The sequence below is a fragment of the uncultured Roseibium sp. genome (assembly GCF_947494555.1).
Taxonomy (GTDB): Bacteria; Pseudomonadota; Alphaproteobacteria; order Rhizobiales; family Stappiaceae; genus Roseibium.
Genome location: NZ_CANLVF010000003.1, coordinates 114,314 through 229,656 on the forward strand (window position 1 = coordinate 114,314; position 115,343 = coordinate 229,656).

Sequence of the window (115,343 nt, forward strand, 5' to 3'; positions counted from 1 at the left end):
TACGCCGTGGTGGTCGGCAATCCGGGGCGCGTTGTGCGGCTCCGCTTCGAAGAGGCGACAATCGAACGCCTGCTGCAAGTTGCCTGGTGGGACTGGCCGATCGAAAAGATCTCCCGGCACCTCAAGGCGATCTGGGGGGGCGATATCGATGCATTGGAGCAGGCCGCCGCTGAAAACGACGTCCCCCTCGACGCACCCGCCAAGGCAAGCTAAAAGCGCCTCATGAGCGAAGATCTGAACCACACTCAAGAAGACCTGGAAGCGGGCAGGCTGATGTTTGCCCGCTCCTGGGACTTTCTGACCAGCGTCACCGACATGTCCAATCTGCCGGAGGCCGCCGGCACGGAGATTGCGTTTGCCGGGCGTTCCAATGTCGGCAAATCGAGCCTGATAAATGCACTGACGGGGCGAAAGGGACTTGCGCGTACCTCGTCTACGCCGGGACGAACGCAAATGCTGAATTTTTTCATCGCGCCGGAGACGCCGCTGACAATCGTCGACATGCCCGGTTACGGCTACGCGCAGGCGCCAAAGGAACTGGTCGAAGCGTGGACGAAGCTGGTGTTCTCATATTTGCGCGGGCGTCCGAACCTGCGCCGCGTCATCCTTCTCATCGACAGCCGTCACGGGATCAAGAAGAACGATCTGGAGACAATGGACCTGCTCGACAAGGCCGCCGTGGTGTATCAGGTCGTTTTGACAAAATCCGACAAGATCAAGCCGACCCAGCTTACGCGTCTCGTCAACGACACACAGGCGATGCTGGCCAAGCGTGTTGCCGCGCATCCGCTGATCATCGCAACTTCGTCGGAAAAAAATATCGGCATCGACACACTGAGGGCCGAACTCTGTCTTCTCGCCAATCAGTAACCTTTGATCTGATGCAATGAGCCGGGCAATTGTGAAGCTGACCCAAAACGGCTATAGCAGGAACCCCTTAGAGAAACAGTCCGAATTGCAGTTGAAGTCCGATCCCAATGACCAGTCCTGACATGTCCACCCGCGCACATATCATCGCGCATGCCCTGCCTTACATGCAGCGCTACGACGACAAGACCGTCGTGGTGAAATACGGCGGCAATGCCATGGGCGATCCTGAACTCGGCCAGGCATTTGCGCGTGACATCACCTTGCTTCGCCAATCGGGTGTCAATCCTGTTGTCGTTCATGGCGGCGGGCCGCAGATCGGCAAGATGCTGCAGCGGCTCAACATCGTCAGTGAATTCAAGGGCGGATTGCGCGTCACAGACAAGGCGACCGTTGAAGTCGTGGAAATGGTTCTTGCCGGGGCGATCAACAAGGAAATCGTCCAGATGATCAATGCAGAGGGCGGCCGGGCGGTCGGCCTTTGCGGGAAGGACGGCAACCTTGTCACCGCCCGGAAACTCAAGCGGACCGTCGTCGATCCGGACAGCAATATCGAAAGCGTCGTGGACCTGGGCTTTGTGGGCGAACCGGCAAGTGTCGACCCAACCGTGCTCAAGCTGGTCCTGAAGGAGGCGATCATCCCGGTTGTTGCGCCGGTTGCCCATGGCGAGGACGGGGAAACCTACAACATCAACGCTGATACGGCCGCCGGCGCAATTGCCGGGTCGCTCAGCGCAAAACGACTTTTGTTCCTGACGGATGTGCCCGGTGTTCTCGACAAGGAAGGCAATCTGATCAAGCAGCTGACCGTCGCAAAGGCACGTGAGCTGATGGCGGACGGAACAATTTCCGGAGGCATGATCCCAAAAGTCGAAACCTGCATCGAAGCCCTGGATCGGGGTGTGGAAGGTGTTGTTATCTTGAACGGAAAAGTCGCACACGCCGTGCTGCTTGAGCTTTTCACCGACGGCGGCGCCGGGACGTTGATCCGGCCGTGACAGGTAAGCGCCAATTGCCCATCGAGGGTCAGCATGCACATCGCCAGGACCTGAGAACCTTCATGGGAGTGGAAGCCTGGGTCTTTGACCTGGACAATACGCTCTATCCGCACGAAGCCGACCTTTTTTCCCAGATCGATGAACAGATTGCGCTTTATGTGCAAAAGGTACTGGACCTGAACCGCTCCGACGCGATGGCACATCAAAAAGCGCTCTATCACGAATTCGGCACGACGTTACGCGGCTTGATGACCACGCAGAAAATCGATCCGGATGACTATCTCGCCTTCGTGCACGACATCGATTACTCGGGGCTCGAGCCCAACCCGGACCTGGGAACGGCGATAGAAGCGCTGCCGGGAAAAAAATTCATCTTTACCAATGGCGACCGTCCGCATGCGGAACGGACCGCGACGGCGCTTGGCATCTCAGATCACTTTGAGGATATTTTCGACATCGTTTCTGCCGATCTGATACCCAAGCCGAACCGGGAAACCTACGACAAGTTCATCGACGTCACAGGTATTTCGCCAGTACGCGCGGCCATGTTCGAAGATCTGCCCAAAAACCTCAAGGTGCCGCACCAACTGGGCATGCGCTCGACGCTGATCATACCCAAGGGTTCGCGGGATGTTTTTCAGGAAAGCTGGGATCTGGAAGGTGATCCCTACCCCCATGTCGACTTCGTCACCGAGGAACTCACGGGATTTTTGAAGTCGGTTCTGGGGGCGTTGCGTTAGTCAACCCGCGGGTGTCCTCTTTGCCTGCTGAACGTCGCGACCATCCTTCGAGACAGGCCTGCGGCCTTCCTCAGGATGAGGTGTTTTCATTCTGTACCTTCGAAGCGTTTCTGCGAAACGGTTCCTCATCCTGAGGTGTAGAGCGTAGCGAAACCTCGAAGAATGGGCCACACACTCCGGGTTTGCCGCCATCCTTCGAGACGGACCTTACGGTCCTCCTAAGGATGAGGGAGTGGAATTTTCGAAGGTGTGCAAAGCTTCCCTCTTGCGCCGGGTCAACAAAGTGGGATCCGTGCCCGGAGAGCCGCGCAAAGCGGACAGACATCGCACAAAGCGTTTCACCTCTGCCCACCCGGTCCAGCGCTGCACGCCTGCGGAGCTATCAAGTCCGGAGAATCTGCTCTAGATTGAGCAAAACTCAACAAGCGGAATCCAATTTGAATGGCGTCCCTTCGTGCGCTCCACGCCTTCTCGCTTCTTGCCCGGCACGGCCGGGCATCACTCGCTGCTGAAAAACTCGGGGTCTCGCCGTCAGCGCTTTCCCATCTCATGCGTAAGTTGGAAAGCGAACTCGGCGCAACCCTGGTCAATCGCGACGGACGCGGACTGACACTCACGGAAGAAGGCCAGCGCCTGGCGCTAAGCCTCGGAGATGCGTTCGACAGGATTGAGGAAGCTGTCGACAGTTTCAAACGGCGCGGCCGCACCGAGCTCAGGATCAGCACCGTTTCGACCTTTGCGACACGCTGGCTCATTCCCAGGTTACCCGCTTTTCAGGCCGAGCAGCCTGATGTGGAGCTGCTCTTGTCAACGTCTACCCGGATGGTCGATCTCGACCGGGAGAACTATGACTGCGCCATCAGGCTCGGCACCGGAAACTGGACGGGCGTTGAATGCCATCTCCTGTGGCAGGAACATCTTGCCGTTGCCATGGCACCGTCGCTATTGAATGGCAAGGAGCCGGCAGAGGCATCGCTCCTCTCCAACTTGCCCCTGCTGCACAGTTCGTCGCGCCGCGGCGACTGGACAGCGTGGCTCGAAGAGGCTCACCTCACTCATCCCGACATTGCCTCAGGAACGGTGCTCCAAAGCCGGGATCTTGCCATCCAGGCTGCAATTGCCGGGATGGGTGCCATCGTGATCGATCGGCGTTTCATCTCCCAGGAACTGGAGGCCGGGCATCTCATTTCTCCGGACTGGACGGTCCTTGAACTGGAAACCGGCTACTGGTTCGTCAGATCTCCAACACGCACACTGACCCGCCCCGTCGGTGCATTCCGGACCTGGTTGCAGGCGACCGCGGAAGGTGACGTCTCGCGCCTGTGAGCAGACTTTCAAAACTGCGTTAAAATTAACTAGAATTTAAAATTAATTTGATTCTTGTAAATTTTTACATTAGGGCTGCCTTATTGAGACAGGGACTTATGCAATTTAAGCGTATTGCATTGGAGGAGTAGCCATGCGTGCTGCAATAATCGGCTTTTTGTTTTGCGTTTCGGCGGCCGTTTTGCCAACGACCAGCCAGGCCATGGTTTATACATTCGACTTTGAAGAATTCAGCAGCGGCGATGTCATCACCTCGATGACCCGCGGCAATCTGAGTGCGACGGTTTCCGCGACCGGCGGGATCGGCCAGGCTGTTGCTTTCGATACAAACAACTTCACTGGAGGTGACCGTGACCTCGGCGCGCCGATTTCGGATCTTTCCGGATCGCCCAAGGCGTTTGGGATCATTCCGGTCATCCAGGAAAACAACGACATTAACGATCCCGACGATAATGCGCGCGGCGGCACGATCACATTCGTTTTCGACCGGATGATCCGGTTCCTGGGCACCGACTTTATCGATATCGAAGAACCCGGCGTACGCGTTCTTCTGGACGGTATCGACCTCTTCGGTCCTGTGGGTGTCAGCGCTGACAACAAGTTCGCGTCCGTCGGCGGCGATCCGCTGCAACGGTATGGCAACACGCTCTCCATCGTGCTGGCCGGATCCGGTTCGTTCGACAATCTGACCGTCGCCGCAGTTCCGCTGCCCGCTGCTGCCTGGCTGCTGCTTGGCGGTGTCGGTGGACTGATGCTGACAAGCCGCCGCAAAAGGGCCGCCTAAGCGCCCTGCACTTGTTGGCCATTTGCATTGAATGAACCCGCAGTCTTTCAAAGCCTGCGGGTTTTCGTTTGCGTATCTTCAAGATGGGCGGCGAAAATCCTTGCTGAACGAGCCGCGCTTAAGATCGTTGTCACGTGACCGGATCTCCGCTGGCGGGCCCAAATCCGATGTTTTGCGCCCCTACGCGGGAGCGTCATTCACAAGCGTATCACACAGTTTTTTTGCGCTTCTCGTCGCCGCTTCCCCGTATAGTGGCCAGGCCTGCATCAATCCTTCGACAATCAGAGCGATCTCGCCCTGGCGATTCTGCAGTCCCGAGATTTCCGACGCTTTTTCGGCGACTTCGGACTTGTGTTTGGCCAGAAGAGCCCGCAACCGCTCGTCCCGCGGGGCGCTCGCAACCGCTGCATGAAAGAGGCAGCCGTGCGATGCTTCCTTTGACATCCAGTGAGCAACACAATCCAGGACCGCGTGCAGAACGGGCGTACCGTCGGACGGTAGATCGTCGAACACCAGTTGCATGTATCGCCTGTGCCGGTGTTCCAGAGCGCTCAGCACCATTTCCTCACGCGACGGCATGTACTTGTAGAGCGTCCTCAGACTGACGCCCGCCGCCTCGCGCAAACTGTCGATGTTGGGCTCGGAAAACCCGTTTTCCGCAAATGCCCGCTCAAGTCCCGCGGCAATTCTGGCTTTCGTATCCTTCATCCTTGACGGGGTAGAATAAATCCTCTACTCGAGCAAGTAGAACAATCATTCTACCGGAGACAGCGCGTGAACCTTCCGCAAAAAATGAACGGTATCGTTCTGACCGGACATGGCGGTCCGGAGAGGCTCGAATGGCGGGAGGATCTGGATGTTCCCTCGCTTGAGAGAGGTGAAGTCCTCATTCTCGTGGGGGCCGCCGGTGTTAACAATACCGACGTCAACACCCGCATCGGCTGGTACTCAAAGGGCGACAATGACGCAGAAGATGCCGCCTGGAATGGGCAAGCCCTGAAGTTTCCCCTGATTCAGGGCGCCGATGTCTGCGGATCCATTGTTGCCGTTGGCTCCGGTGTCGATCCATCCCGGATCGGGCAACGGGTTCTCATCGAGCCCTGCCTCGTCGAGGCAGAGGGCGGGATGCTTCAAAAGCCCTGGTACTTCGGGTCCGAATGCAATGGCGGCTTCGCGCAATACACCCGGGTTGCCTCGCGGCACGCCCATGCTGTCGATTGCGATCTGACGGACGTGGAATTGGCCTCCTTTCCCTGTTCCTATTCGACGGCGGAAAACATGCTCGAGCGCACACGGGTTAAAAGAGGTGACACGGTGCTGGTCACCGGCGCGTCGGGCGGCGTCGGTTCTGCCGCGATCCAGCTTGCGCGAGCGCGCGGTGCCGATGTCATTGCCGTGACGAGCCCTTCCAAAGCCACGTCGCTGAAGGAGATCGGTGCCATTGAAACGCTCGACCGCGATGCGAATTATGTGGAAGCTCTCGGAGCCAATTCGGTCGACGTGGTCATCGATCTGGTCGCAGGGGCCAAATGGCCAACCTTGCTGGACGTCCTTAGACCCGGCGGGCGGTATGCCGTCTCCGGCGCCATTGGAGGCCCCATGGTGGAACTCGATGTGCGAACGCTGTATCTCAAAGACCTCAGCTTCTTTGGCTGCACAGTGCTGGAAAGTCAGGTTTTCGGCAATCTTGTAAGGCGCATCGAAGCCAAGGAGATCAGACCGCTTGTCGCCGAAACGTTCCCGTTGCGCGATATTACTACCGCACAGGAGGCCTTTGGGAAGAAGGGCCATATCGGCAAGATCGTCCTGGAAGTATCCTAGGGACGAGCAGTGATCAGCCGATCAGGATTATACCGACGACAGCACACACAATCAGCAGGCAGCCGGCGATTTCGGAGCGCGTGATCACCTCCTTGAAGACCAGCCATGACGCCATGAACGTGAATACCAGTTCGATCTGGGCAAGCGCCCGGACATAGGCCACGTTTTGCAGCGTCATTGCGGTGAACCAGCCAATCGACCCGGCAACGCCCGATGCACCTACCCAGATCGCCGCGCGCCAGGCGCGGATGCTGGCATGCAGTTCCTCCGGTTCCCTCAGAGCCATCCAGATCGTCATGACAAGCGTCTGAAACATCGTGGCGAAGACCAGAGCAGTGGCCGCCTGCATGGCCACGGTCGTTCCCTCCAGCGACAGGGAGGCGGTTCGGTAGGCAACCGCCGAGGCTCCGAAAAACGCAGCCGATGCCAGGCCGATCAGGGCCGGGCGCCCAAGGAGGGACGAACGGATCGCTTGTCGCGTCAGCGGAACGCGCGCCAGTGAGATAATGATCACGCCTGCAATCCCGATCACGATGCAAAGAAACGCTGTCCAGGTAACGCTCTCCCCAAGGACCACGAGACCGAAGAGTGCCGCCTGAATCGGTTCGGTTTTGGAATAGGCCGTTCCAACCGCGAAGTTGCGGAAGGAGAAGAGATAGATCAGCAAGAAAGTTGCAATAATCTGGGCTAATCCGCCAAGGGCACCTGCCACGAGCAGTGTCACGGTCGGCTCCGGAATGGGGTTCTTGAAGACTAAATGCAAAACCGCGGCATAGATGAGCGCAAAGGGCATGCCGTAGCCGAAGCGGACAAAGGTCGCGCCGGTGTTTCCCAGCCTGCCCTTCAGATGCTTTTGCATTGCCGTACGCAAATTCTGGCAGAACGCGGCAAATATCGTGATCGGGATCCAGAGTTCCACGAAGACCGCCTTTCCTTGAGTTGATTTCAAATCACCTTAGTTGATCAGTTTTCCATAGAAACTAGCGAATAGTGGAAGAGACAAATTACTTTTACTCAACAATCCTCTTTTCCCGGCGCGCGCAATGGCTGTCCACTGGGTTTCCGCCTTTGATCGTCCCTCAGGTTATGAGTGGTCCAGCTGTGCGTGTCACCGGGAGTTATGCAGATTTTGCTCTGCCGGGTAACTTGTATGCCAATCGGCTGCGCCGGTCCTTCAGGCGATGTCGTTCAAAGAACACTTGCTATCCTTGCGGCGCTTGACAGGTCTTGGTTCGGCGGCTTAGGTCCGCGCACAAATTGTTAACGCCCGGAGTCCTTGTCAGATGACACACGACCTTGCCGCCCTTTCCCAGACAATCGACGCGGCATTTGAAGACCGCGCCTCCATTGAAACATCGACGACCGGCGACATCCGGGATGCGGTGGAGACAACTTTGAACCTGCTCGACCGGGGCGAACTGCGCGTTGCCGAGAAGAAGGATGGTGACTGGGTTGTCAATCAGTGGGCGAAGAAAGCGGTTCTGCTGTCTTTCCGGCTCAATCCCATGGAAGTGATCAAGGGTGGGCCTGGCGAAGCCGTCTGGTGGGACAAGGTGCCCTCAAAATTCAACAGCTGGAGCGGCCTTGAGTTCGAACAGGCCGGTTTCCGTGCGGTTCCGAACTGCACCGTCCGGCGCTCAGCGTTCATCGGCAAGGGTGTTGTCCTTATGCCGTCTTTCGTCAATCTCGGGGCCTATGTCGATGAAGGCACCATGGTCGACACCTGGGCAACTGTCGGGTCTTGCGCCCAGATCGGCAAGAATGTGCATCTTTCCGGCGGCGTCGGCATCGGCGGCGTGCTGGAGCCGTTGCAGGCCGGTCCCGTCATCATCGAGGACAACTGTTTTATTGGCGCCCGCTCGGAAGTGGTCGAGGGCTGCATCGTGCGCGAAGGAGCGGTTCTCGGCATGGGCGTCTTCATCGGCAAGTCGACGCGCATCGTGAACCGGATGACAGGCGAAATCTCCTACGGCGAGGTACCGCCATATTCAGTCGTCGTCGCCGGATCAATGCCGACCTCCAGCCTTATGGGCAACGGCGAAGCGGCACCGAACCTTTACTGCGCGGTGATTGTCAAAACGGTTGACGAAAAGACCCGCTCGAAAACCGCGATCAACGAATTGCTTCGCGACTGACCGGCGGTTCAGAATGAGTTTCCCCGTCTCCCTGGAGGCGGGGGTACTGCTATGCTCTCCAGAGAATGCCGACAATTTCGGCAATGACCAGCGACAGCAAAATGTCGAGCACGACGATGCCGATTGCCAGGCTTATGCTTGCATGCAGCGCAATCCGCGCCACCAGGTAGCGATACCAAAGTACAACCAGAACGCAGGTCAACGAGAGAAGCACCGCGATCCCGGACGATACGACGCCGAGCAGGAACAGCATGTAGGTGATCATGAAGGGGATCGACGCCAGCAAGCTCGTCCAGTTCCGAACGACGACAAAGGGTACATAGCGCTGAGAAATGCCGATCGGTGCAGCCAGCGCCGCCAAAATGAGCGGCAGTGCGATCCAGTCAATGCCCAGACCCAACGCCTGCGCTGTCCAGAACGCCTGGTTCGGAAACCCCTCCGGGTGAAACATGTTCTCAGCGAAATAAAGCTGCTTTTCCGACAGACCGCTGAGAAGAAACGCTGGAATAAGCAGGAAGACGACCTGAAATGACCGCCAGAAACCGTGAATGGACTGGTCGAAGAATGCCATGCCTTCCGGCCGGTTGCGCAACAGCAACCATGAGCCATCCAAGGCTGCCCGGATTTCGCTCATGCTGATCAAGTTCAAGCCGCTCCCGAATCCTTCGTAAGATATTTGCGGAGAAATCGTTTATAGATTGCCGTCAACCGGTCAAGGTCCTCAACACTTACACATTCGTCGACCTTGTGCATGGTCTGTCCGACCAGGCCGAACTCCACCACCGGGCAAAAATTCTTGATGAAGCGTGCATCGGACGTCCCGCCACCGGTCGAGAGCTCCGGGCGCCGTCCTGTCTCGCTCTCCACGGCCTGGGTCAGGACATCGATCAGTCTTTCGTCCCTGGTCAGAAAGGATTCACTGGCATCACGTTTTAAGGCAACGCTTAGCTTCAGCTCGCCCAAATCCACGCCTTCAAGGGTCGCCAGGATCTTCGCCTCGAGCCTTTGCAGTGACCATTCGTCATTGAAGCGAATATTGAACCGGGCTTCCGCCCGCGCCGGGATGACGTTGAATGCCGGATTGCCGACATCCATGCTCACGATTTCGAGGTTGGAAGGTTGAAAACGGTCATTGCCCTGGTCGAGTACCAAGGCATCGAGCGCCGACAGCAAACGAAGCAGACCTGGAATCGGATTGGCGGCAAGATGGGGATAGGCGGCATGCCCCTGAACACCCGCAACCGTAATGGTGCCGGACAGCGAACCTCTCCGCCCGACCTTGATCGCGTCGCCGAGCCGTTCAGGATTGGTGGGTTCACCAACGATACAGCCATCAAACCTGTGACCCTGCGCTTCGGCCCATTCCAGCAGTTTCACCGTTCCGTTTACCGCCGGTCCTTCTTCGTCGCCCGTAATCAGGAAAGAGATGGTGCCACCGAAATCCGCTCCGAACTCTTCAACGAATTCCAATGCAGCGGCTGCAAAGGCCGCAACGCCGCCTTTCATGTCGACCGCGCCGCGCCCAAAGAGTACGCCATTTGAAATATCGCCATCAAAGGGACCGTGGCTCCAGTCGTCTTCGGCGCCGGCCGGAACCACATCGGTATGTCCGGCAAAAACGAAGTGCGGCGCACCGGATCCGACCGACGCAAAGAGATTTTCGACATCCGGAGTATTTTCGTCCCGAAAGGTAATCCGGGATACCGAAAATCCCGCTGACGAAAGCAGCGTCTCGAGCGTTGCCAGAGCTCCACCCTCCGCTGGTGTTACCGACGGGCACCGAATGAGGTCCTGTGCGATGGAGACGGCTTTGGTAGGCATTACAGGTTGGTTCTCACGACAATTGATGACCGGATCGGAGGAGAGTTCAGGATTTACGCCAATAGCTGTTGGGAAGCGGACCGTTTCGGTTCGATTGTGGCTGGCTGGGCATGAAACCCAGAACGAGGACCATCAGGATATTGATCCCTGGAAGAAAGATAAGCAATGCCCAGAACCCGTTCTGGCCTATGTCCTGCAGACGTTTGATCACAATCGCCAGTTCAAACCACTGCAGCACAAAAAAGAGAAGCGGAAACAGAGGATTTGAACCTGCAAATGCACTCGGCGTAACTTCTTCGGGGTTCGGGATACCGGGAATCGAAAGCCACCAAATTCTGATCGCCATCCCGATGACCACCCAAACGAGTGCAAAACAAAGCCAGTAGGGTTCCCTTCCGATTCGGCCGATCGGACTCATCAAAGCCCATACCGGACCGGGTGAGATGTTTGCGCTAGGTGGTGAGGTGTTCATTCAATGCCGCTCACGTAATTTCATCTTCGACACGGAGGTAGACGTATAAGCTGCGCGGATCAAGCACCGTTGTCCCTTCAAGCCCGTACAATCTGCACCAGGCAACCGCATCAGCAGGCGAAAAGTCCACACCTCGGTAATAACGTCGGGGAATATCGTTGGATTTTGTACTCCAAGCATGTCTAATTTGAGATGATGCGAACCAACGCTGTCGGGGGCCCGAATTATGACCGGTGCTTGTCAAAAAATCCTACTCACTTGTGCAATCAGCCTTTTTTTAGTCGCTACAGTCATCCTGCCGGCCCCGGGGGCGGCACAGGATACGGGATCCGAACTTCCACCACCGCTTCAGCCGGATGCAATGGAAAAGCTCGTGTCCGATCTGGATCCGGAGCAGGTTGAAGCCCTCACCGACCTCATGGAACTGCTGCAGCAAAGCGCCGCAGCAGGCGAACAGGCAGCAACTGCCGCAGCCGACGGACCAGGGTTTGTCGAACAGCTGCAAATGGCCCTGGGCAATTTCACCGGCATGGTTGCCGGTCACTTCCAGGCATTGCCGGATCTCTTTTCAAGTATCATTTCCAGCATCGGCGCTCTGTTTGCAGGCGCGATTGCCGGACCAGTTCACATATTGATCGGAGCCATCGCCATCATTCTGGCGGCGGGCTTTGCCGCCGAGTTCCTGATCAACCGTTTCACCGCAGCAAGACGCGACACCATTCAGAATAAAACGCCTGAAAACCTCTTCGAGACAGTCAAGCTGGTCTCCACACGTGCAGGCCTCGACCTCGGCGGATTGGTCGTTTTTGCCGTGATCGCGCTCATAGTCGCCCGTATCGCGGTTTTCGATCCGGGGACGCGCTCCTACGCGCTTCAAGCCGTGTTCTGGATCGTGTTTCTACCCCGGTTGATCGCGGCTCTTCTGCGCTTCGCGCTGGCGCCTAACCGGCGTGAACTGCGCCTTGTGACCGCAGATGACGCGACTGCAAAGTCGCTCTACCACAACTTTACAATCCTTTTCGCTATCGTTGGCATAGCCTTCTTCATCCGCAATGTCATGGAGGGCGCAGGTACGGACGCGGGCGGAACGTTCCGGTTTTTTGTCGGCTTCGGTGTCAATGCCTGGATCATCGCCGTGATCTGGAAGGCACGGCACGGCCTGACAAGCATTATTCTGGGCGATGAGGAAGACCCGACCTCCGGCCTGGAGCGCATGGCGCGGTTCTGGCCGTATTTCTCCATGGTATTCATCGCGTTCAACTGGCTGCTCGTACAGTTCACCGCCAGCATGGGTGTCGAAGCGCTTACCGCAGGACGTTCGCTCGCGGTGATCGTGCTCGTTGTCTTTGCGCCTTTCCTCGACACCATGGTGCGCGGGATCGTCTCGCATATCGTACCGCCCATGCAGGGTGAAGGTCCGGTTGCCGAGGCTGCCCATCTTCAGACCCGGCACAGCTATGTGCGCATTGCCCGTGTTGCGCTGCTCGCCTTCCTGGTCCTGGTGGTCGGCCGCATCTACGGGCTGAATCTGCTCGCTCTCGGCGGCGATGACGGATCGGCTGTCGCCCGCAACAGCGTCATTTTTCTCCTGATCCTTGCGGCCGGCTATCTCGCCTGGGAAATCACCAATCTCTGGGTCGCGCATCAGCTCGCGAAGGATTCGCCACCTGCCGAGACACAGGATGACGATGCCGAAATGGGGGGCGCGGGCAAATCGCGTATCGCAACGATCCTGCCGTTGATGCGGATTGTCCTGCAGGTCACGATCATCACGTTGACCGGCCTTCTTGCACTCAGCCAGCTCGGGATCAACATCACACCACTGCTGGCTGGCGCCGGCGTCATCGGCCTTGCCGTCGGGTTTGGAGCACAGACCCTCGTTCAGGACGTCGTCTCCGGTGTGTTCTTCCTGATGGACGATGCGTTCCGACTGGGCGAATTCATCGATACGGGTGGCGCGCAGGGTACGATCGAAAAAATCTCGCTCCGGTCGCTGCAGCTGCGCGGTACGAAGGGCGCGGTGCACATCGTGCCCTATGGCCAGATTCCGAAGCTGACAAATCTCTCCCGCGACTGGGTGATCATGAAGCTGAAATTCACCGTTCCATTCGACACGGATGTCGAAAAGGTCCGCAAGCTTTTCAAGAAGATCGGCCAGGAAATCATGGAGATGGAGGAGTTCAAGGACGACCTTCTGGCACCGTTCAAGGGTCAAGGCGTTGCGGATGTCGACGATGTCGGCATCGTTGTTCGCGGCAAGTTCACCACGAAACCCGGCAAACAGTTCGGGGTTCGCAAGGAAATCTACAAACGCGTTCAAAAAACATTTGAAGAAAACGGCATTCAGTTTGCCCGCAAGGAAGTTCGCGTTCAGCTTCCCGAAGGAACCAATCTCGACGACAAACAGAAAGAAACGCTTGCTTCAGCTGCCGCCGCTGCTTCAGCCGCAGAGGAGAAGAAGCCCGCAGCGGAATAAAGCCGATCTGCAGCTGCGCGCCTGACAATGTATGACGCCGCCCCGGCCTTGAGCCGGGGCCAATGGAAGAGTGATCCCGGCCCAAGGCCGGGAACAGCAAGAAGTGTTTGTCGATTTCAATACCGCCGGCAGCGTAAGCCTTTCTCCCGATTGAGCGAAAACCACATCCGCGGGTAAGATCACCTGTCTGTAGGAGGGCGGACAGGTTCAACCGGCTTTTGGGAGGAAGCTTCCATATGAGTGAAAAAACAACGGACCCGAACGATACCGGGGTTCCGGACCAGGCTTTGACCGCCTCGACAAAAGATACCTTGAGGCCAATACCACTGGTCAACAAGATTACCGCCAACGATGTCATCGATGCCCTTGCCGCCGGGCTGGCCGATTTTCGGAAAGCGCCAGTCTACGGACTGGCAATCGGCGCCCTTTTCGCCATCGGCGGCCTGTTCGTCATCCTAAGCGCCGCCGCGCTCAACATGAGCTACCTCTCCTATCCGGCCGCCGCCGGTTTCGTTCTCATCGGTCCTTTCGCCGCCGTCGGCCTTTATGAGGTCAGCCGGCGGCTTGGAAGCGGCGAGGAACTCTCCTGGCCGGCCATCCTTGGAACCATGTGGGCGCAAAAGGGCCGGGAACTTTCCTGGATGGCTTTCGTGGTGCTCTTCATCCAGATCATGTGGATGTATCAGGTGCGTCTGCTACTGGCCCTGTTTCTCGGTTTCAAGTCCTTTGCATCATTCGACGAATTCCTAACGGAGGTCATCACCACGCCGGAAGGCCTCATGTTCCTGGCTGTCGGTCACGTGGTCGGCGCGATCCTGTCGCTGGTCCTGTTTTCCCTGACCGTCGTTTCCTTCCCACTGCTTCTGGAAGAAGACAGGGATTTCATCACCGCCATGATCACGAGCGTGCGCGCGGTCGTCGTTTCGCCGATTCCGATGATCGGCTGGGCCCTCGTCGTCACCGCTCTCCTGATCGTGTCGATGGTGCCGGCCTTCCTGGGCCTGATCGTCGTTCTGCCGGTACTCGGGCACACAACCTGGCACCTTTACAAGAAATGCGTCACCATTCCCAAGGAATGATGTGAACCCTAAAGGTATTGGAACAGGTAACGGGGCCGACGGGGCCGCGTTACCTGTTCCAAGTGTCCAGACTTGATAGACGACATCAAACGCACCACCTGTGAGGAGGAATGTGTGGGCATGGACAGTCAGGTCTTACACCAGCGAAAGGAAGAGTTGAGCCTTTCAGCTTTGGTCTTTGCACCGAGACACTCTTGCGTTTTTGCAGGCCCAAAAAACCTTTTTGCGTGTTGTATTTTCTGTTTGCCCGCGCACAATGTAATTTTATTTCAATGATACATCACGATGACCGCGAAGCTTTGGATACTGTGAGTTATACCAAGCTCAAGAAAAAATTAGCTTCAAGGTGACACCATCGTGTTTTCGCGCAACTTCACATAAAGGAAGAGGCGGCACATGAGCGAAACCGCAGCAGTCAAAACACCCTGGTCTGGATTTGCCGGAATGGCATTTGGCGCAGTCGCGCTGGTACTGGTGCTTTTTCTTCACAGCGCGGGGCCACTCGACCCGCAGCCAACCATCGGGCAATCAATCGGCGAAATCGCGGCGGACATTCGCACCTCCGCCTTGAAGGGTCTGAAAGGCGAAGCACTGCCGGATCCCCAGACACAGCCGTGGAGCCTCGATCGCATTCTTCAAACATCTGCCTATGTGCTCGCCGGCCTTGCGGTCATTTTCGGTGTCGTCGGTTTCGTTCTGAAGGAAAACAGACGCCTTGCGGGCGCCGCCGTTTGTTTTGGCGGTCTGGCAATCGGATTTCAGATGTTTGTCTGGACAGCGATGCTCATCGCCGGTGTCATCATCATCGGATACATAATAGCCAATGTCGGCGACATCTTTGGCGGGTTCCTTGGTGGATAGCCGGGCGAAACCCTATTTGTGACCATTTAGACCTGTTTCGCGATACTAGCGACCCCGGTTCAGGACCGGGGCGGCAATCCTCAACGTCGATTTGGAAGTTTTTGCCACATCTGTGCCTGCAAACGAGGCCAGACCGGCCCCTTTGCGAAAGCTTAAGTTTCAACGTCGTCTTCGGTGTCCATCGCCGCCTTGCGGGCCTGCCAGTCTCGCAACAGCTCGATATCCGTTTCCACAGGGCGGTAATCGACACGGGTAAGATAGAGGCCGTCCGCTGGTGCGACAGGGCCGCAGGCCTTGCGGTCATGCGCCTTGAGCGCCTTTGTCACATCGCCCGGACCCCATTTGCCCTCCCCGACCAGCCTGAGCGTGCCCACCATGGAGCGCACCTGATTGTGCAGGAACGAGCGGGACGAACATTCCGCGATCACAAATTCGCCGTCGCGAAACACCCGGAATTCTTCCAGCGTCTTTTCCGGACTTTTCGCCTGGCAGCGTGAGTGGCGGAATGTCGTGAAGTCGTGATGGCCGACAAATTCCTGGGCAGCGGAGTGCATTGCCTTCGCGTCAAGATCGGTCTTCACATGCCAGGCAAGACCCAGCTGGTGGGTCAGCGGCGGAAGGCGGTTGTGAATGCGATAGCGATACGACCGGCGGATGGCAGAAAAACGGGCATCGAAGCCTTCATGCATTTCAGCGCAGTCGAGGACCACGACCGGGTCGGGCTGGCAGTGAAAATTCAGCGCGCCCATAATCGTTCTGGCGGGCCAGGGTTTCGAAAGATCGGCATGACAGACCTGACCCGTCGCATGGACGCCCGTGTCCGTGCGTCCCGCCCCACCAATGGTTACGTCTTCACCGGAAAAGGCCTTTAGGGCCCGTTCGATCACGGCTTGCACGGACGGTCCGTTCGCTTGCCGCTGCCAACCGCAGAACGGGCGGCCGTCATATTCCACCGTCAATTTGTAGCGCGGCATTCAGATGGACTCTGGTTACTCGAATTCTTGAAAAGGCGTTGCAAATGCCACCTCGATCGGCAGATCGCGGGAACCGGCCTCGGTCAGGGCAAGTGCCATGAAAGCATCGCCCGCGTATGGCGCCTGAACTTTTCTGGCAAGTACCGGATCAAATCCGAAGCGCGGATAATAGGCTGGCGGCCCCAGTACGAGGACAAGGTCTTCGCCCAGATCAGTCAGCTTCTCAAGAGAAGCTCTTATCAGCGCAGACCCGATGCCTTTACGCTGGCGCTCGGGCCAGACCGAGACAGGCGCCAGGCAGGCAACCTGAAGAGCCTGTCCCGCGCCGATTGCGGCCGGTGTCACCCGGCTGTAGGCGACGTGGCCGATGATGGCTCCAGCATCATCGACTGCGACCTGTTCCAGTACCAGCGCACCGCAATGGCGCAGTCTTTCGACGAGGCGCGCTTCCATATCAGAAGGAAAGGCGGCTCGCAGAAGATCGCGAACAGGCGCTTCGTCCTGTGTATCTACGTTGCGAACAGTCAGACCGGTGCTTGTGATGGTATCACTCATGATTGTCTCCTGCAGAGTGTACCCTAATCCAGAAGCGTGCCGTCAGAAAGAGACGCGCCGCGCAGGAAATCCTGGCCGCTCATCGGCTTCTTGCCCGCCCTTTGCAACTGATCGAGACGGACCGCGCCTGTTTCGCAGGCAACCACCGGAGCCGTTTCGCTTGCAACAAGAGTTCCCGGAACGCCGCTGCCGTCAACGCGAGAACTGCGCAGGATCTTCACGCGCTCCGGTTTGCTGCCAAGTGGCATTTCGCACCAGGCCCCTGGAAAAGGCGACAGTCCGCGGATGTGGTTGTGCACCTCTTCCGCCGGCTTTGCCCAGTCGATCCGCGTTTCCTGCTTGGAGAGTTTGGCCGCATAGGTGACGCCCTCATCGGTCTGAGGCTGTTCGCCGAGCGCGCCGCGAGACAAGGCGGCAAGTGCGCGGACCATAAGATCGCCGCCGAGTCCGGACAATCGATCATGCAATTCACCGGCGGTCATATTCGGTTCGATTGCAACAGTTTCGGACATGCAGACCGGACCGGTATCGAGCCCCTCCTCCATCCGCATCACCTGAATTGCCGTTTGCGTGTCGCCCGCCATGATCGCCCTGTTGATCGGAGCGGCCCCACGCCACCTGGGGAGCATGGACGCGTGCAGGTTCAAACACCCATGTTCCGGTGCCTCGAGAATGGGCCCGGGCAGCAGCAATCCATAAGCGACGACAACGGCAACATCCGCGTTCAACGCGGCAAATTCGGCCTGCGCGTCCGCGTCTTTGAGGCTCTTGGGCGTGTGAACCAGAATGCCGAAAGATTCGGCCGCTTCGTGCACCGGAGACTTCTTCAGATCCATGCCCCGACCGGCCGGCCGCGGCGGCTGTGAATAGCAGGCGACAACATCGTGTCCCTGACCGACGATTTCCATGAGGGTCGGCACCGAAAATTCCGGGGTTCCCATAAAGACGACGCGAAGAGACATGAGGCTCCTTCTGAGCTTCGGAGTTTTTCCAGACGATTTGGCCCCTTATTGCGCCATACGCCGTGTCGAGCAAGGGCACAATGACCATAGGAACAAACGAGAACCAGATCCGGGCCTTGCCAATGCACCTGATGATCTCGAACAAACGCGTTTGCTGCACGCTGTTCAGCAATGGTGCACTTCCGAGATCACCGCCCGTTCTTCGAAACAGCGCGCAGCGCATCCTCAGGATGAAGCTTCGTTTTCAGACAACGGGCATAGCGGCCAAGCGCAGTGCAAGCCCGGATCGGGGAGCCAACGAACTCATGGTTGATCCGCGTCCGTCATGACCTAACCGGGCCCACCGGCCCCGGGTCTCACGTTGTTCGCCCGGGGCGACGAGAGGGGATTTTGAAGCACACCGACTCTCGTCATCCGGGACGACGAAGCAGCGGAAAATCTGAGGACGAAGTTTCGTCTTGTCCCCTTGTCATCCCTGCGCAGGCAGGGATCCGGTAATCGCTTGTCTGACCGTCTTTGTCTTTCGCCACCGGCGTGGAATACTGGATCCCGGTCTTGCCGCTTTGCGCGGCAAACCGGGACGACAAGCGGGTTGAGATTTGCCATTTCGCACCAGCCACGAAGACCCGGCCTTCAGTAAGGCACGCCTATCCAGAACAGGACTTGAAGGCCCGTCTCGAAGGGCGGGCAGTGCTGTGCGAATGTGCGCTCATTCTTGGAGTCTGTGCGAAGAACTTCCTCGGGTTGAGGGTTCAGACCAAGGGCCCGTCCAACCCGACCTAAGCCAGTCCGGGCCAAAGCACCTTGAGGCTGTCCGTCATCATTTCCATGGCAATGGCGGCGAGGATCATGCCCATTAACCGGCTCATGACGCTGTTCGCAGTCTCGCCAAGGAACCGCTGCAGAAAGGGAGCTGCAAAGAAAGTCGCGATCAAGACGGCGATGGAGGCAGCAACAGCGGCGACATAGGCTATCTCCTGACTGAAGTCAGTCACCTGACCGCGAAAAATGATCATGGTGGAAATGGATCCCGGACCAAGGAGGATCGGCACCGTCAACGGGTAAATCGCGGGATTGTCCTGCGACTTCATGTTTTCCTTTTCCTTGTCTGTGCCGTGATGAACCGGCGTGCTTTGGCCTCGTATCAGGTCAAGTGCGATCAGGAGGATCAGGAACCCGCCTGCGAGGCGGAATGCGTCCAGCGAGATGCCGAATATCTTCAGGATGATATCGCCGGTCAGTCCGATGAACACGGCCCCAGCGGTCAGGCTGATCAGCAACGTGAAGGCGACTTTCCGTTCAAACGCGGGACCGCGATCCGAAGTCAGCGCCAGAAAGACAGGAAGGTTTGCGATCGGGCTCATGATCGCGAACAGCGCGGCGAATGTTTTCAGGAACAGTTCCTGATCCATAAGTGCCCTTCCCCTACCCCTTTAGGCCTTGACTGCGAGCTTCGCCTGCTTGGCAAATTTCTTCATGACCCGGTCGCGCTTCAGCTTCGACAGGTAGTCAATGAACAATTTCCCGTTGAGGTGGTCAAGCTCGTGTTGAATGCAGGTCGCCAGCAAGCCGTCGGCCTTGATTTCCTGTTCGCCGCCCTCGCGGTCAAGGAACTGGACGGTCACTTCTGCCGGCCGCTCGACATCCTCGAAATATTCCGGGATCGACAGGCACCCTTCCTGATAGACGGACATGTCTTCGCTCGACCAGACGATTTTCGGGTTGATGAACACCATCGGCTCCTTGGGCGCATCTTCCTTGGCAACGTCAAGCACGAACATGCGTTTCAGAATACCGATCTGGCTGGCGGCAAGCCCGATGCCGGGCGCGTCGTACATTGTCTCCAGCATATCGTCGGACAGGGCGCGGATCTCATCGTCAACGGTTTCGATCGGTGCACAGACTTCGCGGAGAACCGGGTCGGGAATCGTAATAATCGAGCGTTTTGTCATGCGCCTGACATAGGCAATCGTATCGCGGCGGTCAACGCGGAAATCAACCGGTTCGCCTGCGTTTTCAACGTCTGCGGCAAGCGTTCTGCATGGGCGTTGCAGCCGAATCGTTCTATGTTTGTTTCATGAATGAGATTCTGTTTGAAATTAGCGGGCGTCCGGTGACGGTTCTGGAGACTGCGCTTGGGAGCGGGCTGTTCCTTCTGGCAATGATTGTCTGGCTTGTCCTGAAGACGCTGCGCCAGATTCGAGCGCGCGCGGACGCCGACAGTGCCGCAACCGAGCGCATCCACGAACTTGAAAGCCATCTTTCGCAGCTCCTGAAATCGCAGGGCGAGATGACGGGGCGCATGCAGACGATGGCGGAGGTGTTCGGATCGCGCCAGTCGGACATGATGCGGGCCGTCAACGAACGGCTCGATGGGATGGGACACAAGCTGGGTCTGTCGATGTCCGACACGACCAAGAAAACACAGGACGGCCTCAGGCATTTGCATGAACGTCTCGCCGTCATCGACCGGGCGCAGCGCACCATCACCGACCTGTCGGGACAGGTCGGCCAGCTTCAGGCGATCCTGTCCAACAAGCAGACCCGCGGTGCGTTCGGTCAGGGACGGATGGAAGCCATCATCCAGGATCAGATGGCGCCGAGCACATATTCGTTCCAGGCAACGCTTTCCAACAACAGCCGACCGGATTGTCTCATCCACATGCCGAACGGTGCGCCATCGCTGGCCATTGATGCGAAGTTTCCGCTGGAAGGCTTCAACCTGCTGCGCGACGCGGAAACCGAGGAGCAGCTGAAATACGCGCAGGCACAGTTTCGCCGCGACTTTTCCAAGCACATTCAGGACATCAGCGAGAAATATCTGCTGCCGGGCGAGACCCAGGACACCGCCTTCCTTTTCGTGCCCTCCGAGAGCATCTTTGCGGAACTCAACGAGGGCTTTGAAGATCTGATCCAGAAAGCCCACAGGGCACGGGTGGTAATCGTGTCCCCGTCGCTTCTCATGCTGTCCATACAGGTTATCCAGTCCGTGCTGCGCGATGCGAAAATGCGCGAACAGGCGCACCTCATACAGGCGGAGGTCGGTCACCTGATCACAGACGTAGGCCGCCTCAATGACCGCGTCGGCAAACTTCAGTCGCACTTCGCGCAGGCCAACAAGGATATCGACCAGATCCTGATCTCCACAGACAAGATCACCAAACGCAGCCGCAAGATCGAGGATCTCGAACTCGGCGAATTGGAAGCTGCCCGCGAAGAGGCTTTGCCCGAAGAACCCCGTCTCGCACTCACACCAAAATCATAAGAACTCACATCAAGTTCGCAGGTTTCCCTTTGGCGCTGGCATCCTGCAAGGCTACACTCCGCACGCTCTTCCCAAGGCAAGCATCAGGTACCGTTCATGTCCTCTTCATCCCGTTTCGATGTTTCAACGGCCGAACCGCCCAACGACTTTTCCGAACCATTGAAGGCCCTATGGTGGCTCAAGAAAGGCGGGCTTACTCTTGGCCCGGAATGGGAGAAGGCACACGAGATCTGTCAGGGTGCCGAAGGCGAGCCCGCCCATGACTGGGTGCATGCGCTCTGCCATCTGATCGAAGGCGATCATGGCAATGCGGGTTACTGGTTCCGCATGGCCGGCAAACCTGTCCAGCGTGACACCGAGGCGCTCTGGCAGGATATGGCGCAGTCCCTTTAGCGGGCGGCTAGGACAGACGGCGGGCCCGGGTGACGTTGCCCCACTCGGTCGAGGCAATGCGCTCGATCGCGCGGTCAAGCGGTTCATAGGCGACCGTCATCGTGAAGCCATTGGCATGCAGCAACGTGTTCGGCCCGGTCACGATGGCAACGTGACCCTTCCAGAAAATCAGGTCACCGCGCAGATATTTGGATAAATCGTTATGCGGGATCTCATGTCCTGCGTCCGTTTCCTGCATGTCGCTGTCGCGCGGTATGTCCAATCCGCCGGCCTGCGCCGCAAGCTGGACCAGCGCCGAGCAATCAAGACCGACACTGGTTCGTCCGCCCCAAAGATACGGCGCACCGAGCATTTCCTCGGCGACCGAAACCCAATCGTCGTCGAAAACGGTCAGCGGAACCAGATGTTTGGCGACAACAGCCGAACCGTCGCTCAGGATGGCATAAGTCAGTCCCCGCGTTTCCGTTTCGCCGACCACAGTCACGTTGCTTCCGATCGACAACATGCCGCGCGGCGGAAATTTCAGGTCCGGTGCAGGGTAGCGGTAGGTGCGCATGGCGCGCACGCGATGCGTTGCCGCCGTGACCTGGCCGAGGCCGTCTGAAGAAAACCAGCCGACATAGCCGTCCGTGTCGAGCTGCCCCCAGGCCCACCCCTCAGCGGTTTGCTCATAAACGGTGATCCATTCGCCGTGGAGCGCTTCGGTATCAATCGGACAGTCCGGCCTTGCGTGTGGCCGGATGGCGAGACTGTCGGCCGAGACCTGAAAGACCTCGCCATCAACGAAGCGCTCCGCATCGGCTTGCCCTTCATAGTCGCGGGCCGCCAGGTCAGGTCTCACGGGGTGCAGGCGGCGGTCGAAAGCGTGGGTCATGTTCGAACTTCATTTCCTGCAAAGAGATGGCAGTCAGCGCGGCAATTCCTTGGCCTTGTCTACCACAAGATCGCCAAGTTGCTCCAGATAGAGCGCGCCGGAAACGGTACGCGTGATAATGACATTGCGCTTGTCGGCCTCGTCGCGCTTGCGGGACAGAAGCCTCATACCGCCGAGCGTGTCGAGCGCCCTGGTAATAGCTGGCTTCGTGACATTCAACTTGGCAGCAAGGCCACGCACCGTATGGGGCGGCGGTTCCAGGTAGACGGTCAGCAGGATTGTCAGCTGGCGCGCGGACAGATCCTGTTCACTGTCACGGACCAGCGACAGATTGACTTCATGCAACAATTTCAGGGCCTGAGAGGCGCGTATGTCGACAGCCATATCCGAGCCGGTGTTTCCTTCCTGGCTGCTATCGAACCATAAAAACGTTTCGGAGCCGTTATTTTTTGACCGTGTATCGCTCCGCGATCAGATCGAACAGGCAGCGGATCCCTTGGGCTTCTCCGCCGACCGGCTTGCCGGGACGGTCTGCTGGCGTCCAGCCGTAAATGTCGAAATGAACCCAGCTATCGGTGTTTTCGACAAATCGCGAGAGAAACAATGCCGCCGTGATCGAGCCGGCGAAGCCTGCGCCCGAGGTGTTGATGTGATTGATGTCCGCCACCTTGCTGTCGAGATACTTCATGTAGGGTTCCCACAAAGGAAGGCGCCAAAGGGGGTCGGTGGACGCTTCGGCCATTACGGCAATCTCTTCCGCAAGGTCGTCGTCATGGGTGTAGAACGGCGGCAGATCCGGCCCGAGCGCGACCCTGGCCGCACCGGTCAGCGTTGCCATGTCAACCAGAAGATCCGGGCTCTCTTCATCGGCCAGCGCAAGTGCATCGCCGAGGATCAGACGGCCCTCGGCATCCGTGTTGCCGATCTCGACACTCAACCCCTTGCGGCTGGACAGGATGTCGCCCGGCCTGAACGCGTTCGCGGAAACAGCGTTTTCAACGCATGGCACGATGACACGAAGACGCACAGGAAGCGCGGACGCCATGATCATCGCGGCAAGGCCCAGAACGTTGGCGGCTCCGCCCATATCCTTTTTCATCAGGGACATGGAGTTTCCAGGCTTCAGATTGAGCCCGCCGGTGTCGAAGATCACGCCCTTGCCGACAAGGGTCACTTTCGGGTCGTCCGCGTTGCCCCAGGCAAAATCGGCGAGGCGAGGCGCCCGTGAACTTGCGCGTCCGACGGCGTGCACCATCGGGAAATTTTCACTGAGGAGATCATCGCCGACAATGATGCGCCCTGCCCCACCGTGGCTCTTGAAGAGCGCCTCGACTGCAGCTGCCAACTCTGCCGGCCCGAGGTCATTGGCCGGCGTGTTGATGAGGTCCCGGGCGGTCTTCACGCCCTCAAGAATGATATGGATCCGGTCGAGGTCAACATCATCGGCCAGCCCAAGCCGGTGATTTTTTTTCGACGGGGTCACATAGCGCTCAAACCGGTATGCCGACAGCGCAAACCCGAGCGCGGCCTGTTCGGGGTCGGGAAATCCATCGCTGAGAAAATAATCGCCGCCGGGGAGGCTTTTAACGAGACTGCCCAGGAGAAACGGGTGCGGCAGGCCGGTGTCGTCGACACCGAGCAGCACCACTGCACCTGTTCCATCGCTGTCCGGCACCAGGAGATGCGAAGACGGTTTGCCCTTGAAGTCGTTGAGCGATGACCATTGCCCGGCGCGCGCACCCAATCCGGCAAGTTCACCCTCCAGGGATGACTCGGTGACCGCGATGATCGGAGTCGGGTCAGACATTTCAGATTTGCGGACCAGGGATTCACGCACGTTTTGCACTCCGTTGAGCTGATTGGATTGGACCAACAGGTAAGCCGCCTTGCCGGAAGACGCAACAACCGCTGCAAACCGTCATGCAAACTTGCATTTCGCAACGCTGCTTAACCATCCATTAGGGTTAATTATCTATTTCTCTAGGGGAACGACACAGCTGCGGACAACAAGGATGTTGAAAATGCACGCGCCCAGAACCGGATCCGTAATTCGCCGCTCCAAACTGGTACCGGCGCTCGTGGCCCTAACCGCGCTTGCCTTCGTGACCGGCTGTGCCTCGAACAAGTCCAATACCGGCACCTATTCTCCAGCCTCCGGCAAGCACTCGGTTTCCCCGGGTTCGAACCTGGCACGCGCCGAGGTTTCGAAATGGGCGAAGTCCTATGAGCGGGACCGCAGCAATCGGAACGCGATCCTCGGATATTCCAATGCCTTGAGCCAGAACGGACAGATCGAGCAGTCGATGGCCGTGCTTCGGGCAGGCGTGATCAGCCATCAGAAGGATCGTGAAATAGCATCCGCCTACGGCAAGATCCTGGCGATGAACGGACGTTTCGACGAAGCGCTCAACGTTCTCAAGCGCGCGCAGCGGCCCGATATGCCGGACTGGAAGATCATGTCGGCTGAGGCCGCGATCTACGATCAGACGGGCAATCACGAAAAGGCGCGCAGGCTTTACAAACAGGCGCTGAAAATTGCGCCGGACGATCCGAGCCTTTTGAACAATCTCGGACTGTCCTATTTGCTCTCCAACAAACTGCCCGACGCCGAATACACCTTGCGCCGCGCGACTAGCCTGCCGGGCGCAGACAGCCGCGTTCGCCAGAACCTGGCATTGGTCCTCGGCATCCAGGGCAAATTCGACGAAGCGGTCGAGGTCGCCACATCCGAGCTGGATCCGCGCCAGGCGCAAGCCAACATCGCCTACCTGCGCACGATGATGCAGAACCGTCAGCGCGGCTGACGTCGTCCCGGCAACTCCAAGGCAGACTTTAAGACTCTGTGCGATTTGTCCCGTTTGTGCGGGATAGGACGCGCACACGCCGGATGGCTCTACGTTAGCAAGCACATGACGTTTTGGTCTTGCGAAACCGGATGCGGGTGGAGGCAATGCTACCTGTTCGCCCGGAATGGGTTAGGCACTTATTCCAAGCGACAGTCTGTGTTCCTTGCCGATCCGACCTGAATAGAGCGGACCGCTGTCAGTCATTCCGAAACTGAGGTAGACGGCCAATGCTGCGGTATTGCCCGCGTCTACCGCAAGGACAAGACTTTTGGCGTCTGGCCAGCGGGTCGCCGCCGCATGGACTGTTTGCTCGAATGCTTCCTTGCCGAGCCCCTGTCCCTGCCAGCGTCGATCGATTTTGAGTGCGTGCAGCGACACGGCGCCGGGCTCTACCCAGTCGGGTGACGAAGGCGGCCGTTTCAAAACCACAAGGCCCACCACTTCTTCGTCTTTAAGAAAACAATACCCTCTCAGGGTTTCGCTTTGCTCAGACGCGATCAAATCGAGTGAACTCTCGAATGTGCCCCCAAAATCAACTTGCGCCGGAGATACCTCCAAACTTCGCGCAAAGCTTACTTGAGCCGGATTGAGTTCGGCGAAATCCAGTATCCTGAGGCGTCTGCTCATCTTATACCAAGCTCAAGAAATAAGAACCGATCTGACCGCGTTTGATGGCTTTTCTAAGGGATGAGGATTTAAAGGGCATTTGTCATTGCCGGAGTGTTCAAATCAGCCGGTCGGAAGGAGAACAAGACCGGTCTTTGCGAATGCCCCTTTGTTTCCGAACACGCGAACGGCAACACCGTCGAACTGCCTTTCAGCCTTTGCGGCCCAGATAAACGGACTGGGTGACTTCGCGTCCGGGCTGCAACGGGTTTTCAAAAACCACAGGCTCGACCCAGGCCGCATCGAATGGATCGGCCAGCAAGGCCACGATGGCATCGTCCGGTGCTTCATCCGACCAGAGCCCAACGATCCCTCCGGGTTTCAAAAAACGCTGTACAGCGCGCAGTCCCTCGGCGGTGTAGAAACCTTTTGACCCGCTATGGAGGAGCCGCTCCGGCGTGTGATCGATATCGATCAGGATTGCATCATACTGGCGTCCGGGCTTCTGTGCATCGAAGCCGGCCTGCGAGGCCGCCAGCGCAAAGAAGTCTCCTTCAATCAGCCGGCAGCGCGGATCATCGGCAAGCTCGGTCCCCATCGGCACCAATCCTTCCCGGTGCCAGCGGATAACAGGTTCCAGCAGATCCACCACATCGAGTCCGGAAACGCTGTCATGTGCCAGAACGGCTTTCGCGGTGTAGCCAAGTCCGAGGCCACCGACAAGGACGTCCAGCTTTTCGCCCGTCAGCGCGGTCACTCCCTTGTCGGCCAGCGCGACTTCTGACGCGGTGAACAGGCTCGACATCAGATGCTCTTCACCGAGCAGTATTTCAAAGACATCAGTCTGGAGAGACAAAATGTGCCTCCGCCGCAACGAAATCGCACCAATCGGCGTTGGGGCGTAATCCAATTCTTCAAACAGTGAGCTCATCGCTGCAGCGTGGCAGTTTAAAAGAGCCATTGGAAGCGGAGAGTTACGGCAATCCGGAACAATATTCCGACACGGAGCGGAGCGTCGACACATCCATCATCGACTCCGCGAGCAGCTTCTCCAGTTTTGCGCTATCTTCTTCAAGCGCCTTCAGCCGTTTGGCATCAGCCACCTCCATCCCGCCGTACTTTGAGCGCCGCTTGTAAAACGTCGCATCGCTGATGCCATATTTGCGGCATAGCTCGGCGACCGAAACACCCGCCTGATGTTCTTTCAAAATGCCAATGACCTGTTCTTCGGAGAACCTGGACTGTTTCATCGTCCGTATCCTTCAATTGGGAACAGACTAACCTCAAAACGAGGAGTTTTCAGGGGAGCATGTCAGTTTCGCTTGCTCGCCTCTTTGATCCCCAAATGGAACGGATCAAGACCTGAGAACGCCATCTGTCAGCCGACGATCGCGCGCAGACACTCTTCCAGATCGGGTCGGGAAGTTTTCCGATCGACAGGCGGTTTTGCCTCACTCGCAGAGACCAAAGACCGGTCACCGACAGCACGAACCAGACTGCGCGCACCCTTTTTGTAATTCGAACCAGTCCCGCCCAAGTGGCGGAACGCGTTACAGGAAGTCTCCTGTGACTAGCAAATGCGAGAATGCGATAAGTTCGTTCGCGCCTTTTCCAAAGGCTTCAAAAGTTGTCAATTTCCGACCTTTGGAATGCAGCACAATGTCTCCTTTGGGAGAGACTTCGGCCCACGGTGTGGTGAAGCCCGACATGTCTCCGAACTGCATCCCAAATCCGGCGCGCACCGGTCGGTTCAGGTGCCGGGCTATGTTGACCATTTGCTGTGTGCCTTTGCCGCGGGCAATTTCACTGGGTTCAACGATCCAGGCATCGGAGTCGCTTTTCGGTTTTACCGGCGTGGCAAACGCGCAGGCGAAGATCCAGACGATCCCACTCCCGGCCAGTCTTGGTTTGATGTCCCGAAAAAAGGAAAGATTGTCACCAAGGCGGAACTTCAGATCGCCAAATGAAACGATACCTATGCCGCTTCCATGAGAATTTAGAACCAGATCCTCAATAAGGAGATTTTCTTCCTCCAGCTCCGCACGCACTAGGGAGGCCGTCTCCCTGCCCCTGCCTTTAGGCACTTCGACATGGTGGCACTGACTGGCGGCATGCTGGCTGCCGTTCATGTTCTTGGACGGCGCATCATAACTGTGAATGTAAAGATGTCCCCGCTGCCTCGGTGCTGCGGACTTGGACGCTTCCGCCTGAGACGCCTGGCTTTCGATTGCGGCCGGCATCGGTTTTCCAAACAACGCCGACCAGGTTTGAGGGCCAACGATCCCATCTACCGTCAATCCGTTGTTTTTTTGAAACTCCATCACTCGTGCGCGCGTGTTCTTCCCGAATTTTCCGTCGACAACCAGCGTGGCCTGAAGCGTAAAACCAAGGACTGTGGCTACGCCCTCGTAATGCGCTGCGGTGATTGCGTTCAGGCGTTCCTGAAGTTCCACAACATGTTGTCCGGAATGACCTCGTTTTATGTATGTTGGCATCGAAAGCTCACTGAAAATTATTGACTTTTTAATGTTGAAAAGCCGTTCGACAACGCGACGGCAGAGAGCTGGAATTCGCATTCGCTCGCTGTATCGGCTGACATTAGAACCAAGGAAAAGCTTACAACAGCTATGAAATTCCATAGCGTCGGCGGCATGTGCGCACCAAAAGCTTGACTGTATAGGTCTTCAGCAAGATTTCCTGCCGCGCAAAAAGTAGGAATGTGTGCAGCAGAATGATAATGGCCTTGCACACATGTCTACAAGTTCGGCTGATCCTTGAGGTCTAGGGTACGGATCTGTAATTGGAGAGCTAGGCGGTGCAGATCTCTTGAGGGTTTTACTTCCGCAACATCTGATACTGATCGGCAGCGAAAAAGGTCGCATACCCTGCGCGAGCCAACGATTGCGTAACTTAAAGAGGGTAGACGCAGGGTTCCTGCTTTAAAATAAAACACCCCGCCGAGACAACATCTCGCGGCGGGGCGTTCTTTTTCCAGATTGTGCGAAGCGATCTAGAAGCTGTCGAGCTCCATGACCTGCATAACCGCCGGGCTCATGATGATGAAGAACAGCACCGGCAGGAAGAATATGATCATCGGAACCGTCAGTTTCGGCGGGAGCGATGCTGCCTTTTGCTCTGCGAACAGCATGCGCTGCTCACGGGTATCGTCGGCCATCGTGCGGATCGCGGTGCCGACAGGCGTACCGTAACGCTCGGCCTGAACAAGGGCCATCATGACGTTCTTGACACCGTCCACACCCGTGCGTTTGGCCAGGTTCTCGTAGGCGGACCGCCGCTCGCTGAGATAGGAGAGCTCGGCGGTCGTCAACGAAAGTTCTTCCGCCAGGTCGACGGACTGCACACCGACTTCCTCGGCAACCTTCTGAAACGCACCCTCAATGGACATCCCGGATTCGACACAGATCAGCATCAGATCGAGCGCATCCGGCCAGGCACGCTGAATGTTGAGCTTGCGCTTGTCGATCTTGTTCTTGAGGAACAGGTTGGGAATGAAAGCGCCAATACCGGCAACGACAAGGCAGATACAGACCTTGGTGAGCGTTGGCAGCAGATCCGGGATCACAACGAAGGAATAGAACAGCGATAGGACCAGCAGGACCAGCGGCAAGGCGATGCGCGCGGTAAGATAGTAGTAAAGGGGCGCGCTGCCGCGATAACCGGCCATGCGCAACTTTTCGGTCGTGCTCTCGTCAGACAGCATCTCTTTCAGATTGAGCCGGTCGACAAGGCTCTTCATCTGCGCCTTGGGCTGGTTGCGCAGCGATGCGCGCGCATCCTGTTGCTGGTTCGCCTGCATCCGCGCGCGCTCTTTCGCACGCAATTTGTCGCGTTCAAGCGCAACCGACTTCATGCGGGTCTTCAGCGTGTCGCGCGACAGGATCGGTGCGACGAGCGAAAAAATCGTGCCGGTTACCGCGACCATGGCAAGCAGCCCGGCAAGAAACTGGCTCGATGCAATCGTTTCGAGATCCATGCTGCCCCCTTAGAAGTCGAAGTTGATCATGTGGCGCATGACCATGATGCCGAGAAACATCCAGAACAGGCAGCCGCCAATGATGATATTGCCACCTGTCGTGGTGAATAGCAGGCTGATGTAGTCAGGCGCGATGAGATAGATGATGCCGCCGACGCCAAAGGGCATCGCACCGATGATCATCGCGGAAGACTTGGCTTCCGAGCTCAGCGCCTTGATCTTGCCTTTCAGCGACTTGCGCCCGCGAAGAACCTTGGAGAGGTTCCCGAGTGCTTCGGCGAGACCTCCACCGGCCTTTTGCTGGATGGCAACCACGATCGCAAAGAAGTTCGCTTCTGCGACTGGCACCCGGTCCGGCAACTTTGCGACGGCTTCTGACAGCGAAACACCCATTACCTGAGTTTCGGTAATCTTCCGGAACTCTGTCGCAACCGGTTCGCGCGATTCGCGGGCAACGACCTTGATACAATCTGCAAGCGGGAGACCGGCCTTCACGCCGCGAACGATGATATCGACACCGTTGGGCAACTCGTCGAGGAATTTATTGAACCGGCGGTTGCGCTTGTTGCCGACATACCAGCGCGGAAATCCGAGCGCACCGGCAAACCCGGCAGCCAGCGTAATCCATATGTTGCCGCTCGCGAAAAATCCGACGATCAGAAAAATCAGGCAGGAAACAATGCTGAAAATGACGAAATGCTTCATTTCCCAGCCAAGTCCCGCCTGCTCCATTTTGACTTTCAGCGAGACTTTTTGCTGCCGATGGTGCTTGGCTTTCTGTCTGTCTTCGAAATCCTTAAGCTGGTCCTGGATCGACTTCTTGCGCCGGTCATTGTCGCGGATCTGCTTACGCTGTTTTTCGTTCTGTGGACGGGCGGCGACCGCCATCATCCTCTGATCACGCCGCTTGGTTCCCGACAGCGTCGGCTGAAACAGGCTGAAAATAATGCCACCGACAGCGAACATGACCAGGACTGCAACAGCAATCCCAGTCACTTGTGGCGTTAGAAAGTCTTCAAATCCGGCCATCGACTTCTCATTCCCCTACATAATCGGGCAATTCGGCTGCATCGAGCGCCTGGGCCAGGCGCGATTCTTCACCGAAGTAGCGTGCACGCTCCCAGAATCTCGGCCGGCCGATCCCCGTTGACCTGTGCCGGCCGATGATCCGGCCATTCGGATCTTCACCAACGATGTCGTAGAGGAAAACATCCTGGGTCGTGATGATGTCACCTTCCATGCCCATCACCTCGGTCACGTGCGTGATGCGGCGTGAACCGTCACGAAGACGGGCGGCCTGAACGACGACGTCAATGGACGACACGATCATTTCGCGCAGCGTTCTGGAGGGCAGCGAGAAGCCGCCCATGGTGATCATGGATTCAAGCCTGGAAAGAGCCTCGCGCGGCGAGTTGGCGTGAAGCGTTCCCATGGAACCGTCGTGGCCGGTGTTCATTGCCTGAAGCAAGTCGAATGCTTCGGGGCCACGCACCTCGCCCACGATAATGCGTTCAGGACGCATACGCAGACAGTTCTTGACGAGGTCGCGCATCGTGATCTCACCCTCACCTTCCAGGTTGGGAGGGCGGGTTTCGAGCCGTACGACGTGCGGCTGCTGCAGCTGCAGTTCCGCAGAATCTTCGCAGGTGATGATGCGCTCGGTACTTTCGATGTAAGCCGTCAGACAGTTGAGGAGCGTTGTCTTACCAGAACCCGTACCGCCGGAGATCAGCACGTTACAGCGTGAGCGGCCGATAATCTGCAGGATCGTTGCACCTTCCGGTGTGATCGAGCCGAATTTGGTCAGCTGGTCGAGCGTTAGCTTGTCTTTCTTAAACTTACGAATTGTGAGCGCGGGTCCATCGATCGAAAGCGGCGGCGCAATCACGTTCACACGAGAACCATCGGGCAAACGGGCGTCACATATCGGGCTCGCATCATCGACACGACGGCCGACCTGGCTCACGATACGCTGACAGATGTTCATCAACTGGGCATTGTCCCGGAAATTCACGCCCGTTTGTTCGACCTTGCCCGACGTCTCAATGTAAACCGTGTGAGCACCGTTGACCATGATGTCGGCGATGTCGTCGCGTGCCAGGAGCGGTTCCAGCGGTCCATATCCCAGAACGTCGTTACAGATGTCCTCAAGCAGGTCCTCCTGCTCGGCGATGGACATGATGACATTTTTCAGCGCAATGATGTCATTGACGACGTCGCGGATTTCGTCGCGCGCATCCTCGGCATCAAGACGGGCGAGCTGAGACAGGTCAATCGCTTCAACAAGCGCGTTGAAGATTTGAGCCTTTGTCTCGTAGTACTCGTTGTTCTTTTTGCGAGGTGCGGGCGCCTTGGCCTTCGGTTCCGGTGCAGGCTCGGGAGCCGGCGCAGGCGCCGCAGCCTTTTCGCTTTCCGCAGGAGCTGGAGGCGCTTCCTTTTCCACGGTCGGTGCCGGAGCCTCGGCCGGTGCCGTCGATTCCGGCGCTCCTCCGGGAACACCTCCCGGTTGGATGTTCTGGGCTCCAGACGATGAGTTGCCGCGTCTTCCAAACATAGCGATCTTTCAGCTCCGCTTACGAACCAGTCAGCCGGACTTGCGTTTCAGTTTTGAAAACAAGCCGCCAAGGGGAGAGCGCGTTACCTTGGCCGGCTGCACTTTGCCCGAGATTGCATTCGCGAGATCGTCAAACACGCGCGCTACCGCATGTTTTCCGTCCATCTCACTGATCATTTGTCCATTATTTGCCGCGGTGCCGAAGAGCTGCGGCTCGAAGGGGATCGATGCTTGCACCGTCAGACCAAGAGCGCCTGCAAACTCCTCCGGTTTGATTTCCGGACGCTTGGGCACATTGACCTTGTTCATGACCAGGTGCGGCGGCCGGTCGTTCGGACGCAGCTGTTTCAACATATCGACCGCGTTTTTCGCGTTGCGCAGGTTCGCCAGATCAGGTTCGGCGACAAGCACGATCTCGTCCACGTTCAATAGCGTGTTCTTCACCCAGGCGTTCCAGGTGTGCGGCACGTCCAGCACCACATTCGGAACAGTTGCCCTCATGGTTTCAAACAGCAGCTCGAACGATTTCTCGCTGTGATCGTATGTCCGCTCCAGCGTTGCCGGTGCTGCCAGGAGGCTCAAATGCTCGTTACACTTGGACAGGATCCTGTCGAGATAGGTTTCATCGAGCCGGTCCGGTGAGGAGATCGCTTCGAAGACGCCCTGCAAGGGGTCCTGATTGTAATCCAGGCCCGCCGTTCCGAATGGCAGGTCCAGATCTGTGATCACGACCTCGCTTTGAAAGTTCCTGCCAAGCGACCAGGCGCTGTTGTGAGCGATCGTAGAGGAGCCACACCCGCCCTTGATGCCGTAGAATGCAGTCGTGCGGCCGAGTGGCTCGGCTTCCGGATCGGTGTAGAGTTCGGCAATCGCCCCGATCAGCTGGTAGACGTTGACGGGCGCAATCAGGTATTCGCTCACGCCGCGCGCAATGAGGTCGCGATAGAGCGACACATCGTTCATGTTTCCGATCACGATCACCTTGGTGCCCGCGTCGCAATATTCGGCAAGCTGATCGAGGTTGCCGAGAAGCTCCTCACGCTGTCCGTTTGATTCCACCATCACCAGGTTCGGCGTCGGCGCTTGCGCGAAGACATCGATCGCGGCAGGAATCCCCCCCATGTCGAGCTTCAGATGCGCCTTGGACATCCTGCGGTCTTCCATGGCGGTTTCGGCAACCCGCATCGTCGCATCCGTCAGGCAGAAACCGTGTACCGTGATGCGTGGAACGGAACCAACATTCGCCGTTTCCCCGGATCCTGCGTACTCGTGTTCAGCAGGTTCCGACATAGGATCGAGATAGCCCGGCGTATCCTTCAATTCTGCGTTCGTGCTCATTCTTCCACCTATTCTGAGACTTCTGCCCCAACACCTTCAGTGAACGTGCCAGCTGTGGTTTGGCCCTTGCGATAATTCTCGAAGACGACCGCACGGCGTGCCTGATCGGACGGGCCTGATGCCCGCGGTGTGATCAGGTCGGACGGATTGTCGACCATTGCGGCGAGATTTGACTGTGTTGCACAGCCGAAGTTCTCGTATTCGGTGTTTTCGCCGATACCGCCGCCAAGGTTCCTTGGCCATGCGCCGCACGGCCCAGCCGTTGCCTGCATTGCCGAATAGGAGAGCCTGATCGGTGCCTCGGCCTTGGGATCTTGAACCGCGTATGTGCGTGTCGAGATTTTCGAGCGACTGAGGCCACCGCGTTGCAAGGCGTGCCTGATATCGCCCGTTACCGCATGAACGGCCGCCTCATTGGCGCCCCCCGACGGCACCAGAATTTCCACCGCTCCATTGCCGTTGCGGCGAGAATCTACCGCAAAGGCTGTAATCGTGCCTTCGATCGGGCCGTGGAGATTGCGGGTGTTCTGGCCGATCGGCAGATCCAGCGTCTCAGGTTCCTCGGTGATGACGATCGGGTGTCTGTAGCGATAGTCGTGCGAGGCCAGCAACTCCGCGTTGCTCTGGCTCTTGTTCTGGCACCCGACCATAACCAGACATCCGGCAATCACGAGTGCGGATTTGGATACGGCAGATATCCGGACTGTTTTCTTCGTCTTCATCCGTCCGTCCTCACTTGTATATAAATCCGACTTGGCCATGGTATTCACCCTCAACCATGTCGCCCGCAGGGTTGTAGATCTTGTTGAGCCGGTTCAGGAAAATGCTCTCCGCATCCGACGGGGGAATGAGGTTCTTGTCCGGACGAACAAGCTTCTTCATTGCCTGAGGACGGACGACGTAGGGTGTTACGAAGACCGCCAGTTCTGTCTGGTCCCGCAGGAAGTCACGGCTCTTGAACAAGGCTCCGAGGATCGGAATTTGCATCAGGCCGGGAATGCCTTCCATGGATTGCTGGTAAGATTCCTGCAGCAATCCGGCCATTACCAGCGTCCCGCCCGAAGGCAGTTCGACAGTTGATTCGGCGCGGCGGACTTTCAGTGCCGAGATCGTGATCCCGCCAGCACTGACCGCACCTTCGTTGCTGAGCTCGCTGACTTCTGTAAGGACCCGGAGGCTGATCCGTCCTTCGGACAGGACCACCGGTGTAAAGTCGAGACCGACACCGAACTTCTTGAATTCCACACTGACCGTGTTGTCATCCTGCGCAATCGGGATCGGGAACTCACCACCCGCCAGGAAACTTGCGTTTTCGCCCGATATTGCCGTCAGCGTCGGTTCAGCCAGCGTCCGGATCACACCTTCACGCTGCAATGCCTCGACTTCCGCACTGATCGATGCAGCGCCGCTGGCAAATGTCACGCCCGCGACCGCCTGGTTGACGATGGAGGGGTTCACGTTGAAGCCGGGTGTATTGGAAAACCGGGGCGTGAAGTTACCCGTGCCGACAGAGCCGCTGAACTGCACACCGAGCTGCTTGATGATTGAGCGCTCGACCTCGGCGACGGTGACCTTCAGATGCACCTGATCCTTTCCCTGGACAGAGATCAGATTGACCACTTCGGTCGCGCTGCCGGCGCCCTGAAACTTTGCGGCGATGTCAGCGGCTTGCTGCGATTCCAGCGTGCTTCTTGCCGTTCCGCTCAGGATAACGTTGCCGTTGACCGACTCCGCCTTGATGTTGGAGCCCGGTATCAGTTTGCGAATGATCCTGGCCAGATCCGATGTATCGTTTTCGACCCGGATGTCAAAGCTGGCCAACTCTCGACCGCTTCGGCTGAAGAGCACGAGCCTCGCCTGACCTGCAGTGTTCCCGAGAACGAATATCCTGCGTGGCGTTCTGAGCACCGCATCCGCAATCTCGGGATTGGAGATGAGAACATCCGCAGCGTCTTCCGCCAGATTGATGACCACCGATCTGCCGATGCCGACATTCAGGATTCTGCCGCTGGCGCGTTCACCGGCGGCGACGTGGACCTGGCTGGGGAAGTTGCTCTGTGCCAGTGATGACGGAGCTGACATCCCAAAGGACGTTGCCACGATTGCAGCTGCTGCTGCGAGCTTTACAAGGTAGTTTTTCATCGCGCCCCTCATGCTGGACGTTCTCGTCAGATCCGGTTTCATGGCGCAACTGACTTGCTGGTGATGCCGTATTTCACGTAACTCACATCGTTTCGGCGGCTGTCGTCTTGGGCAGCGTCATCTGCCGAATCCTGCGCACTGCGCAAAGCGAGTGAAATCGTTCCGGTCTGTTGCGCCTGAGCGACGAGTTCCGATTCCGCCAAGGTCAGTTCCAAGGTGGCGGTTTTCTTCGGAGACAGGTTTTTCTGATCCTGTTCTCCAGCCGTCGTCGCGTCGATTGCCAACACGCGTTTGTTTTCAAGGATGGTTTCACTGTAAGCAGTGTCGTCGAATGTGCGTGTCAGGATCAGGTCAACCTTGTCTCCCGGCAGAATGAAGCCGCCGGCGGTTGTCTCCTCTTCCACGCTCACCGCGATGGCCCGCTTGCCCTTCGGAAGAATGGCAGCCATGAAGCCTTTGTCGGTGTTAATCAAACGCTCCGGCCTGATCGGCTCGCCTGAAAAGATGGGAGCCTTGGCGATTCGTCCCACGAATTCTTCACCCGCGGAAGGATCAGACGACTTTGTCACCGACCCGCGCGGAAGAGCATCTTCCGGCCAATCCGCCCAGTCGAAATTTTCCCTGGTCAGTTTGCCACCCAGCGGAATGTCCACTTCTGCGACGAGAACCTGGACTTTCTTTGTTTCCGGTGCCGCCTGGACGATTTGCGGGGCTGGCTCTCCGCCACCTGACAACATGACCATACGAAATGCCAGCAACCCTGCCACCACTGCGACCGCCAGTACTAAGATTCGAGCGAATTTCATGACAAAAACCCAATGATCCTGTGCGCCGATGCGTTTCTTCAGCATAGAATGACGGGTAATTGGTCAAAACATGGTTAACCAGGAGTAGAAGTTTTTGGTTAATTTTCGTTAACTTTACTGAAAGCCTTCCGAATTGCCTTTCAATTTGCGAAAATCGAGGCTTCATTCGCTTGATACATAGAAGCAACTGCGCGTTTCTAGCAGCAGAGCGTGTGTCACTTTTAAGAAACTAAAGTGCCGACCGGTGGCTCAATTGGGGCATCAGGGCTCGTTTTGCAGATCCCACCGGATTGATCAGGCGGTTTGAAGAGCGAATCGCCAGATGGTTGCTTTTCTTACCGGCGCACGAACAGACTTGCCAAAAAACCCTGCTTCACGCGCGCAGCTACTGGAAAGTATTTTTCGACATCGGCGGGTGCCAGATAATTGTCGTGCCTGAAATCAATATCCACCGCCACGAGGTCAAGCGGAATTTCAAAAACATGATCGACTTCATCGCCGTCCGACTGTTGATCGGCGAAACACGCGTCCCTCAGATTCTGATAATGGCCTGGAAGAGTCTTCTTCCTTGAGGTGAAAAACGTCTCCGCCATCGCCGCGATGCGACAAGCGCCATTTCCGCTGGTCGCTCTGCCAAAACTCAACGGCGTTCAACGTCACTGTCTCATTGACGTTACAGACATATGTGTCGAACTCGTTCGACAGAACAGCAATGTGCTCCTCATTCGATTGTGCAAGTGCCTCGTCCTCGGACCCAAAAAGCGTCCATCCGCTTTTTGACAAACGCGCAACCCAACTTTCTTCGTGGGGCATGTCCGTTACCGGCTGGCCTAGCGGCACTTCGAAAGACTGCGATAACTGGTCCGGTTTCGCGCGGCTCGCGACATAGAAAATTCGAAACCCCGCGAAAGTCTGCTCAGGGCAAACGCAATGTCACGCGCGCGCGCTGCGCTCCGTGTCCGGCAGACTTTTACTGGAAGAAAACGTTTGCGGCAACGGCACAAGGTTAAATCGAGTGACTTAGCCACCTCTGTCTGCTGGATCTAGTAGGCCTGTGCGACCATTTTGAACCAGGCCGTCATCGGATAGACCTGAAGGCCTGCGATCGCGATCGCGATTCCATACGGTATGCCGCTTTTTTGATCGTGCAGTCTTGCCAGCCACTCCTGCCGCGCCAAAGCGTCCGGCAGAATGACATTTGTGCGCATGTACATAAGACCAAGTGTCAAAAACATGCCGTATATGGAAACCAGCAGGACGAATCCCATCAATTCGGGTGTAAAGCCAATCCACAATGCCATTGCGGTCAGGAATTTTGCGTCACCGCCACCCATCCAGCGCAGATACCAGAATGTAAAACACACGGGAAAGACGACCAGCGGACCCAAGGCGTGTGTGCCCCAGGACGCGAGCGGAAGGCCTGTTGCCAGTGACAGAATGACAAAACCTGCAATCAGGAGAATCGAAACACGGTTTTGAATCGTCATCGTCAACAAATCGGACGCACCGCCAAATGCAACGAGCATCGGAAATACGACCAGGAGTGCAGCCTCTAACATGGAAAACCCATTTTTCTCTTTCCGTCAGCCCGATGATACAAAGGCCGGGTTAACGAAAGACAGACGGGCAAAAAAAAACGGGCAGTGATCTGCCCGTTTTCTTTGCGGCGCCGTTTCCAGCGCTGCAATGCCAGCCGACTTACTTGACGGAATCGTCGAGCTTGGTCGCGATGGTGCTGAAAACGCTCGTCAGCGACGTACCTGCCAGAGAAACGGCAGCGATGATGACGATGGACAGCAGGCCAGCGATCAGGCCGTATTCGATTGCAGTTGCGCCAGATTCGTCTTTAGCGAAACGGTTCATAAGAGATTTCATGTTTTTGCTCCAAGTACCACTGAGTTGACAGCTTCAAGTTCGCCGGATCTTTTTTTGGTCCGTTCGAACATGAACTCACCCTAGGACAGAGAGCTTTCCAACCAGTTAAAGTGACCAAATGATTCCGCACCAATCGCGATTAGTTTAACTATAGTTAAAAAACGGTATAGATAAAAAACAGTTAATCCACTCAAGAGCAGCAAGTAAAAACATAAACCTTTCTTAATTTCTATTTCTTCGTCGACCTTCGACGCTAACTTCACTTTCATCGAAGCGCTTTTTCCAGAATACCCCCACCCTCATTGTAATATATACTTTCAATTCCGCCCAAATCTCGGGCAACGCACCTCTGAGCACGCAACTCTTTCGGAAGCACTTCGAAATTCAACTCAAAACAATTCGAAGTGCCAAAGCATTCCGAAGCGTGCCGGTGTCAATTCTAATTTTCATCGCGTTAGCAGATCGTTCACCACGTTTGCGGCATCATCTCGAAAGAAATGACACTAATGGAGTATTCATAAGCATGTTTATGAACCTAATCAGATGGACTGGCGTGCTTGTGTTTGCAGTTCAAACAAGCATCGTGATGGCTCAAGATGGACCGGTGATGGTTACAGTAGACCGTGCCAAGATCTTCCGCATCGATGATGGCGCGTCTGCCGTCATCGTTGGAAATCCATTCATCGCGGATGTTTCCATGTTTGACGACAATACGGTTGTGATCACCGGCAAGAGCTACGGCTCAACAAATCTCGTCATTCTGGACAAGGACAGCAAACCGATCGTCGATGAAGTCATCACAGTCCGCGCGGCGGACGACGATGTCGTAGCCGTCTACCGCAAGGCCGTTCGCTCATCCATGTCCTGCAGCCCGAACTGCGAACCGACCGTGCGCCTCGGCGACGGTGTCGAAGCCTTCAACGAAGTCGCAGAGCAGGCGAACTCCAGAAACTCCCTGGCTACCGCTGCAGCGGGAGCCAAATAACCGTCCTATGAAATGAGAAAACGATGAGTGGCAGAAGCTATTACCGCCGATTAATAGGCCGCAGGATACTCAGATCCTTTGTGAAGGATCGTGAAGGGGTTACCGCAGTCGAGTTTTCGATGATCGCGCTGCCATTCTTCATCATCGTTTTCGGGATCATGGAAATCGGGATTGCGATGTTCGTAAATCGCATGGTCGACAATTCCGTAATCAGCGCATCCCGGCTCATCAGAACCGGTCAACACGGCGGCATCTCGACAGTTGCCGAGTTTAAAGATGTGGTTTGCGGCTATATGCCGTCCTTTATGTGCGACACGGACAGGCTGACTGTCGACGTACAGCGGGTGGACGATTTTGCCGACGCGGCAGCGCAAGCAAGCCCGTATGACGAAGACGGCAACCTGAAAGACAATGACGACGATAACCTTTCCACGGGCGGTGCCGGGGACATTGTGGTCGTCAAAGTGCTTTACAGATGGCCGATGATGACCTCGGCCCTCAATCTCGCTCTCAATGACAACGGCACCGAACGCTATCTCACATCAACAATGGTGTTCCGCAATGAACCCTGGGAATGATACCTGGAGACCGTCAATGATCGCGAACAACCTTACAATTCGTGCCTTGAAAAAACTCCGCAGGGATGAAGATGGCGTATCCGCTGTTGAGTTTGCGATGATCCTGCCGTTCATGTTTCTGCTGCTCATTGGAATGACGGAGCTGGCAGAGGCCCTGAACCAGGATCGGAAAGTCAGCCGTATTGCCAACGCGATCGCCGACTTGGTCGCCCAGGAAGAAGCGGTTGAACGAAACGACCTCAACGATTTGCTTGATATCGGCGCAGAAATTCTCGCACCGTATCCTGCAGATAATCTGCAGGTCATCGTTGCAAGCATAACTTTCGACGAAGACGGAGACGCTACCGTTGACTGGAGCCGGGATTCTACGGAATCAGTTCCCTGGACAGCCGGTGATGCCCCTCCAATCACATTACCGGCCTCTGTCGCCGTTCCGAATTCGTCCGTTGTCGTCGGCCAGACAAATCTGACTTACACGCCGAGTTTCACGGGCGTGTTTACGGGTATCTTCGACTGGAGCCCGTCCGCGCTCGAGCTAAGCGACACCTATTACCTGGCACCGCGTATCACGGGCACCGTCACCTGCGGCAACTGCTGAGCTTCACCCAGGCAACGAATAGTAATTCTCCCGTATTTGTATCGTCGCACAATACGGGTACCCTCCAGGGATGCTGCATTGCAATATTCCGTGTTCAGGTGGGACCCGCAACCGATGGCGACAAACAAGACCTATGACCAGATAGCCGTAGGCGATTCGGCAGAAATCGTACGCGAGTGCTCCAGCAATGACCTGCTGGTATTCGCGCACGCTTCGGGAAATCACAATCCGATCCATTTGCCTGATACCGATTGGACTGGCGACGGTGTAGTCGACAAACCGGTCGCCCCGGCGATGTGGGTCGGAGGATTGGCGTCGGCGGTCCTAGGCAATATCCTGCCCGGTCCCGGGACAGTCTACAAATCGCAATCATTCCGGTTTCTGGGTGCGGCTGCCGTTGGTGATCAATTGCATGTCAGGGTTACGGCGACAGACAAAAAACCGGACAATGTAATTGTCTTCGATCTCACCGTAACGCGTGGAGACGGCGTCCGGCTTGTGGAAGGTGTTGCCGAAGTGAAGGCCCCGACCGAGACGATAGAATTCGATTCCAGCAATATCCCCGCCTTGCTGGTGCAGCGGCACAGGCATTTCAACAGAATGATCGAGCTGGCAAAAACATTGCCAGCCTTGCCGACCGCGGTGGCTGCACCCGACGATCCCAACTCTCTTGATGGTGCCTTACTGGCAGCACGCGAAGGATTGATCCATCCCGTATTAATCGGTGCGAAGGACAGGATCGAGGCCGCAGCCAGGGAATTGGACGAAGATATCGGCGATTTCGAACTAATCGATATAGAGGACGAAATGGAGGCAGCAGGCCGCGCAGTGGCAATGGTCCATGAGGGCAAGGTCAAAGCGGTCATGAAGGGCCACTTGCACACCGATCACCTCTTGCACCACGTTGTGAAGCGCGATGGCGGGTTGCGCACTAAGCGCCGTATCAGCCACGTGTTCGTCATGGATATTCCCGGACGCAAGACACCGGTGCTGATCTCGGACGCGGCAATAAACATCACGCCCGACCTCAATGCCAAGGTCGACATCACCCAGAATGCTATCGACGCAGCCTTGTCGCTCGGCCTCGAAACACCAAAGGTCGGCATTCTTTCAGCGATCGAAACCGTCAATCCTGCAATCCCTTCCAGCCTTGATGCAGCCGTGTTGTCCAAGATGGCCGAAAGAGGACAGATTACCGGCGCTGTCGTCGACGGGCCGCTGGCGATGGACAATGCCATCGATGTCCAGGCCGCCCGCACAAAGGGAATAACATCGCTCGTGGCCGGTCACGCGGAGGTATTGATTGTTCCCAACCTGGAATCGGGAAACATGCTGGCAAAGGAACTCACCTTCATTGCCCATGCCGAGGCGGCCGGACTTGTGATTGGTGCAAAGGTGCCGGTCATGCTGACAAGCCGTGCCGATGACGGACGCGCACGCCTGGCCTCTTGTGCGCTCGCACTGCTTTATATGCACTGGCAGGCGAACGGGACACCGGCAGGCATTCTGGACCGGGAGGCAAAATGAACATGGCACCGGTCATCCTCGTCCTCAACACCGGTTCCTCGTCGATAAAATTCTCGCTTTACTCCGGCGCCGAAATCCAATTGTCCGGACAGATTTCCGGCCTCGGTGCGGTGCCGAAGATCGAGCTGGAATCGCGTGCTTCCGCCAGACGCGTGGAACGGCTCCTGACAGCACAGGAAGGTGAAAACCATCGCGCGGCGCTGAAGGCCCTTCTGCCCGTCCTGGAGGAGGAACTGAACGGTTGCCACGTCGATGCCGTTGGGCACCGCGTTGTCCATGGCGGGACCAAATACACCGGCCCGGTGCGTATTACCGACGAGGTTCTCGAGGAACTTGGAAAGCTCGAGCCGCTGGCGCCGCTGCACCAGCCACACAATCTTGCCGGGATCAGGGGAGCGCGCATGGCGTTTCCAGGCGCATCTCAAACGGCCTGTTTCGATACTTCATTTCACCGCAACCATCCCTGGGTGAACGATACGTTCGCCTTGCCGCGAAGCCTTTATGACGAAGGCGTTCGGCGTTACGGCTTTCACGGCCTGTCTTACGAATATATCTGCGACTATCTCAAGATCTCTGCGCCTGATGTTTACGCAGGCAAGGTCATCGTCGCGCATCTGGGCAACGGCGCCTCCATGTGCGCTATCCGGGACGGCCAGAGCATCGGATCAACGATGGGTTTCACCGCGCTTGACGGTCTGCCGATGGGCACGAGATGCGGCCAGCTGGATCCTGGTGCGGTATTGTATCTGCTCACGACCAAGGGCATGTCGGCAGATGAGGTTTCGGATCTTCTTTATAGAGAATCCGGGCTCAAAGGACTGTCTGGCATCACCCAGGACATGCGGACATTGACGTTGAGCGACGATCCGAAGGCAGCGCAGGCGATTGACTATTATGTCTTTCGCGCCCGACGGGAACTGGGCGCCATGGCCGCTGTCCTCAGCGGTGTGGACACGTTCGTGTTCACCGGCGGCATCGGGGAAAACGCAGCGGGGATCCGATCGAGAGTGTGTGCAAATCAGGACTGGATCGGAATGGCGATTGATGAAAACAAGAACAACACCAACGCAATAGACATTTCAACGGAAGATTCCCGCATGAAGGTGTTGGTCATACCGACAAACGAAGAGGAAATGATCCGCCGTCATACAGAGAAACTGATGTGAACGCAGGTGTTGCGGCGACGAGCCAACTATTGCGCGGTCGGCTCAAGCAGCTTTGCAAAGTCATCCTCGAACGTTCTCAGCACCGGACGGTAGTCCGCGTGAACGACCGGTTCGAAGCCTCCCGGCAGATCAGGCTCGATTGCAAGGTAGGCGTCTGGCGCTTCCCGCCGCATATCCATCAGTCCGGCGCGCAGTCTGCGTTTGAGTGCGTCCGGCAGATCCTTTGAAATGCTGTGGGCAGAGTAAGGTATCGGTGGCGATCGCCACACGATTTCCAGATCCTTGAAGCCCTTGCTTCCTGATACGTAATAATCGTTCAAAGTGCCTGCCGTGAACCCGTTCTTGGCCTCGCCGGCGAGACTGGACCACGCCAGCGAAGCCTGAACGCGCCCGTCCAGCAACGCCCGCAAACCTTCGACCGGGCTCTGGACCTCGACCAGAGTTTGAAAATGTGTTCGAGCATCGATGCCGTCGGCGGCAAGGTTTGCAATCGGCACGCGGTAAGCTGCGACGGCCTTCTTGTTTCCGACCGCAAGCCGTGTTCCCTTCAGGTCCTCAAGGGACGTATTTGCATCGCTTCGTTTGCTGACAAGAATTGCATAAAAGCGCGCTGGAAAATCATCCGGACCTGCCGTGACAAGCGGCTCGACGCATTTGCAAAGCCGGTGTGCTGCGGCATACGCAGAAGGAGACAGCCTGACATAGTCTATGCGCCCGTTCACAATCCCTTCGACGGCTTCACCAAGCGTGTCCATCAGAAACAGGTCGACCGGCAGGTCGGCGATTTCCTCCAGGGCAAGGCGAAAGGGCTCCACACGATCACGTGTCGTTTCATCCCCTGCCACAATCACACCCAGGCGCAAGCGGTCGGGCATGGCATCGCGATCCGCAGCATTGGCAGAAACCACAAGAGGCAACAGCAGGAGAATCACCCCAATTGATTTCACGCATTCGAACGAGAAAGCCACAGTCCTGTCATAACTGTCTGAGAGTTTTGAAAAAATCATTTTTCGCCCGAAAGTTCGCCTGCCCCAAATATTGGACTAATTTATGCAGAATTCTATCACGACGGTCGTATTCGATATAGGGAATGTCCTCATCGAATGGAATCCCGAAATTCTCTACCGTCAACTCATTCCCGATCCGCTCGAACGCAAAACGTTTCTGGAAACCGTCTGTACGTCTGACTGGAACTTGCAGCAAGACCTCGGCCGGTCCTGGAAAGAGGGCGTTGAGACCTTAACCGTACAATTTCCCGACAAGGCCGATCTGATCGCCGCCTATTCGGATCGTTGGCACGACATGGTCCCAGGTGAAATTCCAGGAACGCGTCAACTTCTGACTGAACTCGCGTCGAAAGGCGTACCGCTCTATGCGGTGACCAATTTTTCTGCCGAGAAATTCGTCGAAGCCCAGGACCGTTTTCCGTTCCTGAAGACCAGTTTTCTCGATACCGTTGTTTCGGCGCACGAAAGGCTCATCAAACCGGATCCGAAAATCTACGAGGTTCTGTTTGAACGCAATGATCTGAAGCCTGTGGACTGCTTCTTCATCGACGATTCAAAGGCGAACGTGGCAGCCGCCCGGTCAGTGGGCATGTCAGCGCATCACTTCCAGTCCGCGGCCGGGCTTGAAGTGGACCTAAAGCGGTTGGAACTTCTCTAGAGCGGTTCAAGCTTAGCCGGCATAGCCTTCCAGCACATTGACACAATTTGTCCCAAGCGCATCGATTGCGTAGCCGCCTTCCAGCACGAACAAGGTCGGGACACCCAGCTTTGCGAGGCGTTGGCCAAGGAGAAAATAGTCGTCGCTTTTGAACCGGAAGCCCGAAATCGGATCTTCCTCGAAACAGTCGAGCCCCAGCGAAACGATCATCACGTCCGGTTTGTAAACCAGCAACCAGCGGCAGGCTTCTTCAAGCGCGCCCGTATAACCGTCCCAATCGGTTCCGAGCGGGAGCGGCCAGTTACGTGTGAAGCCAGTTCCTGCGTGTTCGCCCGTTTCGTCTGCAAAGCCGAGGAAGTAGGGATACTCGATTTTGGGATCGGCATGAATTGAGAGGAACAGAACATCGGGCCGGTCGTAGAACAGGGCCTGTGTTCCGTTTCCATGATGATAGTCGACATCAAGTATCGCTATCCGGTTAAGGCCGTTGTCCCTGAGATATTGCGCGGCGACCGCAGCATTGTTGAAAAAACAGTAGCCACCGAAGAAGTCAAAACCGGCGTGATGACCGGGTGGCCGGCACAGCGCGAATGCGGAGGATTCGCCATCCAGAAGAAGCTTTGCCGCCGTCAGCGCGGTCTCGGCGGATGCACGTGCCGCCTTGAAAGTATGTTCACCAAGCGGCGTCCCGGCATCCATGGAATATCTGCCCAACAGACCGTCTATATGATCGATCTCCACATCCTGGCGCAAGCTGCGGATCGGCCATACGAATGGAAATGCTTCCTTGCTACGGCCGGCATCGGTCCACCGGCTCCAGAAGCTTTCAAGAAAAGAGACATAGTGCGGCGCATGAACCCGGTGGATCGGGCGAACCGGGAAGTCGTCCGGTGCGATCACGTCGCCTACCCCGCGTTCCTTGACTGATTTCAGGACAAATTCAGCGCGGCTCGGAATTTCAACGGCGGGCTTCAATTCACCGTCAGAGATTTCCTGGGCAGGGGCATGCGCGAGCTGGAGGTCAGAAAAAACCGTTTTCACAATCTGCCTCCTTTGCCTTCATGGTTCGAGCCCCACCACTTTGAGAGGTACTACTGTAGCCCAAATCAGGAAAAACGGAATTCCGTAACATGGCTATATGTTTGTGAAGGTTGTAGCAGGACAGGAGTAAATTCTTTCTGATTGACGCTGTCCGGCCAGCGCTGTGCTTCCAGACACAACCCCGCGTGGGCACCATAGGCTCGGCCTGAGAGGCCAGGTACCGGTATGTCCAGCCGCGCGGCATCATAGAGCTGCAATCCGGGTTCCGTTGTCCAGACTTCCATGCGGCGTTCACCGTCGCGATCTTCAAGCGCGGCCGCAAATTCGGCTGTCTGCCTCGGCGCGGCTGCAAGACAGAAGTTATGATCGTATTGGACCGCGTCCTCGCCAGTCTTGTGTCTGAGCTTCCTGCCTTCGCGAAAATCGAACGGTGTCCACTCGACCCGGCGAATTTCGCCCGTCGGAATAAGTGTCTCATCGACCGGCAGATATGTTTCGGCGGCAATCTCCAGATTGTGGTCAAGGATGTCCTTGCTGCCATCCAGATTGAAATAACTGTGCTGCGTCAGGTTCACCGGGGTCGTCTGGTCCGTTGTCGCCGTGATCTTGACCCGAAGCGCGCCAGCCCCGGTCAACGTATAGCGAACAAGAGCCTCGACGCGCCCCGGATAGCCCATGTCGGTGTCTTCGGACACAATCTTCAGAAGCACGCTGGCCTTGTCGCTTTGCTCAAGGTCCCAGTTCCGGTGTGAAAACCCGGCGGCACCGCCGTGAAGATGGTGCGCGCCGTTGTTACGATCGAGTTGATACGTTTTTCCGTCGACGACCATGTTCCCATGCGCAATCCGATTGGCACAGCGCCCGGCGATAACGCCGAAATAGGGCGAATGATCAAGATAGCTTTGAAGGTCCTCGAAACCGAGGACGACCGACTGGCCGTCGATCTTCAAATCGCGGATGATCGCACCATAGGTCAGGATGGACGCTTCCAGCGCACCTTTCTTCAAAGTGACTTCCCGAACGGGCGTCCCATCCGGAAGTGTGCCGAATTCACTGATCATGTTCATTCTCGCGGGTTCATGCGCAACGAAGGGTCATCAGTCCCTTGTCTCGCAAGGTTCCGGCCTCAAATCGTCTGATTGTATTCGCCGACTTCCGGGTTTTCGCGCAACACGCCATCGACCGCCTTGAACATCTCGTGCAGTCTCTCTTCAGAAGCAGGGCTTTCGACAACGACAACCAGTTCCGGCTTGTTCGAAGAGGCCCTGACGAGCCCCCAGGTGCCATCATCGGTCACGACCCGCACCCCGTTGACCGTGATCAGATCCGTGATCTCCCGGCCGGCTATCGGTTCGCCGCTGTCCTTCATCTGCCGGAATTTCGAAACGACACGCTCCACCACGTCGTATTTGATTTCGTCGGCACATTTTGGAGACATTGTCGGTGAACCCCAGGTCTTGGGAAGGTCGCGGCGCAGGTCTGCCATCGTCTTTCCGGGGTTTCGGTCAAGCATATCAAGAATGGCGATTGCGGACACAAGGCCGTCGTCGTACCCCCGCCCGATCGGTGCGTTGAAGAAATAGTGGCCTGACTTTTCAAATCCGACAATTGCCTCAAGCTCGTTGACACGGCGCTTGATGTAGGAATGCCCCGTTTTGAAGTAGTCGGTTTTTGCGCCATTCGCTTTCAGAACCGGGTCGGTGTTGAAGAGCCCGGTCGACTTCACATCAACAACAAACTGGCTGCCCGGATGGAGGGCGGAGATATCGCGCGCAAGCATGACGCCGACCTTATCGGCAAAGATCTCTTCGCCCTCATTGTCGACAACGCCGCAACGGTCACCGTCACCGTCGAAGCCTAGTCCGACTTCAGCGCCGCTTTCCAGAACCTGGTCCCGCAGCGCATGAAGCATCTTCATGTCTTCCGGGTTCGGGTTGTAGCGCGGAAACGTGTGATCGAGTTCAGCGTCGAGCGGTATGACGTCCGCGCCCAACGCTTCCAAAATTTTCGGGGCGAATGCGCCTGCCGTACCATTGCCGCAGGCAGCCACCACCTTGATCGGGCGTTTCAGTTTCGGCCTGTCCGTCAGGTCCTTGATGTACACATCCGGGAAGCCGTCGACAAACCGGTAGCTGCCACCGCCTCTAAGATCGAAAGCGGCCTCCAGAACAATTTCCTTCAAACGGCCCATTTCGCCAGGGCCGAAAGTCATCGGCCGGTCTATGCCCATCTTCACACCGGTCCAGCCGTTGTCGTTGTGGGACGCGGTGATCATCGCCACTGCCGGCACGTCCAGCGCGAACTGGGCGAAATAGGCCATCGGAGACAGCGCCAGTCCGATGTCGTGCACATTGACACCCGATGCCAGCAATCCGTTCACGACCGCCATCTTGATGGAGGCGGAATACCCGCGGAAATCATGACCGACGGCGATGTCCGGGCGGATTCCCCGCTCATGCATGAGCGTGCCGATACCCATGCCGAGCGCCTGCATACCCATCAGGTTGATCTCTTCTTCAAAGAGCCAGCGCGCGTCGTATTCGCGGAACCCGGTTGGTTTCACCATCGGGAGGGATTCATATTCAAGCGTGTTGGGAGGCAAACTCGGACGTGGTTTTGGAAACATCAAACCCTCTTGGTGTCTGAAAGAGATGCACTAGACGCGAAACCGGGAACTGCGCTCAAGATTATTGAACAAGTACAAGTGTGCCGCTCGATATGTCAAACCGCTTGAGTTGGCTGAGCGCCGACATGCCGAGAAGTGGAACGCCGAGACTTTCGTCTCCCAGAACAATCGCGTCGACGTTTCTGAAGCGGATGGCGCCGATACGAAGCTTGTCGATCACGGCTCTCGCGCCGTAAACGGTCCCGTTTGCCGTGCCGATGGGGTGCTTGAAATCCGACGGTGACAGAAAAATGCCGATATCGCGGGCAACCGATTTCGGAAGTGCGGTCACGGTTGCACCCGTGTCGACAAGCATGTCGATCGCGCGCCCATTCGCATAGGCATCAGCCACATAGTGTCCCCGGCGATCGACGGAAATCCTGTGTTTTCTGGGGCCTGAAGTCACTTCCTCGTCGGCCTCGGCATGGTCAGGCCGGTCAATTGAATTCAGGCGTGCTTCAACAAGGCTCGGCACAATAGGTGCGAGGCCAATCAGGACCAGCAGAATGATGACATACCGCAACATGGTGCTTTCCGGGCATTTCAACAGGCCTGTCCGGGGTAGCACAGTTTCCTTAGCGGGCTGTAAAACCAATTCAGAAGATTTGATCTGCCAGGCGTGCGATCTCGTCCTGTTCGGGTGCGCTTGACTGTGCTCCGGTCGCCGTACACGCCAATGCGCCTGCAGCAACGCCTTCTTTCAGAGCACGCTCAAACGGTTTTCCGTTGTCCAGGGATGCCGCCAAAGCTCCGCAAAACGCGTCACCTGCCCCGGTCGTATCAACCGCGCTGACAGCGGGCGCTCCAAAACAATACCTGTTCCCGCCCTGACCGGCGAGAACGCCTTTTGACCCAAGAGTGACCACGACGGATCGCGACGACGTTGCAAAATGACCGATGAACATGTCGAGATCGGTTGAAAGACCTGCCCGGCCGGCGATCTCCGCTGCCTCGCTTTCATTGACAATGAGCGTATCAATCGCATTGAGACAGGGTAGAAATTCGTCTTCCGGAACCGGCGCAGGGTTCCAGATAACTTTCGCGCCCTTCGCTTTAGCCCTGCCGATCGCCGGCCGCATCTGCGCGAACGGAACCTCGCCCTGAAGCAAAAGAGTGCCTCCGGCAGCCAGGACCGGTTCGACCCATTGCGCCTCGACACGGGCGTTCGCACCACTGGCAACGATGATCTGGTTTTCACCTGCAGCGTCTATGCCAATGAGGGCGAGCCCGGTGGCACCTGGCAACTTGCGCACGCCGGCAAGATCGACGCCTGCATCTTGCATGTTCGAGACCGCGATTGTTCCAAAGGCATCCTGCCCGATCGCACCTACCATGGCGACATTCGCGCCGGCCCTTTTGGCGGCGAGAGCCTGGTTTGCCCCCTTTCCGCCCGGGAATGTCTGGTGATCGGGTCCTCTGACCGTTTCTCCGGCCGTCGGCAATCGTTGAACGACGACGACAAGATCAAGATTGATGGAACCGAAAACCGTAATCATGACGCCCGAATTGCTTATTTGGTGCCGTACATCCGGTCACCTGCATCGCCGAGGCCGGGAACGATGTAGCCCTTCTCGTTCAGCTTTTCGTCGATTGCAGCAGTGTAGATCGGGACATCAGGGTGCATTTCGTTGAATTTCGCGACACCTTCCGGAGCGGCCAGCAGGCAGAGAAACCGAACGTTGTTCGCGCCGCGTTCTTTGAGTTTCTGGACGGCGGCGATCGCTGAATTCGCGGTCGCGAGCATCGGGTCAACCACGATCACAAGCCGCTCGTTCAGGTCTTCAGGCGCCTTGAAGTAGTATTCAACCGGATGGAGCGTTTCGGGGTCACGATAAAGACCGATGTGAGCAACCCGTGCGGACGGCACGAGTTCCAGCATGCCTTCCAGAAGTCCGTTACCAGCGCGCAGAACTGAGGCAAAAACGAGTTTCTTGCCGGCCAACATCGGCGCCTGCATTTCAGCCAGGGGCGTTTCGATGGTCTGGCGGACGATCGGCAGATCGCGGGTCACCTCGTAACAAAGCAAGGTCGAGATTTCGCGCAGCAGCCGCCGGAAACCCTGCGTGGACGTTCCCTTGTCGCGCATGATGGTCAGCTTGTGCTGAACCAGCGGGTGACTGATGACATTGGCTCCGGACATGGAAGCAGACCTTTCGTAACATTTGCAGCAGCCATTTGTTAGTTCAAGAGATTGATGTCAAATGGCTTTCTGACTTTTCTTGTTGCTTTTGGCAGCCGCAAGCGGCGGCCAATAGTGGCCCCGTTCGGGTGACTTGGGCGGGTATCGGGTCGCAGTTGGACAGCTACCCCTGATTAAGTGTTCTTACCTTGGTAGCACGAGGAAAGAAAAGACCAAAAGCGGCAAAAAGGACTCAGCGCGTTGGCTGTGAAAAAACAGGAGCGCTCCGGATAAACATGCAGCGCTGTCAGGCACGCAAGAACAGGCATTCGCGGGCTGTGAATGAAGCGTAGCGAGGCCTGCGTTCAAGACGCCACGAACGCTCATAGCCGCGCAACAATTTAGGCACCAATACCCAAAACACGCGTGCGGCCTGCGATTGTGGGGTATGGCTGCCGCGACCGGCTGGAGGTCTGGATGGCGTATGCCGCATCCGGCATGGGCCGCGCGACAGGCAGCGAGCTGACACTCCGAGCAAGCGTTTTTCTTCTCCGTTCCCTCACCGTGGCCACGATCCACTCGCCAAGGCCCCAGTTTATGAAGAATGTCGCGACGATTGTGACGGCATACTGGAGTTTTATCATCTCGAAATTCCATTCACCCGATCCGGCGAGCGCGCCGGAAGCAAGCAAAAGACGCGCGGTCACGACCATCGCAAGATAGGAATAGCTGCGAATGATCCAGGCAATGTGCCGCTCCAGATCACCGGACATGATCGTATGAACGGCAATAAGGGTCGACAGGCACCAGCCGATAGCGCCGGCCGTATAGGCTATGCTGGTCAACAGCATGTCGTGGTGAAGACTCCATGCCAGCGGGATCGCCGTCGTGGATGCGATGATAGCCGAAACTGCGTATATCTTCCCGAGAACCGCGTGCCAGCGTGACTTGACCCCGCACAAAATCGCAAGGAACTGGATAGCTCCACTGACCATGGCGACGGTCCCTGCAATACCGTGCGCAAAGAACGGCAGTTTCGGGTGCGCTGCTGCCATCTTTAGGAACATGGAAGTCTCGTAGACCAGCGGAAACGAGTCCTGGACTTGCGCGCCGAATTGCCACGCGATGTAGAAGATCATTTTCCAGGCCATGAAGGCTGCAAAAACCAAGCAGAAGAGAAGCAACAGAATGGCAATGACCTGCAAGACGTTTTGCCGGGGCGCTGCGCTTTGCAAGGTGATTGCGCAGTTTTTTGTGAAGCCGATCAGCACGGGTCGCATCAGAAAATCCTCGTCTGTGTTCAACGCGGCAGGCAATTTGCCGTCCTTGAGGACAATCTGTGCGATAACGGGCCCGTTACCCTGTGATGCGGGACACTCCACAAGCGCCGATTTTCCCGTCCAGTGTTGCTCAAATGCGAAACATGCCGGAAACCGGACGCAGCCGGGAGGCAGCTTTTCAACTTGAGGGCTGGAAAGCCGGCGCGAATTGCGTCGTGTGAACCCGGCTGTCCGATGCTCAACACGACTGGCTAGAAGCGGGTTCCACGGGACGAGACACGCGAGCTTTGGTTTGGTTGGATAGCCTGCCGAAAGGCCGAGCGGATCACGGTCAACTCGGACCCTGTGTCACAGACCGGCTCGACGGAAATTCGTTGTCCTGAGCAATGGTTCCACGATGCCCAAGACCGTTCCTGTTACTTTCGATCTTCAGGACCTACGCCCCGAACGGCAACCAGAAAACAGCCCCCGGATTGAGATAGCGCCCGAGTTTTGCGGTCTCGTTGCCTGATTTTTCCAAAATCCGGTTTCCTGCCCGACTTGTGCCGCCCTCCAGGATGCAGGTCAACGGCAGTTGCCCGGCAGGCACTTCCAGTTCCCGGCGCAACAGCTGTGCGAGCTTGTCTGTAAGCGCACCGGTGACCGCACGAATTTCGATCATCCGGTCGCGCACACCGGCTTCCGTCGGCGCTTCGGGTCCGTCCTTGATCTTCAGAACTCCTGTCTGGACAAACAGGGCGGCGTGCGCATCATCGGCCGGAGCCGTCAGGAGATCGAGGTCACTGACTTCAAGTCCGGCCCATGCAAACGGTTCGACCAGGGAATAGACCATTTCCTGCGCTGCCATGTGGAACGGAAAAACAGTAGCAGGTTCGCCATCCTGCAACGAAGCGTGCAGGAAACTGTCGCCGAGCGTGATGTCGTCAAGCTCGGCACCTCCCAGCCATACGGGCGCGAGCGCTTCCAACAGTTTGTCGAGCAGTGTTTCCGCGCTGACCGCGTTTTCGTCTTCCCGCGCCAATTGGACCATGAGCAGGCCCGGACGCGTGAAATACCCTTCTGAAAACATATCCGATCGCAACGCCAGCGCTTCGCCCAGACGTTTGAGATGCTGCTGCATGGCTTCCAGGAGATCCGCATCATCCTGCAGATCCCACTGCAGACCGGAGGCGAGTTCATCCTTTTCCATCCGGATCAGAGTTTCCGCATCGACACGGTAAGGATCCGTCATTTCGCTGGAAAAGGAGCCAGACGCAAACATATGAAACGCTGCCAGCGCCGATGCCTGTTTTCCCGAGACGCTGGTCTCGGTCATCTGGTCTTCATAGGCCCAATCGCGCGGGTGCATGGTTTTCATGTAAGCGCTGAGGACAGCGAGATCCGCAGCGGCGGCCAGCATTTCCCCGGCGTTTTCGTACGACCGGGCGTTGGCAAGTGCCGCCCAACGGTCAATGCCACCGGCTTCAAAATCCCGCCAGACGCCATAAGGCGGGATATGAAAATCCGGGTAGTTTTCCTTAGTCGTTTCCAGGACCATCAGAAGCGTATCGCCGAGCTTCGACATGTCCACCTGAACATGCTTGAGACCGCTGCCGGTCGCTTGCTGGAGAAGATCGTCAGACCTGCGCCGGATTTCCTGCGGCTTGAACAGTGCCAGTTTCGAATTCAAGGGCTCCATCTTGAAACACCTCCGTCAGCCGTCGCTGTCCTGCTGGTTCGCGCTGTCCAGTCTTACCAAAAGCCGCTTCTTGGTGGCCGTGTCGCAAAATGCGGCCTCAATGGCAGTTCTTGTTATCGCCATCTGGTCTTCAAAGGACCAGCCGAATGTATCGGCGACGGAAGTGTATTCCTTGCCGAGCGTCGTGCCGAAGTAGGGGGGATCGTCTGAGTTCAGCGTGATCTTGACCCCTTCCTTGCGCAGGATATTGACAGGGTGAAAACGGAGGTGGGAGTAAACGCCGAGAGCGACATTCGACCCCGGACAAACTTCCAGCACGATTTCCTCATCGACAAGGCGCTCGACGAGGCCTCGGTCTTCGATCGCCCGAACGCCATGGCCAATGCGCTTGACGCGCAGAAACTCCATTGCCGCAATGACGCTGTCGGGACCGCCAAATTCTCCGGCGTGCGCGGTGGTGCCGAGTCCAGCGTCGGCAGCTATGCGAAACGCTCTGGAAAAATTGGCGGGATGTCCCGATCTTTCATCGCCGGCAAGGCCGAAGCCGGTAACCAGGGGATGGGGATTGGCAACCACTTCCTTGACGACCCGCTCGACCGAAGCTGACCCGAAATGACGGATACCGATCGCGATCATCCGGCCTTCAATCGCCGTTTCGGTTTTCGCCCGCTCTATACCGGCTGCCAGACCCTCGACATAGGACCGGTAGGAAAGACCGGCCGCCTGCGCATGGTCCGGGGAGATCGTGATCTCGCCGTAGATGGCACCTTCGGCCGCCATCATCCGGAAATAGGTCTCTGCAAGAAGCGCGTAGTCCGCCGGAACCTTGAAGACGGAACTTGCGACGTCATAGGCCTTCAGGAAGCTGGTGAAATCCGACCAGACATATTTACCCTTGGAATCGATCACCTCGGAGACGTCGACACCATGTCTGCCGGCAAGACGTTTGACCAGATTTGTTGGAGCCGCGCCTTCAATGTGGCAATGCAGTTCCGCCTTTGGGACATTCACGTTCTGACTCATTTCAGGCGGGACCTGCCAAACTGGTTTGTGACGGGACGAACACCCATTGCCACGTTAAAGAAAACTCGCACCGTGGGGACCTTGCGCGATACCGAGATGCTCCGCAACACTCTCACCGATATCTGCATAGGTTTTGCGTCCGCCAACGCCTCGTCCCGCCAATCCGGGCCCTGTTGCAATGACCGGAACATTCTCGCGCGTGTGATCTGTTCCCTTCCAGGTCGGATCGCAGCCGTGGTCGGCGGTCAGGATCAAGAGGTCGCCGGGCTGCATCCTGTCGATCATTTCCGGAAGCCGCCGGTCGAAATGCTCAAGCGCTGCCGCATAGCCCGGCACGTCCCTGCGGTGACCGTAGAGCGAGTCGAAATCGATGAAGTTCGAAAACACAAGGTCACCGTCACCGACCATTTCCATGGCTTCGAGCGTCTTTTCGAACAGCTGATCGTTGCCCGCTCCCTTCAGCACTTTCGCAACACCCTGATGGGCAAAAATGTCTGATATCTTGCCGACGCCTATCACAGTGCGTCCATTGGAACTCAAACGGTCCAGCAAGGTTGGCTCAGGCGGCAGGACCGAATAGTCGCGGCGATTGGCGGTTCTTTCGAATGTCTGCGAAGTCTCGCCCAGAAACGGGCGCGCGATCACGCGTCCGATGTTGTACGGGTCGGCAAATTCCCTTGTGGTTTCGCAAAGCTTCAGCAGCCGTTCCAGGCCGAAATGCTCTTCGTGGGCTGCGATCTGGATCACGGAATCCGCAGATGTGTAGAAAATCGGCTTTCCCGTTTCAACATGGGCTTCACCAAGTTCGGCGATGATCTCGGTGCCTGAGGCATGTTTGTTTCCAAGAATACCATCAAGCCCTGCTGCTTCGCTGATCTTGCTGATGAGGTCTGCCGGAAAAGCAGGGATTTCCGCTGGGAAATAGCCCCAGTCGAAGCGAACGGGAACACCTGCAATTTCCCAGTGGCCCGACGGTGTATCCTTGCCGTTGGAAACTTCCGCGGCATAGCCCCAAAGGCCTTGAGGGTCGCCGGCATAATCAAGCCCGGGGATTGTCTTGCCGGTGGAAAGCCGTCCGGCGGCACCCAGTCCAAGCCGATCCATGTTAGGCAGCTGAAGCAGCCCGCTCCGCAAACCGTCCCGGTCGCCTTTGCCCTGCGCACAATACTCCGCGATATGGCCGAGCGTATCGGACCCGACATCCCCGAACGCCTCCGCGTCCGCGGCGCCTCCGATACCGAAACTGTCGAGCACGCACAGGATTGCTCTTGGCATGGGTGTCTCCTCAAATCTATATTTTTTGCCGGTCGAACGGACCGGTGACCAACCGGACCGAGAGGTCCGGTCGGTTTTGGCTCAGAGCGCGATACGGTCGACAACGCTGGGGTTGTCGGCAACGTCGACTGGCGATCCGATCGTATAGGCGTTTCGAATGGCTATTGCCGCGTGCTCAGCCTCTTCTTCAGAGCGCGCATGCACGATCGCAAGCGGCGCATCCGCGTCCACGGAGTTGCCGATGCCGGCAAGATCGGTCAGGCCGACGGACGGGTCGATGATGTCCGCAGCCGCTCTTCGCCCGCCCCCAAGAGCAACGACGGCGACGCCGACAGCGCGAGCATCAACGGCCGTCACCGTTCCTTCCGTTTCGGCATAAATCGGAGCCTGTACCGGAGCTTTTGCCAGGTAAAGCTCACTCTTCTCCAGGAAATCGACGGGACCGCCGAGCGCGTGGACCATCTGCGCGAACTTTTCGGCGGCCTTGCCGCTGTCGAACGCTTCGCGCATCATCTCCGAACCTACATCCGCCGAGGGTGCGATGCCGCCGGATGCCAGCAATTCGCCGCCCTGGGCTACAGTCACATCCCAAAGACGGTTGTCGACCGAGGTCCCTTTCAGGAAGTCGACCGCATTTTGCATCTCAATTGCATTGCCGGCCGCTGACGCGAGAGGCTCGTTCATGTCTGTCAGGAGAGCGGTCGTTTTCAAGCCGGCACCGTTGGCGACCAGGACCAGGCTCTCGGCAAGTGCCCTTGCCTCTTCCAATGAGGCCATGAATGCACCCGTTCCCCATTTGACATCGAGGACGAGGCCCTGAAGACCGGCTGCCAGTTTCTTGGACAAAATGGACGCGGTGATCAGATCAATGCTTTCCACCGTCGCGGTTACGTCCCGTATCGCGTAAAAACGCTTGTCCGCGGGAGCAAGATTACCGGTCTGGCCGATCACGGCGCAGCCGATGTCACGGACGACTTTCTTGAACAGGAGATTGTCCGGCTGGGTCTGATAGCCCGGAATGCTGTCGAACTTGTCAAGCGTTCCGCCGGTGTGGCCGAGACCGCGACCGGAAATCATCGGCACGGCGGCGCCGCACGCAGCAAGCGCGGGCGCCAGCATCAGCGACACGTTGTCTCCAACGCCACCCGTCGAATGCTTGTCGAGGATCGGGGCTTCGACTTCCATCCAGTTCATGACATCGCCGCTGTCCCGCATGGCGAGCGTGAGCGCGACGCGCTCGTCGACAGTAAGACCCTTGAAAAAGACAGCCATCGCGAGCGCGGACACCTGTCCCTCGGTCACAGAGTGATCGGCAAGACCCCGGACGAAGAATGCAATTTCCTCGGCGGTTAGGACGCCACCGTCCCGCTTCTTCCGAATGAGTTCCTGCGGCAGCATTATCTGTATCCTTATGTGTGCCGTTCAATAGCCCTGGCCGGGCGCGGCTTCAGTGCCCTCGATGGTCGCGATCAGCGCGTCCAAAAGGCCGCTCGCACCGAAGCGGAACGTCGATGAGGACGCCCAATTGTGCCCCATGATCCTGTCGGCCAGCGCCAGGTAGGATTCCGCATCCTCGCTTGTCTTGATCCCGCCGGCAGGTTTGAAACCGACGATGTGCTCCGCATTGTCCCTGCGGGCTTCCTCGATCGCGGTCAGCATGATTTCCGCGGCTTCTAGCGTGGCATTGACCGGCACCTTGCCGGTGGATGTCTTGATGAAGTCAGCGCCCGCTCCGATCGCGATATTCGCGGCTGCGTGGATCAGAAGCGGATCCTTGATTTCGCCGGTTTCCAGTATGACCTTCAGGATCGCAGGTGCGGGTATTGCCGCCTTGACCCTGATGATCTGTTCTTCGGCAAAGCCTTTTCGCCCGTCCGCAAACGCCTTGTAGGCCATGACAAGGTCGATTTCGTCGGCACCGTCCTCAATCGCCTTTTCAGTCTCTGCGACAACGGCGCCGGTGTCTTCCCCTCCTTCCGGGAAGTTGACAACGGTCGCGACCTTGACGCCCGTTCCCGTCAGTTCCTTGACTGCCTGCGCCACAAATCCCGGCCAGACGCAGACGGCGGCTACAGAACCATGATCCGTCACCGTGCGGCCGGTAAGCTCCGTGATGTCTGCCGCCGAGCAGTCATCGTTAAGATTGGTCAGATCGACGAGCCCGAGGGCACGTTTGGCGTTTTCAATCCTGTCGCTCATCAGCCGACCTCCTTCACAAATGCGCGCACAAGCTGCTTCATACGCTCCATGCCTTTCAGTGCGACCGACTTGGTTTCGTCGTGTGAAAGGGCATGTGTCTGCATTCCGGCACCATAGTTTGTAATGATCGACATGGCGGCAACCCGCAGACCCAGGAAACGGGCAATGATGACTTCGGGAACAGTCGACATGCCAACGGCATCGGCCCCCAGCAACTTGGCGGCGCGGATCTCAGCCGGTGTTTCAAACGACGGACCTGAGAACCACATGTAGACCCCGTCGGCAATCGGATCGCCCGTCTCGGCGGCGACCTTCTTCATCGCTGCCTGCAGATCGGCGTCATAAGCCGCACTCAGGTCCAAAAAGCGTTTCTCGTCCTCTTCGCCGATCAGGGGGTTCTTGCCCGACCAGTTGATATGATCTGAAATGAGCATCGGCGAACCAGGCGCGACTTCCTCGCGAAGAGACCCGGCAGCGTTGGTGGCCAACAGGACTTCGCAGCCGAGCTCCTTAAGCGTTTCAACGGGTGTTCGCATGACCGAAGGATTGCCGGATTCGTAATAGTGCGCCCGTCCGGACAGGATGACCACCGGAACGCCGGACAGCGTTCCTGCGACAAGCTCGCTGGAATGAGATGTCACGGTGGACACGGGAAACTCCGTCAGGTGTCCATAAGGAATGCGAACCGCATCCTCGACCTCTTCGGCCAGAGCCCCAAGCCCGGAGCCGAGGATCATGCCGATCTTGTAGGAACCTTTGCGGGCTGCACGGACAATGTCCGCGCATTCACGTCCATAACCACTCATCGAGGGTCAGTCCTTCTCGTCTTTCGCTTTGTCTTCAAGTTCAAATGCGGCCGGCAGCAATTCCTCAAGCGTGAAGCTTTGCTTGATGCCATTCAGGTCGGCGACATGAACAACCAGATTTTCCGTTCCGAATTCGGCGAAACGCTGACGACACACGCCGCACGGTGTGCACAGCGCGGCATCGCCAACAACCACCGCTTCCGCGATCTCCCGGTAACCGGCCGCGATCATGGCGCTAACGGCACCCCCTTCCGCGCACACGCTCACAGGGTACGACGCGTTTTCAACGTTGCAGCCGGTAAAAACCGTGCCATCGGGCGTGCGGAAGGCCGCGCCGACAAGGAAGTTCGAATAGGGCGCGTAGGCTTTTTCACGGACCGCTTTGGCCGCTTCAAAAAGCGCGCTCAAATCGCTCATGAACGCTCCTTGAGATAGGGAATTCCGGCCGCTTTCGGGGGAATCGCCTTGCCGATAAACCCTGCCAGAAGGATCACTGTCAGAATGTAGGGCAGCGCCTGGAAGAACTGCACCGGTATCTCACCGATGCCGGGCACTTCCTGGCCCTGCATGCGGATTGCCACTGCATCAAGGAAGCCGAAGAGCAGGCACGTCAGCATCGCGCTGGCCGGCCGCCATTTGGCGAAGATGAGCGCCGCAAGTGCAATGAAGCCCTTGCCGGCTGTCATGTTGACCCCGAACCCAGCGCCTTGCGCGATGGAAAGATAGGCTCCGGCAAATCCGCACAGTATCCCGCAGGCAATCACGGCTCGGTAACGCAGCCAGGTAACCGATATTCCGGCCGTGTCGACGGCCGCCGGATTTTCACCGACGGCGCGCAGGCGCAGGCCGAAGCGCGTGCGGAACAGCACCCACCATGTCAGCGGCACGGCAAGGAATGCGGCGTAAACCAGAATGTTGTGGCTCGAAAGGAGCTCCGTGTAGATCGGGCCGATGACCGGTACGTCACGGATCTGTTCTGCAAACGGCCAGGCGATGTCGGTGAACCGGCCACCTTCCGGCAGTGCCGGCGTGCGGCCGCCCTGGCGGAACCAGGTTTGCCCGAGCAGGGCCGTCAGACCGGCTGCAAGGAAGTTGATGGCCACGCCGGAGACGATCTGGTTGCCGCGGTTCGAAATCGATGCAAACCCATGCAGCAACCCAAGCGATACGGACACAGCAATACCTGCCATAAGTCCAAGCCAGGCGTTCGCCGTAATGTATGCCACAGCACCCGCGCCAAAGGCAGCGCCGAGCATCTTGCCCTCAAGGCCGATATCGACAACGCCCGAACGCTCCGAATAAAGACCGGCAAGGCACGCCAAAAGCAGCGGTGTGGACAGGCGTACGGTTGAATCGAGGATCAGGATGAAATCTTCGAACATGATTACGCCTCCTTCGCCTTAAGGGGCTGTGCGGGCGCAAACAGCCGGATGATCGCAGGCCGGAACATATATTCCAACGCACCGGCAAACAGGATCACCAGCCCCTGGATAACGATGATCATGTCCCTCGTAATATTCGGCATCTCGAACGAAAGTTCAGCGCCGCCCTGGTACAGCATTCCAAACAGGATTGCCGCGAGAATAATTCCAACCGGGTGGGCTCGGCCCATCAGCGCGACAGCGATCCCGACAAAGCCGTAGCCGGTCACGAAATCGATCAGGAGACGATGCTGGGACCCCATGATCTCGTTGATGGCCATCATTCCCGCAAGACCGCCAGAAATCAGCATCGTGATGACGATTGTCCTGACCGGTGAGATACCCGCGTAGACAGCGGCAGTTGCGTTTGCGCCGAAAGACCGGATTTCAAAACCGAGTTTCGTGCGCCAGATCAAGAGCCAGACCAGCACACACGCGGCGAGTGCCACGAAGAGTGACAGATTGACCGGTGCGTATCCAAAGCCGAATGACGGAAAGAGGTCATTCAAAAACGGCAGTCGGCCGCCCGCCTCGAATGTCCGGGTCTCGGGCTGCATGGAGCCCCTTTCCTTCAGCACTCCGTTGAGCAGATAGACCATCAACGACGATGCGATGAAGTTGAACATGATCGTTGTGATGACGACGTGGCTGCCGCGCGTTGCCTGCAGCCACGCGGGGATGAAGGCCCACGCTGCCCCCATTGCGGCGGAACCGATAATCGCAAACGGCAGGGTCAGATACCATGGAACGACCGTGTCAAACGCAAGGCACGCCACGGCGACACCGAGACCGCCGAGGTAGGCCTGTCCCTCACCGCCGATATTGAATAGACCGGCATGAAAAGCCACGGCAACCGCAAGCCCGGTGAAAATGAAGTTGGTCGCATAAAACAGCGTGAAGCCGATGCCTTCGCCATATCCGAGCGAGCCCCAGACGAGAATCTGGACCGCCTCGAGAGGGTTTTCGCCGATCAGGACAACGACAAGGCCGGACACGAGAAAGGCCGCGGCAAGGTTCAGGAAGGGGATCAGACCGAGGTCGACCCAGCGTGGCAACTGGCCCGGGGTCATTGGACACCTCCTTCAACCGAGTTGTTGTTGTCGACACCGGCCATGAGCAACCCGAGATCGCCCTCTTCGGCGTTGGCACCGCGCTCACCTACAATCCTGCCGTCGAACATGACGAGAACCCTGTCCGACAACGCCCGGATTTCATCCAGTTCCACCGAGACCAGCAAAATGCCCTTGCCGGCGTCCCGCATTTCAACAAGTCGCCGGTGAATGAATTCGATCGCACCGATATCGACACCCCGCGTCGGCTGGCCGACCAGAAGCACTTCCGGATCCCGCTCGATTTCGCGTGCAAGCACGATCTTCTGCTGATTACCACCTGAGAAGTTGGCCGTTTTCAGCATCGGATTGGGCGGGCGGATGTCGTATCTCTCGATTTCGGCAACCGCGTTTTTCTTGATGGCAGCAAGATCCATCAAAAGGCCTTTGGAATAAGCGGGATCGCGATGATAGCCGAGAATGGAATTCTCATATTCGGTGAAACTGTTGATCAGACCCATGCGGTGACGGTCTTCGGGGACGTGTGCCATGCTTTTTTCACGCATGTCGGCGGCATTGAGCGTGCTTGTTCCCAGATCTATCGTTTCGCCATGAATTTTCAGGGTCCCGCTTGTCGCCCGGCGAATTCCGGAAAGCGTCTCCAGCAACTCGGACTGGCCATTGCCTGAAACGCCGGCAATGCCGACGATTTCGCCGGCTCGGACCGAGAAGGAGACGTCCTTGACCACCTGTACGCCCCGGCTGTCCGTCACCGTCAGGTTGCTGACTTCCATCACGGGCGCTTCGGGTTCAGCCGGTTTCTTGTCGACGCGCAACAAGACCGACCGGCCGACCATCAGCTCCGCGAGCTTTTCCATGGATGTGTCCTTGGTTTCCACGGTGGCAACCATCTCGCCGCGCCGCATGACGGAGACCGTGTCGGTGATCGCCATGATCTCGCGCAGCTTGTGCGTGATCAGGAGAACTGTCTTGCCCTCGTTTCTGAGCACTTCGAGGATCTTGAAGAGATGATCAGCTTCCGCGGGGGTCAAGACGCCTGTCGGCTCATCCAGGATGAGGATCTCGGCGCTGCGGTAGAGCGCCTTCAAAATCTCGACGCGTTGCTGCAGGCCGACCGGCAGATCCTCGATCAGGGCATCAGGGTCAACCCGAAGTTCATACTCATCCTCCAGCCGCTTCAACTCGGCACGTGCGCGGTTCAGACCACCTGCCAGCAGTTGGCTGTCTTCCGCGCCCAGAACGACATTTTCCAGGACAGAGAAATTGTCGACGAGCATGAAATGCTGGTGCACCATGCCGATACCCATGGCGATGGCGGCCTTGGAATCAGGGATCACCACCTTCTTGCCATCTACGACAATGTCACCGTTGTCCGCGTGATAAAATCCGTAGAGGATCGACATCAGCGTCGACTTGCCCGCGCCGTTCTCCCCGATGATCCCGTGAATGGATCCTTTCTTCACCACAAGGTCTATGTCCCTGTTGGCATGGACCGGACCAAAACTCTTGTTGATCTTTCGCAGCTCGATTGCCGGCGTATCGCTCATGCCTTCCCCCAGGCCTGACGGTTGTTCTTTATCATTGTCTGTTGCCCCCTGTGGCTGCCCTGTTTCTTCAGAACGGGCACGCGCCTTCGGTAACGACATCATGAACCTTAACGGTTCCGTTCGAGATGTCATTGACGGCAGCCTCGGCAGCGGCCTTCATGTCGTCAGAGACGAGCCCGGCGTTGTTTTCGTCGAGCACCCAGTCCATGCCCCCTTCGGCAAGTCCGAGAACCTGAATTCCGGGCGTGAAACTATCGTTTTCAGCTGCCTGAAAGCTGTCATAGACCGCGTTGTCGACACGCTTTCGGATCGACGTCAGGATCTTGCCGGGATGAAGGCCGTTCTGATTGCTGTCCGTGCCGATACCCAGAATGTCCGCGTCCGCCGCCGCCTGCAGAACCCCGAGGCCTGTACCGCCGGCAGCCTGGATGATCACGTCGGCACCGCGCTTGATCTGCCCGATCGCCAGCTCACCGCCACGGACCGGGTCGGTAAATGCAGCAGGCGTATCACCGGTCATGTTGAAGATCACGTTGATATCAGGATCGACGGAAAGCGCGCCTTGTTTGTAGCCGCACAGGAAGCGCCTGATGATCGGGATATCCATGCCGCCAACGAAGCCGATCGTGCCGCTTTGCGTTGCCATCGCCGCCATAAGGCCTGCGATATAGGCGCCCTCCTGTTCCTTGAAGACGTAAGATCTGACATTGGGCTGGTCCACGACCATATCCACAATGGCGAAATCCGTGTCTGGAAAGGTCGGAGCCACCTGCCCGAGCGCGTTGGCCTGATTGAAGCCGATCGCGACAACCGGTTCGCTGCCACGGCTCGCGAAATTGCGCAGTGCCTGGAGACTTTGCGCGTCGCGATCAAGTTCGAATTCCCGCACCGCCTTACCGGTCTCCTCCTGAAACCGTTCGACGCCGGAAAAGGCGCTTTCATTGAAGGAGCCGTCGAATTTGCCTCCGACGGAATAGACGATCGCCGGGTCAGCGAACGCGGCAGACATCGAAAATGCGACGGCGGCAACCGCGCACACTACACCTGATTTCATGCGGAACATCCGATCCCCCAGCAGAACGATTGGGCGACTGACCACTTTGCGAGAGAGCCTCCGCGCAGCGCGCGCGGAGGCATTTGGTGGGTGTTAGTTCGGGCAGGATTCGTCGGACATGTAGTCGTGAACGACGATTTCGCCGGTAATGATCTTCTGGCTTGCCTCTTCAACGGCTGCCTTCATCTCATCGTTGACGAGTTCCGCGTTGTTGTCGTCCAACGCCCAGTCGACGCCGCCTTCTTTAAGTCCGAGAACTTCGAAGCCGGAGGACCAGGTGTCGTTTTCGGCGTCTTCGAAGGCCTGGTAAACGGCAATGTCAACACGCTTCAGCATGGATGTCAGAACGGAACCGGGATGCAGGCCGTTCTGGTTGCTGTCGACGCCGATGCCAAGCTTGCCGGCGTCCGCAGCGGCCTGAAGCACGCCGATTCCGGTACCGCCGGCAGCGTGATAGACAACATCCGCGCCGCGGTCGAACTGGGATTTGGCGAGCTCGCCGCCTTTTACCGGGTCGTTCCAGGCCGCGCCCGTCGTGCCGGTCATGTTCTCAAAGATTTCAGCGTCCGGATTGGCAGCAGCAACACCTTGCTTATAGCCACAGGCGAACTTGCTGATCAGCGGAATATCCATGCCGCCGACAAAACCGACTTTACCGGTTTCCGAAGCCATGGCCGCAAGCATGCCGACAATGTAGGAGCCTTCATGCTCCTTGAAGAGGATCGAGCGGACGTTCGGAAGGTCGACGACCATGTCGACGATCGCGAACTGGAGGTCCGGAAACTCCTTGGCGACTTTTTCAACGGCATTGGCCTGTGAGAAGCCGATCGCAACGATCGGGTTCATGCCGCGCTTGGCGAAGTTGCGAAGCGCCTGCTCACGCTGGCTGTCGTTCTGGATTTCGAAGTCGCGGTATTCGATGCCGTAGTCCTCTTTGAACTTTTCAGCGCCGGAATAGGCGGCTTCGTTGAACGACTTGTCGAAGCGGCCACCGAGATCGTAAAGCACGGCCGGCTTGGTATCAGCCGTCGCGCTCACAACAGAAAAGGCCAGTCCGGCAAGCGCCGTGCCGATGGTAAGAAACTTTTTCACGTTTATGTCCTCCGACATGCGGGGGCCGTCTTATCCTGACTGGCCCGTTTCCCCTCGTGACCCAGCCGCTTCATGCGGACTGTGCCAACTGCAATCCGACCCGTGCACTCAAAGCCCTCGCAAGGGTCTCGTCCGCCACCAGGTCGGTGATGACACCGGTACGCAATGCAGCAAGCGTGGCATCCACCTTGCTCTCACCACCCACCAGCGCAATAACGCGGCGCCCGCGCACTTCATCGAAGTGCAGTCCGACGGCGCAATCGCCGAGCGGATTGGGAACCAGTTTTCCTTCAATCGTCAAAAATCGGCCCATCAAATCACAGACCGCCCCGCAGGACATCAGTTCTTCCTGCTCCTGCTTCGAAATCATTCCGCGCTGAACCAGATGCCCCTCGTTCTCAACCGATCCCAGGCCGATCAGAAAAGCGTCGGATTGACGGGCCCGCGCCATGAGGTCCTGCACGCTGCGCTGCGTCAGGAACATTGCCTTCTCGTCCCGGTTTTCCGCAAAATAGGGAACCGGCAGGTAGTAGCCGATACCACCGGTCCGCTCCTGCATCTTCTGGACAATATCATAAGGGTTTGCCGCAAGCGTTCGTGTGAGCGAACCGCATATGGACATGATTTCAAGATCGGGGCGAGCTGTTTTCGGCAGCGCCTCGACAGAGGCCGTCAGCGTTCTGCCCATCCCGACTCCCAGACGGGTGACGCTCGGACCGGTGAGCAGTCCCGTCAGGAATTGCGATGCCGACACAGAAATGGCGCGCAAAGCCGCCTCGTCGTCCCCGCCACCGAGATCGGGCGCAATGATGCAATTGGTAAGCCTGAAATGACGGGAGAGTTCCTTTTCCAGCTGCAGGCATTCCATTGGACGGCCATCTATCTGGAACTTCACGTAACCGGATTTTTGAGCATGGGCGATCAGGCGGTGCACTTTGGCGGGAGAAACACCCAGTTGAGTGGCGATTTCGCCCTGCGTGCGACCGCCCACGAAAGACAGCCAGGCCGCCCTGATGGCCATATAAGATGTCCAGTCGTCCTCACGCACCTGCATTTGCGTCGACACCTTCCCATCGGGTCCGCCTGAAAACCGGCACAACCCAGCCAACGATTCGCAGCCCCTCCCGGGAGCTTTTCTTTGTCGTGCGCCCATTTCGCAATTTGCGCCGAAAAATTCTTCACCTAGTGAGAATTTATTCAGATCATGACCAGCACCGGCGCTTTCGTCAACTAAAAAAACACCTGAATTTTGGGCAAGTTGCTGCTTTTCGGGGCAGTTGCCAATAAATTTGCGCCAAAGCCCAGGCGGCAAAAATTGCCTCTCGATGTCAGAAATGTGACGTCGTTAGGCAAATTTTGCCTAGTAATCCGGCATTTATTTCCTATCTGTGGAATATACGCACTCCGTGCGCATTTGATTTTGCCAGATAAATTCATTTCAGCTACGTTTGGCACGTAGCTTGCTAAGTAAATTCTCAAGCTAACCCAGGGCCTTTCTAATGCCTTCGTAGAAATCACAGGGATCAAAAAGACGAGCAATAGCAAAACAAAATAAAAATGGGGAGACGTGGCACCACGGTCGAAAGGCCGAAATAAGGAGAAAACCATGCGTCTCGACATAACAAAAGTCTGTGCACAGACAGTAACAAAACGACTGTCCATTCTAGGAGCAGCCATACTGCTCACCACCGCGGCCGCCGAGGCACGCGATTACCGGCCGGCTTTGCCCGTGGCCGCGAACTTTACCTACGATCCGGCCAATGAAGTGGACGTCGAACTCGTCCTGGCTGTCGACATCTCCCAATCCATGGACACCGAAGAACAGGAAATCCAGCGCGCAGGGTATGTGGCAGCCCTGACGTCGCGCGAATTCCTTGATGCGATCCAGGTCGGCCCGATCGGCCGTGTTGCGGTGACCTACATGGAGTGGGGCGGTGTTGACGAGCATTTCATCGTTGCCGACTGGACAATTGTCCAGGATTCGACCTCAGCTTCCCATTTCGCATCGAAAATCGCCGAAGCTCCGCTACGGCAGGTGCAGCGGACATCGATTGCGTCCGCTCTGCAGAAGTCTGTCGAACTGGTCGAGACCAACCAGTATATGGGCTTGCGCCGGGTCATCGACATATCGGGTGACGGACCGAACAATCAGGGTGGCTCCGTAACGGAAATGCGCGACCGGATGATTGCCGCCGGCGTCACCATCAACGGACTTCCGTTGATGATGAAATCGAACAAGAACACATGGCAGGCCATGCTCAATCTTGACCACTATTACGAAGATTGCGTGATCGGCGGCCCAGGTTCCTTTGCAATTCCCGTTCGGTCGAAAGAAGGGTTCGCCGACGCGATCCGGATGAAACTGGTTCTGGAAATAGCCGGTCTTCACCTCAATGAACCTGATCCTTACTTTCAGCGCGTTTCAGCACGCGAACCGGTGAGGTGTAACCTTTTCGACTGATCAAGGAATGTCTTTCTCCTTATAACCTGCCGCGCTTCGGACGGGAGCGCGGCATTTTTTTGTGAAGCTTAAAAAATGCGCGGAATTTCCGGTTTCCGGCAAGATCCGGCGCATCACCCTTTGCGCCTGCCACTCTTTGGGGCTAATAACCTTCCCGCTGCCCGTCTCAAAGAGGATCCACAATGCCAGCCAATCCAACCCTCGCACTCGTTGCGCACGACGCCAAGAAAGATGCGATGGTGGAGTTTGCAACGCGTCATCGGGAAAAACTGGCTTCGTTTGATCTGGTTGGAACCGGCACGACCGGCGGCCGTGTTCTGGATGCCTGTCCGGAGCTGTCTCTCGCCCGGCTGAAAAGCGGACCGCTTGGCGGCGATCAACAACTGGGCGCCATGATTGCCGAGGGCCGTCTGCAGGGTCTCTTCTTCTTTGTCGATCCGCTGTCACCACTGCCGCATGATGTCGACGTCAAGGCCCTGATGCGCCTGGCTCTCGTTTACGACATTCCAATGGCTCTCAACGAATCCACGGCAGACATTCTTCTCAGATCCGCCCGATTGCAGGGTCTTCAAACAACCTCGGATACGCCGGAGGTTGGATCGGCCTGATCATGAGTTTCTCCGAACGCTCCACGACCTTTGCCTATCCTGTTCTGGTGGCCGATATTGGCGGGACCAATGCCCGCTTTGCGCTGGTCGACGACAGCAATGCCGCAACGCGCATGTGCGGCAAGACCGCAACTGCGGGTCATGCCGACATTTCGTCTGCCATTCGTGAGGTTGTTCTTCCGGAAACGGAGACAAGACCTCGGACCGCCATCATTGCCGTCGCCGGACCGGTGACGGGCGATGCCATCCCCCTGACGAATGCGGCCTGGGTTATCGAGCCGTTGAAAATGATCGCCGATCTCGGGCTGGAGCAGGTCATCGTCCTGAACGATTTCGAAGCCCAGGCGTTGGCTCTGCCCGGATATGACGGATCGGACATTGAGCAGGTCGGCAGCGGAGCCGTTCGTGCAAACAGCGCGAAATTCGTTTTGGGACCGGGCACCGGGCTCGGTGCTGCGGCAATGATCTTTGCAGCCGGCACCTGGATACCGGTACCGGGAGAAGGCGGTCATGTTGAACTTGGTCCGGTAACACCTGAAGATGTCGATATCTGGCCCCATATCGAGCGGTTCGGAGGCCGTATCGGAGCAGAGCAGCTGCTCAGCGGAACGGGAATGCCGAGGCTTGCCAGAGCGGTGGGCACCTGGATGAAAGCCGAACGGTCCTTCGAAACACCTGCCAGCATTACGCAGGCCGCCGACGACAATGATCCCGTCGCGGTCAAGACACTGGAAGTGTTTGCCCGCAGCCTCGGCCGCGTCGCGGGGGATTGCGCGCTAACAGTCCTTGCGCGGGGCGGCGTCTACCTGACCGGCGGCATCACACCCAGGATCACGCGCTTTCTGCAGGATGGCGGGTTCAGGTCGGCCTTTGAAGCCAAGGCGCCACATGAAACCCTGATGGCAAAGATACCGACCTTTATCGTCCGCCATCCCGACCCCGCGCTCGAGGGACTTGCCTCTTATGCAAGAGATCCGCAAGCATTTGCGGTTGACCTTCAGGGGCGCCAATGGATGGCGGATCTCCCGACCGCAAAAAGGTGACGCTGCCGGCCATGTCTGCGCCACGCACCTTCGGATCTCCTCTCCCGATCGATGCCGTCCTGCCGGAGCTTTTGACGACGCTTGACGCGCATTCGAATGCGGTTTTGGTTGCTGCTCCGGGAGCCGGAAAGACGACGCGCGTCCCGCTAGCGCTTCTTGATGCAAACTGGCGCAAGGACGGCAAGATACTGGTGCTGGAGCCGCGCCGCCTTGCAGCACGTGCCGCGGCAAGGCGCATGGCAAGCGAACTCGGTGAACGGCCCGGCGAAACTGTCGGATACCGGGTACGCATGGAGAGCAAGGTCAGTGCGAAGACCCGGATCGAAGTGATCACGGAAGGCGTTTTCACGCGGCTTATACTTGATGACCCTGAACTTTCAGGCATTGCCGCAATACTCTTCGACGAATTTCACGAAAGGAGCCTGGAAGGCGATCTCGGTCTTGCCCTTGCCCTTGATGTGCAATCAGCGCTGCGCGAAGACCTGCGCCTTGTCCCGATGTCTGCAACGCTGGATGCCGCGGGAATTTCAAAACTGCTCGGGGATGCGCCGGTCCTGGAAAGCAAAGGGCGCAGCTTCGAAGTGGAAACAAAGTATCTGGGCCGGGACCCGAAGGAGCGTATTGAACCGCAGATTTTCCGCGCAATTCGACAAGCTCTGACAGAAGAGAGCGGCTCGCTGCTGGTCTTTCTTCCCGGTCAGGGTGAAATCAGACGCACGGCGGACCTCCTCTCCGGCAAAGTGCCTGCGAGCTGCGTTATCGCGCCGCTCTATGGTGGTCTTGACGCCAGGGCTCAAGACGCTGCCATCCGGCCAGCTGAGCCCGGGACCCGAAAAATCGTCCTGGCGAGCGCGATTGCACAGACATCGCTGACGATCGAAGGCGTTCGTGTGGTGATCGACAGCGGTCTTGCACGTGTTCCCAGGTTCGAACCGCAGACAGGGCTGACACGCCTTGAAACCGTTCGCGTGTCCCGCGCTTCGGCGGACCAGCGGCGCGGGCGTGCAGGCAGGACGGAGCCGGGGGTCTGCTACCGGCTGTGGGATGAAGCACAGACCGTGGCACTGCCGGCAAGCGAAACACCTGAAATCCTGGAAGCAGACCTTACCGGACTGGTTCTGGACCTCGCGTCCTGGGGCACTTCCGATCCGCACAGCCTGGCGTTTGCGAACCCGCCACCGGCGGCTGCCTGGAAAGAGGCCACCTCGCTCCTTGAAGATCTGCATGCGCTTGATGCGAACGGCCACCTGACCTCACAGGGCAAAAAGCTGTCGAAGCTTCCGCTTCACCCGCGGCTGGCGCATATGATGATTGAAGGGTCCGACCGGAATCTTGGCTCCACCGCTGCCCAGATCGCGCTTCTTCTGTCGGAACCCGGCCTGGGCGGCCGCGATCCGGATCTGCGCGCAAGGCTTCGAAATCTTCAGAACGACAAGAGCCAGCGAGCCCGGGATGGCCGTGCGCTGGCCCAGAAGTGGCTCCGCCAGGCAGGTGGCGGCGAAACAAGAATCGACACCGAAAGCGCCGGCCTGTTGCTTGCACTTGCCTATCCGGACCGTGTTGCCCAGGCGCGCGGTCAAACGGGACGGTTCCGCCTTGCCAACGGGCGCGGCGCTGAACTTGACCGTGAGCACGCGCTTTCTGGTGAAGCCTTCCTGACCGTTGCCGATATCCAGGGCAAGGCTGCCAGCGGCCGTATCCAGCTGTGCGCGCCGATTTCGCGCGATGACATCGAAGAGCTTTTCGCTGACGCCATCCTTGAAGAGGACGAGGTGCAGCTCACCGGCGACGGTGTTCTGAAGGCCCGCCGCGTCACCCGCTACAAGGCCGTCGAGCTTCAATCTGTTGCGATCAAATCTGCCAATCCTGCGGCGGTAGAAAAGGCGCTGGTCAGTGAAATCAGACGGCGTGGCATCTCGCGTTTGCCGTGGAGCAAGGATCAGCTGCGATTACGCAGGCGTGTGGCCTATGTCCGGGAAAACGGCGCAGAAGACCTTGCCGATCTGACAGACGACACTCTTAACGACACGCTCGAAACCTGGCTGCAGCCCTATCTTTCCGGCCTGACCAGCGTTACCGCTGTCGATGCCGCGCTGCTTGGCAATGCGCTGGCCGGCCTTCTGCCCTACGATGCTTCTGCAAGGCTCGACACACTTGCCCCGTCCCATTTCACTGCCCCGACAGGCAGCAGGATACCGATCGACTATGGCGCGGCCGCAGGACCGACATTGTCTGTCCGCGTGCAGGAACTGTTCGGCCTGAGCGATCATCCGAGCGTTTGCGAGGGAAAACTGCCGCTTATCCTGGAACTGCTATCGCCCGCGCAGCGCCCTATCCAGATCACCAGGGACCTGCCCGGCTTCTGGGCGGGCTCCTGGGCGGACGTGAAGGCGGACATGAAAGGCCGCTATCCCAAACATCCCTGGCCGGACGATCCGACAGAAGCGGAAGCAACCCGGCGTGCGAAACCAAGGGGCGGAAAACCTCAAGACTGAGAGTTTCAGAGATCGCGCTAAAGCTCTCCCTCGTCATCCCGGACACCGCGAAGCGGAGATCCGGGATCGGTGAACCTCGGTGTCTCTTCCATGATCAGGAGCACACGAGCTCCCCGATCCCGGCGCGCGCACTGCTTGGCCGGGATGACGATGGAGAGTTTGGGAGCGATCATCTTTTTTCCGATGCCGCTAAGTCCTCTTTAGGTGTCCGAGGAGGCGAAGCGGGTGGCACTGTCACCGAAGACGACATTGTTGGACAGAACTACCTCTTCCAAAGCAAAAACCCCTCCGTCGTCATCCCGGACGAAGCGGAGCGGAGAGCCTCGGAGTCTCTTCCATGATCTTGAGCGCGCGGGCTCCCCTATCCCGGCTCGCGCGTTGCTTGGCCGGGATGACGATGGAGAGTTTGTGGGCGATTGTCGTACTTTTGATGCGGCTCAGTCCTTTTTTAGGTGTCCGAGGCGGCGAAGCCGGTGGCACTGTCACCAAAGGCGACAATGTTGAACAGAACTACCTTTTCCAGAGCAAACACCCCTTTGTCGTCGTCCCGGACGAAGCGGAGCGGAGATCCGGGACCGGAGAGCCTCGGAGGCTCTTCTGAGAGATTGACCAAACGAACTCCCCGATCCCGGCTCACGCGTTGCTTGGCCGGGATGACGATGGAGGGGCTTGTGGGCGATTGTCGTACTTTTGATGCGGCTCAGTTTCTTTAGTCGTCCGAGGCGGCGACGAGGCTGGCGTTGCCGCCGGCAGCTGCGGTGTTGATCGAGACGACCTGTTCAAGGGCAAAGCGGGTCAGGTAGATCGGACCGCCCGCCTTGGGGCCGGTACCGGAGAGACCGGAACCGCCAAAGGGCTGCGTGCCGACGACCGCACCGATGGTGTTGCGGTTGACATAGACGTTGCCGACGGAGAGCCGGTCAACAACCTTGGTCACCGTCGCGTCGATGCGGCTGTGAACACCGAGCGTCAATCCGTAGCCTGTTGAGGCGATCTGATCGAGCACCATGTCGATGTCCTTGGCCTTGTAGCGCACGACATGCAGGACGGGACCGAAGACTTCGCGTTCCAGAGCCTCGGCCTTGTCCAACTCGATGATATGCGGCGCGACCCAGGACCCGCTTGAATGAGAGCCGGTCGGTGTTTTTCCCGCGAACCGCAGGGTCTGGCTTTCCGCCATGTCGTGGACGTAGGCCATGATGTTGTCACGCGCCTCGTCGTCGATCACCGGACCGATGTCGGTCGAGGGCAAGCGCGGGTCGCCGAGGCTCAGTTCCTGTGCAGCGCCTTGAAGCATTTCAAGCAACGTGTCGGCGACATCCTCCTGCACATAAAGCAGACGCAGCGCTGAACAGCGCTGTCCAGCGGAGCGGAAGGCCGACATCATCACATCGTCGCAGACCTGTTCGGGCAGAGCTGTCGCATCAACCAGCATGGCGTTGATGCCGCCGGTCTCGGCAATCAGGGGCACAATCGGTCCGCGTTTGGCCGCAAGCGTTCCGTTGATTGCCCAGGCGGTTTCGGTCGACCCGGTAAAGGCCACGCCGGCAACATCCGGATGAGATGTCAGGGCAGCGCCGATATCACCCTCGCCCGGGACAAGAAGGAAGGCATCTTCCGGAATACCGGCCTCATACATGAGCTTTGCTGTTTCAAAGGCGATCAACGGGGTCTGTTCGGCAGGTTTTGCAACGACCGCATTCCCGCCAAGAAGGGCAGCGCTGATCTGGCCGAGGAAGATCGCCAGCGGAAAGTTCCACGGCGAGATGCAGACAAAGACACCGCGCCCGCGATACCTGTAGCGGTTTTCTTCACCCGTCGGGCCCGGCATCAGCCTGCCCTCGCCGAAAAGCGTGCGGGCCTCATTGGCGTAATAGCGGCAGAAGTCGACCGCTTCCCGGATTTCCGCGATCCCGTCCGGCAGGCATTTGCCGGCCTCCATGGAAAGGATCATCATCAGGCGGTCGCGGTTTTTCTCCAGAAGATCTCCCAGTCGTTCCAGAGCGGCGGCGCGTTCGTTGACTGGCTTTCGCGACCAGGATTCAAAGCCCTGACGTGCGACCTCGATCGCCTTGCGTGCCGTTTCCACATCGGCAAAGCGCACCGTTCCGACCCGGGTGTTGCCATCCATTGGCGCGAAGACCGGATGCGGTTCACTACCAGTGGCAAGACCCGACCCGAGCGGCCCGGCATCGGTGAAAGGCGGCCGAGTCGTGGCCATGCCTTCCTGCAAGTGATTTCGTTCCAGAGCAAAGCCGAACTCAATACCCTTGGCATTGCGGCGGCTATCGCCGTAAAGGTCGACCGGCAACGGGATGGACCGGTTGACCGCATGATGGCCGTTGTCGAGGATTTCAGACGGGCGTTTCAGCATGCTTTCGACAGAGACGTTGGCATCGCCCACGATGGTGACGAAAGACGAGTTGGCGCCGTTTTCAAGAAGACGCCGGACCAGGTAAGCCAGAAGATCCTTGTAGCCACCGACCGGCGCGTAGATGCGGCACGGAAACCCGTCGCGCTCGCAAATGGACTTGTAGAGGCTCTCTCCCATGCCGTGAAGGCGCTGGAACTCGTAGCCTTCCGATGAGCCCCCGGCCAACTCGATGATCTGGGCAACGGACAGGGCGTTGTGCGTGGCAAATTGCGGATAGAGTACGTCCCGGGCTGCCAGCATCCGCTTTGCGCAACACAGGTAGGAGAGATCCGTCGCCGCTTTGCGGGAGAAAACCGGATAGCCGTCGGCTCCTTCTTCCTGGGCGTGCTTGATTTCCGTATCCCAGTACGCCCCCTTGACCAGACGCACCATGAGTTTGCGGTTGCGTTTTCTGGCGGCATCGACCAGCCAGTCTATGACCTCCACACCACGTTTCTGGTAGGCCTGAACGGCCAGCCCGAAGCCATCCCAGCCCTCGGTGACGGGATCTGACAGGAGCGCTGCGATCACATCGAGCGAGATCTCCAGCCGGTCGGCCTCTTCCGCATCGACGGTGAAATTGAGGTTCCGGTCCTTCGCCATCTGCACCAGTTCGCGCAGTTTCGGCAACAACTCGTCACGGACACGGTCACCATTGACGGCTTCATAGCGAGGGTGAAGGGCGGACAGCTTGACCGAGATGCCGGGCCTGTCCGGCAGTGGTGTGTCACCCGCCGACTCTCCAATCGCTGCGATCGCGTTTGCATAGGACTGGAAATAGCGCTCAGCGTCTCTGGCGGTTCGGGCCCCCTCTCCCAACATGTCATAGGAATACCGGTATCCCTTCGCCTGTTGCACTTTCGCGCGCTCAAGCGCTTTTTGAATGGTTTCGCCGAGCACGAACTGGTGTCCGAGAAGCGTCATCGCCTTGCGTGTTGCAACGCGCACTGTCGGCATGCCCATGCGCTTGACCAGGCTGGACAGAATGCTCTGCGGCGTGTCGCCCGGATGCAGCAAGCGGGATGTCACGCCAAGCGCCCAGGACGAAGCAGAGACCAGCCAGGTGTCGGATTTGTGCCCGGAGGGGTCGTCAAAACGTGCAGCTGCCAGCTTATCCTCGATCAGCTTGTCCGCCGTGCCGGCATCGGGCACGCGCAGCAAGGCTTCGGCAAGAACCATCATTGCAAGACCTTCGCGCGTGGTCAGGCCGAATTCGCGCATGAAGTCTTCCACCCCGCCAAGACCGACCTGCACTGCCCGCATGTCTTCAATGTAACCGCGCGCACGCTGATCAATCAGTTTCTCGACAACGGGATCGCCTGTCGCTTCTTTCAGAAGCGCCTCGACCAGTTGACGCTCGTCGGGCGCGTAAGCAGCCCGGAACGGTTCCAGACCGGTGTTGTTCACCGTTGTCATTGCGGCGGCGGTTGCGGTCATAGACACCTCCCAATACGGCCCTCAAGGCCCAATCAATACATTTCTCTAAAATAGTCGATCCAGAGGTATTTTTTTCCCTGTTTTTTCGGAACTTTATAGTTTATTTCTTCGTAAATTTTCTTTCCATGGTGAAAAGCACAATGCTGAACGCAATCGACCGAAGAATTCTCCGCGCGCTCCAGGAAGACGGCAGGATCACGAACACGGATCTTGCCGAGAAAGTCAGTCTCTCGCCGACAGCAACCGCCGAACGCATGAAACGCCTGATCAGGGATGGCTACATTGAGGGCTTTTCCGCGACACTTGATCCGAAGAAAGTCGAACGCGGCCTTCTGGTCTTCGTGGAAATACGTCTGGAGAGAACGTCGCCGGAAATTTTTGACGCCTTCAAACGCGCCGTGGAACGCTCCGCCGATATTCTCGAATGCCACATGGTCGCCGGGGGATTCGATTATCTTATGAAAAGCCGTGTCCGGGACATGGAATCCTACAGGTCCTTCCTGTCTGATGTGGTCCTGACCCTTCCCGGGGTGCGCGAAACGCATACTTATGCAGTCATGGAAGAGATCAAGGACACGCACGTTCTGCCGGTCTAATGCATGCACCTTACGGCGAACAGAAGTTGCCTTGTGCGAGTTTCATTCACAAAGCCTTGTCTTGACCGTGTCATGCCCGGTACGCGAGGGAACGACCATCAAGTTATTCGCCGAAATCAGGGGACTTAGATGAACCGACTGCTCACCGCCGTTTTCGCTGTGTTCACAACGCTTTTGATACCTATCGATGCGAGCGCCCAGTCGCAGGCATGGGAGGACGTCCTCGGCGACGCGAAGGGGCAGACGGTCTACTTTCACGCCTGGGGCGGTGAGCCGCGCATCAACGCCTATATTCAATGGGCGGCCCGTGAGGTCGAGCGCGCTTACGGTGTTCGGGTTGTCCATGTCAAAATCAGCGATACGGCAAATGTGGTCTCGCAGGTTCTGGCGGAAAAGTCGGTCGGCAAGGAAACGGGCGGCGCTGTCGATCTCATCTGGATCAATGGCGAAAACTTCGCATCGATGAAGGAAAACGGTCTTCTGGCCTCCGCCGGATGGGCCGAAACGCTTCCGAATTGGGCGTATGTTGATATCGAAAACAAACCGACCGTGAAAATTGATTTCACCGTGCCGACGGATGGGCAGGAAAGTCCCTGGGGCATGGCGAAGCTGGTCTTCATGTTCGACAGCACACGGATCAGCGAACCTCCGTCCACTCTTGCAGGACTTCTTGATTACGCCAAACGCAATCCTGGCCGGTTTTCCTATCCCCAGCCCCCCAACTTCTTCGGCACGACCTTCCTGAAACAGGTGCTCGCAGACACCGTTGCAAACAAAGATGTTCTGTCTCGACCAGTGGACGAAGCAACGTTCGATGAAACGGTAGCGCCCCTGTTCGCCTTTCTGGACGACCTGCACCCGAACCTCTGGCGGCAGGGTCAGGCCTTTCCGAAAAACGCTGCAGACATGCGCCAGCTGCTGGCTGACAGCGAGCTTGATATTGCCTTTTCCTTCAATCCCGGCGATGCGTCCGGCGCGATCGCAAATGGCGAACTTCCCGAAACGGTACGCACGTTCGTTTTCGATGGAGGCACAATCGGCAACACCCACTTTGTCGCCATTCCGTTCAACAGTTCCAGTCAGGCAGGTGCGAAGGTCTATGCGAACTTCCTGTTGAGCCCGATGGCGCAGACGCGCAAACAGGAGCCTGAAATCTGGGGAGACCCGACCGTGCTGAACGTTGCCGCACTACCGGCGAACGAAAAAGCGCTGTTCGACGCGATGGATCTTGGTCCTGCAACACTGTCACCTGAGGACCTTGGCCCGGTTCTTCCCGAGCCGCACCCGAGTTGGGTCAGCGCACTCGAAGAAGCCTGGATCGCGCGCTACGGTGCAGGAAGCGAGTGAGTTCTCTTGCCGCAATCGACCGGCAGACCCGATATTCCCACCGTCCTTATCGTGACGTTGCTCACCGGACCGGTTCTCGCCGGTCTGATGGGCACGATCCTGCCTGCTTTCGGATACCTGCCGGTCCTCGGATATCACTCCATCTCACCTGAACCACTTGTGGCACTGCTTCGCACGCCCGGGTTAATGGCTTCCGTTGCGTTGAGCTTCGGCACCGGCCTGATTGCCTCGATCCTGTCCCTGGCAATTGTGCTGATTTTCACTGCGGGCTGGTCCGGCACACGAACCTTCGAGCGTCTGACCCGCTTTCTGTCTCCACTCCTGTCCGTGCCTCACGCTGCCGCCGCAATCGGGCTCGCTTTCCTGATTGCGCCATCCGGATTTCTGGTTCGTCTGGTGTCGCCCTGGGCAACCGGCTTCGAACGTCCGCCCGACGTCCTCATTCTGAATGATCCTATGGGGATCACGATGACGCTGGGTCTTGTTGCAAAGGAAGTCCCGTTCCTGTTTCTCATGACGCTTGCGGCCCTCAACAGGCCGCACATCAGGGACTACTACAAAGCCGGTGCCAGTCTCGGCTATGGACGGATGAGCACGTTCTTCAAACTGGTTCTGCCTCAGGTCTATCCGCTTATCCGGCTGCCAATGCTCGCTGTCATTGCCTACGCGACGTCGGTTGTTGACGTTGCACAAATTCTCGGTCCAACCACCCCTGCTCCGCTTGCGCCACGGCTTGTTGCCTGGATGAACGATCCGGACCTGACCAAGCGCCTCATGGCGTCCGCAGGCGCTTTGCTGCAGCTCCTGGTCAGTGCGCTCGCTCTCCTGGTCTATCTTGTTCTGGAGCGCCTTGTTTCCGCATGGCAGGCTGCCCGGTTCGCAAGCGGACATCGCAGGCGCAGGGACGGCTTCGCGCGTCTCGCCGGGCTTTTGCCCATGGTCCTGATCGTGGCGCTGATGACGGCATCCATTGGCCTACTCGGGATCTGGACCGTTGCAAAGTCATGGTGGTTTCCGGCGGCGCTACCGCAACGCTGGAGTTTCGAGCGGATGCTGGATGCGTTTGGCGTGGGGGGCCACGCACTCTTTGCCACCCTGGCAATTGCGGTGCTCGCCGCGGGGATCGCGACAGCCCTCACCCTTTGGCTGCTGGAAGCGAGAAGCTATCGAAAGCTGTCAGCCCGCAGCCGGGTCAACACGATTGTCTTTTTGCCGCTGCTCATGCCACAGATCAGCTTCCTGTTCGGTCTTCAAATGCTGTTTCTGCTCGGCGGGCTAAGCGGGACCTTTGAAGCTGTACTGCTTGCACACCTGATTTTCGTCTTTCCCTATGCCTATCTCGCTTTAAGCGATCCCTGGCACCGGCTGGATCCGCGCTACGCCAAGGCCGCCGCATCAGTCGGTGCATCGCGAATGCGTATTTTCTGGCAGATCCAGCTTCCCTTGCTGCTGCGCCCGGTCCTTGTCACATTCGCCGTCGCGGCTGCTGTGTCCGTCGGCCAATATCTGCCAACGCTGATGATCGGGGCCGGCCGGATCGTTACCGTCACGACCGAAAGCGTCGCCCTGGCGAGCGGCGGCAATCGTCAGGTCGCCGCGCTCTATGCCCTGCTGCAACTGGTCATACCGCTTGCAGGGTTTATCCTGGCGGCGCTTGTACCTTCGCTTGCGTTCCGCAATCGTGCCGCCATGCGGCTGGAAAGGTAAGATCGAATGTCGGCAACACCTGCGCATGCCGGTCTGGTTCTGGAAGGCGTCAGCGTCCGACTTGATGGAGCGCCGCTGTTCAAGATCGATTGCCACATCCCCCCGGGCCAGATCCTCACGATCATGGGGGAGAGCGGCAGCGGAAAGTCCAGCCTGCTCGACTTCGTTGCAGGTTTTCTGAGGCCAGTATTCGAGGCGACGGGCAGAGTTATTTTGAATGGCGAGGACCTGACGCATGTTCCGGCCCCGGAACGCCATATCGGCCTTATGTTTCAATCGCCGCTGCTGTTTCCGCACATGTCCGTTCTCCAGAACCTGCTGTTTGCGATTCCACCTGCCATTAAAAGCCGATCAGAGCGCCGCCAGCTGGCCCTTCAGGCCCTCGATGATGTCGGTCTTGCCGGTTTCAGCGACCGCGACCCGGCCACTCTCTCCGGCGGGCAACAGACACGCGTTGCACTTATGCGAACCTTGCTGGCCGAGCCGAAGGCGCTGTTGCTGGACGAGCCGTTTTCAAGCCTTGATCAAAACAGGCGCGCCGACGTGCGCGACCTGGTGTTCCGCCTTGCCAGAAAAAACCATCTGCCGGTCCTGCTGGTCACACACGACGCGGAAGACGGCGCGGCCGCCAGCGGAATGACCCACTATCTCAACAAAGAGCAAGGCGGCGGCTGCTCAACCTTCAAGCAGCCACGCGTCGTTTCCGGGGACCAGTGAAGTTTTATTCCGCCTGGTCGGCCGACTTTGCCTGCAATAGCGAATAGTTGTCGATGCCGATCCGCTCGATGAGATCAAGCTGGGTTTCCAAATAGTCGATGTGGCTTTCCTCGTCGCTGAGCAGCTTTTCAAAGAGCTCCATGGACACATAGTCGCCTAGGTCGCGGCAGATTTCGCGCGCCTCGTGATAAAGCGCACGGGCGACATACTCGGCAGCCAGATCGCCTTCGAGGCATTCCTTCACATTCTGCCCGATCCGCAGCGGATCCAGGGTCTGAAGGTTGGGCAGGCCTTCCAGAAAAATGATCCGGTCCATGAGATCCTGGGCATGCTGACGCTCTTCGTCCGCTTCCTCCAGTTCCTTGTCGGCGAGTTTGCCGAAACCCCAATCGGCGAGCAGGCGCGCATGGACCCAATACTGATTGACTGCCGTCAATTCGTGCCGGAGAGCCTTGTTCAGATAATCTATGACTTGTGCTTCACCCTTCATAAGACCCTCTCCAGTCTACCGGTTCGCAGCTCGCTTGAGCGGTACGGCTTCCGGTTCGGTTTCTCTCGTCTCTTCAGACGCCTTTTCGTGAATGATGTCAATAACGGACGGAAAGCAACCGCCGCACCGTGGTCGGCACCCCAGATGTCGAAAAACGGCTCCAGGTGTCGGCACCTTACCATTGGGATCGGCGCGCATCTCCTTTGCAGCTTCGCGCAGCTGCTTTTCAGAAAGAACGTTACAGGAGCATACGATCATCTTAGGGTTCGCGCAGTGTCCGATTTCCGGACATATTGGCATTTAGGGTTTTATGCGCAATAACGAAACTCAACTGAAAGAGTCAACTTTTTCCGACTCCCCTGTAAAGGTACAAGGACACCCGATGAGCGGACAGGACACCCCCGCTACCCGCCCGACACTTGTGTTGACTGGCGCGAGCCGCGGCATAGGACACGCCACGGTCAAGCGGTTCTCTGCCGAAGGCTGGCGCGTGATCACCTGTTCACGGCAGGCGTTTTCCGACAAGTGCCCTTGGCCGATGGGACCGGAGGATCATATTCAGGTCGACCTCTCCGACCCGGAAAACCTTGGATACGCGGTCCAGGAAATCCGCAAGCGGCTGGAAGCAAACGGTTCCAAGTTGCAGGCCCTCGTCAACAACGCCGGGATCAGTCCGAAAGGCGCTGACGGTGAACGGCTCAATTCGCTCAATACCGCGATGCATGAATGGCGGACCGTCTTTCAGGTCAATTTCTTTGCACCGATCCTGCTTGGGCGCGGATTGTTCGATGAGCTTAAAGCGGCGACGGGATCGGTTGTGAACGTCACCTCGATCGCAGGCATGCGGGTCCATCCCTTTGCGGGCACCGCCTACGCGACTTCAAAGGCAGCGCTTGCGTCGCTTACTCGTGAAATGGCCGCGGATTTCGGGCCGCACGGCATTCGTGTAAATGCCATTGCGCCCGGCGAGATAGACACGTCCATTCTCTCGCCCGGGACCGAAAAGATGATTGGTGACATACCTTTGCGCCGCCTGGGGCTGCCGGAAGAAGTCGCCGATACGATCTTTTATCTGTGCTCCGATAGAAGTTCCTATGTGACCGGCTCGGAAATTCACATCAATGGTGGCCAACATGTGTGAACTCGTCAAATGTTTCGAGTGCTGAACCTCTGCTCCCGTCCAGGGAACATTTCCTACGTACTATTTGCAATGAAGTGAAATAAAGAACCCGCCGACCTTATACGATAGTTTACCCAATATTCATGGCTGCCGGAGATAGTGTTTCCAAGGGAAACGCTGTTCTGACAGCCATGCGGGGATCGTATGAAACAGATTTTGAAGTCTTTGGTCGACCTGAAATTCGGATTCAAGGTCGGCGGTGGGTTTTTGGCGGTTCTGCTGCTGACCGCAGTGGTCGGCGCCGTTGGCTTCTTCGCCATCCAGAACCTTTCCTCAAGCTTTGTCGTTGCCGATCATGCCGCGCAGGTCGCCGGTCAGGTTCAGGCAACGTCTCTCAAACGGGAAGACTATCTGAACAACCCGACGCCTGAGCTGCGTGGAGCCGTCGACCAGGAAATCGAGGCCCTGAACGCTTCTTTACAGAAGCTGGATGATGAAGTCGCCGGCAACGCGGAAGCTGAAACTCAGGTCGCCGGAGCCAAACAGGCCGTTTCGGAATTTGCGGCAACATTCGATGAGGTCGTGGCGCAAACCGAGCAGCAGGCACAGCGTCTTGCATCACTTCAGGAAAATACCGCAAATCTCGGCACACTGGCCTTCAACATCAACGATGCGGTGATCACCGAAGAAAAGCGTGTGAGCGCAGAAGCCTTCTCGGCCGACAGCCGGCTCGACGACGCATCCGCGATCCAGCGCGGCATCTTTGAACTGAAGGACAAAGTCATCCAGATCCAACTCATGTATCTGGAAGGCAGCGGCAACCTTCAAGGTGAGGCCCTGGAGAATTCAATCCACATTGCGCGTGGTATGGTCTCCTCCACCAAGCAGATGCGTTACAAGCAGATTGACGGCATGCAGCCGAAAGTCATGGCTCAGCTCGCCGGTGCGACCAAGAAGCTTCTCGGTGCGCTCGAAAACCTTACGAAAGATCTGGGTTTCTCCGAAGCCTATGAGGCTCGATTGGCGGTCGGCGAAGGTATCAAGGCGCTCGACGCACAGACGGCTGAAGTCCTGAAACAGGCTGCACCGGTCGTTGACCAGGCCAAAACGGAGTCTTTGGAAGCATCAACCCGTCTTGCGACGATCCGCACAATCTCCGACAAAGCCAAGGCCCTGAACCAGACAGCCCAAACCGCGCGGTCTGAACTGCTCTACCTTTTCGGTGCATTCGGCTCGGAAGATCAGGCATTGGTCGAAGCACAGATTGCTTCGCTTGTTGGCCTTGAGGAAGATCTGGTAAAATACGCCAAGGTCCTGCCCTCGGCAGCTGAATCGATCGAGGCGATCCCGCTTTCGATCGTCACGCTCGACAAGTCGTTCAAGGAAATGCTGACGGCAAAGGCCGAGTTGCTCGCAAAACGGCAGCAGCTCGATAGCCTGACCAGAAAGGTCAATGAAGACATTGCGGCCATTTCGAACGCACAGTCGAAGGCAGCCAACACCGCAGCCGGATCTGCTGAACTGCAGATCATCATGACGATCATGCTGGCCATTCTGGGGGGCGTCGGTCTGGCCTTCATTCTCAACATGGCGATCACCCGTCCGATCCAGACGATAACGAATGTCATGGACCGCCTTGCGAATGGCGACAACGAAGTTGAAATACCCGGCATCGAACGTGGTGATGAAATCGGCAACATGAGCCGTACGGTGCAGGTCTTCAGGGACAATGCCGTCGAACGGGCTGAGCTCCAGACGCAAAACGAACAGGAAGAAGAAGCCCGCCACGAGCGTCAGCAGCGTGTCGACGATTTGATCAACGGCTTCCGGGCAACCGCGGAAGAAGCTCTCGGATCGGTCGCGTCAACGGCGGGTAGCCTTGACAACACCGCACAGGCGCTGACCGAAATCGCTCGTGACAGTGCCGGCTATGCAACTGAAACCCAGACTTCCTCGAACGATACCACGAACAACGTCCAGACAGTGGCCAGCGCAGCCGAGGAACTTGCAGCCTCTATTGGCGAGATATCCCGCCAGGTCGCGCAGACGACCGAAATTGTCGACCGTGCAACCACCGGCACGCGCGAGACCAACGAGAAAGTCGAGGGTCTTGCGGAAGCTGCAACAAAAATCGGCGAGGTCGTGACCCTGATCCAGGCGATTGCCGAACAGACCAACCTGCTCGCCCTGAACGCCACCATCGAGGCGGCGCGTGCAGGCGAAGCCGGCAAGGGCTTTGCAGTGGTTGCTTCCGAGGTCAAGGAACTTGCGACACAGACATCGAGAGCGACCGAGGAAATCAGCTCGCAGATCACCGAGATCCAGAACGCCACCAAGGAATCCGTCGTGGCCATCGGCGAAATTGCAGAGACGATGACCGAGGTGAACAGCTACACCACCGCCATCGCATCAGCAGTTGAGCAGCAAGGTGCCGCGACAGCGGAAATCTCGCAGAACGTCCAGCGGGCCGCCGAAGGGACCGGTGCCGTCTCCTCTTCCATGACGCAGCTTTCACAGGCTGTCGATCAGACATCGTCGTCTGCAGACATGGTTCTTTCGGCATCCGGCGAATTGACGGACAAGACGGACCATTTGAAACAGGAAGTCGAGCAGTTCCTGTCGAAAGTCGCCGCGGCCTGATCTGTGTCGTTACATTGTTGAACGGGCGGAGTGCCATGCGCTCCGCCCTTTTTCGTTGTGCCGCATGAAGCGAAGATTGACCTTGCCCGCCAGGAAGACTAAGGCGTGGTCACCTAAGTGAACAAACAACGTGAGACAATCGTGGCGGACCCCAAAAGCGCCTCTTCCTTTGCCCCATACGGGAGCCCGCCGTCCCAGTCCTGGCCCGTCGTGCTGGAAACAAGGGGTTGGAAGGATTACCGCCTTCTCGACATGGGGGCCGGTGAAAAACTGGAACGCTACGGCCGTTTCACAATCGTGCGTCCCGAGCCGCAGGCCATGGGTGCCCGCAGGCTCAAGGAAACCCTATGGAACCGAGCTGATGCCGTTTTTTCCGGTGACACGGAAGAAGAGGGACCGGGGCGATGGAAATTTGCGGGCAACGTCCCGGAAATCTGGCCAATGTCCTATGGGCCGGTCAGCTACAACGGCCGCTTCATGTCGTTCCGCCACGTCGGGGTTTTTCCGGAACAGGCGGCCCATTGGGACTGGGTGAATGAAAAAGTGCGGGCCGGGCGCGAGCACTCGCCCGACAAACCGCTGAAAATCCTGAATCTCTTTGGCTATACGGGCCTTGCATCGTTGCTGCCTGCAACGGAGGGTGCCCAGGTGACTCATGTAGATGCCTCCAAGAAGGCGATCGGATATGCCCGCGAAAACCAGGCGCTTTCCGGACTGGATGACCTGCCGATCCGCTGGATATGTGAGGACGCGTCCAAATTTGTCGCCCGTGAAGTCAGGCGCGGAAACACCTATGACGGCATCATTCTCGATCCACCGAAATACGGCCGTGGTCCCAAGGGCGAAGTCTGGGACCTTTATACCAGCTTGCCAGGCATGCTTGAGGATCTGCAGCAACTGCTAGCAGAGGATTCACACTTCATGATCCTGACCGCCTACGCGATCAGATCGAGCTTCCTCTCTATCCACGAGCTCATGGCCGAAACGCTCTCCCAACAGGGTGGGCTGCTGGAGTCCGGAGAACTCGTGATCCGCGAGGAAGCTGGAAGCCGGGTTCTGTCGACTTCACTTTTTTCCAGATGGAGCAGCCGCTGACGCAGGCTCACTCCGCCGCCATCGCTGCCTGATAGTTGTCGTTGGACCAGGACGTATCGGTGTCCGGGTCTTCGCCAAGGTCTTTCGGCTTTGCTTCTGTCGAAGCCGCAGTCTTGTGCCTGCGCGCATAAACAAGTGCGAACATCGGCGGCGCGAAATAGAACGAGATCACAGTCGACAACAGCACACCACCTGCGATGGACATAGCGAAGGGAGGCCAAAAGCCACCCCCTTCCAGGATGAGGGGTAGAAAGCCTCCAAATGTCGTCAGTGTGGTCGACACGATGTGCCGGCTTGACCCCATGACAACATCGACCATGGCCGCCTGATCTCCGTTAACCGCGCCTTCGTTCTGCTGCATGCCGGTCAAGATGATGATCGCAGCGTTTATGGAGACGCCAATCGAGCCGATCACGCCGATAATCGCATTGATCCCGAACGGGTACTGGAAGACAGCCAGCGCGAAGATGCTCAATCCCGCCGAAAGAACTGCGACGACAAGTGTGACCGCCGACAAGCGGAATGAGTTGAATGTCAGCACAATCGCTGCAATCGACAACGGCACGATCAGTCCCAAGGAACCGATCAGATTTGTCAAAGTGTCGTCGCGGGCATCAGAGTCACCGCCCGTTTCGATCCGGTAGCCATCCGGCAAGGCAAATCCGGCGGCGTCCACTTCCGACTGAAGTTTCTTGAGCGCCTCTTCCGGCAGGACGCCGTATTGCACGAAGGCCTGGACAGTGTTGGTCCGCTCGCCGTTTCGGCGGTTTATCTGGCCTTCGGCAGGTTCCAAGCGAATGTCAGCAATCGCGGACAGGGGGACGCCTTCATAGCTGGCCGCGCCGGGAACACCGTTTCCAGGCAACAGGGGCAGACTTGCAATGCGAGACAAATCGCTTCGATCCGCAGCACCGACACGCACGCGCACCGGCAGCTCCTCCGTACCCTCAATCAGGCTGCCGCCAGTGGCGCCTTCAAGCGTCGCTTCCAACTGCTGAGCAACATCACCGAGCCCCAGCCCCAGAAGCCGAGCCTTGTCTTCGTTGACGGACAATTTCAGCTTCGGCGAGCCGCCATCGAGCGTCGTGCGAACGATCGTCACCTCTTCGACGCGTGCCGCAAGCTGGCGCAGCTTGTCACCTTCAACCCGAAGGACTTCCAGAGAGGGGCCGACCAGACGCAATTCGACCGGTGCATCGACAGGCGGGCCCTGGACAAGATCGCGCACCAGAATGCGCGCTTCCGGAAAGTCCGACGACAGGCTCGCCTGCAATATTGGCACAAGCCGGGCGGTTTCTTCCGCCGATGACGTTTTCACCAGGGCCTGCGCGAAGGCAGGCGCCCGGTCCCGATTGCCGACGATGTTGTAGTAAAATGCCGGTGCGCTCTTGCCGATCACCCAGGACACCTGTTCGATACCCTGCGTGTTCGCAAGAACGGTATCGATGTTCTTCGCCGTGGTTGCCGTTTGGGAAATCGCGGTTCCGTCCGCAAGCTCGACCTCGATGTGAAACTGGTTCCGGTCGACACCCGGGAAAAACTGGGCCGTGAGCGTCGGCATGCTCAGGAAGCCGATCACCGGCAGGACCAGCGCAAAGGCAACGGAGCTTGCCGGGTTGCGCATCGCCATTTTAAGCGAGAACCGGAAGGGAACGGAAACCAGTGCCGCAAGCCCGGATTTTCCCGCCTTCTTGCCCTTGGCGTTGGCCGGCAATATCCATCCCGCGATCGCAGCTGTCAGCGTGACAGCGACAACGAAGGACCACAGGAGCATGATGATCACGGCAATAGCGATGGCGCCTACGAAGTCTCCGGCGGGACCCGGCAGCAAAACCATCGGCATGAAGGAAAGCGCGGTCGTGACCGTTGAGGCGAGCAAGGGGGCGAACAGGCGACGCACGGCCTTGGCAACCGCATCGCGACGCGCCCTTCCCTGTTCAAGCGCCTGTCCGATTTCATCTGTCATGACGATGCCCGCATCGACCAGAAGGCCGAGGGCGACAATCAGGCCGGTCAGCGACATCTGGTGAAGCGGCAAGCCGATCATGCTCATCGTCGCGAACGAGGCGAGTGTGACAACAGGCAGGACCATCGCCACGATCAACGCCGACCTCAGACCCATGGTCACAAGCAACACCGCCACGACCAATCCCATCCCGATCGCGATATTCAGGCCGACATTGGAGAGACGATCTATGGTGTAAAGGCTCTGGTCGAACACCAGCTGGTGCTCGATGGAATACGGCATATCCGCTTCAAAGCCGGCAATCCGGCTGCGAACGCGTTCCATCCACGTGTCGACCTGCAGACCGTCGGCGATTTTCGCAGCCACCAGAATGGCGGTCCGTCCGGATGAAAAAGCCAGTTCTTCGGCAGGTTCTCTTTTTCCCTTCGAAACCGCAGCAACGTCTCCGACCCGCGTCACGATCCCCGTGTCGCTCACGGTGACGGGGATCTGCCGGATCCGGTCGAGTGCGGCTATTTCTCCCTCGACCTCGATCAGGAATTCACGGTCGGCGCTGCGCAGGCGCCCCGCCCGCACCTTGGCGTCCGCGGATCTGATCGCCGCCGAAACCTGTTCAACGGTCAAGGACAGCGACGTCAGCACCGCCGGATCGACCTGAACCAGTATCTCTTCTTCGACCTCCCCGAAGATTTCGACCGACTTGGTGCCGGGAACATTGCGCAACGTGTCCGATAGGGCTTCTGCATAGCGCAGAAGCACAGCGTCCGAAACGCCGTCGTGCCGCGGGACAAGCGCACTGATCGAGGCAAAGGCCCCCGCGCCTTCGGTGGAGAATTCCGGCTCAAGGACGCCTTGCGGGAACTCTCTTGTCGCATCGCCGATCTTGTCGCGGATCTCCGACCAGGCCTGTTCGATCACTTCTTCCGTCAGCGTGTCGAGAAGCTCGATCTGCACAATTGAAATGGATGAGGCAGAGGCCGACTCTATCACGTCGATCTCTTCGACTTCGCGCAGCTCTTCCTCGATCTTCTCCGTTACCAGAGCTTCGACCCGGGCCGGGTCCGCTCCCGGGTATACTGTTGTTACGGTGGCGAAGAGGTTGGTGATTGTTGGGTCTTCCTGACGGCCAATGCCGACGAGAGCCGACAAGCCGGCCGCGATGATGACAAGGATCGTGAGGGCAACAAGACGCGGCTGGCGGAAGAACACGGTTTCCATTGTCTATGCTCCTTCACCGACCGGATTGACTTTCTGGCCGACAACAACACGGTGCACGCCTTCTGCCACGATCCGCGTACCGGCCGAAATCGTACCGCGCACAAATGATCTGTCCGCATCGGAGTGGAGAACTTCCACTGCCTCGCGCCTGATTTCATATCCGCCGCTACCTGCTTCTGCGTCTGCTTCCGTTTTGACAATCGCCAGCAGCGTCCAAAGACCGCGAGGTCCTTCCTTGAGCGCAGATGTCGGTACCCAGAAGCCCTCCGTTTCGATGCGTTCCGTCAGGCCGAGTTCTGCAAGGCGCCCGAATTGCGGGGCCCCACGTGCCGTTTGCAGTTCAAACAGCGTTTCGATTGTGCGGGTGCTGGTCTGCAGATCCGGGCGAAAGCCGGAAAGACGCGCCTTGAAAAGACTGCCTGCGACACGGATCTCGTAAGCCTGCTGCCGTTTCAAACGGTCGACAACCTCGGGTGCCAGGCCAATACGAACCGTTGGCTTGGCTGTCTCCAGAAGGCGCAAGACCGGCGCGCCGGGAGAAACGGTTGCTCCTTCATCGAGCAAACGCTCGCCAACCGTTCCGGCAAACGGAGCGGTCAGGACCGACTTGTCGAGACTGATATCGATCGCCTCGACGGCGGCATCGATCTGGTCGAGCGTTGCGTCGAGACGCGTCAGCGCAAGCCTTGCCTCATCGAGAATCTGATCGCTGACATGACCGCCATCGCGCAGTTTCTGACGGCGCTCAAGCGTCAGCGCGGCCAATTCGCGATCGCTCTCCGTCGCGCGCCGGTTCGCAATCTGACGGCGCTTCTCAGCTTCAAGTGCCCGCGTGTCCAGAACGGCTATCACATCGCCCTTGCGCAATGTGTCACCTTCGTCAAAGGCGATCTGACGAAGGGTCCCGGACAATTCGAAACCCAGATCGGTGCGCCGTGCCGGCTCAATTCGTCCAACAAAGCTGCGCGTGACATCGTATCCGGCCTGATATTCAGGGGCGATGGAACGAACCTCGACAAGAGGTGCTGCGGCAACAGCCGGCTTTTCCTCCGCATGCATCTGGATCGTGGTCACCCCAATCATGACTGCGGCGGCTGCAAGCCCGACATTCAGAGAAAATGTCGTCAGACTGACCAGTCCTCGGGTCATTTTTTTCACTAACCCGCGCTTCGCCGTCCTTGTTTCAGAAGCTGCACTCTTTTCCGACATCGCCTTGCCCTCATCATCCGTTTGACGGCAACCGTTCACCAGCACAACGAACCATCAATGTGAACAGCTCTAACTATGTTACAGTTGCTAACATATGTTAGAAGAATTAACTTAGACAAGGGATTCGCTGCGAAAAAGTTCAGAAACTCCGGAAAATGGCCAGAAACAAAGTCCAAAAAAAGAGTGCCTATCACCATGGCGACCTGCGCGGGCAGCTCATATCGGCGGCAAGAAGCCTGATCGAAGAACACGGCCCGGATGGGTTTTCCATGTCGGATGCCTGCCGCCTTGCAGGTGTCAGCACCGCAGCTCCCTATCGTCATTTTGCCTCGAAACAGGACCTCCTGACGGAAGTGGCCAAGGACGGGCTGCAGCGGCTCGGCGTCGAGATGGAAGACAACGCCTCAGAGTTTACGCGCGGCACCGTGGACTCGATATCCGCGATCGGCCGGGCTTACGTGAATTTTGCGATCCGCGAACCGCACACATTTCGATTGATGTTCAGCACCCGGGCACATTCCGGGCGCATCGAAGAGCTCCGCGAGGTCGGACGCGGGTCCTATGGGGTTCTTCTGCGTGAGGTCGCGCGCTACACCGGCGAAGCGGACATTACCGAAAGCGTCATTCGCAATGCCTTTCCGCTCTGGACCCAGGTGCACGGTCTTTCGTTTCTTGCAATTGACGGAAAGCTGGATGTAACCGCGTTTCCGGTCGATATTGATGAGTCCATCCTGATCGCAACAGAGCGCCTATTGCCACCCGGCAGCCAAGCCAAGGCTTGACCCGCTCCCTCCTTGCCCCTAATCCAGCCCGTGACAAAATCAGATCACAATGCGGCTCCCGAGCGAGACATGTCCCAGACAGGCAAAGAAAAACGTCAGGGCGCGGTGAAACAAATCACCAGCCATTCCAATCCGATCGTCAAGGAAATCAAGGGACTGGTCGCTCAACGTAAACACAGGAGCCAGTCCGGCCTATTCGTTGCAGAAGGATTGAAACTGGCCACCGATGCGCTCGAAGCAGGCTGGCAGGTGAGATATCTGGCGCTCGGCCCGGAGGCCCGGGAAAACCCGGTCGCGCAAAAGGCAGCAGCCACGGCAAAGGCACGGGGCGCGCTGATCCTGGAAGTTTCCACCGCCGTGATGTCCGCGATGACCCGGAAAGACAATCCTCAGATGGTCGTCGGTGTCTATGAGCAGAATATTCTGACCGCAAAAGACATCACCCCGGCGGCAGACGGGATTTGGGTCGCACTCGACCGCGTCCGCGATCCGGGAAATCTCGGCACAATCGTGCGAACCGTCGACGCCGTCGGCGGGAGCGGTGTCATTCTGGTTGGAGACTGCACAGATCCCTTTGCCGTCGAAGCCGTTCGGGCGACCATGGGATCGCTTTTTCATGTCCCACTTGCCAAAATGACGAAGGACGAATTCAAACCATTTGCGAAGGCCTGGCCCGGTACAGTCGCAGCAACGCACCTGAAAGGGGCCGTCGACTATCGAAAGCCGGAATACGCCGAACCGGTTCTGTTGGTCATGGGCAACGAGCAAAAGGGGCTGGAAGACGATATGGCGGACGCCTGCGCGACCCTGATCCGAATACCGCAGGTCGGTCAGGCAGACAGCCTCAATCTTGCCGTTGCCACCGGCGTTGCACTTTACGAAATCCGCCGCAAGCACCTGGAGCTCTAAGATGCGTCTGTTTGTTTTTGGTGTCGGTTTTTCTTCAAAGGCATTCATCGAAGAGGTCCGCGACCAGTTTGACTGGATCGGTGGAACAACACGTTCTGAAGAAAAGGCGAACCATCTCCGCGAGGCCGGTGTGGAACCGTTTCTCTTCGACGGCACGTCCAAAGGTGAGGGCGTTGCAGACGCGCTGAAGACGGCAACGCATGTTCTGGTCTCGATCGCACCAAACGAAGACGGCGATCCCGTGCTTACTTGGCATGGTGAAGATATCGCGGCCGGAACGCCTTCCTGGATCGGCTATCTTTCGACGGTTGGCGTTTACGGCAATCACGATGGTGCGTGGGTCGATGAAGACACAGCCTGCAAACCTGTTTCCAAACGCTCGGTGCAACGTGTTGCGGCGGAAGACACCTGGCTTTCGTATGCTGCGGACACCGGCCTGCCGGTCCAGATTTTCCGGCTGTCCGGAATATACGGTCCTGGCCGGAACACGTTTGAAAACTTCAGAAAAGGCAAAGCGCGGCGACTGGTCAAACCTGGTCAGGTGTTCAACCGCATCCATGTTGCGGATATAGCAAGTGCCCTTAAGCTGGCGATGACCAACCCGTCGACACGGGTTTTCAATGTCACCGATGATGAACCCGCACCGCCACAGGATGTCGTCACCCATGCCGCTGAACTGCTCGGGGTTGCGCCGCCTCCGGAAATACCGTTCGAAAGCGCTGACCTGACGCCAATGGCACGGTCGTTTTATGGCGAAAACAAACGTGTTTCCAACAAGCGGATCAAGGATGAGCTCGGGTTCAAGTTCCGCTATCCCAATTACCGGATAGCATTGCAGGATCTGCTGGCTACACTCTGACAGCCGCTCGTTCCTGAAAGATCGTTAGGTGGTTCATAGCAATGCGTATTGCCTGGAAAATCTTCGGAGTCTCGCTGATCGTTTTTCTGATCATGGCGGGCGCGGCCACGTTTTCGATCTACAAGATCTTCAAGATCAACAATGAACTCCAACTGATCTCCCAGGTCTATTCGCCGCTGCGCCACGAAGTTGCCCGGATCGAGGTGATTGCGCTCCAGGAAGAACTGGAGCTTGAGCGGGTTGAGAAGCTCGAAGCCGAATTGCGCGCCGACCGGCTCGAGGCACTCAGTGCCGGATTGACAGAAACCGACATCGACAGTGCGGTCGCGCAGCGCCCTGACCTTCAGGCACGTATAGTGCATCTCGAAGAACGGCTCGAGACGGGACTGGCTCTGTTTGAAACGCACGCGAATAACGTCGAAACGCTTCTAAGGTCTGCGGAACGGCGGGTCAGGTCAGCGCAGGACGAGGCAACTTCTCTCGATGACAAACTGGAGCTCGCCGCACTCTATCCGACGTTGATCGCCATAGAGACCCAGCACAGCAACTTTCACAGTCATGCGCTCAATCTCGTAAAGGCCGCGGACCTGCCTCCTGCGACGCGGGAAGACCTGGAAGAACAGCTGGAGAGCGAAGGGCAGAAACTGACGGAACGCCTCAACGCGTTGCGTGAACATGTCAGCGACTTCACGGACCAGTCTGTTGCGACCGCCGCACTGCATGAACAACAAGCGCTCTATGCGAGCATCGCTGCAACTGCCTGCGCCGGGCTGCTTGCACTGCTACTCTCGTCATTTGTCATCTCGGGGCTGCTGAAACCAATGCGGGCGCTTTCCAGCGGTGCCAAGCGTGTCGAAGAAGGCGATTTCGAGGTGCGTCTGACACCCCGTTCGCGCGATGAAATCGGCTCCCTGACCAACAGCTTCAACACGATGGTCGACGGCCTCAGGTCGACCCAGAAAATCAAGGACACGTTTGGCCAGTATCTAGATCCGCGCGTGGTTTCCGGCCTCATCGCCGATCAATCGCATGCGACCGCCGGCACGAAAAAGGTGGTCTCGGCCTATTTCTCGGACCTTGCCGACTTCACGACCATATCGGAGCAATTCACGCCCGGCGGTCTTGTGCGCGTGCTCAACCGCTATCTCGACCTGATGTCTTCGCAGATCACCGACCGCCAGGGGGTGATCGACAAATATATCGGCGATGCCATCATGGCGTATTGGGCCCAGCCCTTCAGCGAAGACGATGACCAGGCCACGCTTGCGGTTGAAAGTGCCCTCGCCAATATCCGGCTCATGGAGCTGTTTCAACAGGAGCTGCCCGACCTGACAGGCCTCCAAAAGAACCTGCCCTTTCTGCGCCAGCGCATAGGCATTGCCACCGGCGAGGCCGTGATCGGCTCCATCGGCTCGGAAAAAACCAAGAACTACACGATCATGGGCGATACGGTGAACCTTGCAGCGCGCCTGGAAGGGGCGAACAAGGTGTACGGCACCCAGATCCTGGTGTGCCAGCGAACCCGGGATACCACCTCAGGCATTGAATTCCGTCCTGTCGACAAGATCCAGGTCAAAGGCAAGTCGGAACCGACAAACGTCTATACGCCGCTTGGTTCGAGCCAGGAAATGCCGCAGGACTTGAAAGAGCTGCAGGAGCGATCCGAAGACGCCCTGAGCGCCTTTTCACAGGCCCGTTGGGCGGATGCCCGTCAGGCTTTTGAAGCTATCCTTGTGTCCAATCCGGGCGATCAGATTGCTGCCGTCTTTTTGAACAGGCTCGATTTGATTTCAAGCCAGGGCGCACCTGCTGACTGGGACGGCGTCTGGCACTTGAACACGAAATAGAGTGTCCTGGCATCAAAGCATGACGAACGGACCTCTGCCACGGGTTTCGGGCTTGACGCAGGCGCACCGACGTCCCAGCTTCGGCGCAGGGCAGGCTGGCGCTTGCTGATCACGATTGAGGAATGGACACCATGAGCAACTGGCGCGTTTACCTGTCGGGAGAGATCCATACGGATTGGCGGGAAAGAATTATCAACGGAGTGCAGGCACTGGACCTGCCGGTGGAATTTTCAGCGCCCGTTACAGACCATTCGGCAAGCGATGATTGCGGTGCGGTCATTCTCGGCGGCGAAGACAAGAAATTCTGGTACGACCACAAGGGCGCCAAGGTCAATGCGATCCGCACGCGAACGCTGATCGAAAAGGCTGACATCGTGGTTGTCCGTTTCGGCGACCAGTACAAGCAATGGAACGCAGCGTTCGATGCAGGTTATGCGGCTGCGCTCGGCAAATCGCTCATCGTCGTTCACGACCCCTCGCTGACACACCCCCTGAAAGAGGTCGACGGTGCGGCGCTTGCCGTGGCCGAAACATCGGAACAGGTCGCTGAGATCCTGAAATATGTCATTCTCGGTCAATTGGACAGGTAGTTTGGTTACAACTGGCGACCCGATCGAACTGAGGCTTTGCAAGACTTTTCGTTCATACAGGGCTTGATCGACAGCGTGCTGGAGACGACGACGTCGCGCGATTTTGTGTTTTAATCGGTGAGCTGCTCTCGTAACAGGAAAAGCATTTCCAACCAATCTTCATCAGAGTCATCGCGCGCTTTTGAGATCGCAACACCCAGGGCATACATCAGCTCCTGTTTCTGAAACTTCTGCAAAATAGCCAACACTTCACTGGCGCCCGGCCAATTCATGTCTTTCAGCCAACACAACAGGTCGGGCGTAAACTGAGCTAACTTGGAACACTCAACATCCTTAAGCACTTCGGCTGCATTTCCCCATTGAGATTTCTCTAGATTTCGCAACATCAAAGGTGAAAGGTCGTCGCCAATGTTCAGTCGAACATATTCCTTTGCTGCGATCTGTACTTCCTTAGGTTCGTTCCAATCCAATCCGGCTATTTGTTCCAACAAAATATCTGTCATTTTTATTCCCAAACCAGATCAGACTTTAGCGTGCTTGCCAGAGGCCTTAGCACATTTTTTGCGCTAATCCCTCTGACGACCAATTTGCCAAGTCAGCGCGGGCAACTGGATCGCTAATGTTGCCTATCGGCGGTCTGTTTCTGCGACTTACCAAAATTAACACTGCTTTTCCTACCACCAGGAAACGGGTTTGTCGGATGGTCTGCGAACCGCCGCGCACCACCCGCTTTAGGTCTTACCTTGAAATTAACAAATTCATTACCATACTAAGTGACACTAAGATTTCCCGCATTGCTTAGACGGGAAAGCTGATACCTTCGTAAATCGAACTGCGCATAAAACTGCAGCAGCAAGCAATAGCTGCGCAAACGCATGTTTATTCTCGAGGCAAAATTGCGGAGTACTTTAGAGTTATCATAAACACTGTCATCAAGACGTCGAAATGCCAGATTAGGAAAGGCGATTGTATGTCTTGAGGCGTAGAATTGGAAAGCAAGCTCCATGCAACATGGAAACGTAAAATGGTTTGATCAGGGCCGCGGTGTCGGCACGATCCAACCCGAAGACGGCGAGGACATTCTCGTCCATATCTCGGCCCTGCACCGGTCCGGCATCGACACTTTGAAGGAAGGCCAGCTCGTGGCTTTCGATCTGGAGTGGCGCCGCGGTGAGATGGTGGCTGAAGACCTGAAAGTCCTGTAAGGTAATCCTTTAAGGTCTTTCCGGAAGCAAGGGCGGCTCGACCGCCCTTTTTTATTGGGGGAAACATGAGTATTGACGAAAGGCTGCAGGAAGGTATTGCAGCACATCGAAAGGGCGATCTGGAGACAGCCCAGGACATTTATCTTGAGATATTGAACAATGATCCGAAACACCCGGACGGATTGCATTTTCTCGGCCTTTTGCATTTCGATGCCGGTCAATCCGACAGCGCGATTGACCTGATCCAGAGGTCACTGGAACTCAACGAGCGAAACACGTCTGCCCTGAACAATCTCGGCAACATCCTCAAGCTGATCGGCGAGCCCAGAAAGGCATTTGCAGCCTATGTGCGCGCCGTTGAATATGACTCGCGACATGAGGATGCCTGGAAAAACATAAATCTGTTGCTGCGCAGCTCCGGCGACTACCATGAAATCCTCACCATCATGTCCGAGATCGTCCGTCTGGACCCGGAGAACCCCAGCGCCTGGAACACGTATGGCCTTGCACTGATGTTTACCGGTTCTGAAGAGGAAGCCGCCGAAGCAATCGACAAGTCGCTTCGTTTCGATGATCCGAAGTCACCCACAGCCCTCTGGCGTGCACGCATTTTGAGTGCGCTCGGGAAGACCGACCTTTCGCAAGAACACTTTGAAAGGATTGTCGAGGCAGAGCCGGACAACGAGGCCGCCCATTATCACCTTGCCGCCGTCAGAGGCGACGATCTGGAGCAGGCACCTGAAAACTACGTAAAGTCCCATTTTGACAAGTTCTCGGATTCTTTTGACACCGTGCTGGAAAATCTGGGCTACCGCGCTCCGGAACTGGTCGCCGAAGATGTGGTTGCTCTGGCCGTTGAAAGAGGTGCGCCGTTTCAGGATGTTGCCGACCTTGGTTGCGGCACCGGCCTGTGCGGCCCTCTCATCGATGACCATTGCACACGGCTGACCGGTGTCGACCTGTCGCAAGGCATGATGCGAAAGGCTGCAGAACTGAAAGTCTACGACTTCCTGGTCGAAGGAGAACTGGTTTCCTTCCTGAATTCCGATCTTCCCACAAAGTTCGATCTCGCCGTCTGCGTCGACACGCTGTGCTACATCGGCAATCTCAAGCCCTTCATGCACGCCCTCGCCAATGCGTTGAAACCCGGTGGTATTCTGGTGGCAAGTGTCGAACATCTTGTCGGTGTCACCGGGACCGACTTCCGGGTCGACAGTTCAGGCCGCTATGCACATACGCCAGACTATATTCGCCGGTGCGCGGAAGAAGCCTCTCTTGTTTACAAGCAGGATCGCGAAGAAGTGCTGCGCAAGGAACTGGGAAAGGACGTCAACGGCCTGATTTTCCAGATTCAATTGCCTGAGGAAACCTGAAATCTCATCTGTAGCCAGACTGGCATGGCTTTCGGATAATTCGCAGCCGGCTTCCAGTCAAAAACGACCTACAGTCACGTCAATCAGCAGGAAACGTAATTGCCGTCCGGAGAGACAAAACGCGGTGCGCTCGGCTTCATCCTCGTCACCCTGATCATCAATTCGATGGGGATCGGACTGATGATGCCGGTGATGCCATCCCTTTTGACTGAACTGACGCAATTGCCCGTCAGCGAGGCCGCGCGGTGGGGCGGCGCACTCAGCGTTGTCTATGCGCTGATGCAATTCGTTTTCGGACCAACGCTTGGAAACCTGTCGGACCGGTTTGGCCGCAGACCTGTTCTCCTGGTCTCCATGTTCTCGATGGCGATTGATTATCTTGTCATGGCCCTGTCCTGGCACCTTGCCATTCTGTTTATCGGCAGGACGCTCTCCGGTGTCGCCGGTGCCACCTTCTCGGCAGCCTCCGCATACATTGCAGACGTATCGTCCAAAGAAGACAGAGCCAAGAATTTCGGCCTCGTCGGCGCCGGTTTCGGGGTCGGCTTCGTACTGGGTCCGATGATCGGTGGTTATTTGGGCGAATATGGACCGCGGGCTCCGTTCTTTGCCGCCGCGGCGCTTTCCTTCATAAACTTCCTGTTCGGCTATTTCATGCTGCCGGAAACGCTGAAGCCGGAAAACAGGCGCGCTTTTGACTGGAAACGTGCCAATCCGCTCGGGGCGCTCAAGCAGATTGCAAAGTACCCGGCTGTGCGCACGCTTCTTCTGGCGGTCTTCCTGTTCGACATCGCACACTACGTTTATCCGGCTGTCTGGAGCTTTTACGCGGAGGAAGTCTTCGCCTGGACACCTGCCGATATCGGCCTCTCCCTCGCCTTTGTCGGGGTCGGTTTTGCGTTCGTGCAAGGGTATCTTATCAGGGTGCTCGAACCCAAACTCGGCCCAGGACGAACTCTTCTGATAGGCCTCAGCGCTAACCTTGTTGCCTTTGCAGGGCTTGCATTCGCGAATTCGGGGGCGATGGCCTACGCGATGATCGTCTTCGCCTCCTTTGGCGCGATGGCGACGCCCGCCTTTACCGGGCTGATGTCCAATCGCATGCCGGACAATGCCCAGGGTGAATTGCAGGGTCTCATTTCAAGCGCCGCCGGTCTGTCACTGGTGATCAGCCCGTTCGTGATGACGCAGATATTCGCCCACTTTTCGGGTCCCGGGGCGACAATCTCGTTTCCAGGTGCACCGTTTGCCCTAGCATGGCTCCTCATTCTCGCGTCCATGCTGATCGCACTGCCTTTCATGAAACTGAAAGACGATCGCACTTCAGGATCCGACCAGGTTGAGCGAAAAAAGCCCGCGGAGTGACACAATGACATCTCAATCGGGTCTTGACGGACCAAGACTGTTGCCTGCGCCGGGTGAGAACATCCAGCAACTGGTGGTCCTTTTGCACGGCTATGGCGCCGACGGGTCGGATCTGATTGACCTCGGACGCTTCTGGCAGGCCTTGCTCCCAGGGGTGGCGTTCGTCGCACCGGATGCGCCGGAACCCCTCCCGTTCGACGGCTTTGGCGGTCGCCAATGGTTCGCCCTTGACGAGCGAACACCCGCCGAATACCGGTTCGGCGCCGAAGCCGCGCAGCCAGTGCTCGACCGATTTCTTGACGAGGAGTTGGAAAAACTGTCGCTGGATGACCGCTCGCTGGCGATTTTCGGGTTTAGCCAGGGCGCGATGATGGCGCTTCAGGCTGGGCTCAGACGGAAAACACCGCCGGCCGGTATCCTTGCGTATTCCGGGCTGCTCCCGGGCGCGGACAGACTTGGACAGATCAACCGGGAGAGCCCGGTTCTGATCGTACACGGCGCGAACGACGACCTCGTTCCCAGCTACCACGGCCAGGCGGCGCAAGTCGCGCTGGATGCTGCCGGCGTTCAATCCACTTTCCATGAACTCGACGGGTTGGCGCACTCAATTGACGATCGAGGCGTCTCCCTCGGTGGACGCTTTCTCCAAACGGTGTTTTCCGGCGAAAAATAGCGATTTCAGCGTCATTCCGTACGTTTGGTTAATGGGCTGTTAACCCGATTGAACGATGCTGAAAGGACTTGTGCCGGACCAGAATGGACCGGTGAAATCGGGATCAAGCACATGCAGATCAGTGTCGAAACGACAACCCAGAGTGCAAGCCTGTTTTCTGCGTCCTTTTCAAGTGGCGGTCCAGAAGGATCCAAGCAAGGCCCGAAAGGATACGCATACGGGCATGACATCGGCCAGCGCAACGGCCAGGAAAAAGCCCCCGCAGTTTCCGTTCTTGAAGCAGCGAGCAAAAAAGCTGAAGAAGACGCCGTGGTGATCGCCACGCTTCAGCAGGCCATCGACAAGGGTAAGGGCGACGATGACGACGAGAGCAAGGACAAAGCTCTCGCGACCGTCGAGGACTACCAGAAGACAGCAGGTAAACTGAAGGCGGCTCTGGGCGAAGAAGACCAGGGTGTGTCGGCTTCCGTGGCATACGAAAGCGCCTCCATATCCACGACCACCATCGAGGCGGAAATCGGCGGCGAGACGGTCTCGGCGCAATTCGTTTCCTACGAACGGGTTTCCTATAACAGCGAAACCGGCCTTTCGGTCCGCTCAGCAAGCGCGGCTGCCATCGAGGGTGAATTCGACGACGGCTCCTTCAGCTACCTGAGTGCCTCCGTCAGCGAACTTTATGCCGGAACGGGTGAGCAGGTTTCCAATCTCGCAGGCCTGGTGGCTTAACCTAGATAACCGCCAACGCGGATTCTCGCGGCAGAGCGATACACTGCTACAAATGACAAACAACCCCGTCTTCCTGGCGGGGTTTTTCTTTTTGGAACGTCTTTTTGTTGACCTGCGCATGGCAAGCGTATTTTTCAGATCTCAGCTTGCGCATGAACGCGCCGGGTCACAAGGAGAAAGCCGTTGATTACCTGTTACATCAAGTACGAGATCAACCCGGCCAGGATTGCCGAGTTTGAAGAATACGCCCGGATGTGGATACCACTTGTCGAAAAATTCGGTGGCACGCATCACGGCTATTACCTGCCCCATGAAAGCCCGAACGATCTCGCCGTCTGCCTGTTCTCGTTTCCATCGCTGGCCGACTATGAAGTCTATCGTGCGAAGAGCATGGAGGACGAAGACTGTCAGAAGGCCTTCAGGTTCGCGGAAACGATGGATTGCATCCGCAGATACGACCGCCTCTTCCTGCGCCCCGTCGAGCGTCAGGACTGACCGAACGGAACCAAAAGGCAGGGTTCGTCGGGGAATTTCCACCCCCGATGAACCTGTGACTTTCGGTTGATGTCCGGGACCATGATGGCAAGGATGCTGCGGCTTTCGTGCAGCACCATTGAAAATCGGCAATCTTGCCGCACCTCAAGCTTTTTTGAGGTAAGCCACAAGCACATCGAGCGCCGCCTGAAGATCCGATTTGTGGATCATCTCGGTCACCGTGTGAATGTAGCGCGTGCCGACGACGATCCCAACGGCTTTGGCCCCTGCCGCCGCCTGCTGTGCGGCGGCACCGTCCTGGCCACCTGCTGCGAGCATAGTGCGCTGGAACGGTATCTTTTCCTTCGTCGCAAGTGCCTCGAATTCCTTTACCAGGTCCCGGTCTGCAATAAAGCTGGAGTCCTTGACGTGAAGACCGAAACCGGCCCCCTGTACCGTCGTCCTGTCCTGCTCGGGAACACCGGGCGTGTCACAGGAAAGCGTCGTGTCGATGCCCAGACCGATGTCAGGTTTGACGGCAAAGGAAGAGGTCCGTGCGCCGCGCAAACCGACTTCCTCCTGGCAGGTAAAGGCCACGTGGATCTCACATTCGTGCCTGGACTTTCCGAGCCCCTTGATCGCCTCGACGCCGAGCCAGCAGGCAATGCGATTGTCCAGCGCCTTGGAGACGACCTTGTCGCCGATTTCGATCAGCGGTTCGTCCATAGTCACCATGTCACCGACCCTGACGACCTCCTTGGCCTTGCCACCAAGACCGATGTCGATCACGAAGTCCTTGGGTTCGGGAATTTTCTTGCGTTCTTCGGGCGATGAAATGTGGATCGGCTTGCCCCCCGGGTTCATGACGCCCTTGAAGTCGCCGTCGTCGGTCGAGACCAGGACCCGCCGCGAGAACAGGTTCCGGGCGTCGAAGCCGCCAACGGGCTGGACGTGCAGAAATCCCTTGTCGGTAACGTGCGAAACCAGAAAGCCGATCTCGTCCATGTGACAGAGCAGCATCACCTTTTTCGGCTCGCTCTTCTTGGGCGCCTTGCGGCTGTTTCGCCGGCACAGAAGCGATCCCATCGGGTCCACCGTGACCTCGTCGAAAAGACCCTTGATTTCGTCCTGAATGAGCTCGCGAACGCGATGTTCGTGGCCTGGTACGCCCGGCGTTTCACAAAGGCGGCGGAGTAGTTCGATATTCATGGAACATCCTGTTGGGGTGTTGGCAGTCGGTTGCGATCCTATGCCGAAATCAACCTCAGGATAAAGGGTGGCATTCAGGTATTACAGGTTGAGATTGTCCAAAAGCACCGAATTCGACAGAATTCCATCAATTCCATTAACCGGTTGCTCTCCAAATTCGATGAAACCGGACTATCTTTAAAAAATTGCCATTGCAGTGTCTTAATTGGTCGCGAACATTTAACAACAGATCACATAAGCGTATGATGCAGGTTTGCGAACAGGCGCTGCCCCTTCAAATTTGACCACTCCCGGGGATTTACGATGACCCAGAAAAAGCGATTTATTTTATCAATTGACGGCGGCGGCGTCCGCGGCCTTATCCCTTTGCGTGTCCTTGAAACACTGGAGAGCCGTCTCGCCCAGCGCGGTGTGAACAAACCTCTGCACCAGGTATTCGACCTGATGGCTGGAACGTCCACCGGGGGCCTGATTGCAGCGGGGCTGAGCGCTCCGCGCCCGGGTGGCACGGCCGGTGAAGCGGCAGCGACCATTGCGGAGCTTCGCGAGTTTTACGAGCGCGAGTCGCGGGATATCTTCAAGAGCTCCATCACCGCGCGGCTTTCGCGTGCGGTCACAAATCCCCTTGGACTGTTTGATGAGACCTATGACGCCCGGCCGCTGGAAAAGCTGCTGAAGGAGCGTTTCGGTTGGACGTCGATGGCGAGCGCGCTGACGAAACTGGTTCTGACGGCGTACGATATTGAACAACGCAAGGCCGTCTTCATGACCAATGGTCTGGAAGAAAACGGAAGCCGGCCTGACGACTATTACTTCTGGCAGGCGGTGCGTGCAACGACGGCTGCCCCGTCCTATTTCGAGCCGGCCCGCATTGAAAACCTTACCCGGAAGCGGGAAGAAGCCCTGGTCGATGGCGGTGTCTTCATGAACGATCCGGCAATCGCCGCTTACCTGGAATGCCGCAAGCTCGGCTGGGACCAGGACGAAATCGTTATTCTTTCGCTCGGAACAGGCCGTGCGCCGGAACGCCCCTTTTCTTATCAGGATGCCATCGGCTGGGGCGCGCTGGGATGGATGCAACCCTCCAAAGGCGTGCCGATCCTGTCAATTTTTTCCGACGGGCAGTCGCAGACGGCAGCCTATCAGGCACAGCATCTCTTCGGGGAGTTGCCCAAAGTCACGTATCACCGGCTGAACGCAGTGCTTGAGCCGGAGGCGGAAGACCTCGACAACGCACGTCCGGGAAACATCATCTTGCTCAATGGTGCGGCCGACCGTGTCATTCGCGACAACACGGTGTTGCTCGACGAGCTCGCCGATCTGTTGAAAGCGGAGCTTGAAACAACGGAAACAGATGCATCTTCGTCCGATCTGGTGCATGCTGCCTAAGTGTACAGGCTGCCGGACACTTTGTTAGTTGCTGGCAGCTGGACCCGATCAAAAAACGAGGCTCTGCCGTGACTCAACACGGACGATCAGCCTGGATGCTCTGGAAGCGACCGCTTGCCGGTTTTGCGATTGCAACAAGCGTCATGGCGGCCGGCTTGGCGGCCGCGAATACCGTGCCAGTCCCTGGCGTGAAACCGGGTGGCACGGCACCGCCGGGTTATCAGCCGACCCTCACGATCATTGCAGGCGTTCCTGTTCCCTCCAAAAAACGCGACGTGCCCGAAGGCTATGTCGCAACCAAGCCCAAACTGGTGCTTCATTCGCAGTTTCCGGCAAAGAACTATTTCGGGGCCGCTGACGGACCGGCGCCGCTGAAAGCGCGGGCCATCGGTTCTTATGCAAAGGGATGCCTTGCCGGCGGTGCCTCCCTGCCACCGGATGGGCCGACATGGCAAGCGATGCGTTTGTCGCGGAACCGCAACTGGGGTCATCCGGAATTGGTCGACTATCTGAAGGATCTCGCTGCCGATGCCCCGAAAGTCGGCTGGAACGGGCTGCTGGTGGGTGATCTGGCCCAGCCGCGCGGCGGACCGATGCTGTCCGGCCACGCCAGTCACCAGATCGGCCTTGATGCGGACATCTGGCTGCGCGAAATGCCCAACAGGCGGCTCACCGCAGAGGAGCGCGAAGAAATTTCCGCCATCTCGATGCTCAAGGGCCCGCTTGACGTCAAAGGTGCCGACCGAAGCGTCGACCCAAAAAAATGGTCCGACACCCATGCGCGGCTGATCCGCAGGGCGGCTTCCGACAAGCGTGTCGCCCGGATCTTCGTCAATCCGACAATCAAGAAGGCGCTTTGCGAATTCGAAAAAGGCAAGGACCGCAATTGGCTGCGCAAGGTACGTCCCTGGTGGGGCCATCATTATCATTTCCATGTCAGGCTTTCGTGCCCGAGCGACAGCGTCGGCTGCAAGAACCAGGACCCGCCACCTCCCGGTGACGGCTGCGGCTCCCACCTGACCTACTGGCTGTCCGACGAACCCTGGGTGCCGAAGAACCCGCCCAAGGCAGGCGAAAAACCGAAGGTGGTCAAGAAACGGCCAATGGCTCTTGCCGCCCTGCCAAATGCCTGCCGCACGGTGCTGACCGCAAACTGAGCAACGCCATTGGCACGCCAACCTGAACGAAAGCCCGCCAGGAAACTTTAGGCCTGGGGAGCTTCCTGCGGGACAAGCACCTTCGTTAGAAACACCAAATCCAGCCAACGGCCGAATTTCGTTCCCGTTTGGGGAAGCCTCCCGCTGACCTCAAACCCGAGTGCCTCATGCAGGCGAATGGATGCATGGTTGTCACCGTCGACACCGCCGACGAGAACGTGAATGCCTTCAGCTTCGGCAATTTCAAGAATATGAATCATAAGCGCCCGGCCGATGCCCTGACGATGTCTCGCCGGATCAACATAGACGGTGTGTTCGGCCGTATGCCTGTAGCCTTCCTTCGGCCGGAACGGTCCGTAGCTGGCGAAACCTGCAACATTCTCCTTCTCATCCACCGCCACGATAACGGGCAGTCCCTTGCTTATCCTGCCTTCGTACCAGGTCGTCCGGTCGTCGAGTGTCTCCTCGCGCCCCGTCCAGGCAGCCGTCGTCTCGCGAACGGCTTGATTGTAAAGCGCCAGAATTGCTGGGATATCTTTTGCCTCGGCATTTCGAATACGCATGGATCATCTCTTGAGTTGACGGCGGTCGTGCAGCGGACACGGATTGACCGCGCTACAATGGCGATTTGCAACGACAATTGACGCCTCAGGTATACGTCATTTGCCGGGGAGCCATCGAAACATCCGTACAAGCGCAAGAAACGAACGCGATTTGTGCCTTCAAAAAAGTGCCGGAATTCCCACTCCAAGGCGCGCATTTTTCTGGTCGAAAGCCAATTGCGGTGGTAAACGGGCGGCCATGACGACGAAGACACTTTCCAACATCCGAAATTTTTCCATCGTTGCGCATATCGATCATGGCAAATCGACCCTCGCCGACCGCCTGATCCAGATGACCGGAACGATGACCGACCGCGAAATGACCGAGCAGGTGCTCGATTCGATGGATATCGAGCGCGAGCGCGGTATCACCATCAAGGCGCAGACGGTTCGACTGATCTATAACGCCAAGGACGGTCAGCAATATACGCTGAACCTGATCGATACGCCGGGACATGTGGATTTCGCCTATGAGGTGTCCCGCTCTCTTGCTGCGTGCGAAGGGTCTCTTCTCGTCGTCGATGCCTCGCAAGGTGTGGAAGCGCAGACGCTTGCCAATGTTTATCAGGCGATCGACAACGATCATGAGATCGTCACGGTCCTGAACAAGATCGACCTGCCCGCCGCCGAACCGGAGCGGATCAAGGAGCAGATTGAGGACGTGATCGGCATCGATGCGTCCGATGCCTGCATGATCTCCGCCAAAACCGGCCTCGGTGTCGAAGACGTCCTTGAAGCGATCGTGCACAAACTGCCGGCGCCCGAAGGTGATCCGGACGAGACCCTGAAGGCGATGCTGGTCGACAGCTGGTACGACACGTATCTGGGCGTGATGGTTCTGGTGCGCGTCATCAACGGCTCGCTGAAAAAGGGCCAGAAAATCAAGATGATGGGGACCGGTGCGTCCTATGATGTCGACCGGGTCGGCGCCATGACACCCAAATTCATCCAGGTGGACGAGCTGCGTTCCGGCGAAATCGGTGTCATCACCGGATCCATCAAGGAAGTGGCCGACACACGTGTGGGCGATACGATCACTCTCGACAAGAAGCCCTGTGCCGAACCTTTGCCGGGCTTCAAGCCGGCACAGCCGGTCGTTTTCTGCGGTCTATTCCCGGTCGATGCCAACGATTTTGAAGACCTGCGCGCCGCCATGGGCAAACTGCGCCTCAACGATGCGAGCTTTTCCTTCGAGATGGAAACGTCCGCTGCGCTCGGATTCGGTTTTCGCTGCGGCTTCCTCGGACTTCTTCATCTGGAAATCATTCAGGAGAGGCTGTCGCGCGAGTTCAATCTCGACCTGATCGCAACCGCCCCGTCCGTCGTCTATCAGATGACCCTGACCGGCGGCAAAGAGATCGACCTGCACAATCCTGCGGACATGCCGGACGTGGTCAAGATATCCGAGATCCGGGAGCCCTGGATCCGCGCGACGATCATGACACCGGACGAGTATCTCGGCGCGATCCTCAAGCTGTGCCAGGAGCGGCGCGGCATTCAGGTGGACCTGTCCTATGTCGGCACCCGTGCCATGGTTTCCTACGACCTGCCGCTCAACGAAGTCGTTTTTGACTTTTACGACCGGCTCAAGTCGGTTTCCAAGGGCTACGCGTCCTTCGACTACCAGATCTCGGACTACCGCGCGGGCGACCTCGTCAAGATGTCGATACTGGTCAACGATGAGCCCGTCGATGCGCTCTCCGTTCTGGTTCACCGCAGCCAGGCGGAACGCCGCGGCCGCGCCATGTGCGAAAAGCTCAAGGACCTGATCCCGCGGCACATGTTCAAGATCCCGATCCAGGCAGCCCTGGGCGGGCGTGTCATTGCGCGCGAAACCATTGCGGCCCTACGCAAGGATGTGACCGCAAAATGCTACGGCGGCGACGCCACCCGTAAGCGCAAGCTTCTGGAAAAGCAGAAAGCGGGCAAGAAGAAGATGCGCCAGTTCGGCAAGGTCGAAATCCCGCAGGAAGCCTTCATCCAGGCCCTCAAGATGGATGAGTGAGAGACCTGTTGGCAGTCAGGCCGCGGCCCCTGATACAGCGAACCCAACTTGGGTCTCTGCGATTTTCACGAAGGCGAGCAAATTCGATGCTTGCTCCAGATATCGGAGCGCGATGCACCCGTAGTGCTTGATGCTGTTGAACAACCGCTCTACCAAGTTCCAATCCCGATAGAAAAAGCAGCTTAAGCAGATGGGGTCTTGCCGGTTTCACCGAGGATGCGCCTACAATTCCGCTGAATTAAGCTCGTGTTTTGTCAATTCAGCGATTAAGCCAGACGCTTCCAGTGTGGAGAGCTTGTGATACTGCGTGTTCCCGGGGTACGAGAACTTCAAAACAAAAGGAACCTTGGCAGAGGCGGTATGAAACACCTTTAAGGTTTTGGAAACACGAGTTGTTTTGATGATTTTGTGCCTAAAAAGGAAAATGCTATCGATTAGTCCTAGCTCGACCACATCACCCCCCGAAAGATCAAACAACCTAGAGCCTGACAGATATGTCATATCGCAACAAGTGCCGATGTTCATTCGGTGTACCTCCAGCGACATAACTTTTTGCATTCGCGAAACTATTTTTGCCTGTCTGCGTGCGTCGGTCGATAGCCGATATCAGCGTTCTGAGCGCCCGAGATCCCTTCGCAATCCGATCGAGGCAACACCAACCTGTGATTTAGTCACCCTCGTCACCACACGCAGAACTCCAGGTCATTCAAATTAAAAACGCACCTAGATTAAGTTTAAATCTCTCTTATTATTGCAAATCATACAATATTTCTGAACGAAAAACGCCACTTTATCAGCATATTTTCTATATATCTTAATATTCGAATCAAAAAATCAAATAAATAAAAAAATCAACTGTGCATTCGCGTCACTTCATGGCGCGCCATCGCTTAGGCATTGGTGAATTCTCAAGTCTTTCAAGCCATCCCCGAGGATAAAGCGATGAGTACAGCTACAGATGCGTCACCGACAGCTCCAGGTCAGGGGCTCCTGACCTTCTATCTCGCTGACGCAGATACCGACGAAATCATCCGTTACTTCAGTCCTGGCGAGACAATCGATGCGTCCGACTATGCCGGACAGAACGTCACGATTGCAGCCGAGGCGACAGACAAGGGCGCTGAAATAGGCAGCGTGGAACTCAAGCTCGGAAGCACGACCCAAGTTGAGAATGTCAGTCCCTATGCCCTGTTCGGTGACACGAACGGCAAATTCAGCGGAACGAGCGGGTTTACGTCCGGCGCACAAGAGTTGGACATCAAGGTCTATGGCGACGCCAACGCATCGGGCACGCTTCTCGATTCGTTTTCAATGCCGTTCACTTTCGGTGAAGGCGACCCGGACAGTCCAGCCGATTCGGAACCAGATCCAGTGACCGTTGATCCGGACGCGCTGATCAATCAGTTCGATCATGTCTTTTTCCATTTCGACGGCAACAACAACGATCCGGACGACATTGCCGCCATTCCGATTGCCGCGGTGCTGGCCAAGGCTGCCGGCATTGAAGACAAGACAACGCTGCTTTACGGCAACAATCTCGCCGAGGCGAATGCGAGTGGCCGCAAGGCAAAGCTTGATGACGGAGGTGACCTCGCGAAGGAACTGGGCCTGGACGCCTACAACTATCAGGACGATATCGACGGCACGACGGCGCTGCTCGTCGACAAGCTGAATTCCGGTGAGAAGATCCTGATGATCGAGGGCGGACCGATGGAAGCGGTCTATCGGGCGCTGGAACAAACAGATCCCGCAAACCACGCGAACATCACGCTGCTGTCGCATTCCAGCTGGAACGAAAACCGGAACGTCATCAACAATCCAAGCGATCCTGGCCTGACCGAAGCCCGAAGCTGGGACGACATCAGGGACGACTTTCCAGATGTCACGCAAATCGAGATCCGCGACCAGAATGACGGCAACAACAACGACAAGGGCTTCAACAACAAGGCCTGGTCCTGGCTAGACGCGACGGATGATCCCGTCCTTCAGGACGCACGCGACGTCATGGAACCTGCGGGAAACACGAAAAAGAACGACCCATCCGATGCCGGGATGCTTTTTTATGCGTTGACCGGGATTGAGAACGGCACGCCTCAGGACGCAAAAGAATTCATCGAGAGCTCGCCGTTCTTCGGTGGGCCAGGAACACCGCCAAACGGTGCCCCGGTTGCCAATCCGGACACCGCGGAGACCACGATAAGCGAAGCCGTCGTGATCGATGTCCTGGCAAATGACAGCGACCCGGACGGCGACCCACTGACAATCGAGATCACCGGTCAACCGGCGGGTGGCAGTGCCGAGGTCGAAAACGGCAAGATCGTCTATACACCTGATACCGGATCGGCGGGGAACCAGACCGTCCGCTACACGGTTTCCGACGGAAATGGGGGCGTCAGCGAAGAAACGACAGTGACGGTCGCCGTCAGCGGCAAAGAACCTGATCCGGAACCGGATCCGGATGCCGGCTCTGAATACCTTTCGTTCTTCTTCGCCGACACGGACACCAATGAGATCATAGCGACGCTTGAAGACGGCGACGTTTTGGACGCGGGGCTCTTCGAAGGGCGCAACGTTACCATCGCAGCCGCACACATTGACGACGACAGTCCGGTCGAAAGCGTTCGGCTGACACTGGGGTCGCAATCCCGCCTGGAGAATGTCGAACCTTACGCCCTGTTCGGGGACACCAAGGGCGACTTCTTTGACGGGATGAGCTTGGGCGAAGGCATGCAGGACATCGAAATCAGTGTCTACGACAAGGACAAGGGCGGTGGCGACCTGCTTGAGTCTCTTACCCTGCAATTCACTGTCGATGGCGGCGGCCTCGGACTGGCTTGACCCCAAACAAGACGGGAGAGGACCCTTTCCTCTCCCGTCACACCCAAGTTTTCGCGCACATGCGGAATGCGGTTTTGCGTTTCCCCGCCTCAGTCAACCGGCACAACCTGACCTGTGATTGCCCCTTCAACACATTTGGCATAGGCCAGACCGACGCGCCTGGAGGAAACCAGTTCATGGCCAGGAAACCAGGCTCCATACTGGTCCGCCGATACCTCCAGCAAACCCGGGCTAACGACATTGATCCGCCGACCTTTTGGCAGGTCGATTGCGGCTGACTTCACAAACCCTGCCAAAGCACCGTTCGCCGTTGCAGCGCCTGCTCCCAACAGGACCGGATCGCGATCCAGTATGCCGCTGGTCAGCGTGAAGGACCCGCCCTCGCGCACTCTATCAAGCCCGCCAAGAACCAGACTGATCTGCGACAGCGCCTTGTTTTCCAGGCCGAAGCGGAACTTGTCGACTGTCATATCGCTGATGCGCGCAAATTCGACTTCGCCGGCAGCTGAAATAACGGCATCGACCGGCCCGGTTTGCTCATAAAGGGCCCGGATACTTTCCGGCGAGGTCAGATCCACCCGGACATCGCCCGAAGACCGGCTTGCCGTGATGACATCGTGACGTGCAGACAACTCGTCATACGCAGCTTTGCCGACGTCACCGGACGCACCGACCAGAATGATCTTCATGACAGACCTCCTTCAATTTTCTCGTAAGCTGCGATCTTGTAGGCGAGCACCTCTTCACAGCGGTCCAGATCGGCTCGCCGCCGGTGCAAGCGCTTTTCGTGGTTCAGCAACACCTCCCGGCGCTCCGGTATCGTGGTGTCACCTTGCCGGTAAAGCGCGGCAAAGCGCTGCATTTCCTGCATCGGCATACCGGTTTTCCGGAGCCAGTAAAGCAATGTGAGCCATTCGACATTTTCAGGAGAAAAGCGCCGCAATCCATCCGGCCCGCGCTCAACGGCCGGGACGAGGCCGGATTTTTCGTAGTATCGAATCGTATCGGCACTCAGGCCCGACTTTGTCGATGCTTCGGATATGCGCATGGGTGTTCCTTCACTGACTTGAGGCAAAACTACCGGGCTGGAGTGGCTCCAAGTCAAGTCCGCAGCACAATCGAATTCGCGCAATAGCTTGTCCGGCAAACCGTGCAATCAGAATCAGAAACGGCGCCGGATCAAATCCAGGCGCCGTTTTCTGATTGATTGGAATTTAACTTGGCCGGCTGGGAAAGCCGGCCGGATGTCAGCGCCGGTTGAACGGTAGATCAGCAAGTTCGCGCTGGCTCATGCGTTGGATGGCCGGGTGGGACAGCGGATCGGTCCGGTCGTACCAGGACGGCGAAGTCGTTCTTGTCTGACGGCGCATAAACAGTTTCATCATGAGTTTTAGTCTCCTTATTATTGTTCTTTTCTTCATGGCCAAATTCCTTTTTCTGAATTTAGCTATGCTGTCTATATATGCCCTTTTTTCGCTTATAAAAATCGACTTCTTCTACAATTCGATTTAGAATTTCTAAAATGAAGAACCTGAATCGCATTCACTTATCCGGATTGCGCGCCGTTGAGGCGGTCGCACGGCTCGGCTCGATCAAATCAGCTGCCGGCGAACTCGGCGTGACTGTTGGTGCTGTCAGCCAACAGGTCCAGAAAACGGAAGGCCAGTTGGGCGTTCAGCTGTTCGAGCGCCGGAACCGGCTGCTTCTGCCGACCGCTCACATGCTTGCCATGCAATCGCATCTGACCTCGGCCATGTCGTCGCTGTCGACCGCTATTGCAACCACGGAGCGGGGGCGCGAAGACGCCTTGACGATCTCTGTCGCACCGGTCTTCGCAGGCAAGTGGCTCGTCTGGCATCTTAAAGCCTTCAACAAGGCACATCCGGGAATTCGCGTCCGTGTGGAAGCCACCGTAGATCTGGTTGATCCTGATACAAGCGATGTCGATCTCTGCATCCGTGTCGGACAAGGCCCCTATTCCGGCGTGATTGCGGAAAAGCTGCTCAATCAGCGTGTCTTTCCCGTATGCAGCCCATCGCTGGCCAGGCACGTCAAAGAGCCGGCCGATATCGGCAAGCTGCCGGTGATCAGAGATCCCGGACAAATGTTTTCCTGGAAGACGTGGCTGGACCTCTTTGGCCTCAGTGAGAGCATCCTGCAGGACGGCCCGACCTTTTCCGACGGTTCGCTCTGCCTTGATGCTGCCATTGCGGGCCAGGGCGTTTTTCTCGCCTGGGAGACGCTTGCCGTTTATGCGGTTAAGTCCGGGCAAGTGATTGCCCCGTTCCCGCAACGTCCGGCAACCGGCCTCGGCTACTGGCTGATCAGCGGCAAAACGGCGCCAAAAACCAGAGCGAAACAGTCTTTTGGAGACTGGCTGAAGAAGGAGATGCAGGCGTCCATCGGGCGCCCCAAGGGTGCTGATGTGATGGAGGTCTAGAGGGTGCGTCCCTCATTGGTCATGCCCCATACCATCGAGAAATCAATCCACGCCACCAACCCGCAGAGGCTTTAGCGGCGGGCGGTGCCCAGTTACGCATCCCGACATAGGTCAAAAATTCTCTGGAAACGAATGGATCCCCGATCAAGTCGGGGATGACAAACAAATGTTGTCCCGTCTTTGGAACTACGGTGTTTCAACCCGATGAGAGCCGCAAAGTGCGTCGCGGAAGAAGGTGGTTCGCTCAGGACCCTTTTTCTCAGCGAACAAGGCAGTGCCGGTTAGAATCTAGACCTGGGCGTCGACAACCGGCTTGGCCAAAGCATTCCGCCTCGTCTTTCCCCTTGCCATCTCCCGGCACTTCGGTACATTGACGCCCATGATTGAGCGCACCGCACATCACTATTGTTCAGGCCACGCCGCATTGACGATACGTCTGCGTGCCGTTGCCGTGCGTGTTCCCGAGCTGCAGGGCCCTGCCTGCGGACGATTTATGCGCTGAGGCGCCGGGTCTATCACTTTAAAATTCGGACGCTTTTCCATTCACTGGGGGCTCACGCAATAATGCGCTTGAGGCCGTGGCATTCGACGCCATTATTCGCTAAAAGACCCCGACTTCTCATTCCGCGCGCCCAGCGCGCACCGACGACCGAGCACGCATGTCCAATCTCGATACACTAGAATCCGATCTCCTGACGGCCATTGACGGGGCTGAAAACGAAACCGCCCTTGAAGAGATCCGGGTCCACGCCCTTGGCAAAAAGGGCAAGATATCCGAGCAGATGAAAACGCTCGGCAAAATGACGCCGGAAGAACGCCAGGTCATGGGCCCTGCCCTGAACGGGTTGAAATCCAAAATCACCGACGCGATCACCGCCCGCAAGGACATTCTGGCAGAGGTGGCGCTGGAACAACGGCTTGCCGGTGAAAAGGTTGATGTCACCCTGCCGCTGCGGCCCTCCCCGGCCGATACCGGACGTATTCACCCGGTCAGCCAGGTCATAGACGAGCTCACCGCGATATTCGCGGATATGGGCTTTTCGATCGCGGAAGGCCCGGACATTGAAACGGATGAGCTGAACTTCACCGCGCTGAATTTCCCTGAAGGCCATCCGGCGCGCGAAATGCACGACACGTTCTTCTTCAATGAAAAGGAAGACGGCGACCGCCTCTTGCTGAGAACCCATACCTCGCCGGTCCAGATCCGCACGATGCGCACCCAGGAACCTCCGATCCGGGTGATCATTCCGGGCCGTACGTATCGTTGCGACAGCGATCAGACCCACACACCGATGTTCCATCAGGTTGAGGGGCTGGTCATCGACAAGGAAAGCCATTTCGGGCACCTGAAATGGGTGCTTCTGGAATTCTGCAAGGCGTTTTTCGAAGTCGATGACATCAAGATGCGTTTCCGTCCAAGCTTCTTCCCGTTCACTGAACCGTCGATGGAAGTCGATGTTCAGTGCGACAGATCCGGCGGCGAAGTGAAGATCGGTCAGGGTGAAGACTGGCTGGAAATCCTCGGCTGCGGCATGGTGCATCCCAATGTGATCCGTAATTGCGGTCTCGATCCGGACGTCTACCAGGGCTTTGCCTGGGGAATGGGGATCGACCGTATTGCGATGCTGAAATACGGCATGCCGGATCTGAGAGCATTTTTCGACGCGGATATGCGCTGGATCCAGCACTACGGCTTCCGCCCACTCGACCTGCCGACCTTGTTCGGTGGCCTGTCCAACTAATCTCACGGATCTGGGGGCGCCCTTTGATGTCATTGCTGACCCGAATTTATCTCATCTCTGCCATGCTGATAGCCGCTGTCCTGCCGGCGGCAGCCCAGACAACGGACAGAGACGAACGTGTCCCGACGCCGACATCCTTCATGGAAGCCTGCGCGGAGAAAATCGAGTCGCGCGGTCGCCTGAGGTTTTGCGACACATATTTCCGCGACAAGCTCGGTACGGAAGCGGACGCTTTGCTTTACCTGCGCGACAGGATCACCACCCTGCGCGCCAATCACGAACTCAGCTCTGCCGAGAAATATCAGAGCTTCCTGCAGGCAATCTACATTGTCGCCTTTTTGACGATTGCCTCGATCGTGCTGATCGCCAGCGACCGCCGCATAGGCGGAACCGCCAAATGGGCCGGCCTCACAAGCACAGCCGCCCTGCTCGTCATGGTGATCATCGTGGCGATGGGCTGGCTTGGCAAATACCGGGCGGAATACTCCGCCCAGGTTGAACTCGGGATCCTGCGGGACCGGATCGAGGCCGAGGCTGCCCAGTCTATTGCCACCAACCAGCAGATCACGCCGGACATGGTGCGCCGCTGGACAGGCGAATTCGGGGAAATCGGCCGTCGCTTTGCCGAAAGCTACGGCAACGCGACCGTACTGCCCGAAGTGGACCGCTTCGGCAACTGACGGCGTCACCTGACAGGATTCGCGGCCCGAACGCGCCGCCAAGCGATAAAGAGTTATTGAGATGAAATTCACCCTTTCCTGGCTCAAGGAGCATCTGGAAACCGACGCAACGCTGGACGATATTGTCGAAACTCTCACCATGGTCGGGCTCGAGGTCGAAGACGTTACCAATCGTGCCGACAGGCTGAAACCGTTCCGGATCGCACGGGTTCTGGAAGCTGAACAGCATCCGAACGCAGACAGGCTGCGCGTGCTCAAGGTGGATACGGGCGAAGGCGAGCCGGTTCAGATCGTATGCGGTGCGCCCAACGCGAGAGCAGGCCTTGTTGGCGTACTCGGCAATCCTGGCGACTACATTCCCGGTCTCGACATCACGCTCTCCGTCGGCAAAATCCGCGATGTCGAAAGTTTCGGCATGATGTGTTCGGAACGGGAGCTTGAGCTCTCCGACGAGCATGACGGCATTATCGACTTGCCGGAGGATGCTCCGGTTGGCGTCAATTACGCAGAATGGGCGGGTCTGGACGAGCCGGTTATCGAAATCGGCCTGACGCCGAACCGTC

At 57.5% G+C, this 115,343-nt stretch carries 111 protein-coding genes and 1 pseudogene (2 of these 112 running past the window's edge); 51 read left to right on the forward strand and 61 right to left on the reverse strand.

The features are described from left to right. The 6 genes from Q0915_RS15290 to Q0915_RS15315 form a co-directional block, all read left to right on the forward strand. Window positions 1-213, forward strand: partial view of a CatB-related O-acetyltransferase gene (locus Q0915_RS15290; RefSeq protein ID WP_299475059.1) — the end only. The gene continues 468 nt to the left of window position 1, outside the view; 213 of the gene's 681 nt are visible here — the last part of the coding sequence; its start codon lies beyond the left edge, outside the window; it ends in the stop codon at window positions 211-213. Window positions 214-222: 9 nt separating this feature from the next. Then, window positions 223-870, forward strand: a complete 648-nt coding sequence (gene yihA, locus Q0915_RS15295) for a ribosome biogenesis GTP-binding protein YihA/YsxC (protein WP_299475062.1) — start codon at window positions 223-225, stop codon at window positions 868-870. A gap of 107 nt (window positions 871-977) precedes the next feature. Then, window positions 978-1,865: an acetylglutamate kinase gene (argB, locus tag Q0915_RS15300; protein WP_299475065.1), complete on the forward strand. Its 888-nt coding sequence runs from the start codon at window positions 978-980 to the stop codon at window positions 1,863-1,865. Next, a complete protein-coding gene (locus Q0915_RS15305; RefSeq protein ID WP_299475068.1) occupies window positions 1,862-2,605 on the forward strand; it encodes a pyrimidine 5'-nucleotidase in 744 nt (247 codons plus the stop codon). The genes argB and Q0915_RS15305 overlap by 4 nt, the downstream gene beginning before the upstream one ends. A 441-nt stretch (window positions 2,606-3,046) precedes the next feature. Then, window positions 3,047-3,931 carry a LysR substrate-binding domain-containing protein gene (locus Q0915_RS15310; RefSeq protein ID WP_299475070.1) on the forward strand — a complete coding sequence of 295 codons (885 nt, stop codon included), beginning with the start codon at window positions 3,047-3,049 and terminating at the stop codon, window positions 3,929-3,931. Window positions 3,932-4,064: 133 nt separating this feature from the next. After that, a complete protein-coding gene (locus tag Q0915_RS15315) occupies window positions 4,065-4,715 on the forward strand; it encodes a VPLPA-CTERM sorting domain-containing protein (RefSeq protein ID WP_299475073.1) in 651 nt (216 codons plus the stop codon). A 180-nt stretch (window positions 4,716-4,895) separates the two neighbouring features. On the opposite strand, the gene Q0915_RS15320 is transcribed toward Q0915_RS15315, so the two are convergent. Then, on the reverse strand, window positions 4,896-5,423 hold the full coding sequence (locus Q0915_RS15320; RefSeq protein ID WP_299475076.1) for a TetR/AcrR family transcriptional regulator: 528 nt from the start codon (window positions 5,421-5,423) through the stop codon (window positions 4,896-4,898). Between the two features lie 84 nt (window positions 5,424-5,507). Between Q0915_RS15320 and Q0915_RS15325 the strand changes: the two genes are divergently transcribed. Next, window positions 5,508-6,536 carry an alcohol dehydrogenase family protein gene (locus Q0915_RS15325; protein WP_299477023.1) on the forward strand — a complete coding sequence of 343 codons (1,029 nt, stop codon included), beginning with the start codon at window positions 5,508-5,510 and terminating at the stop codon, window positions 6,534-6,536. A 13-nt stretch (window positions 6,537-6,549) separates the two neighbouring features. Here the strand turns inward: Q0915_RS15325 and Q0915_RS15330 are convergent, their stop codons facing one another. Further along, on the reverse strand, window positions 6,550-7,455 hold the full coding sequence (locus tag Q0915_RS15330; protein WP_299475079.1) for an EamA family transporter: 906 nt from the start codon (window positions 7,453-7,455) through the stop codon (window positions 6,550-6,552). Window positions 7,456-7,819: 364 nt separating this feature from the next. On the opposite strand from Q0915_RS15330, the gene dapD reads away from it, so the two are divergent. Further along, window positions 7,820-8,671, forward strand: a complete 852-nt coding sequence (dapD, locus tag Q0915_RS15335) for a 2,3,4,5-tetrahydropyridine-2,6-dicarboxylate N-succinyltransferase (protein WP_299475082.1) — start codon at window positions 7,820-7,822, stop codon at window positions 8,669-8,671. A 49-nt stretch (window positions 8,672-8,720) separates the two neighbouring features. On the opposite strand, the gene Q0915_RS15340 is transcribed toward dapD, so the two are convergent. The 3 genes from Q0915_RS15340 to Q0915_RS15350 are packed head-to-tail and all read right to left on the reverse strand — an operon-like array spanning window position 8,721 to window position 10,964. Further along, the gene (locus Q0915_RS15340; RefSeq protein ID WP_299475085.1) at window positions 8,721-9,320 is read right to left on the reverse strand and encodes a hypothetical protein; all 600 of its coding nucleotides are present in this window, start codon (window positions 9,318-9,320) and stop codon (window positions 8,721-8,723) included. Beyond that, window positions 9,317-10,492, reverse strand: coding sequence for a succinyl-diaminopimelate desuccinylase (dapE, locus tag Q0915_RS15345; RefSeq protein ID WP_299475088.1), 1,176 nt, complete (start codon window positions 10,490-10,492; stop codon window positions 9,317-9,319). Before dapE ends, Q0915_RS15340 begins: the two co-directional genes overlap by 4 nt. Before the next feature lie 46 nt (window positions 10,493-10,538). Next, window positions 10,539-10,964 (reverse strand): DUF805 domain-containing protein, encoded by a 426-nt coding sequence (locus tag Q0915_RS15350; RefSeq protein ID WP_366525290.1) that lies wholly within the window; start codon window positions 10,962-10,964, stop codon window positions 10,539-10,541. Window positions 10,965-11,337: 373 nt separating this feature from the next. On the opposite strand from Q0915_RS15350, the gene Q0915_RS15355 reads away from it, so the two are divergent. From Q0915_RS15355 to Q0915_RS15365, 3 genes are all read left to right on the forward strand, one after another. Continuing rightward, window positions 11,338-13,440, forward strand: a complete 2,103-nt coding sequence (locus Q0915_RS15355; protein WP_299475094.1) for a mechanosensitive ion channel family protein — start codon at window positions 11,338-11,340, stop codon at window positions 13,438-13,440. Between the two features lie 236 nt (window positions 13,441-13,676). Beyond that, a complete protein-coding gene (locus Q0915_RS15360) occupies window positions 13,677-14,519 on the forward strand; it encodes a DUF2189 domain-containing protein (RefSeq protein ID WP_299475097.1) in 843 nt (280 codons plus the stop codon). 396 nt (window positions 14,520-14,915) lie between these two features. Further along, on the forward strand, window positions 14,916-15,380 hold the full coding sequence (locus tag Q0915_RS15365) for a hypothetical protein (protein ID WP_299475100.1): 465 nt from the start codon (window positions 14,916-14,918) through the stop codon (window positions 15,378-15,380). Between the two features lie 152 nt (window positions 15,381-15,532). On the opposite strand, the gene truA is transcribed toward Q0915_RS15365, so the two are convergent. Genes truA through fmt form a run of 3 tightly spaced genes read right to left on the reverse strand, consistent with a single transcriptional unit; the run spans window position 15,533 to window position 17,871 of the window. Continuing rightward, window positions 15,533-16,354, reverse strand: coding sequence for a tRNA pseudouridine(38-40) synthase TruA (gene truA / locus Q0915_RS15370; protein ID WP_299475102.1), 822 nt, complete (start codon window positions 16,352-16,354; stop codon window positions 15,533-15,535). Between the two features lie 15 nt (window positions 16,355-16,369). After that, entirely contained in the window at window positions 16,370-16,909 is a 540-nt protein-coding gene (locus Q0915_RS15375; protein ID WP_299475105.1) for an N-acetyltransferase, read from the reverse strand. A gap of 23 nt (window positions 16,910-16,932) precedes the next feature. Then, window positions 16,933-17,871, reverse strand: a complete 939-nt coding sequence (gene fmt / locus Q0915_RS15380; RefSeq protein ID WP_299475108.1) for a methionyl-tRNA formyltransferase — start codon at window positions 17,869-17,871, stop codon at window positions 16,933-16,935. Between the two features lie 80 nt (window positions 17,872-17,951). Between fmt and Q0915_RS15385 the strand changes: the two genes are divergently transcribed. Next, the gene (locus Q0915_RS15385) at window positions 17,952-18,200 is read left to right on the forward strand and encodes a hypothetical protein (RefSeq protein ID WP_299475111.1); all 249 of its coding nucleotides are present in this window, start codon (window positions 17,952-17,954) and stop codon (window positions 18,198-18,200) included. 450 nt (window positions 18,201-18,650) lie between these two features. On the opposite strand, the gene Q0915_RS15390 is transcribed toward Q0915_RS15385, so the two are convergent. Together Q0915_RS15390 and def are read right to left on the reverse strand one after the other, a co-directional pair. Beyond that, window positions 18,651-19,283, reverse strand: a complete 633-nt coding sequence (locus Q0915_RS15390; protein WP_299475113.1) for an NAAT family transporter — start codon at window positions 19,281-19,283, stop codon at window positions 18,651-18,653. A 21-nt stretch (window positions 19,284-19,304) separates the two neighbouring features. After that, the gene (def, locus tag Q0915_RS15395; RefSeq protein ID WP_299475116.1) at window positions 19,305-19,823 is read right to left on the reverse strand and encodes a peptide deformylase; all 519 of its coding nucleotides are present in this window, start codon (window positions 19,821-19,823) and stop codon (window positions 19,305-19,307) included. Between the two features lie 125 nt (window positions 19,824-19,948). Here def and rmuC point away from each other — a divergent pair, with 125 nt between their 5' ends. Both rmuC and Q0915_RS15405 read left to right on the forward strand, forming a co-directional pair. Continuing rightward, a complete protein-coding gene (gene rmuC, locus Q0915_RS15400) occupies window positions 19,949-21,136 on the forward strand; it encodes a DNA recombination protein RmuC (RefSeq protein ID WP_299475119.1) in 1,188 nt (395 codons plus the stop codon). Window positions 21,137-21,232: 96 nt separating this feature from the next. Continuing rightward, complete coding sequence (locus tag Q0915_RS15405) at window positions 21,233-21,529, forward strand: hypothetical protein (RefSeq protein WP_299475121.1); 297 nt, start codon at window positions 21,233-21,235, stop codon at window positions 21,527-21,529. A gap of 7 nt (window positions 21,530-21,536) precedes the next feature. Here the strand turns inward: Q0915_RS15405 and Q0915_RS15410 are convergent, their stop codons facing one another. Genes Q0915_RS15410 through Q0915_RS15420 form a run of 3 tightly spaced genes read right to left on the reverse strand, consistent with a single transcriptional unit; the run spans window position 21,537 to window position 24,210 of the window. Further along, complete coding sequence (locus Q0915_RS15410; RefSeq protein ID WP_299475124.1) at window positions 21,537-22,403, reverse strand: NlpC/P60 family protein; 867 nt, start codon at window positions 22,401-22,403, stop codon at window positions 21,537-21,539. 33 nt (window positions 22,404-22,436) lie between these two features. Further along, window positions 22,437-22,787, reverse strand: a complete 351-nt coding sequence (locus Q0915_RS15415; RefSeq protein WP_299475127.1) for a MarR family transcriptional regulator — start codon at window positions 22,785-22,787, stop codon at window positions 22,437-22,439. 58 nt (window positions 22,788-22,845) lie between these two features. After that, window positions 22,846-24,210, reverse strand: a complete 1,365-nt coding sequence (locus Q0915_RS15420) for a M17 family metallopeptidase (RefSeq protein ID WP_299475130.1) — start codon at window positions 24,208-24,210, stop codon at window positions 22,846-22,848. Window positions 24,211-24,424: 214 nt separating this feature from the next. On the opposite strand from Q0915_RS15420, the gene Q0915_RS15425 reads away from it, so the two are divergent. Then, a complete protein-coding gene (locus Q0915_RS15425; RefSeq protein WP_299475132.1) occupies window positions 24,425-25,207 on the forward strand; it encodes a tetratricopeptide repeat protein in 783 nt (260 codons plus the stop codon). A gap of 171 nt (window positions 25,208-25,378) precedes the next feature. On the opposite strand, the gene Q0915_RS15430 is transcribed toward Q0915_RS15425, so the two are convergent. The 14 genes and pseudogenes from Q0915_RS15430 to Q0915_RS15495 form a co-directional block, all read right to left on the reverse strand. Continuing rightward, window positions 25,379-25,876: a GNAT family N-acetyltransferase gene (locus tag Q0915_RS15430; protein ID WP_299475135.1), complete on the reverse strand. Its 498-nt coding sequence runs from the start codon at window positions 25,874-25,876 to the stop codon at window positions 25,379-25,381. A gap of 190 nt (window positions 25,877-26,066) precedes the next feature. Continuing rightward, window positions 26,067-26,711 carry a spermidine synthase gene (locus Q0915_RS15435; protein WP_299475138.1) on the reverse strand — a complete coding sequence of 215 codons (645 nt, stop codon included), beginning with the start codon at window positions 26,709-26,711 and terminating at the stop codon, window positions 26,067-26,069. Window positions 26,712-26,862: 151 nt separating this feature from the next. Then, window positions 26,863-27,105 (reverse strand): annotated as a pseudogene (locus Q0915_RS15440) (transposase); the annotation flags it as partial. 300 nt (window positions 27,106-27,405) lie between these two features. Then, the gene (locus Q0915_RS15445) at window positions 27,406-28,350 is read right to left on the reverse strand and encodes a peptidoglycan-binding domain-containing protein (protein ID WP_299475141.1); all 945 of its coding nucleotides are present in this window, start codon (window positions 28,348-28,350) and stop codon (window positions 27,406-27,408) included. A gap of 515 nt (window positions 28,351-28,865) precedes the next feature. Beyond that, entirely contained in the window at window positions 28,866-29,849 is a 984-nt protein-coding gene (locus Q0915_RS15450; protein ID WP_299475144.1) for a type II secretion system F family protein, read from the reverse strand. 9 nt (window positions 29,850-29,858) lie between these two features. Continuing rightward, entirely contained in the window at window positions 29,859-30,878 is a 1,020-nt protein-coding gene (locus Q0915_RS15455; RefSeq protein WP_299475147.1) for a type II secretion system F family protein, read from the reverse strand. A gap of 7 nt (window positions 30,879-30,885) precedes the next feature. After that, window positions 30,886-32,403 carry a CpaF family protein gene (locus Q0915_RS15460; protein WP_299475150.1) on the reverse strand — a complete coding sequence of 506 codons (1,518 nt, stop codon included), beginning with the start codon at window positions 32,401-32,403 and terminating at the stop codon, window positions 30,886-30,888. Window positions 32,404-32,433: 30 nt separating this feature from the next. Beyond that, entirely contained in the window at window positions 32,434-33,741 is a 1,308-nt protein-coding gene (locus Q0915_RS15465; RefSeq protein ID WP_299475153.1) for a CpaE family protein, read from the reverse strand. An 8-nt stretch (window positions 33,742-33,749) separates the two neighbouring features. Continuing rightward, window positions 33,750-34,463, reverse strand: coding sequence for a CpaD family pilus assembly protein (locus Q0915_RS15470; protein WP_299475156.1), 714 nt, complete (start codon window positions 34,461-34,463; stop codon window positions 33,750-33,752). Between the two features lie 10 nt (window positions 34,464-34,473). Then, window positions 34,474-35,883: a type II and III secretion system protein family protein gene (locus tag Q0915_RS15475; RefSeq protein ID WP_299475159.1), complete on the reverse strand. Its 1,410-nt coding sequence runs from the start codon at window positions 35,881-35,883 to the stop codon at window positions 34,474-34,476. Window positions 35,884-35,921: 38 nt separating this feature from the next. Next, on the reverse strand, window positions 35,922-36,689 hold the full coding sequence (cpaB, locus tag Q0915_RS15480; RefSeq protein WP_299475162.1) for a Flp pilus assembly protein CpaB: 768 nt from the start codon (window positions 36,687-36,689) through the stop codon (window positions 35,922-35,924). Window positions 36,690-37,024: 335 nt separating this feature from the next. Further along, entirely contained in the window at window positions 37,025-37,282 is a 258-nt protein-coding gene (locus Q0915_RS15485; protein WP_299475165.1) for a hypothetical protein, read from the reverse strand. A 450-nt stretch (window positions 37,283-37,732) separates the two neighbouring features. Next, a complete protein-coding gene (locus Q0915_RS15490; RefSeq protein ID WP_299475168.1) occupies window positions 37,733-38,248 on the reverse strand; it encodes a prepilin peptidase in 516 nt (171 codons plus the stop codon). Between the two features lie 139 nt (window positions 38,249-38,387). Then, a complete protein-coding gene (locus Q0915_RS15495; RefSeq protein ID WP_299475171.1) occupies window positions 38,388-38,564 on the reverse strand; it encodes a Flp family type IVb pilin in 177 nt (58 codons plus the stop codon). 523 nt (window positions 38,565-39,087) lie between these two features. Here Q0915_RS15495 and Q0915_RS15500 point away from each other — a divergent pair. The 5 genes from Q0915_RS15500 (at window position 39,088) to Q0915_RS15520 (ending at window position 43,418) form a co-directional block, all read left to right on the forward strand. Beyond that, on the forward strand, window positions 39,088-39,549 hold the full coding sequence (locus Q0915_RS15500) for a pilus assembly protein N-terminal domain-containing protein (RefSeq protein WP_299475174.1): 462 nt from the start codon (window positions 39,088-39,090) through the stop codon (window positions 39,547-39,549). A gap of 23 nt (window positions 39,550-39,572) precedes the next feature. Further along, entirely contained in the window at window positions 39,573-40,127 is a 555-nt protein-coding gene (locus tag Q0915_RS15505) for a TadE/TadG family type IV pilus assembly protein (RefSeq protein ID WP_299475176.1), read from the forward strand. A gap of 16 nt (window positions 40,128-40,143) precedes the next feature. Continuing rightward, the gene (locus Q0915_RS15510) at window positions 40,144-40,725 is read left to right on the forward strand and encodes a TadE/TadG family type IV pilus assembly protein (RefSeq protein ID WP_299475179.1); all 582 of its coding nucleotides are present in this window, start codon (window positions 40,144-40,146) and stop codon (window positions 40,723-40,725) included. A 114-nt stretch (window positions 40,726-40,839) separates the two neighbouring features. Then, window positions 40,840-42,252: a bifunctional enoyl-CoA hydratase/phosphate acetyltransferase gene (locus Q0915_RS15515; RefSeq protein WP_299475181.1), complete on the forward strand. Its 1,413-nt coding sequence runs from the start codon at window positions 40,840-40,842 to the stop codon at window positions 42,250-42,252. Window positions 42,253-42,254: 2 nt separating this feature from the next. Next, window positions 42,255-43,418 carry an acetate/propionate family kinase gene (locus tag Q0915_RS15520; protein WP_299477027.1) on the forward strand — a complete coding sequence of 388 codons (1,164 nt, stop codon included), beginning with the start codon at window positions 42,255-42,257 and terminating at the stop codon, window positions 43,416-43,418. Between the two features lie 26 nt (window positions 43,419-43,444). Here Q0915_RS15520 and Q0915_RS15525 read toward each other — a convergent pair whose 3' ends face one another. Beyond that, window positions 43,445-44,425, reverse strand: coding sequence for a PhnD/SsuA/transferrin family substrate-binding protein (locus tag Q0915_RS15525; protein ID WP_299475184.1), 981 nt, complete (start codon window positions 44,423-44,425; stop codon window positions 43,445-43,447). Between the two features lie 43 nt (window positions 44,426-44,468). On the opposite strand from Q0915_RS15525, the gene Q0915_RS15530 reads away from it, so the two are divergent. Continuing rightward, a complete protein-coding gene (locus Q0915_RS15530) occupies window positions 44,469-45,083 on the forward strand; it encodes an HAD family phosphatase (protein ID WP_299475187.1) in 615 nt (204 codons plus the stop codon). 12 nt (window positions 45,084-45,095) lie between these two features. On the opposite strand, the gene Q0915_RS15535 is transcribed toward Q0915_RS15530, so the two are convergent. The 20 genes from Q0915_RS15535 to Q0915_RS15630 all read right to left on the reverse strand — a co-directional run bounded on the left by Q0915_RS15535 (window position 45,096) and on the right by Q0915_RS15630 (window position 66,419). After that, window positions 45,096-46,124: a histone deacetylase family protein gene (locus tag Q0915_RS15535; RefSeq protein WP_299475190.1), complete on the reverse strand. Its 1,029-nt coding sequence runs from the start codon at window positions 46,122-46,124 to the stop codon at window positions 45,096-45,098. Between the two features lie 65 nt (window positions 46,125-46,189). Further along, entirely contained in the window at window positions 46,190-47,185 is a 996-nt protein-coding gene (locus Q0915_RS15540; protein WP_299475193.1) for an aldose epimerase family protein, read from the reverse strand. Window positions 47,186-47,250: 65 nt separating this feature from the next. After that, window positions 47,251-48,750: a phosphomannomutase/phosphoglucomutase gene (locus Q0915_RS15545; RefSeq protein WP_299475196.1), complete on the reverse strand. Its 1,500-nt coding sequence runs from the start codon at window positions 48,748-48,750 to the stop codon at window positions 47,251-47,253. Window positions 48,751-48,811: 61 nt separating this feature from the next. Further along, complete coding sequence (locus Q0915_RS15550; RefSeq protein WP_299475199.1) at window positions 48,812-49,315, reverse strand: TIGR02281 family clan AA aspartic protease; 504 nt, start codon at window positions 49,313-49,315, stop codon at window positions 48,812-48,814. A gap of 70 nt (window positions 49,316-49,385) precedes the next feature. Further along, complete coding sequence (locus Q0915_RS15555; RefSeq protein WP_299475202.1) at window positions 49,386-50,285, reverse strand: ribokinase; 900 nt, start codon at window positions 50,283-50,285, stop codon at window positions 49,386-49,388. Window positions 50,286-50,299: 14 nt separating this feature from the next. Further along, window positions 50,300-50,929, reverse strand: coding sequence for a uracil phosphoribosyltransferase (gene upp / locus Q0915_RS15560; protein ID WP_299475205.1), 630 nt, complete (start codon window positions 50,927-50,929; stop codon window positions 50,300-50,302). Window positions 50,930-51,309: 380 nt separating this feature from the next. Continuing rightward, window positions 51,310-52,188: a DUF2306 domain-containing protein gene (locus Q0915_RS15565; protein WP_299475208.1), complete on the reverse strand. Its 879-nt coding sequence runs from the start codon at window positions 52,186-52,188 to the stop codon at window positions 51,310-51,312. Between the two features lie 436 nt (window positions 52,189-52,624). Continuing rightward, entirely contained in the window at window positions 52,625-53,866 is a 1,242-nt protein-coding gene (locus tag Q0915_RS15570) for a DUF1688 family protein (RefSeq protein WP_299475210.1), read from the reverse strand. Window positions 53,867-53,881: 15 nt separating this feature from the next. After that, the gene (locus tag Q0915_RS15575) at window positions 53,882-54,889 is read right to left on the reverse strand and encodes an adenosine deaminase (RefSeq protein ID WP_299475213.1); all 1,008 of its coding nucleotides are present in this window, start codon (window positions 54,887-54,889) and stop codon (window positions 53,882-53,884) included. Window positions 54,890-54,943: 54 nt separating this feature from the next. Beyond that, window positions 54,944-56,164: a phosphopentomutase gene (locus Q0915_RS15580; RefSeq protein ID WP_299475216.1), complete on the reverse strand. Its 1,221-nt coding sequence runs from the start codon at window positions 56,162-56,164 to the stop codon at window positions 54,944-54,946. An 81-nt stretch (window positions 56,165-56,245) separates the two neighbouring features. Beyond that, the gene (gene deoA / locus Q0915_RS15585) at window positions 56,246-57,562 is read right to left on the reverse strand and encodes a thymidine phosphorylase (RefSeq protein ID WP_299475219.1); all 1,317 of its coding nucleotides are present in this window, start codon (window positions 57,560-57,562) and stop codon (window positions 56,246-56,248) included. Between the two features lie 24 nt (window positions 57,563-57,586). After that, window positions 57,587-58,363, reverse strand: a complete 777-nt coding sequence (deoC, locus tag Q0915_RS15590; RefSeq protein WP_299475222.1) for a deoxyribose-phosphate aldolase — start codon at window positions 58,361-58,363, stop codon at window positions 57,587-57,589. Continuing rightward, a complete protein-coding gene (locus tag Q0915_RS15595) occupies window positions 58,363-59,169 on the reverse strand; it encodes a purine-nucleoside phosphorylase (RefSeq protein WP_299475225.1) in 807 nt (268 codons plus the stop codon). The genes deoC and Q0915_RS15595 overlap by 1 nt, the downstream gene beginning before the upstream one ends. 6 nt (window positions 59,170-59,175) lie before the next feature. After that, complete coding sequence (locus Q0915_RS15600; protein ID WP_299475227.1) at window positions 59,176-59,586, reverse strand: cytidine deaminase; 411 nt, start codon at window positions 59,584-59,586, stop codon at window positions 59,176-59,178. Next, window positions 59,583-60,551, reverse strand: coding sequence for an ABC transporter permease (locus tag Q0915_RS15605; RefSeq protein ID WP_299475230.1), 969 nt, complete (start codon window positions 60,549-60,551; stop codon window positions 59,583-59,585). The genes Q0915_RS15600 and Q0915_RS15605 overlap by 4 nt, the downstream gene beginning before the upstream one ends. 2 nt (window positions 60,552-60,553) lie before the next feature. Next, the gene (locus Q0915_RS15610) at window positions 60,554-61,660 is read right to left on the reverse strand and encodes an ABC transporter permease (RefSeq protein ID WP_299475233.1); all 1,107 of its coding nucleotides are present in this window, start codon (window positions 61,658-61,660) and stop codon (window positions 60,554-60,556) included. After that, window positions 61,657-63,207, reverse strand: coding sequence for an ABC transporter ATP-binding protein (locus tag Q0915_RS15615; protein WP_299475236.1), 1,551 nt, complete (start codon window positions 63,205-63,207; stop codon window positions 61,657-61,659). The genes Q0915_RS15610 and Q0915_RS15615 overlap by 4 nt, the downstream gene beginning before the upstream one ends. A 67-nt stretch (window positions 63,208-63,274) precedes the next feature. Further along, the gene (locus Q0915_RS15620; protein ID WP_299475239.1) at window positions 63,275-64,261 is read right to left on the reverse strand and encodes a BMP family ABC transporter substrate-binding protein; all 987 of its coding nucleotides are present in this window, start codon (window positions 64,259-64,261) and stop codon (window positions 63,275-63,277) included. A 93-nt stretch (window positions 64,262-64,354) separates the two neighbouring features. Continuing rightward, a complete protein-coding gene (locus Q0915_RS15625) occupies window positions 64,355-65,353 on the reverse strand; it encodes a BMP family ABC transporter substrate-binding protein (RefSeq protein WP_299475242.1) in 999 nt (332 codons plus the stop codon). Between the two features lie 70 nt (window positions 65,354-65,423). Continuing rightward, a complete protein-coding gene (locus Q0915_RS15630; RefSeq protein ID WP_299475245.1) occupies window positions 65,424-66,419 on the reverse strand; it encodes a sugar-binding transcriptional regulator in 996 nt (331 codons plus the stop codon). Between the two features lie 540 nt (window positions 66,420-66,959). On the opposite strand from Q0915_RS15630, the gene Q0915_RS15635 reads away from it, so the two are divergent. The 4 genes from Q0915_RS15635 (at window position 66,960) to hrpB (ending at window position 71,960) form a co-directional block, all read left to right on the forward strand. After that, window positions 66,960-67,814, forward strand: coding sequence for a DUF1194 domain-containing protein (locus Q0915_RS15635; RefSeq protein ID WP_299475248.1), 855 nt, complete (start codon window positions 66,960-66,962; stop codon window positions 67,812-67,814). Window positions 67,815-67,996: 182 nt separating this feature from the next. After that, complete coding sequence (locus Q0915_RS15640) at window positions 67,997-68,422, forward strand: methylglyoxal synthase (protein WP_299475251.1); 426 nt, start codon at window positions 67,997-67,999, stop codon at window positions 68,420-68,422. A gap of 2 nt (window positions 68,423-68,424) precedes the next feature. Continuing rightward, complete coding sequence (locus Q0915_RS15645) at window positions 68,425-69,465, forward strand: ROK family protein (RefSeq protein WP_299475254.1); 1,041 nt, start codon at window positions 68,425-68,427, stop codon at window positions 69,463-69,465. Window positions 69,466-69,476: 11 nt separating this feature from the next. Next, window positions 69,477-71,960, forward strand: coding sequence for an ATP-dependent helicase HrpB (gene hrpB, locus Q0915_RS15650; protein WP_299477032.1), 2,484 nt, complete (start codon window positions 69,477-69,479; stop codon window positions 71,958-71,960). 17 nt (window positions 71,961-71,977) lie between these two features. Here hrpB and Q0915_RS15655 read toward each other — a convergent pair whose 3' ends face one another. The 3 genes from Q0915_RS15655 to putA form a co-directional block, all read right to left on the reverse strand. Beyond that, on the reverse strand, window positions 71,978-72,133 hold the full coding sequence (locus Q0915_RS15655) for a hypothetical protein (protein WP_299475257.1): 156 nt from the start codon (window positions 72,131-72,133) through the stop codon (window positions 71,978-71,980). Window positions 72,134-72,408: 275 nt separating this feature from the next. Then, on the reverse strand, window positions 72,409-72,573 hold the full coding sequence (locus tag Q0915_RS15660) for a hypothetical protein (protein ID WP_299475260.1): 165 nt from the start codon (window positions 72,571-72,573) through the stop codon (window positions 72,409-72,411). Between the two features lie 96 nt (window positions 72,574-72,669). Continuing rightward, window positions 72,670-75,810, reverse strand: coding sequence for a bifunctional proline dehydrogenase/L-glutamate gamma-semialdehyde dehydrogenase PutA (gene putA / locus Q0915_RS15665; RefSeq protein ID WP_299475263.1), 3,141 nt, complete (start codon window positions 75,808-75,810; stop codon window positions 72,670-72,672). Window positions 75,811-75,950: 140 nt separating this feature from the next. Here putA and Q0915_RS15670 point away from each other — a divergent pair, with 140 nt between their 5' ends. From Q0915_RS15670 to Q0915_RS15685, 4 genes are all read left to right on the forward strand, one after another. Then, window positions 75,951-76,406 (forward strand): Lrp/AsnC ligand binding domain-containing protein, encoded by a 456-nt coding sequence (locus Q0915_RS15670; protein WP_299475266.1) that lies wholly within the window; start codon window positions 75,951-75,953, stop codon window positions 76,404-76,406. Window positions 76,407-76,535: 129 nt separating this feature from the next. Beyond that, window positions 76,536-77,753 carry an ABC transporter substrate-binding protein gene (locus Q0915_RS15675; RefSeq protein ID WP_299475269.1) on the forward strand — a complete coding sequence of 406 codons (1,218 nt, stop codon included), beginning with the start codon at window positions 76,536-76,538 and terminating at the stop codon, window positions 77,751-77,753. 6 nt (window positions 77,754-77,759) lie between these two features. After that, on the forward strand, window positions 77,760-79,460 hold the full coding sequence (locus Q0915_RS15680; RefSeq protein ID WP_299475272.1) for an ABC transporter permease subunit: 1,701 nt from the start codon (window positions 77,760-77,762) through the stop codon (window positions 79,458-79,460). 6 nt (window positions 79,461-79,466) lie between these two features. Beyond that, window positions 79,467-80,177, forward strand: coding sequence for an ATP-binding cassette domain-containing protein (locus tag Q0915_RS15685; RefSeq protein WP_299475275.1), 711 nt, complete (start codon window positions 79,467-79,469; stop codon window positions 80,175-80,177). A 4-nt stretch (window positions 80,178-80,181) separates the two neighbouring features. On the opposite strand, the gene bfr is transcribed toward Q0915_RS15685, so the two are convergent. Together bfr and Q0915_RS15695 are read right to left on the reverse strand one after the other, a co-directional pair. Then, window positions 80,182-80,667: a bacterioferritin gene (gene bfr / locus Q0915_RS15690; protein WP_299475278.1), complete on the reverse strand. Its 486-nt coding sequence runs from the start codon at window positions 80,665-80,667 to the stop codon at window positions 80,182-80,184. Window positions 80,668-80,682: 15 nt separating this feature from the next. After that, window positions 80,683-80,967, reverse strand: coding sequence for a (2Fe-2S)-binding protein (locus tag Q0915_RS15695; protein ID WP_366525291.1), 285 nt, complete (start codon window positions 80,965-80,967; stop codon window positions 80,683-80,685). 82 nt (window positions 80,968-81,049) lie between these two features. On the opposite strand from Q0915_RS15695, the gene Q0915_RS15700 reads away from it, so the two are divergent. From Q0915_RS15700 to Q0915_RS15710, 3 genes are all read left to right on the forward strand, one after another. Further along, window positions 81,050-81,808 (forward strand): SDR family oxidoreductase, encoded by a 759-nt coding sequence (locus Q0915_RS15700; RefSeq protein ID WP_299475284.1) that lies wholly within the window; start codon window positions 81,050-81,052, stop codon window positions 81,806-81,808. Between the two features lie 183 nt (window positions 81,809-81,991). After that, window positions 81,992-84,427, forward strand: coding sequence for a methyl-accepting chemotaxis protein (locus Q0915_RS15705; protein ID WP_299475286.1), 2,436 nt, complete (start codon window positions 81,992-81,994; stop codon window positions 84,425-84,427). 141 nt (window positions 84,428-84,568) lie between these two features. Then, window positions 84,569-85,522, forward strand: coding sequence for a class I SAM-dependent methyltransferase (locus Q0915_RS15710; protein ID WP_299477035.1), 954 nt, complete (start codon window positions 84,569-84,571; stop codon window positions 85,520-85,522). Window positions 85,523-85,529: 7 nt separating this feature from the next. Here Q0915_RS15710 and Q0915_RS15715 read toward each other — a convergent pair whose 3' ends face one another. Together Q0915_RS15715 and Q0915_RS15720 are read right to left on the reverse strand one after the other, a co-directional pair. Next, window positions 85,530-88,706 (reverse strand): efflux RND transporter permease subunit, encoded by a 3,177-nt coding sequence (locus Q0915_RS15715; RefSeq protein ID WP_299475288.1) that lies wholly within the window; start codon window positions 88,704-88,706, stop codon window positions 85,530-85,532. Between the two features lie 3 nt (window positions 88,707-88,709). Then, window positions 88,710-89,855: an efflux RND transporter periplasmic adaptor subunit gene (locus Q0915_RS15720; protein WP_299475290.1), complete on the reverse strand. Its 1,146-nt coding sequence runs from the start codon at window positions 89,853-89,855 to the stop codon at window positions 88,710-88,712. A 215-nt stretch (window positions 89,856-90,070) separates the two neighbouring features. On the opposite strand from Q0915_RS15720, the gene Q0915_RS15725 reads away from it, so the two are divergent. From Q0915_RS15725 to Q0915_RS15745, 5 genes are all read left to right on the forward strand, one after another. Further along, a complete protein-coding gene (locus Q0915_RS15725) occupies window positions 90,071-90,697 on the forward strand; it encodes a TetR/AcrR family transcriptional regulator (RefSeq protein WP_299475292.1) in 627 nt (208 codons plus the stop codon). Window positions 90,698-90,766: 69 nt separating this feature from the next. Further along, window positions 90,767-91,606, forward strand: a complete 840-nt coding sequence (locus Q0915_RS15730; protein ID WP_299475294.1) for an RNA methyltransferase — start codon at window positions 90,767-90,769, stop codon at window positions 91,604-91,606. Between the two features lies 1 nt (window position 91,607). Beyond that, the gene (locus Q0915_RS15735) at window positions 91,608-92,465 is read left to right on the forward strand and encodes an SDR family oxidoreductase (protein WP_299475297.1); all 858 of its coding nucleotides are present in this window, start codon (window positions 91,608-91,610) and stop codon (window positions 92,463-92,465) included. A 41-nt stretch (window positions 92,466-92,506) separates the two neighbouring features. Then, window positions 92,507-94,312, forward strand: coding sequence for an adenylate/guanylate cyclase domain-containing protein (locus tag Q0915_RS15740; RefSeq protein WP_299475301.1), 1,806 nt, complete (start codon window positions 92,507-92,509; stop codon window positions 94,310-94,312). A gap of 131 nt (window positions 94,313-94,443) precedes the next feature. Then, entirely contained in the window at window positions 94,444-94,902 is a 459-nt protein-coding gene (locus Q0915_RS15745; protein WP_299475304.1) for a YtoQ family protein, read from the forward strand. A gap of 110 nt (window positions 94,903-95,012) precedes the next feature. Here the strand turns inward: Q0915_RS15745 and Q0915_RS15750 are convergent, their stop codons facing one another. After that, window positions 95,013-95,405 carry a DUF5071 domain-containing protein gene (locus Q0915_RS15750; protein ID WP_299475307.1) on the reverse strand — a complete coding sequence of 131 codons (393 nt, stop codon included), beginning with the start codon at window positions 95,403-95,405 and terminating at the stop codon, window positions 95,013-95,015. A gap of 501 nt (window positions 95,406-95,906) precedes the next feature. On the opposite strand from Q0915_RS15750, the gene Q0915_RS15755 reads away from it, so the two are divergent. From Q0915_RS15755 to Q0915_RS15780, 6 genes are all read left to right on the forward strand, one after another. Next, window positions 95,907-96,107, forward strand: a complete 201-nt coding sequence (locus Q0915_RS15755; RefSeq protein WP_299475311.1) for a cold shock domain-containing protein — start codon at window positions 95,907-95,909, stop codon at window positions 96,105-96,107. Between the two features lie 65 nt (window positions 96,108-96,172). Next, a complete protein-coding gene (locus Q0915_RS15760; protein ID WP_299475314.1) occupies window positions 96,173-97,480 on the forward strand; it encodes a tetratricopeptide repeat protein in 1,308 nt (435 codons plus the stop codon). A gap of 99 nt (window positions 97,481-97,579) precedes the next feature. Continuing rightward, entirely contained in the window at window positions 97,580-98,845 is a 1,266-nt protein-coding gene (locus tag Q0915_RS15765) for a TCR/Tet family MFS transporter (protein WP_299475317.1), read from the forward strand. 4 nt (window positions 98,846-98,849) lie between these two features. Further along, entirely contained in the window at window positions 98,850-99,518 is a 669-nt protein-coding gene (locus Q0915_RS15770) for an alpha/beta fold hydrolase (protein WP_299475320.1), read from the forward strand. 111 nt (window positions 99,519-99,629) lie between these two features. Next, a complete protein-coding gene (locus Q0915_RS15775; protein ID WP_299475323.1) occupies window positions 99,630-100,244 on the forward strand; it encodes a hypothetical protein in 615 nt (204 codons plus the stop codon). A 183-nt stretch (window positions 100,245-100,427) separates the two neighbouring features. Next, on the forward strand, window positions 100,428-100,739 hold the full coding sequence (locus Q0915_RS15780; RefSeq protein WP_299475326.1) for an NIPSNAP family protein: 312 nt from the start codon (window positions 100,428-100,430) through the stop codon (window positions 100,737-100,739). 144 nt (window positions 100,740-100,883) lie between these two features. Here Q0915_RS15780 and Q0915_RS15785 read toward each other — a convergent pair whose 3' ends face one another. Further along, entirely contained in the window at window positions 100,884-101,927 is a 1,044-nt protein-coding gene (locus Q0915_RS15785) for a M20/M25/M40 family metallo-hydrolase (protein ID WP_299475329.1), read from the reverse strand. A gap of 303 nt (window positions 101,928-102,230) precedes the next feature. Between Q0915_RS15785 and Q0915_RS15790 the strand changes: the two genes are divergently transcribed. Then, entirely contained in the window at window positions 102,231-103,316 is a 1,086-nt protein-coding gene (locus tag Q0915_RS15790; protein ID WP_299475332.1) for a patatin-like phospholipase family protein, read from the forward strand. Window positions 103,317-103,411: 95 nt separating this feature from the next. Further along, window positions 103,412-104,473: a penicillin-insensitive murein endopeptidase gene (gene mepA, locus Q0915_RS15795; protein ID WP_299475335.1), complete on the forward strand. Its 1,062-nt coding sequence runs from the start codon at window positions 103,412-103,414 to the stop codon at window positions 104,471-104,473. Window positions 104,474-104,520: 47 nt separating this feature from the next. On the opposite strand, the gene Q0915_RS15800 is transcribed toward mepA, so the two are convergent. Next, entirely contained in the window at window positions 104,521-105,036 is a 516-nt protein-coding gene (locus Q0915_RS15800; RefSeq protein WP_299475338.1) for a GNAT family N-acetyltransferase, read from the reverse strand. A 238-nt stretch (window positions 105,037-105,274) separates the two neighbouring features. Here Q0915_RS15800 and lepA point away from each other — a divergent pair, with 238 nt between their 5' ends. After that, window positions 105,275-107,080: a translation elongation factor 4 gene (gene lepA / locus Q0915_RS15805; protein ID WP_299475341.1), complete on the forward strand. Its 1,806-nt coding sequence runs from the start codon at window positions 105,275-105,277 to the stop codon at window positions 107,078-107,080. Between the two features lie 942 nt (window positions 107,081-108,022). Beyond that, window positions 108,023-109,918: an Ig-like domain-containing protein gene (locus Q0915_RS15810; protein WP_299475344.1), complete on the forward strand. Its 1,896-nt coding sequence runs from the start codon at window positions 108,023-108,025 to the stop codon at window positions 109,916-109,918. Between the two features lie 89 nt (window positions 109,919-110,007). On the opposite strand, the gene Q0915_RS15815 is transcribed toward Q0915_RS15810, so the two are convergent. The 3 genes from Q0915_RS15815 to Q0915_RS15825 all read right to left on the reverse strand — a co-directional run bounded on the left by Q0915_RS15815 (window position 110,008) and on the right by Q0915_RS15825 (window position 111,303). Next, the gene (locus Q0915_RS15815; RefSeq protein WP_299475347.1) at window positions 110,008-110,607 is read right to left on the reverse strand and encodes a short chain dehydrogenase; all 600 of its coding nucleotides are present in this window, start codon (window positions 110,605-110,607) and stop codon (window positions 110,008-110,010) included. Then, window positions 110,604-110,966, reverse strand: a complete 363-nt coding sequence (locus Q0915_RS15820) for a MerR family transcriptional regulator (RefSeq protein WP_299475350.1) — start codon at window positions 110,964-110,966, stop codon at window positions 110,604-110,606. Before Q0915_RS15820 ends, Q0915_RS15815 begins: the two co-directional genes overlap by 4 nt. A gap of 199 nt (window positions 110,967-111,165) precedes the next feature. Next, the gene (locus Q0915_RS15825) at window positions 111,166-111,303 is read right to left on the reverse strand and encodes a hypothetical protein (protein WP_299475353.1); all 138 of its coding nucleotides are present in this window, start codon (window positions 111,301-111,303) and stop codon (window positions 111,166-111,168) included. 137 nt (window positions 111,304-111,440) lie between these two features. Here Q0915_RS15825 and Q0915_RS15830 point away from each other — a divergent pair, with 137 nt between their 5' ends. The 4 genes from Q0915_RS15830 to pheT all read left to right on the forward strand — a co-directional run. Beyond that, a complete protein-coding gene (locus Q0915_RS15830; protein WP_299475356.1) occupies window positions 111,441-112,358 on the forward strand; it encodes a LysR substrate-binding domain-containing protein in 918 nt (305 codons plus the stop codon). A 659-nt stretch (window positions 112,359-113,017) separates the two neighbouring features. After that, a complete protein-coding gene (pheS, locus tag Q0915_RS15835) occupies window positions 113,018-114,100 on the forward strand; it encodes a phenylalanine--tRNA ligase subunit alpha (RefSeq protein ID WP_299475359.1) in 1,083 nt (360 codons plus the stop codon). Between the two features lie 26 nt (window positions 114,101-114,126). Next, window positions 114,127-114,780 (forward strand): phenylalanyl-tRNA synthetase subunit alpha, encoded by a 654-nt coding sequence (locus tag Q0915_RS15840; protein ID WP_299475362.1) that lies wholly within the window; start codon window positions 114,127-114,129, stop codon window positions 114,778-114,780. Window positions 114,781-114,841: 61 nt separating this feature from the next. Continuing rightward, window positions 114,842-115,343, forward strand: partial view of a phenylalanine--tRNA ligase subunit beta gene (gene pheT / locus Q0915_RS15845; protein WP_299475365.1) — the beginning only. The gene runs 1,916 nt beyond the window's last position; 502 of the gene's 2,418 nt are visible here — the first part of the coding sequence; it begins with the start codon at window positions 114,842-114,844; its stop codon lies off the right edge, out of view.

Coding starts and splice junctions, on each gene's coding strand:
- yihA (WP_299475062.1), top strand. CDS start 223: ATGAGCGAAGATCTGAACCACACTCAAGAAGACCTGGAAGCGGGCAGG.
- argB (WP_299475065.1), top strand. CDS start 978: ATGACCAGTCCTGACATGTCCACCCGCGCACATATCATCGCGCATGCC.
- Q0915_RS15310 (WP_299475070.1), top strand. CDS start 3,047: ATGGCGTCCCTTCGTGCGCTCCACGCCTTCTCGCTTCTTGCCCGGCAC.
- Q0915_RS15315 (WP_299475073.1), top strand. CDS start 4,065: ATGCGTGCTGCAATAATCGGCTTTTTGTTTTGCGTTTCGGCGGCCGTT.
- Q0915_RS15320 (WP_299475076.1), bottom strand. CDS start 5,423: ATGAAGGATACGAAAGCCAGAATTGCCGCGGGACTTGAGCGGGCATTT.
- Q0915_RS15325 (WP_299477023.1), top strand. CDS start 5,508: ATGAACGGTATCGTTCTGACCGGACATGGCGGTCCGGAGAGGCTCGAA.
- dapD (WP_299475082.1), top strand. CDS start 7,820: ATGACACACGACCTTGCCGCCCTTTCCCAGACAATCGACGCGGCATTT.
- dapE (WP_299475088.1), bottom strand. CDS start 10,492: ATGCCTACCAAAGCCGTCTCCATCGCACAGGACCTCATTCGGTGCCCG.
- Q0915_RS15350 (WP_366525290.1), bottom strand. CDS start 10,964: ATGAACACCTCACCACCTAGCGCAAACATCTCACCCGGTCCGGTATGG.
- Q0915_RS15360 (WP_299475097.1), top strand. CDS start 13,677: ATGAGTGAAAAAACAACGGACCCGAACGATACCGGGGTTCCGGACCAG.
- Q0915_RS15365 (WP_299475100.1), top strand. CDS start 14,916: ATGAGCGAAACCGCAGCAGTCAAAACACCCTGGTCTGGATTTGCCGGA.
- truA (WP_299475102.1), bottom strand. CDS start 16,354: ATGCCGCGCTACAAATTGACGGTGGAATATGACGGCCGCCCGTTCTGC.
- Q0915_RS15375 (WP_299475105.1), bottom strand. CDS start 16,909: ATGAGTGATACCATCACAAGCACCGGTCTGACTGTTCGCAACGTAGAT.
- fmt (WP_299475108.1), bottom strand. CDS start 17,871: ATGTCTCTTCGCGTCGTCTTTATGGGAACCCCGGAATTTTCGGTGCCG.
- Q0915_RS15385 (WP_299475111.1), top strand. CDS start 17,952: ATGACCATAGGAACAAACGAGAACCAGATCCGGGCCTTGCCAATGCAC.
- Q0915_RS15390 (WP_299475113.1), bottom strand. CDS start 19,283: ATGGATCAGGAACTGTTCCTGAAAACATTCGCCGCGCTGTTCGCGATC.
- def (WP_299475116.1), bottom strand. CDS start 19,823: ATGACAAAACGCTCGATTATTACGATTCCCGACCCGGTTCTCCGCGAA.
- rmuC (WP_299475119.1), top strand. CDS start 19,949: ATGAATGAGATTCTGTTTGAAATTAGCGGGCGTCCGGTGACGGTTCTG.
- Q0915_RS15405 (WP_299475121.1), top strand. CDS start 21,233: ATGTCCTCTTCATCCCGTTTCGATGTTTCAACGGCCGAACCGCCCAAC.
- Q0915_RS15410 (WP_299475124.1), bottom strand. CDS start 22,403: ATGACCCACGCTTTCGACCGCCGCCTGCACCCCGTGAGACCTGACCTG.
- Q0915_RS15415 (WP_299475127.1), bottom strand. CDS start 22,787: ATGGCTGTCGACATACGCGCCTCTCAGGCCCTGAAATTGTTGCATGAA.
- Q0915_RS15420 (WP_299475130.1), bottom strand. CDS start 24,210: ATGTCTGACCCGACTCCGATCATCGCGGTCACCGAGTCATCCCTGGAG.
- Q0915_RS15425 (WP_299475132.1), top strand. CDS start 24,425: ATGCACGCGCCCAGAACCGGATCCGTAATTCGCCGCTCCAAACTGGTA.
- Q0915_RS15430 (WP_299475135.1), bottom strand. CDS start 25,876: ATGAGCAGACGCCTCAGGATACTGGATTTCGCCGAACTCAATCCGGCT.
- Q0915_RS15445 (WP_299475141.1), bottom strand. CDS start 28,350: ATGCCAACATACATAAAACGAGGTCATTCCGGACAACATGTTGTGGAA.
- Q0915_RS15450 (WP_299475144.1), bottom strand. CDS start 29,849: ATGGATCTCGAAACGATTGCATCGAGCCAGTTTCTTGCCGGGCTGCTT.
- Q0915_RS15455 (WP_299475147.1), bottom strand. CDS start 30,878: ATGGCCGGATTTGAAGACTTTCTAACGCCACAAGTGACTGGGATTGCT.
- Q0915_RS15460 (WP_299475150.1), bottom strand. CDS start 32,403: ATGTTTGGAAGACGCGGCAACTCATCGTCTGGAGCCCAGAACATCCAA.
- Q0915_RS15465 (WP_299475153.1), bottom strand. CDS start 33,741: ATGAGCACGAACGCAGAATTGAAGGATACGCCGGGCTATCTCGATCCT.
- Q0915_RS15470 (WP_299475156.1), bottom strand. CDS start 34,463: ATGAAGACGAAGAAAACAGTCCGGATATCTGCCGTATCCAAATCCGCA.
- Q0915_RS15475 (WP_299475159.1), bottom strand. CDS start 35,883: ATGAAAAACTACCTTGTAAAGCTCGCAGCAGCAGCTGCAATCGTGGCA.
- cpaB (WP_299475162.1), bottom strand. CDS start 36,689: ATGAAATTCGCTCGAATCTTAGTACTGGCGGTCGCAGTGGTGGCAGGG.
- Q0915_RS15485 (WP_299475165.1), bottom strand. CDS start 37,282: ATGGCGGAGACGTTTTTCACCTCAAGGAAGAAGACTCTTCCAGGCCAT.
- Q0915_RS15490 (WP_299475168.1), bottom strand. CDS start 38,248: ATGTTAGAGGCTGCACTCCTGGTCGTATTTCCGATGCTCGTTGCATTT.
- Q0915_RS15495 (WP_299475171.1), bottom strand. CDS start 38,564: ATGAAATCTCTTATGAACCGTTTCGCTAAAGACGAATCTGGCGCAACT.
- Q0915_RS15500 (WP_299475174.1), top strand. CDS start 39,088: ATGTTTATGAACCTAATCAGATGGACTGGCGTGCTTGTGTTTGCAGTT.
- Q0915_RS15505 (WP_299475176.1), top strand. CDS start 39,573: ATGAGTGGCAGAAGCTATTACCGCCGATTAATAGGCCGCAGGATACTC.
- Q0915_RS15510 (WP_299475179.1), top strand. CDS start 40,144: ATGATCGCGAACAACCTTACAATTCGTGCCTTGAAAAAACTCCGCAGG.
- Q0915_RS15515 (WP_299475181.1), top strand. CDS start 40,840: ATGGCGACAAACAAGACCTATGACCAGATAGCCGTAGGCGATTCGGCA.
- Q0915_RS15520 (WP_299477027.1), top strand. CDS start 42,255: ATGGCACCGGTCATCCTCGTCCTCAACACCGGTTCCTCGTCGATAAAA.
- Q0915_RS15525 (WP_299475184.1), bottom strand. CDS start 44,425: ATGATTTTTTCAAAACTCTCAGACAGTTATGACAGGACTGTGGCTTTC.
- Q0915_RS15530 (WP_299475187.1), top strand. CDS start 44,469: ATGCAGAATTCTATCACGACGGTCGTATTCGATATAGGGAATGTCCTC.
- Q0915_RS15540 (WP_299475193.1), bottom strand. CDS start 47,185: ATGATCAGTGAATTCGGCACACTTCCGGATGGGACGCCCGTTCGGGAA.
- Q0915_RS15545 (WP_299475196.1), bottom strand. CDS start 48,750: ATGTTTCCAAAACCACGTCCGAGTTTGCCTCCCAACACGCTTGAATAT.
- Q0915_RS15550 (WP_299475199.1), bottom strand. CDS start 49,315: ATGTTGCGGTATGTCATCATTCTGCTGGTCCTGATTGGCCTCGCACCT.
- Q0915_RS15555 (WP_299475202.1), bottom strand. CDS start 50,285: ATGATTACGGTTTTCGGTTCCATCAATCTTGATCTTGTCGTCGTCGTT.
- upp (WP_299475205.1), bottom strand. CDS start 50,929: ATGTCCGGAGCCAATGTCATCAGTCACCCGCTGGTTCAGCACAAGCTG.
- Q0915_RS15565 (WP_299475208.1), bottom strand. CDS start 52,188: ATGCGACCCGTGCTGATCGGCTTCACAAAAAACTGCGCAATCACCTTG.
- Q0915_RS15570 (WP_299475210.1), bottom strand. CDS start 53,866: ATGGAGCCCTTGAATTCGAAACTGGCACTGTTCAAGCCGCAGGAAATC.
- Q0915_RS15575 (WP_299475213.1), bottom strand. CDS start 54,889: ATGAGTCAGAACGTGAATGTCCCAAAGGCGGAACTGCATTGCCACATT.
- Q0915_RS15580 (WP_299475216.1), bottom strand. CDS start 56,164: ATGCCAAGAGCAATCCTGTGCGTGCTCGACAGTTTCGGTATCGGAGGC.
- deoA (WP_299475219.1), bottom strand. CDS start 57,562: ATGCTGCCGCAGGAACTCATTCGGAAGAAGCGGGACGGTGGCGTCCTA.
- deoC (WP_299475222.1), bottom strand. CDS start 58,363: ATGAGCGACAGGATTGAAAACGCCAAACGTGCCCTCGGGCTCGTCGAT.
- Q0915_RS15595 (WP_299475225.1), bottom strand. CDS start 59,169: ATGAGTGGTTATGGACGTGAATGCGCGGACATTGTCCGTGCAGCCCGC.
- Q0915_RS15600 (WP_299475227.1), bottom strand. CDS start 59,586: ATGAGCGATTTGAGCGCGCTTTTTGAAGCGGCCAAAGCGGTCCGTGAA.
- Q0915_RS15605 (WP_299475230.1), bottom strand. CDS start 60,551: ATGTTCGAAGATTTCATCCTGATCCTCGATTCAACCGTACGCCTGTCC.
- Q0915_RS15610 (WP_299475233.1), bottom strand. CDS start 61,660: ATGACCCCGGGCCAGTTGCCACGCTGGGTCGACCTCGGTCTGATCCCC.
- Q0915_RS15615 (WP_299475236.1), bottom strand. CDS start 63,207: ATGAGCGATACGCCGGCAATCGAGCTGCGAAAGATCAACAAGAGTTTT.
- Q0915_RS15620 (WP_299475239.1), bottom strand. CDS start 64,261: ATGAAATCAGGTGTAGTGTGCGCGGTTGCCGCCGTCGCATTTTCGATG.
- Q0915_RS15635 (WP_299475248.1), top strand. CDS start 66,960: ATGCGTCTCGACATAACAAAAGTCTGTGCACAGACAGTAACAAAACGA.
- Q0915_RS15640 (WP_299475251.1), top strand. CDS start 67,997: ATGCCAGCCAATCCAACCCTCGCACTCGTTGCGCACGACGCCAAGAAA.
- Q0915_RS15645 (WP_299475254.1), top strand. CDS start 68,425: ATGAGTTTCTCCGAACGCTCCACGACCTTTGCCTATCCTGTTCTGGTG.
- hrpB (WP_299477032.1), top strand. CDS start 69,477: ATGTCTGCGCCACGCACCTTCGGATCTCCTCTCCCGATCGATGCCGTC.
- Q0915_RS15655 (WP_299475257.1), bottom strand. CDS start 72,133: ATGATCGCTCCCAAACTCTCCATCGTCATCCCGGCCAAGCAGTGCGCG.
- putA (WP_299475263.1), bottom strand. CDS start 75,810: ATGACCGCAACCGCCGCCGCAATGACAACGGTGAACAACACCGGTCTG.
- Q0915_RS15670 (WP_299475266.1), top strand. CDS start 75,951: ATGCTGAACGCAATCGACCGAAGAATTCTCCGCGCGCTCCAGGAAGAC.
- Q0915_RS15675 (WP_299475269.1), top strand. CDS start 76,536: ATGAACCGACTGCTCACCGCCGTTTTCGCTGTGTTCACAACGCTTTTG.
- Q0915_RS15685 (WP_299475275.1), top strand. CDS start 79,467: ATGTCGGCAACACCTGCGCATGCCGGTCTGGTTCTGGAAGGCGTCAGC.
- bfr (WP_299475278.1), bottom strand. CDS start 80,667: ATGAAGGGTGAAGCACAAGTCATAGATTATCTGAACAAGGCTCTCCGG.
- Q0915_RS15695 (WP_366525291.1), bottom strand. CDS start 80,967: ATGCCAATATGTCCGGAAATCGGACACTGCGCGAACCCTAAGATGATC.
- Q0915_RS15700 (WP_299475284.1), top strand. CDS start 81,050: ATGAGCGGACAGGACACCCCCGCTACCCGCCCGACACTTGTGTTGACT.
- Q0915_RS15705 (WP_299475286.1), top strand. CDS start 81,992: ATGAAACAGATTTTGAAGTCTTTGGTCGACCTGAAATTCGGATTCAAG.
- Q0915_RS15715 (WP_299475288.1), bottom strand. CDS start 88,706: ATGGAAACCGTGTTCTTCCGCCAGCCGCGTCTTGTTGCCCTCACGATC.
- Q0915_RS15720 (WP_299475290.1), bottom strand. CDS start 89,855: ATGACCCGAGGACTGGTCAGTCTGACGACATTTTCTCTGAATGTCGGG.
- Q0915_RS15725 (WP_299475292.1), top strand. CDS start 90,071: ATGGCCAGAAACAAAGTCCAAAAAAAGAGTGCCTATCACCATGGCGAC.
- Q0915_RS15730 (WP_299475294.1), top strand. CDS start 90,767: ATGTCCCAGACAGGCAAAGAAAAACGTCAGGGCGCGGTGAAACAAATC.
- Q0915_RS15735 (WP_299475297.1), top strand. CDS start 91,608: ATGCGTCTGTTTGTTTTTGGTGTCGGTTTTTCTTCAAAGGCATTCATC.
- Q0915_RS15740 (WP_299475301.1), top strand. CDS start 92,507: ATGCGTATTGCCTGGAAAATCTTCGGAGTCTCGCTGATCGTTTTTCTG.
- Q0915_RS15745 (WP_299475304.1), top strand. CDS start 94,444: ATGAGCAACTGGCGCGTTTACCTGTCGGGAGAGATCCATACGGATTGG.
- Q0915_RS15750 (WP_299475307.1), bottom strand. CDS start 95,405: ATGACAGATATTTTGTTGGAACAAATAGCCGGATTGGATTGGAACGAA.
- Q0915_RS15755 (WP_299475311.1), top strand. CDS start 95,907: ATGCAACATGGAAACGTAAAATGGTTTGATCAGGGCCGCGGTGTCGGC.
- Q0915_RS15760 (WP_299475314.1), top strand. CDS start 96,173: ATGAGTATTGACGAAAGGCTGCAGGAAGGTATTGCAGCACATCGAAAG.
- Q0915_RS15770 (WP_299475320.1), top strand. CDS start 98,850: ATGACATCTCAATCGGGTCTTGACGGACCAAGACTGTTGCCTGCGCCG.
- Q0915_RS15775 (WP_299475323.1), top strand. CDS start 99,630: ATGCAGATCAGTGTCGAAACGACAACCCAGAGTGCAAGCCTGTTTTCT.
- Q0915_RS15785 (WP_299475329.1), bottom strand. CDS start 101,927: ATGAATATCGAACTACTCCGCCGCCTTTGTGAAACGCCGGGCGTACCA.
- Q0915_RS15790 (WP_299475332.1), top strand. CDS start 102,231: ATGACCCAGAAAAAGCGATTTATTTTATCAATTGACGGCGGCGGCGTC.
- mepA (WP_299475335.1), top strand. CDS start 103,412: ATGCTCTGGAAGCGACCGCTTGCCGGTTTTGCGATTGCAACAAGCGTC.
- Q0915_RS15800 (WP_299475338.1), bottom strand. CDS start 105,036: ATGCGTATTCGAAATGCCGAGGCAAAAGATATCCCAGCAATTCTGGCG.
- lepA (WP_299475341.1), top strand. CDS start 105,275: ATGACGACGAAGACACTTTCCAACATCCGAAATTTTTCCATCGTTGCG.
- Q0915_RS15810 (WP_299475344.1), top strand. CDS start 108,023: ATGAGTACAGCTACAGATGCGTCACCGACAGCTCCAGGTCAGGGGCTC.
- Q0915_RS15815 (WP_299475347.1), bottom strand. CDS start 110,607: ATGAAGATCATTCTGGTCGGTGCGTCCGGTGACGTCGGCAAAGCTGCG.
- Q0915_RS15820 (WP_299475350.1), bottom strand. CDS start 110,966: ATGCGCATATCCGAAGCATCGACAAAGTCGGGCCTGAGTGCCGATACG.
- Q0915_RS15825 (WP_299475353.1), bottom strand. CDS start 111,303: ATGATGAAACTGTTTATGCGCCGTCAGACAAGAACGACTTCGCCGTCC.
- Q0915_RS15830 (WP_299475356.1), top strand. CDS start 111,441: ATGAAGAACCTGAATCGCATTCACTTATCCGGATTGCGCGCCGTTGAG.
- pheS (WP_299475359.1), top strand. CDS start 113,018: ATGTCCAATCTCGATACACTAGAATCCGATCTCCTGACGGCCATTGAC.
- Q0915_RS15840 (WP_299475362.1), top strand. CDS start 114,127: ATGTCATTGCTGACCCGAATTTATCTCATCTCTGCCATGCTGATAGCC.